At 65.0% G+C, this 115,343-nt stretch carries 84 protein-coding genes and 1 pseudogene (2 of these 85 only partly in view); 53 read left to right on the top strand and 32 right to left on the bottom strand.

From position 1 onward, the window contains the following. On the top strand, positions 1-137 hold the 3' portion of the coding sequence (locus tag AC1RKI_RS22210) for a LysR family transcriptional regulator (RefSeq protein WP_084003833.1). 781 nt of this gene lie to the left of the window's left edge; only the last 137 of its 918 coding nucleotides appear in the window; its start codon lies off the left edge, out of view; the stop codon is at positions 135-137. Between the two features lie 76 nt (positions 138-213). On the opposite strand, the gene AC1RKI_RS22205 is transcribed toward AC1RKI_RS22210, so the two are convergent. The 5 genes from AC1RKI_RS22205 to AC1RKI_RS22185 form a co-directional block, all read right to left on the bottom strand. Then, positions 214-1,605, bottom strand: coding sequence for a nucleobase:cation symporter-2 family protein (locus AC1RKI_RS22205; RefSeq protein ID WP_150979740.1), 1,392 nt, complete (start codon positions 1,603-1,605; stop codon positions 214-216). A 219-nt stretch (positions 1,606-1,824) separates the two neighbouring features. Then, positions 1,825-3,249 (bottom strand): UbiD family decarboxylase, encoded by a 1,425-nt coding sequence (locus AC1RKI_RS22200; RefSeq protein WP_492797149.1) that lies wholly within the window; start codon positions 3,247-3,249, stop codon positions 1,825-1,827. A 167-nt stretch (positions 3,250-3,416) separates the two neighbouring features. Beyond that, a complete protein-coding gene (locus AC1RKI_RS22195) occupies positions 3,417-4,331 on the bottom strand; it encodes an amidohydrolase family protein (RefSeq protein ID WP_061953894.1) in 915 nt (304 codons plus the stop codon). Positions 4,332-4,371: 40 nt separating this feature from the next. Then, entirely contained in the window at positions 4,372-5,274 is a 903-nt protein-coding gene (locus AC1RKI_RS22190; protein ID WP_061953892.1) for an amidohydrolase family protein, read from the bottom strand. A gap of 240 nt (positions 5,275-5,514) precedes the next feature. Next, a complete protein-coding gene (locus tag AC1RKI_RS22185; RefSeq protein ID WP_341248340.1) occupies positions 5,515-5,769 on the bottom strand; it encodes a hypothetical protein in 255 nt (84 codons plus the stop codon). Between AC1RKI_RS22185 and AC1RKI_RS22180 the strand changes: the two genes are divergently transcribed. The 6 genes from AC1RKI_RS22180 (at position 5,768) to AC1RKI_RS22155 (ending at position 18,772) form a co-directional block, all read left to right on the top strand. Beyond that, on the top strand, positions 5,768-7,555 hold the full coding sequence (locus AC1RKI_RS22180) for an arylsulfatase (protein ID WP_492797146.1): 1,788 nt from the start codon (positions 5,768-5,770) through the stop codon (positions 7,553-7,555). The two genes, AC1RKI_RS22185 and AC1RKI_RS22180, sit on opposite strands and share 2 nt — an antisense overlap. 62 nt (positions 7,556-7,617) lie before the next feature. Next, the gene (locus AC1RKI_RS22175; RefSeq protein ID WP_223506315.1) at positions 7,618-8,580 is read left to right on the top strand and encodes a formylglycine-generating enzyme family protein; all 963 of its coding nucleotides are present in this window, start codon (positions 7,618-7,620) and stop codon (positions 8,578-8,580) included. 160 nt (positions 8,581-8,740) lie between these two features. Beyond that, positions 8,741-9,469: a MetQ/NlpA family ABC transporter substrate-binding protein gene (locus AC1RKI_RS22170; protein ID WP_492797144.1), complete on the top strand. Its 729-nt coding sequence runs from the start codon at positions 8,741-8,743 to the stop codon at positions 9,467-9,469. A 235-nt stretch (positions 9,470-9,704) separates the two neighbouring features. Further along, positions 9,705-11,165, top strand: coding sequence for a flagellar filament capping protein FliD (fliD, locus tag AC1RKI_RS22165; protein ID WP_061953888.1), 1,461 nt, complete (start codon positions 9,705-9,707; stop codon positions 11,163-11,165). A 278-nt stretch (positions 11,166-11,443) separates the two neighbouring features. Beyond that, positions 11,444-14,098, top strand: a complete 2,655-nt coding sequence (locus tag AC1RKI_RS22160; RefSeq protein WP_492797142.1) for a type VI secretion system Vgr family protein — start codon at positions 11,444-11,446, stop codon at positions 14,096-14,098. A 75-nt stretch (positions 14,099-14,173) separates the two neighbouring features. After that, entirely contained in the window at positions 14,174-18,772 is a 4,599-nt protein-coding gene (locus AC1RKI_RS22155) for an RHS repeat-associated core domain-containing protein (RefSeq protein ID WP_492797140.1), read from the top strand. Positions 18,773-18,887: 115 nt separating this feature from the next. Here AC1RKI_RS22155 and AC1RKI_RS22150 read toward each other — a convergent pair whose 3' ends face one another. Further along, positions 18,888-20,447 carry a methyl-accepting chemotaxis protein gene (locus tag AC1RKI_RS22150; RefSeq protein ID WP_492797138.1) on the bottom strand — a complete coding sequence of 520 codons (1,560 nt, stop codon included), beginning with the start codon at positions 20,445-20,447 and terminating at the stop codon, positions 18,888-18,890. A 399-nt stretch (positions 20,448-20,846) separates the two neighbouring features. On the opposite strand from AC1RKI_RS22150, the gene AC1RKI_RS22145 reads away from it, so the two are divergent. The 6 genes from AC1RKI_RS22145 (at position 20,847) to AC1RKI_RS22120 (ending at position 28,181) form a co-directional block, all read left to right on the top strand. After that, entirely contained in the window at positions 20,847-21,500 is a 654-nt protein-coding gene (locus tag AC1RKI_RS22145) for a PepSY-associated TM helix domain-containing protein (protein ID WP_492797136.1), read from the top strand. Between the two features lie 40 nt (positions 21,501-21,540). Then, positions 21,541-22,062 carry a DUF2271 domain-containing protein gene (locus AC1RKI_RS22140; RefSeq protein ID WP_061953878.1) on the top strand — a complete coding sequence of 174 codons (522 nt, stop codon included), beginning with the start codon at positions 21,541-21,543 and terminating at the stop codon, positions 22,060-22,062. 39 nt (positions 22,063-22,101) lie between these two features. Further along, entirely contained in the window at positions 22,102-22,926 is an 825-nt protein-coding gene (locus tag AC1RKI_RS22135; RefSeq protein WP_150979747.1) for a DUF4198 domain-containing protein, read from the top strand. An 18-nt stretch (positions 22,927-22,944) separates the two neighbouring features. Continuing rightward, positions 22,945-23,946, top strand: a complete 1,002-nt coding sequence (locus AC1RKI_RS22130) for an FAD:protein FMN transferase (protein ID WP_492797134.1) — start codon at positions 22,945-22,947, stop codon at positions 23,944-23,946. After that, positions 23,943-25,529 (top strand): sulfite reductase subunit alpha, encoded by a 1,587-nt coding sequence (locus AC1RKI_RS22125; RefSeq protein ID WP_492797132.1) that lies wholly within the window; start codon positions 23,943-23,945, stop codon positions 25,527-25,529. The genes AC1RKI_RS22130 and AC1RKI_RS22125 overlap by 4 nt, the downstream gene beginning before the upstream one ends. A gap of 177 nt (positions 25,530-25,706) precedes the next feature. Then, a complete protein-coding gene (locus AC1RKI_RS22120) occupies positions 25,707-28,181 on the top strand; it encodes a penicillin acylase family protein (RefSeq protein WP_492797130.1) in 2,475 nt (824 codons plus the stop codon). A gap of 56 nt (positions 28,182-28,237) precedes the next feature. Here the strand turns inward: AC1RKI_RS22120 and AC1RKI_RS22115 are convergent, their stop codons facing one another. Together AC1RKI_RS22115 and AC1RKI_RS22110 are read right to left on the bottom strand one after the other, a co-directional pair. Further along, entirely contained in the window at positions 28,238-28,879 is a 642-nt protein-coding gene (locus tag AC1RKI_RS22115; protein ID WP_492797128.1) for a DUF1109 domain-containing protein, read from the bottom strand. Continuing rightward, on the bottom strand, positions 28,876-29,448 hold the full coding sequence (locus AC1RKI_RS22110) for a sigma-70 family RNA polymerase sigma factor (protein ID WP_061953867.1): 573 nt from the start codon (positions 29,446-29,448) through the stop codon (positions 28,876-28,878). The genes AC1RKI_RS22115 and AC1RKI_RS22110 overlap by 4 nt, the downstream gene beginning before the upstream one ends. Positions 29,449-29,707: 259 nt before the next feature. Between AC1RKI_RS22110 and AC1RKI_RS22105 the strand changes: the two genes are divergently transcribed. The 3 genes from AC1RKI_RS22105 (at position 29,708) to AC1RKI_RS22095 (ending at position 31,524) form a co-directional block, all read left to right on the top strand. Next, on the top strand, positions 29,708-30,025 hold the full coding sequence (locus AC1RKI_RS22105) for a pentapeptide MXKDX repeat protein (RefSeq protein ID WP_492797126.1): 318 nt from the start codon (positions 29,708-29,710) through the stop codon (positions 30,023-30,025). Positions 30,026-30,101: 76 nt separating this feature from the next. Further along, positions 30,102-30,728, top strand: coding sequence for a cytochrome b/b6 domain-containing protein (locus AC1RKI_RS22100; RefSeq protein WP_061953862.1), 627 nt, complete (start codon positions 30,102-30,104; stop codon positions 30,726-30,728). Between the two features lie 19 nt (positions 30,729-30,747). Beyond that, positions 30,748-31,524 carry a molybdopterin-dependent oxidoreductase gene (locus AC1RKI_RS22095; protein WP_492797124.1) on the top strand — a complete coding sequence of 259 codons (777 nt, stop codon included), beginning with the start codon at positions 30,748-30,750 and terminating at the stop codon, positions 31,522-31,524. Positions 31,525-31,575: 51 nt separating this feature from the next. Here AC1RKI_RS22095 and AC1RKI_RS22090 read toward each other — a convergent pair whose 3' ends face one another. The 3 genes from AC1RKI_RS22090 to AC1RKI_RS22080 are packed head-to-tail and all read right to left on the bottom strand — an operon-like array spanning position 31,576 to position 35,145. Further along, positions 31,576-32,184 carry a PqiC family protein gene (locus tag AC1RKI_RS22090; RefSeq protein WP_492797122.1) on the bottom strand — a complete coding sequence of 203 codons (609 nt, stop codon included), beginning with the start codon at positions 32,182-32,184 and terminating at the stop codon, positions 31,576-31,578. Beyond that, the gene (locus AC1RKI_RS22085; RefSeq protein ID WP_492797120.1) at positions 32,181-33,812 is read right to left on the bottom strand and encodes a PqiB family protein; all 1,632 of its coding nucleotides are present in this window, start codon (positions 33,810-33,812) and stop codon (positions 32,181-32,183) included. Before AC1RKI_RS22085 ends, AC1RKI_RS22090 begins: the two co-directional genes overlap by 4 nt. Beyond that, the gene (locus tag AC1RKI_RS22080; protein ID WP_492797118.1) at positions 33,796-35,145 is read right to left on the bottom strand and encodes a PqiA/YebS family transporter subunit; all 1,350 of its coding nucleotides are present in this window, start codon (positions 35,143-35,145) and stop codon (positions 33,796-33,798) included. The genes AC1RKI_RS22085 and AC1RKI_RS22080 overlap by 17 nt, the downstream gene beginning before the upstream one ends. Positions 35,146-35,305: 160 nt before the next feature. On the opposite strand from AC1RKI_RS22080, the gene AC1RKI_RS22075 reads away from it, so the two are divergent. Beyond that, positions 35,306-36,013, top strand: a complete 708-nt coding sequence (locus AC1RKI_RS22075) for a TetR/AcrR family transcriptional regulator (protein ID WP_492797116.1) — start codon at positions 35,306-35,308, stop codon at positions 36,011-36,013. Between the two features lie 16 nt (positions 36,014-36,029). Here AC1RKI_RS22075 and AC1RKI_RS22070 read toward each other — a convergent pair whose 3' ends face one another. Next, a complete protein-coding gene (locus AC1RKI_RS22070) occupies positions 36,030-36,743 on the bottom strand; it encodes a TetR/AcrR family transcriptional regulator (RefSeq protein ID WP_061953853.1) in 714 nt (237 codons plus the stop codon). A 307-nt stretch (positions 36,744-37,050) separates the two neighbouring features. Between AC1RKI_RS22070 and AC1RKI_RS22065 the strand changes: the two genes are divergently transcribed. The 5 genes from AC1RKI_RS22065 to AC1RKI_RS22045 all read left to right on the top strand — a co-directional run bounded on the left by AC1RKI_RS22065 (position 37,051) and on the right by AC1RKI_RS22045 (position 44,549). After that, positions 37,051-38,154: an efflux RND transporter periplasmic adaptor subunit gene (locus tag AC1RKI_RS22065; RefSeq protein ID WP_492797114.1), complete on the top strand. Its 1,104-nt coding sequence runs from the start codon at positions 37,051-37,053 to the stop codon at positions 38,152-38,154. Then, a complete protein-coding gene (locus tag AC1RKI_RS22060) occupies positions 38,151-41,204 on the top strand; it encodes an efflux RND transporter permease subunit (RefSeq protein ID WP_492797112.1) in 3,054 nt (1,017 codons plus the stop codon). Before AC1RKI_RS22065 ends, AC1RKI_RS22060 begins: the two co-directional genes overlap by 4 nt. Positions 41,205-41,233: 29 nt before the next feature. Further along, on the top strand, positions 41,234-42,589 hold the full coding sequence (locus AC1RKI_RS22055) for a TolC family outer membrane protein (RefSeq protein ID WP_492797110.1): 1,356 nt from the start codon (positions 41,234-41,236) through the stop codon (positions 42,587-42,589). A gap of 231 nt (positions 42,590-42,820) precedes the next feature. After that, complete coding sequence (locus AC1RKI_RS22050) at positions 42,821-43,579, top strand: DUF1120 domain-containing protein (protein ID WP_492797108.1); 759 nt, start codon at positions 42,821-42,823, stop codon at positions 43,577-43,579. Positions 43,580-43,874: 295 nt separating this feature from the next. After that, complete coding sequence (locus AC1RKI_RS22045) at positions 43,875-44,549, top strand: DUF1120 domain-containing protein (protein ID WP_244788387.1); 675 nt, start codon at positions 43,875-43,877, stop codon at positions 44,547-44,549. 64 nt (positions 44,550-44,613) lie between these two features. Here AC1RKI_RS22045 and AC1RKI_RS22040 read toward each other — a convergent pair whose 3' ends face one another. Further along, positions 44,614-47,634, bottom strand: a complete 3,021-nt coding sequence (locus AC1RKI_RS22040) for an FAD-binding and (Fe-S)-binding domain-containing protein (RefSeq protein WP_492797106.1) — start codon at positions 47,632-47,634, stop codon at positions 44,614-44,616. An 85-nt stretch (positions 47,635-47,719) separates the two neighbouring features. Beyond that, positions 47,720-48,412 carry a GntR family transcriptional regulator gene (locus AC1RKI_RS22035; protein WP_061953841.1) on the bottom strand — a complete coding sequence of 231 codons (693 nt, stop codon included), beginning with the start codon at positions 48,410-48,412 and terminating at the stop codon, positions 47,720-47,722. 250 nt (positions 48,413-48,662) lie between these two features. Here AC1RKI_RS22035 and AC1RKI_RS22030 point away from each other — a divergent pair, with 250 nt between their 5' ends. The 6 genes from AC1RKI_RS22030 (at position 48,663) to AC1RKI_RS22005 (ending at position 55,401) form a co-directional block, all read left to right on the top strand. Continuing rightward, positions 48,663-49,871, top strand: coding sequence for a pyridoxal-phosphate-dependent aminotransferase family protein (locus AC1RKI_RS22030; protein ID WP_490713519.1), 1,209 nt, complete (start codon positions 48,663-48,665; stop codon positions 49,869-49,871). Positions 49,872-50,085: 214 nt separating this feature from the next. Continuing rightward, complete coding sequence (locus AC1RKI_RS22025; RefSeq protein ID WP_061953837.1) at positions 50,086-51,090, top strand: Bug family tripartite tricarboxylate transporter substrate binding protein; 1,005 nt, start codon at positions 50,086-50,088, stop codon at positions 51,088-51,090. 184 nt (positions 51,091-51,274) lie between these two features. Further along, on the top strand, positions 51,275-51,781 hold the full coding sequence (locus AC1RKI_RS22020; protein WP_150979763.1) for a tripartite tricarboxylate transporter TctB family protein: 507 nt from the start codon (positions 51,275-51,277) through the stop codon (positions 51,779-51,781). Between the two features lie 10 nt (positions 51,782-51,791). Then, the gene (locus tag AC1RKI_RS22015; protein WP_251165014.1) at positions 51,792-53,318 is read left to right on the top strand and encodes a tripartite tricarboxylate transporter permease; all 1,527 of its coding nucleotides are present in this window, start codon (positions 51,792-51,794) and stop codon (positions 53,316-53,318) included. Continuing rightward, positions 53,315-54,112 (top strand): enoyl-CoA hydratase/isomerase family protein, encoded by a 798-nt coding sequence (locus AC1RKI_RS22010; protein WP_490713517.1) that lies wholly within the window; start codon positions 53,315-53,317, stop codon positions 54,110-54,112. The genes AC1RKI_RS22015 and AC1RKI_RS22010 overlap by 4 nt, the downstream gene beginning before the upstream one ends. Positions 54,113-54,135: 23 nt before the next feature. Then, a complete protein-coding gene (locus AC1RKI_RS22005) occupies positions 54,136-55,401 on the top strand; it encodes a CaiB/BaiF CoA transferase family protein (protein ID WP_061953988.1) in 1,266 nt (421 codons plus the stop codon). A 56-nt stretch (positions 55,402-55,457) separates the two neighbouring features. On the opposite strand, the gene trhA is transcribed toward AC1RKI_RS22005, so the two are convergent. After that, positions 55,458-56,075 carry a PAQR family membrane homeostasis protein TrhA gene (trhA, locus tag AC1RKI_RS22000; RefSeq protein ID WP_150979765.1) on the bottom strand — a complete coding sequence of 206 codons (618 nt, stop codon included), beginning with the start codon at positions 56,073-56,075 and terminating at the stop codon, positions 55,458-55,460. A 330-nt stretch (positions 56,076-56,405) separates the two neighbouring features. Here trhA and AC1RKI_RS21995 point away from each other — a divergent pair, with 330 nt between their 5' ends. From AC1RKI_RS21995 to AC1RKI_RS21975, 5 genes are all read left to right on the top strand, one after another. After that, a complete protein-coding gene (locus AC1RKI_RS21995; protein WP_061953828.1) occupies positions 56,406-57,227 on the top strand; it encodes an alpha/beta fold hydrolase in 822 nt (273 codons plus the stop codon). A 316-nt stretch (positions 57,228-57,543) separates the two neighbouring features. Continuing rightward, the gene (locus AC1RKI_RS21990; RefSeq protein WP_061953826.1) at positions 57,544-57,744 is read left to right on the top strand and encodes a hypothetical protein; all 201 of its coding nucleotides are present in this window, start codon (positions 57,544-57,546) and stop codon (positions 57,742-57,744) included. An 82-nt stretch (positions 57,745-57,826) separates the two neighbouring features. Next, positions 57,827-60,022 carry a phosphocholine-specific phospholipase C gene (locus tag AC1RKI_RS21985; protein ID WP_492797100.1) on the top strand — a complete coding sequence of 732 codons (2,196 nt, stop codon included), beginning with the start codon at positions 57,827-57,829 and terminating at the stop codon, positions 60,020-60,022. Positions 60,023-60,146: 124 nt separating this feature from the next. Next, positions 60,147-60,542 carry an FKBP-type peptidyl-prolyl cis-trans isomerase gene (locus AC1RKI_RS21980; protein ID WP_150979767.1) on the top strand — a complete coding sequence of 132 codons (396 nt, stop codon included), beginning with the start codon at positions 60,147-60,149 and terminating at the stop codon, positions 60,540-60,542. Positions 60,543-60,679: 137 nt separating this feature from the next. After that, positions 60,680-61,429, top strand: a complete 750-nt coding sequence (locus AC1RKI_RS21975; RefSeq protein ID WP_341248365.1) for a sulfite exporter TauE/SafE family protein — start codon at positions 60,680-60,682, stop codon at positions 61,427-61,429. Here the strand turns inward: AC1RKI_RS21975 and AC1RKI_RS21970 are convergent. Further along, on the bottom strand, positions 61,426-63,717 hold the full coding sequence (locus AC1RKI_RS21970) for a hypothetical protein (protein WP_492797098.1): 2,292 nt from the start codon (positions 63,715-63,717) through the stop codon (positions 61,426-61,428). The two genes, AC1RKI_RS21975 and AC1RKI_RS21970, sit on opposite strands and share 4 nt — an antisense overlap. A gap of 244 nt (positions 63,718-63,961) precedes the next feature. Between AC1RKI_RS21970 and AC1RKI_RS21965 the strand changes: the two genes are divergently transcribed. Beyond that, positions 63,962-64,099, top strand: a complete 138-nt coding sequence (locus AC1RKI_RS21965) for a hypothetical protein (RefSeq protein ID WP_099047524.1) — start codon at positions 63,962-63,964, stop codon at positions 64,097-64,099. A gap of 224 nt (positions 64,100-64,323) precedes the next feature. After that, a complete protein-coding gene (locus AC1RKI_RS21960) occupies positions 64,324-64,638 on the top strand; it encodes a hypothetical protein (protein ID WP_061953818.1) in 315 nt (104 codons plus the stop codon). Positions 64,639-64,749: 111 nt separating this feature from the next. Here the strand turns inward: AC1RKI_RS21960 and AC1RKI_RS21955 are convergent, their stop codons facing one another. The 4 genes from AC1RKI_RS21955 to AC1RKI_RS21940 form a co-directional block, all read right to left on the bottom strand. Beyond that, the gene (locus AC1RKI_RS21955; protein WP_492797095.1) at positions 64,750-66,432 is read right to left on the bottom strand and encodes an amidohydrolase; all 1,683 of its coding nucleotides are present in this window, start codon (positions 66,430-66,432) and stop codon (positions 64,750-64,752) included. A 97-nt stretch (positions 66,433-66,529) separates the two neighbouring features. Then, on the bottom strand, positions 66,530-68,059 hold the full coding sequence (locus tag AC1RKI_RS21950; RefSeq protein ID WP_251165009.1) for an amino acid permease: 1,530 nt from the start codon (positions 68,057-68,059) through the stop codon (positions 66,530-66,532). Between the two features lie 159 nt (positions 68,060-68,218). Next, positions 68,219-69,268, bottom strand: a complete 1,050-nt coding sequence (locus AC1RKI_RS21945; protein WP_492797093.1) for a phytoene/squalene synthase family protein — start codon at positions 69,266-69,268, stop codon at positions 68,219-68,221. A gap of 109 nt (positions 69,269-69,377) precedes the next feature. Beyond that, entirely contained in the window at positions 69,378-70,085 is a 708-nt protein-coding gene (locus tag AC1RKI_RS21940; RefSeq protein WP_492797091.1) for a DUF899 family protein, read from the bottom strand. A 207-nt stretch (positions 70,086-70,292) separates the two neighbouring features. On the opposite strand from AC1RKI_RS21940, the gene AC1RKI_RS21935 reads away from it, so the two are divergent. The 3 genes from AC1RKI_RS21935 to AC1RKI_RS21925 all read left to right on the top strand — a co-directional run bounded on the left by AC1RKI_RS21935 (position 70,293) and on the right by AC1RKI_RS21925 (position 73,767). Beyond that, on the top strand, positions 70,293-70,526 hold the full coding sequence (locus AC1RKI_RS21935; RefSeq protein WP_061953809.1) for a hypothetical protein: 234 nt from the start codon (positions 70,293-70,295) through the stop codon (positions 70,524-70,526). Between the two features lie 199 nt (positions 70,527-70,725). Beyond that, entirely contained in the window at positions 70,726-71,997 is a 1,272-nt protein-coding gene (locus AC1RKI_RS21930) for an MFS transporter (protein WP_061953807.1), read from the top strand. 228 nt (positions 71,998-72,225) lie between these two features. Then, the gene (locus tag AC1RKI_RS21925) at positions 72,226-73,767 is read left to right on the top strand and encodes a methyl-accepting chemotaxis protein (RefSeq protein ID WP_061953805.1); all 1,542 of its coding nucleotides are present in this window, start codon (positions 72,226-72,228) and stop codon (positions 73,765-73,767) included. Positions 73,768-73,842: 75 nt separating this feature from the next. On the opposite strand, the gene cyoD is transcribed toward AC1RKI_RS21925, so the two are convergent. From cyoD to cyoA, 4 genes are all read right to left on the bottom strand, one after another. Beyond that, positions 73,843-74,280: a cytochrome o ubiquinol oxidase subunit IV gene (gene cyoD, locus AC1RKI_RS21920; RefSeq protein ID WP_061953803.1), complete on the bottom strand. Its 438-nt coding sequence runs from the start codon at positions 74,278-74,280 to the stop codon at positions 73,843-73,845. Further along, positions 74,277-74,933: a cytochrome o ubiquinol oxidase subunit III gene (gene cyoC / locus AC1RKI_RS21915; protein ID WP_061953801.1), complete on the bottom strand. Its 657-nt coding sequence runs from the start codon at positions 74,931-74,933 to the stop codon at positions 74,277-74,279. Before cyoC ends, cyoD begins: the two co-directional genes overlap by 4 nt. Next, on the bottom strand, positions 74,926-76,929 hold the full coding sequence (gene cyoB, locus AC1RKI_RS21910; RefSeq protein ID WP_061953798.1) for a cytochrome o ubiquinol oxidase subunit I: 2,004 nt from the start codon (positions 76,927-76,929) through the stop codon (positions 74,926-74,928). The genes cyoC and cyoB overlap by 8 nt, the downstream gene beginning before the upstream one ends. An 83-nt stretch (positions 76,930-77,012) precedes the next feature. Beyond that, entirely contained in the window at positions 77,013-78,071 is a 1,059-nt protein-coding gene (gene cyoA / locus AC1RKI_RS21905; RefSeq protein ID WP_061953796.1) for a ubiquinol oxidase subunit II, read from the bottom strand. A 146-nt stretch (positions 78,072-78,217) separates the two neighbouring features. Between cyoA and AC1RKI_RS21900 the strand changes: the two genes are divergently transcribed. Next, a complete protein-coding gene (locus tag AC1RKI_RS21900) occupies positions 78,218-79,537 on the top strand; it encodes an MFS transporter (RefSeq protein WP_061953794.1) in 1,320 nt (439 codons plus the stop codon). On the opposite strand, the gene cynR is transcribed toward AC1RKI_RS21900, so the two are convergent. Then, the gene (gene cynR / locus AC1RKI_RS21895; RefSeq protein WP_061953792.1) at positions 79,506-80,408 is read right to left on the bottom strand and encodes a transcriptional regulator CynR; all 903 of its coding nucleotides are present in this window, start codon (positions 80,406-80,408) and stop codon (positions 79,506-79,508) included. The two genes, AC1RKI_RS21900 and cynR, sit on opposite strands and share 32 nt — an antisense overlap. A 106-nt stretch (positions 80,409-80,514) precedes the next feature. On the opposite strand from cynR, the gene AC1RKI_RS21890 reads away from it, so the two are divergent. The 3 genes from AC1RKI_RS21890 to AC1RKI_RS21880 all read left to right on the top strand — a co-directional run bounded on the left by AC1RKI_RS21890 (position 80,515) and on the right by AC1RKI_RS21880 (position 82,598). Continuing rightward, positions 80,515-81,162 carry a carbonic anhydrase gene (locus AC1RKI_RS21890; RefSeq protein WP_061953986.1) on the top strand — a complete coding sequence of 216 codons (648 nt, stop codon included), beginning with the start codon at positions 80,515-80,517 and terminating at the stop codon, positions 81,160-81,162. Continuing rightward, the gene (locus AC1RKI_RS21885) at positions 81,159-81,509 is read left to right on the top strand and encodes a VOC family protein (protein WP_061953790.1); all 351 of its coding nucleotides are present in this window, start codon (positions 81,159-81,161) and stop codon (positions 81,507-81,509) included. The genes AC1RKI_RS21890 and AC1RKI_RS21885 overlap by 4 nt, the downstream gene beginning before the upstream one ends. A gap of 117 nt (positions 81,510-81,626) precedes the next feature. Then, positions 81,627-82,598, top strand: a complete 972-nt coding sequence (locus tag AC1RKI_RS21880; RefSeq protein ID WP_061953788.1) for a GGDEF domain-containing protein — start codon at positions 81,627-81,629, stop codon at positions 82,596-82,598. A gap of 145 nt (positions 82,599-82,743) precedes the next feature. Here the strand turns inward: AC1RKI_RS21880 and AC1RKI_RS21875 are convergent, their stop codons facing one another. Together AC1RKI_RS21875 and AC1RKI_RS21870 are read right to left on the bottom strand one after the other, a co-directional pair. Then, positions 82,744-84,192, bottom strand: a complete 1,449-nt coding sequence (locus AC1RKI_RS21875) for an HDOD domain-containing protein (RefSeq protein ID WP_223506260.1) — start codon at positions 84,190-84,192, stop codon at positions 82,744-82,746. Then, positions 84,189-85,961: a putative bifunctional diguanylate cyclase/phosphodiesterase gene (locus tag AC1RKI_RS21870; RefSeq protein WP_061953786.1), complete on the bottom strand. Its 1,773-nt coding sequence runs from the start codon at positions 85,959-85,961 to the stop codon at positions 84,189-84,191. The genes AC1RKI_RS21875 and AC1RKI_RS21870 overlap by 4 nt, the downstream gene beginning before the upstream one ends. A gap of 581 nt (positions 85,962-86,542) precedes the next feature. Between AC1RKI_RS21870 and ilvA the strand changes: the two are divergent. Further along, a pseudogene (ilvA, locus tag AC1RKI_RS21865) lies at positions 86,543-87,535 on the top strand (threonine ammonia-lyase, biosynthetic); the annotation flags it as partial. 51 nt (positions 87,536-87,586) lie between these two features. Here the strand turns inward: ilvA and AC1RKI_RS21860 are convergent. Further along, positions 87,587-89,056, bottom strand: coding sequence for an MFS transporter (locus AC1RKI_RS21860; RefSeq protein ID WP_492797086.1), 1,470 nt, complete (start codon positions 89,054-89,056; stop codon positions 87,587-87,589). Between the two features lie 251 nt (positions 89,057-89,307). Between AC1RKI_RS21860 and AC1RKI_RS21855 the strand changes: the two genes are divergently transcribed. Beyond that, positions 89,308-90,066 (top strand): SDR family oxidoreductase, encoded by a 759-nt coding sequence (locus AC1RKI_RS21855; protein WP_244788377.1) that lies wholly within the window; start codon positions 89,308-89,310, stop codon positions 90,064-90,066. A 22-nt stretch (positions 90,067-90,088) separates the two neighbouring features. On the opposite strand, the gene AC1RKI_RS21850 is transcribed toward AC1RKI_RS21855, so the two are convergent. Continuing rightward, positions 90,089-90,574, bottom strand: a complete 486-nt coding sequence (locus AC1RKI_RS21850) for an ankyrin repeat domain-containing protein (RefSeq protein WP_084003837.1) — start codon at positions 90,572-90,574, stop codon at positions 90,089-90,091. A gap of 123 nt (positions 90,575-90,697) precedes the next feature. Then, positions 90,698-92,146 (bottom strand): catalase, encoded by a 1,449-nt coding sequence (locus tag AC1RKI_RS21845; protein WP_061953778.1) that lies wholly within the window; start codon positions 92,144-92,146, stop codon positions 90,698-90,700. 723 nt (positions 92,147-92,869) lie between these two features. Here AC1RKI_RS21845 and AC1RKI_RS21840 point away from each other — a divergent pair. The 8 genes from AC1RKI_RS21840 (at position 92,870) to AC1RKI_RS21805 (ending at position 109,444) form a co-directional block, all read left to right on the top strand. Beyond that, a complete protein-coding gene (locus AC1RKI_RS21840) occupies positions 92,870-95,710 on the top strand; it encodes an autotransporter family protein (protein WP_150979780.1) in 2,841 nt (946 codons plus the stop codon). Between the two features lie 508 nt (positions 95,711-96,218). Next, on the top strand, positions 96,219-102,110 hold the full coding sequence (locus AC1RKI_RS21835; RefSeq protein WP_492797083.1) for an autotransporter outer membrane beta-barrel domain-containing protein: 5,892 nt from the start codon (positions 96,219-96,221) through the stop codon (positions 102,108-102,110). Positions 102,111-102,288: 178 nt separating this feature from the next. Continuing rightward, positions 102,289-105,450: a response regulator gene (locus tag AC1RKI_RS21830; RefSeq protein WP_492797081.1), complete on the top strand. Its 3,162-nt coding sequence runs from the start codon at positions 102,289-102,291 to the stop codon at positions 105,448-105,450. Positions 105,451-105,530: 80 nt separating this feature from the next. Continuing rightward, positions 105,531-106,322, top strand: a complete 792-nt coding sequence (locus tag AC1RKI_RS21825) for a CheR family methyltransferase (protein WP_061953982.1) — start codon at positions 105,531-105,533, stop codon at positions 106,320-106,322. Beyond that, a complete protein-coding gene (locus tag AC1RKI_RS21820) occupies positions 106,319-106,924 on the top strand; it encodes a chemotaxis protein CheB (protein ID WP_227460654.1) in 606 nt (201 codons plus the stop codon). Before AC1RKI_RS21825 ends, AC1RKI_RS21820 begins: the two co-directional genes overlap by 4 nt. Positions 106,925-106,932: 8 nt before the next feature. Beyond that, a complete protein-coding gene (locus AC1RKI_RS21815; RefSeq protein ID WP_061953978.1) occupies positions 106,933-108,075 on the top strand; it encodes a hybrid sensor histidine kinase/response regulator in 1,143 nt (380 codons plus the stop codon). A 262-nt stretch (positions 108,076-108,337) separates the two neighbouring features. Beyond that, positions 108,338-108,649, top strand: coding sequence for a hypothetical protein (locus tag AC1RKI_RS21810; protein ID WP_061953770.1), 312 nt, complete (start codon positions 108,338-108,340; stop codon positions 108,647-108,649). A 129-nt stretch (positions 108,650-108,778) separates the two neighbouring features. Then, positions 108,779-109,444: an alpha/beta hydrolase gene (locus tag AC1RKI_RS21805; RefSeq protein ID WP_061953768.1), complete on the top strand. Its 666-nt coding sequence runs from the start codon at positions 108,779-108,781 to the stop codon at positions 109,442-109,444. 101 nt (positions 109,445-109,545) lie between these two features. Here the strand turns inward: AC1RKI_RS21805 and AC1RKI_RS21800 are convergent, their stop codons facing one another. Beyond that, positions 109,546-110,346, bottom strand: coding sequence for a MipA/OmpV family protein (locus AC1RKI_RS21800; RefSeq protein ID WP_244789158.1), 801 nt, complete (start codon positions 110,344-110,346; stop codon positions 109,546-109,548). Positions 110,347-110,663: 317 nt separating this feature from the next. Further along, on the bottom strand, positions 110,664-111,125 hold the full coding sequence (locus AC1RKI_RS21795) for an ion channel (RefSeq protein WP_061953766.1): 462 nt from the start codon (positions 111,123-111,125) through the stop codon (positions 110,664-110,666). A 248-nt stretch (positions 111,126-111,373) separates the two neighbouring features. Between AC1RKI_RS21795 and AC1RKI_RS21790 the strand changes: the two genes are divergently transcribed. Beyond that, positions 111,374-115,343, top strand: the 5' portion of a protein-coding gene (locus AC1RKI_RS21790) for a response regulator (protein WP_492797079.1). 464 nt of this gene lie beyond the right edge of the window; 3,970 of the gene's 4,434 nt are visible here — the first part of the coding sequence; it begins with the start codon at positions 111,374-111,376; its stop codon lies off the right edge, out of view.

Raw genomic sequence — 115,343 nt, 5'->3', positions numbered from 1 at the left:
TGATCACGGTGATGCCGCAGGATCCGGTGATTCACCGCGAGATTTCATTGCTCACACATGCGGACCGGTCGCTATCGCCGCCTGCGCAATCGTTCCGCGACCTGCTGATGCGCCATCGCAGCGATCTGGCGAAGTAGGCGCCGCGCGACGCTGCATGCCCGGGGCATGGCGTCCCCGGCATGCAGGCGTCACGCAGCGGCGACGCCGGCGCGTCTACGCGGCTTTCTTGGCCAGCATGCGCGGCGCCTCCTGCGTGCCGCGCACGTTGAACAGCAGGTTCAGCAGCACCGCGCACAGCGTGCCGAGCAGGATGCCGTTCTGGCAGAACTTGGCCGCCAGCTCCGGCAACTGCGCGAAAAACCTGTCGGCGACCAGCGGAATCATCCCAAGCGCCACGCTGACGGCGACGATGTAGGCGTTCTTCTTGTTCTCGACGAAATCGACGTGGCCCAGGATGCGCACGCCGGTGGCCGCCACCATGCCGAACATCACCAGCGCGGCGCCGCCGAGCACGTATTGCGGGATCGACGCCGCAAAGAACGCCAGCTTCGGCAGGCAGCCCAACACGACCAGGATGCCGCCCGCCGTCGCGCACACCCAGCGGCTGCGCACACCGGTCACCTGCACCAGCCCAACATTCTGCGCATACGAGGTGTAGGTAAAGGTATTGAACACCGCCCCGACCAGCGCGCCGACTCCATCGGCACGCAGGCCACGCGCCAGGTCGTCCGGCGTGACCGGCCTGTCGACGATTTCCCCGAGCGCGAGAAACTGGCCCACGCCCTCGATCATGATCACGACCATCACCACGCATAGCGTGATCGACGTCATCAGGTCGAAGGTAGGCAGGCCAAAGTGGAACGGCGTGATGAACGCCACCCAGTCGGCCGCATGCACGCCCGCGAAGGTAACCTTGCCCAGCGCCACCGCCACCACGAAGCCGGTCGCGATGCCGATCAGCACGGCGATATTGCACAGAAAGCCCTTGAAGAACGCGATCATGCACAGCACCGTCGCCAGCACCAGCGTGGCGATGCCCAGGTTCACGGGCAGGCCGTAGGCCGGATTGGGCGCCGGGCCGGTCGGCGTGGCGATGGTGGGATTGCCGCCCGCCGCCCAGTTCACGCCGACCCGCATCAGCGAGATGCCGATCACCAGCACCACGGTTCCGGTCACCACAGGCGGAAACAAGCGGATCAGGCGGCTGACATAGGGCGCCGCCACCAACGTGAAGACGCCGGCCACCATCACTGCGCCGAATACGGCCGGCAATCCCAGCGATGGATTCGATCCGGTGGCGATGATCGGGGCGATGGCGGTGAACGTCACGCCCATCATCACCGGCAGGCGGATGCCGATTTTCCAGATGCCGATGCTCTGGATCATCGTCACCAGCCCGCAGCAGAACAGGTCCGCGGCGATCAGGAAGGCGATCTGGTCCTTGGGCAGGTGCAGCGCGCCGCCGATGATCAGCGGCACGGCGATCGCGCCCGCGTACATCACGAGCACGTGTTGCAGGCCGAGCGCGGCCAGGCGAAGCGGGGGCAAGACTTCATCGACCGGATGCACCGGGTCGATCCCATGCGAAGTGGGGGTGGGGATCATGCTGTCTCCTTCGTCTTCCAGGCCGGAACTGCCCGCACGGTTGGCCGAAAGGAGGCTGCAGTTGCCGCCCCCCGTGGTCTGTCGCCACGTTTTCCGCCACCTGCGTTTCGTTGTCAGGGCAGCATGCCAGCCACCGGACATTGGGTAAATGGGGCGCTTGGATTAATCGATCGGGTCATCCGATCAATCGCATCCGGCGCGGATTCCGTTACATCGGCTTCAGTGTTTTCCCGTATCGATGCGCGCCAGCAGCGCTGCCGCGCGCGCCATGGCCTCGTCGTCGATGCGTGCGCGGATACCGTCGAAGTTCGGCCCGCGTGTGGCATCCAGGCCCATCCGCGACGTGGTGCCCACGCCCGAGGCGGACGGATCGAGCGCGCTGCCGGGCAGCCCGTCGACCACCACCACATCGAGATGGGGCTGCAGATGCGTGGCGATGGCCCACAGCACCTGCTCGTCGCGCGTGATGTCGACGTCGTGATCGACGGCCACCACGGTTTTCAGGTACGGGTCCCAGCCCAGCAGCCCGAGCATCACCTGGCGCGCCTCGCCCGGGCGCGATTGGCGCAGCGCCACGTAGGCGTGGAAATGCGTGCCGGAACTGGGATAGTGCACGGCGGTGACCGATGGAAAGCGCTCCATCAGTTTTTCCACCATCTCCGATTCGCGCGGAATGCGGCCCAGGTTCAGATGCTCGGCCGAATTGCCGCCGACCACGTCGACCAGCCAGGCGTCGCTGCGCCGCATCACGGTTTCCACGCGCAACAGGTTGTTGGTCGAGCGGTCGGACGAATAGCCGGTGAATTCGCCAAACGGCCCTTCGTCCACGCGGGCGGTGGGATCGAGCACGCCTTCCAGCACGATCTCCGCATGTGCGGGCACCTCGATGCCGTAGCGCGGCGTGCGCACGACTTCGAGCGGCGCGCCGAACAGCCCGCTGGCGACGTGGCGCTCGTCCACGCCATACGGCAGGCGCGCCGCGCCAGCGAGCATGAACAGCGGATGCGCGCCGATCACCATCGCCACGGGCAGCGGCCTGCCTTGCTCCACGGCGTGCTGGAACATGCGCCACAGATGCCCGCGCGAATGCAGGCTGGTGGCGATCTCGTTGGGCGAATGCAGCATCGAGCGGTGATAGCTGGCATTGCCGAAGCCGAGTTCGCGATCTTCCGCGATCAGGATTGCGTTGGTGATATACGGGCCGCGATCGGTGGCGAAGTGCCGGATCGTGGGCAGCGTGCCGAGATCGACGTGCTCCTGCACGATGCCGGTCACCGCGCCCGATTGCAGCACGCGCGGCGCCATCAGCCGGCGGCTGCGGGCCTGGTATTCGGCATGGATGCGGGCCGGCGACACGCCGCCGAGCATACGGCCCACGCGCTCGCGCGAGGCAAACAGGTTGGTGACCAGCGGCGCGCCCAGTCCGGCCACATCGTCGAACACCACCACCGGGTGGCGATTGCGCTCGGCCAGCGTCCAGACCAGTGCGGTGGGGTCCTGGTTGGCGGTGACGGTGTCGCGCACGGTCAGCACGTCTTCGGGAAAGGCCGCGCGGTACGCGGCGAGAAAGGTATGAAAGTCCTGCGATGTATCGTCAAAGATCGGCGGGTCTAACGCCGGCAGGCTTGCAGATGGGGCAGTCATGGCATGGCTCCGCTTGGATAACGCCAACGGGATACCGTTGCCGCGCGCGGGCGCCGACAGAGAAGCCGGCGCCCGCGCGTGACCAGACGGCGAAGCATGTTGGGCGCGCACGCGGGTGCGCGCCGCAGGGCTACGGCACGTGCGAAAGGACGTGTGCCGGGCGCGCGTCAGCGCGTGCTGGCGTACGTGTCCTTCAGGCGGGCCTGCGCTTCCTCCTGGGTTTTGGGCGGCGCCGTGGGCTCGATGCCGACCAGCCGGGCGATGTTGTTGCCCATGTAGTCCTCCAGGCCGTCCTCATCCAGGTCCATGCCCTGCGGGGCCGGCCCGCACAGCATCTCCAGTTCGCGCAGCCACATGCCGGGCTCGTTCGGCGGCGTATCGGTGCCGAACACGATCTTGTCGCGCGGCAGCTGACGTGCGAACTCGACGATGCGCGACTGGAAGCACCAGCCCGATTCGCAATACACGTTCGGCGTATCCATCGCCATCCAGAACGCCTCGAACGAATAGTTGCCGCCGGTCTGGATGCCGAAATGCCCGATGATGAAATTGACCATCGGGAATTCGCGGATGATCGGATAGAACATCGTCGGAATCGTGTACGGGCCGTCGCCGGTGTGGATCAGCACCACGATGTTGTACTTGGCGCAGACCTTCATCGCGGGGCGCAGCCAGTCGAGCGCTCGGTCGGGGCGATAGCCATGCATGTTGGCATGCAGCTTGAGCATCTTGAAGCCGTATTCCTTCACATGGAATTCCAGCTCCAGCGCGCCTTCCTCCGGGCCCCAGCGCGGATTGAACGTGAAGTTGCCGATAAAGCGATCCGGGTACTTCTGGCACAGGCTGGCCACGTAGGCCATGTAGTCGCGAATGCCCTCGCGGCCGCGGCGGTTGCCGTCGCGATAGCCGGTGTTGCCGGGCGGCGGCTGGATGAAGCCCATGTCGATGCGGCGCGGCTTGCCGTTGATCATGTAGGGGCCGTCCATCATCTTGAGCATGCGCTCGCCGTTGAACGGCTCGCCGGTATGTCGCCAGGCTTCGTCGACGAGGTTGGTGGGGTGCAGATGGGTGTCGATGATCATGTTTGTGTGCTCCGTCGGAATCTCGTTGAACTGCCCGCGTTCAGGCTGCCAGGCGCGCACGCGCTTCTTCGAGCGTGCGCGGCACCGGCGTCGGCTCCAGGCCGATCATGCGGGCGACGTTGTTGCCGAGGTAATCCTCGAGCGTGTCTTCATCGAGATTGAGGCCTTGCGGCGGTTCGAAGCACAGCACCTCCAGCAGCCGCAGCCACATGCCGGGCTCGTTGGGCGGGGTATCGGAGCCGAACAGGATCTTGTGCTTGGGCAGCACCTTGGCGAACTCGACGATGCGCGACTGCAGGCACCAGCCCGATTCGCAATACACATTGGGCATGTCCATCGCCAGCTGGAATGGCTCGAAGCAATACACGCCCCCGGTCTGCACGCCAAAGTGCGCCATGATGAAATTCACGGTGGGGAATTCCTTCATCATCGGCACCCATTCGGTGGGAATGCTGTAGGGGCCATCGCCGGTATGGAGCTTGACCAGCACGCCAAGTTCGGCGCATTTCTGCAGCGCCGGACGCAGCCAGTCGAGCGCGCGGTCGGGACGATATGCGTGCATGTTGGCCTGGAACTGCACCATCTTGAAACCCAGGCGCTTCACATAGTGTTCGATGGCGTTGACGCCGTTTTCCACGCCGCAGCGCGGGTTGTAGACGAAGCAGCCGATAAAGCGGTCCGGATACTTCTGCACCATCTCGCGCGTGTAGGCCATGTACGCGTCGATGGCTTCGGAGCCCGATTGCACACCGTCGGTGTAGGTGTAGATCGTGTTGCCTTGCGGCGGCTGGATGAAGGCGCGGTCGATACGGCGCGGTTTGCCATTGATGGTGAACGGGCCATCCATCATCTGGATCAGGCGTTCGCCGGTAAATGGGTCGCCGTCGTGCCGCCAGGCCAGATCGACCAGGTTGGTCGGGTAACAACTGGTGTCGATGATCATTGAGATCCCCTAACGATGACTCTGGTGAAAGAGATGGAGTCGTGTCAGGGAGGTGGGACCGGTCTGGTCGTGACGCCACTGACAGGAACTCCGTCAGTGAGCAATCTCCAGATGAACCTCGCGGCATTGCGCCGCTGCTGTTCAATCGACCGCTTCTACCCACGCGTTCGTTATATAGCGCCGTGTTTGCGCGCGTCAAGCGCGACTTGTGGTGCGGTGCACGAATATCGTTAGGCGAAATCATTCGTTCGGCGCGCGCCCGCCCGTTCCTAGCATGATCGTCTTCCCAATCTCCGGTACAGGAATGAGGCGTATGACAACAACAACAGCAGCGTCCCGCCATACCCCCGCGCGTCGTGCGCTGGCAGGCTTGTGCGCAACAGCCGTGGCGATGACGGCGGCGTGCGGCAGCGACGGCGGTAGCACGACAAACGCGTCCGACAATCCCGCGCCAACAACCGTGGCGGCCAGAAAGCCCAACATCGTCTTCATCATGGCCGATGACCTCGGCTATTCCGATCTGGGCGCATTCGGCAGCGAGATCCGTACGCCTAACCTCGACGCTCTGGTGCGGCAGGGACGCATCCTGGCCAATCATCACGCCGCAGCGGTGTGCGCGGTTACGCGATCGATGATCATCTCGGGCACTGACCACCATCTGGTTGGCGAGGGCACGATGGCAACCACCGATGTGAACTACGTCGACGAGAACGGCGCGCCAAAACCGGGCTACGAGGGCTATCTCAACGATCGTGCACTATCGATCGCGCAGTTGCTCAAGGACGGCGGCTATCACACGTACATGGCCGGCAAGTGGCATCTGGGCAGCGGCCTGCCGAATGCGTCGAACCAGGGCGCAAACGTGGGTACGGCGTCGCCGGGCCAGACGCCGGTGTCGTGGGGATTCGAAAAAAGCTACGCGCTGCTGGGCGGCGGCGGCGACCACTTCGGTCGCAACGGCAGCACCGCTTACGTGGAAGACGATCACTACGTGACGCCCAACACCACCAACTTCTTCTCCTCCGATTTCTATACGTCGACGATCATCAAGTACATCGATTCCAGCACCGGCAGGAATGCCGATGGCAAGCCATTCTTCGCGTACCTGACGTATCAGGCGCCGCATTCGCCGCTGCAGGCGCCCGCCGCGTATATCGATCGCTACAAGGGCGTGTATGACGCGGGCTACGAGCCGATCCGCGCGGCGCGGCTGGCGCGGCAGAAGGCGCTGGGACTGATCCCCGCCGATTTCACGCCGAATCCCGGCCGTGACGAGACGCTGACGGTCACGCCGAAATCGGCAAACTGGGGCACCGCATCGGCCAACTACGTCACGTCGACCCACAGCGTGGCGCAGGGCGGCGTCGATACGCGCGTGATGAACGCGAACAAGAAATGGGACAGCCTCAGCGCGGACGAAAAGCGCGCACAAGCGCGCTACATGGAGATCTACGCGGCGATGGTGGAGAACCTCGACGCCAACGTCGGCCGTCTGGTGCAGCATCTGAAGGACATTGGCGAATACGACAACACGCTGATCGTGTTCCAGTCCGATAACGGACCGGAAGCCAGCTATTACGAATTCAGCGGCAACTACGATCAGAACTACGACGCCAAGAACGCCGCGGCCGCGGTGTATCCCACGCTCGGCACCACGGCCTATACGGGATCGGGCAATCTCGATTACGGCCAGCGCTGGGCCGAAGTGAGCGCCACGCCGTTCCGCTTGTGGAAATCGTTCCCGGCCGAGGGCGGCCATTCCGTGCCGACCATCGTCAAGCTACCGGGCGCCGCGCCGGACAAGGCTGGTGCGCAGCTAAACGCCTTCACCCATGTGGTGGACCTGGCGCCGACGTTTCTCGATATCGCGGGCATTGCCGCGCCCAGCACGCCGGCCGCGCCGCTCTACGATAGCAAGGGCGTGAACCGCAATGCGGGCAAGGTGGTGTACGACGGCCGCAATGTCTATCCGATCACCGGGCTGTCGTTGTTGCCGACGCTGCAGGGCAAGGCCGCGGGGCCGGCGCGCACCACTTTTTCGGAAGAGCTGTATGGCCGCACCTATGTCTATGCGGACAACTGGAAAGCGGCCTGGATCGAGCCGCCGTTCGGCCCGGCCAATGGCGAATGGACGCTATATGACATTCGTGCCGATCGCGGCGAAACCAACGACCTGGCGACGCAGCGCCCCGACGTGCTGGCCGATTTGAAAGCGCGGTGGAACGACTATGCGAAGGCGGTCGGCGTGGTATTGCCGAAGGTGCCCGGCATGATCTACTGAGGCAGGCCGTGGCGCGGAATCGATTCACGCTGGGCTGGCGCATCGGCGCCATCGCGTTCGCCGTGGCGCTGTTGCTGACGTGGGCGGTGCGCGCGGTGCCGCTGCACGCGGCCGCGCCGCTCGGCACGCCGCAGCAATGCGCGGCGTATCGCGGCGCACCCGAGCACTGGCGACAGCAGCGCACTGCGGGCATGGCGCGCATCGCCGGCGGCGAATTCGTGCCGGGCACGACGATGGGATATCCCGACGAGCGGCCAGCCGGCAAGGTGCGCGTGGGCAGTTTCTGGATCGATCGCACCGAAGTGACCAACGCGCAGTTCGAAGCCTTCGTGCAGGCCACCGGCTATGTCACTGACGCCGAGCGCGCGGGCGAAGCGGTGGTGTTCCACAAGCCGACCGGAGAAGAGCTGCAGCAGCGCCCGTATGCATGGTGGTCGATGGTGCGCGGCGCAGACTGGCGTCATCCGACAGGACCGGCATCGAACCTGGACGGCAAGCGCAACCAGCCGGTCACGCTGGTGACCCAGGCCGACGCGCGCGCCTATGCGCAATGGCTCGGCCACGATCTGCCGACCGAGGACGAATGGGAGTACGCGGCCAAGGCCGGACGAGGCGACGCGGCGCTGGAAACGGCACCCGTCGGCGGCGATGGCATGCCGTCGGCCAACTATTGGCAGGGCGTGTTTCCCGTGTTGAACAGCGCGAAAGACGGATTCGACGGCCTGGCGCCGGTCGGTTGCTTTGCCGCCAACGCGTTCGGCCTTTACGACATGATCGCCAACGCCTGGGAATGGACCGCCGATCCGTACAGCGGGCCGCGCCAGTCGCATGCCAATGGCGATACCGCATTCGTCGCCGCGCAGTCGCGACGCGCGCGCGAAAGCCGCATGGCCGTGATCAAGGGCGGATCGTTCCTGTGCGCGCCCGACTTCTGCGTGCGCTATCGCGCGTCCGCGCGCGAGCCCGCCGAGCGCGACTTGCCGACATCGCACATCGGCTTTCGTACGGTGCTGCGTGATGGCTGAGCGCAACAGTTGGACTGGCGATATGCGATGCGGATGGCGGCTTGCAGTGGCGCAGCCATGGCGATACGGGTTACGGCGCGGCGGGTGGTCGGATTGGTGGTCGGAAGGGTGGTCGATCGCATGTGTCTGTGCGTGGCTGTTGCTGGCGCAGGCGCTCGGCATGTCGATGGCGCGCGCCGACGCGCCCCGTGTGGTGCGCATCGCCGTGGTGGCGCACAGCGATCGTGACCTTGTCGACGCGGCAGCGGTGCAGAACACCTCATCGTCCGTGCGGCTGCAGGCGGTGGCATTTCCGAACGCGGCTGCGGCACGCCGGGCGCTGGCGGCACAGCGCGTCGACGCATCGATCGCCGAGGACACGCAGGCGCTGGCCGGCGACACGTCGCTGTGCGCGGCTGCCTACACGGTCACCTATCCGATGGGCCTGTATGCGCGTCGCATCGGGGCCTTGCGACAGGTGCCGCTTGAGGCCACGGTCGCTGTGCCGGCGGATCGCGCCGGACAAGGCCGCGCGCTGTTGCTGTTGCAGAACTTCGGGCTGATCCGCATCGACGCCAATGCCGGTTTACAACCGCGCGTGCGCGACATCGTCGACAATCCGCGCAAACTGCGCGTGGAGCCGGTTCCGGCCAGCCGGCTGGCTGCGGCGCTGCCGCACCACGCGCTGGTGGCGATGCCTTTTGCTGTGGCCGATGCCGCCGGCCTGGCGCCCGCGCGCGATGCGCTGGGCATCGAGGACGCGCGCGTGCCGTGGGCAAACGCGCTGGCCGTGCGCGCCAACGAATGCCATGCCGATTGGGTGCGCGCCGCCGTCGCGGCGCTGCATTCGCCCGCGATGAAGGCGTTCATCCTGGCGCGCTTCCAGGATTCCGTGCGCCGCCCGTGGTAGGCGGTCCGCCGTTCGCGGCAACCCGGCATCCCGGGATTTCCCCGCATTTCGCAGTCTAAATTGTGATCGATAACTCACATCGAGAGGCTTTAGCCTATTTTTGTATCGTCTTTGTATCGGTCAGGTATCAAAAAGGCTAAAGATCCACTTTGGGGCGACGTAAACCAGGGATGTCAGGGGCATTCAGCCATATGCGCGCGGATGCCACCCATTGAAAAAGAAGGGAACAATAAACATGGCATCCGTCTCGTCTCTGGGCATTGGCTCGAACCTGCAACTGTCCGACCTGCTCGACAAGCTGGCCGCATCCGAACGCGCCCCGCTGACCGCGATGCAGGCGCAGCACTCGGCCTATCAGACCAAGCTGACCGCCTACGGCACCGTCAAGAGTCTGCTGTCGAGCTTCCAGGCGGCGGCCAAGACGCTGATGACGCCGGCCACCTTTGGCGCCGTCAAGTCCAGCGTTGGCAACGCCGACATCCTGGGCGTCACCACTGCCGCCAGCGCCGTGCCGGGCGATCTGAATGTCAACGTTACCAAGCTGGCGCAAGCCCAGGCGCTGGCCGGCATCGGCTACGCCAAGCAGGACGCGCAGATCGGTTCGGGCACGCTGACCTTCGAGTTCGGCACGACCACCGGTTTCGACGAGACCTCGGGCGCCTACGTGAATCCGAAGTTCACGGCCAACACCGCCACCGACAAGGCGCCGAACCCGCAGACCGTCAAGATCGAGGCGGGCAAGGGATCGCTGCAGGACATCCGCGACGCCATCAACAAGGCCAACATCGGCGTCAAGGCCAGCATCATCAACGACGGCAGCGCCAAGCCCTATCGCCTGATCCTGACCTCCGACAAAACCGGCGAGGCGATGAGCATGCGCGTGTCCGGGTCGTCGCCCGAACTGCAGGCGCTGGCCGGCTACAACCCGGAGACCCCGGGCGCCAACGGCATGACCGAGACGCTGCGCGCGACCAACGCCGCGCTGACGGTCAACGGCATCGCCATCGTCAGCGCATCCAATACCGTTGTCGACGCGGCGCAGGGCGTGACCATGACGCTCAAGAAGACCGGATCGACATCGGTGTCACTGACGCAGGACACCGACGCCATGAAGGCGTCGATCCAGGCGCTGGTCACCGCGTACAACAACATCCAGTCGTCGGCCAAGACGCTCACGCAGTTCGACACCAAGGCCGGCACCAAGGGCGCGCTCAATGGCGACGGCGTGCTGCGCGGCATCCAGACCTCGCTGCGATCGGTGCTCAATACGCCCGAGGGGGGCATGCCCGCGAACGCGCCCAAGATGCTGGCGGCGATCGGCGTGTCCATGCAGAAGGACGGCACGATGGCGATCGACACGAAGAAGCTCGACGCGGCACTGAAGGACAACCTGCGCGACGTGACGCAGCTGTTTGCAGGCGACGGCAAGACCGGCGGGTTTGCCCGCCGCCTGTCCGACGTGGTGGACCGCGTGACCGCCGACAAGGGGCCGCTCGGCGCGGCGAGCGCCGGTCTCGAAAAGACCATGAAGGATCTGGAAAAGCGCTTCGACGCGGCCAACGATCGCGTGGAGGCGACCATCGAGCGTTATCGCAAGCAGTTCACGCAGCTCGATCTGATCGTCAGCCAAATGAATCAGACAAGCAGTTATCTGACTCAGCAATTCAACGCATTGAACAATGTGTCGAAGAAGTAAGTCACTCGCACGATAACGTAGTCTTTCAACCGGGCCGATGGCCCGGTTTGTCTTTTGGGGCGGAGCGCGCTCCGCTTCCCGCACTTCCTCTGCCATGCGCTGCGCGCAACTTATGATTTGTCTATGCGACGAATCTGATTCTGGCACCCGTACTTTCGTATTGCTCTGATATACCCATCCGCGTTTTGGGACGGTAATGGATACCTATCGCCTCAATCGCAACGCAGGCCTCGTATCCGGTGATCCTGCGGCCGCCAAAATCCCAAAAGGAAACGCCGATGGCACATCAAGATTCTGCATCCGTCACCCGGTCGGTCACCGTGACCGGTACCGGGCTGCCCGACATCATGGGCGAGCCCGCGCTGGAATTCGCCAAACTGAGCGGCCACGAGAAGATGTGCGAGCTGTTCGAATACGAACTGGAACTGCGCACGCCCGACGAGCGCAACGATGCCTTCGGGCCGGCCGCCAATCTCGACACCCACGCGCTGCGCGGGCGCGAGCTGACCGTCACGATCACGCTGCCCGAGGCCATGGGGGCCGGCACACGCGAAATCAGCGGCATCGTCACGCGCGTGAGCGGCCCCGTGCCGGCCGAGCGGAACCTCGCTTACCGCATCACGGTGCGGCCGTGGCTGTGGCTGGCCACGCTGAACCGTGACTTCCGCATCTTCCAGAATCAGACCGTGGTCCAGACGCTGGACGAGCTGCTGGCGGATTTTAATTTTCCGGTGGAAAAACGCCTTGATGTCGCGCGGTATCCGATGCGCGAGCTCCAGGTCATGTACGGCGAAAGCACGTTCGATTTCTTCCAGCGCCTGACGCAGGAATGGGGCATCGCCTGGCACATCGAACACAGCGGTGGCAAGCACCGGCTGGTGCTGACCGATGGCAACGGCGCGTTTGCGCCGTTCCAGGGCAGCCCCGGCTACGCCACCCTCTACTGGCAGCGCGCGCCCGAGGATATCGGCGAGGAAGGCCTGGAAACGGTGGAAATCCACGACCAGTTGGTCGCGGGCGCTTGGACCAGCAACGATTTCGATTTCACGCGGCCGCGCGCCGACCTGACCGTGGCGGCGTCCGACCCGCTCGACACCGCCCACGCCGGCGCCGAAGTGCGCGAATGGCCCGGCGACCACAGCACGCCGGGCACCGAAGGCGATCCGTGGAAGGAGGGCGAGCTGGTCGCCCGCATGCGCATGGAGGCGATCCGCCAGCATGGCACGCGGCTGAGCGGCAAGGGCAATCTGCGCGCGGTGGTGCCCGGCTGCACGTTCGTGCTCGAAGACTTCATGCAGCGCAAGGCCAATCGCGAATATCTGGTCCTGGGCGCCAAGCTGACCCTCGACGAAGAAGCCAGCGACCCGGAATCGAGCTGCGAAGTCGAGTTCATCGCGCAGCCATCCAACGAACTGTTCCGCCCAGAGCGCACGCAGCCGAAGCCGCGCACTGGCGGACCGCAGACGGCCACGGTGGTGGGCCCCGAGGATCAGGAAACCTGGACCGACCAATATGGCCGCGTGCGGCTGCAGTTCCACTGGGATCGGCTTGGCCGCCACGACGCCGGTAGTTCCTGCTGGGTGCGCGTGGCGTCGGCCTGGCAGGGCGATCGATTCGGCGCGCAGCATGTGCCGCGCATCGGCCAGGAAGTGGTGGTGGATTTCCTGAACGGCGATCCCGATTGCCCGATCGTCACGAGCCGTGTGCCAAACGAGCACAACATGCCGCAGTGGCCAATGCCGGCGCATCACGTGCTGTCCGGGTTCGTCAGCAAGGAAGATCACGGCGAACGCGCCAACACGTTCGTGCAGGACGACACCGAAGGGCAAATCCAGACCCAGCTGCAGAGCGACCACCAGGCATCCGGGCTGAGCCTGGGCTTCATCGCGCGCATCATGCGCGGCGTGGGGCGCAAGGACAAGCGCGGCGAGGGGTTCGAGCTGCGCACCGATGCGCATGGCGTGGTACGGGCCGGCAACGGCATGCTGCTGACAACCGAGCGACGTCCTAACGCGCAGGCGCACCACAAGGACATGGCCGAAACGGTGCAGCGGCTGGCCGGGGCACAGGCGCAGCAGGAAACGCTGGCCGAAATGGCGCAGGAAGTGGAAGCGCAGGACGCCGGCGATCAGGCGGAAGTGGCCAAGGCGCTGAAGGCGCAGAACGACGATATCCAGGGCAGCGGCAGCGCCAATCCCGAGGCCGGCACCTTTCCGGAACTGGCCGCGCCGCATCTGGTGCTGGCCAGCCCGGCCGGTATCGAGGCCACCGCCGCGCAGTCGTTGCATATCGCCTCGGGGCAGCACGTGGCTGTTTCAAGCACCGGGCATATCAGCCTGTCTTCGGGCAAACGGCTGATCGCCAGCATTTCCCGCGGCGTGCGCATTTTCGTGCAGAACATGGGGTGGCGCCTCGTGGCGGCCGGCGGCGACATCGACCTGCGCGCATTGCGCGACAGCATCAACCTGCTGGCCAAGCTGGATGTCACCGCCACCGCAAACCGCATCACGCTGTCGGCCAAGGAAGAGCTGGTCATCGTGGGCGGCGGCAGCGGCACCACGTGGAACGGCAGCGGCATTACGCACAAAACGGGGTCGGCCTACGCGATCCACGCGGCCAAGGTCGATATCGCTTCGGGGCAGAAGGCGTCCGCGCAATTCCCGGAGCCGCCCGAATTCGGCAAGAGCGATGTCGATGTGGCCGGTCTCTACGCCAGCCATGCCACGTTGAAGAGCTGCGACGTCGCGGTCGAGGACTCGCATGGCAAGGTGACGCAGGGCAAGGTCGACGGGCAGGGCGCGGCCCCAGTCGACAGCATGGCCCCGGGCCCCGCGCGCGTGACGTTCGGCAAGGACCGCGCCGATCCGCTCGCCGCATCGAGCCAGTTCACGCCGCCGCCGTGGCCCGCACCGGATGCCGACGCAACCCAGTGATCCGTCACGAGACAGGCTGCCAACGGCTTCTTGCAGCCCATCTCGTCATACCCACGCCCCCAGACATGCTTCATCATGCTTGATTCCTCTTTCGCCCCCACCGCTCGCCCGGATCACGTCGCCGTTGCGCCGTTGCACTGTATTCACGTCGCCGATGTGTGCGCCACTGCGGTCGAATTCGACACCTGGCTGCAGCGCGCGACGCGCGGACATGTCAGTCTCGCCCGTATCAAGGATGTGGCCGGCGCCATGCCGGTCATGGGCAATATCATCGCGCTCGGTGACGCACTGGGCGACATCGCCGCGCTGATGGAGCGGCGCACACATCCGGGCGTTCTCGACTGGGCTGGAATCGGCATCAATCTGCTGGGCGTAATGCCCGATGCGGAAACCGCTGCGGTCCGCATGAGCCTGCGGCCGATGCTGGCGCTGGCGCGACAGGAGGTCGTGCAACAAACGCGCAGCACGGGCGCGGTGCAGTTTGGGGCGTCTGTGCTGGCTACGTTGCAGCCGAGCTTGAACGCTAGCATCGCCGGCGATATCGAGAACTATCTTGCACAGATGCAGGAACTGCTGCCGCGCATGCTTGCTGAATGCGGAAATTTCGGCGCCCAGCAAATGCTGCTATTGGCGCGCGCCATGGAGCAGATCATCGCCGGCCCATCCCATTGGGCTGGGCAAGCCGATGCCGATCGGCCGTTTTTGCGCACGGCGGGCCGGACGATTGTGCGCGATCCTCGCCAACCCATTGGCAATTTCCTGCAGGCCGCGTTCGATGCCTGCAGGTTGCAGGGGCCGGGCGCGAATGGCGTCGAGCGGCCCGCCGTGTCGCCGGGCACGCGCGACGAAGCCATGCTGGCGCCGGCTGCGCTGCGCGCCTTTGCTCCGCGCCTGCGCGGGGGCCTGGCGCTGCAGTCGGATCCGGCCGTGCGATTCTCCATCGCATGGCTTGTGGGGCTGATGCGCGAGGCGCTGGCCGGCTGGCGCAGAAGCGGCGCGGACAGTATCGTCGCCGTCAACGTGCGCGCCGGGCTCCGTCGGAAGGTGCAGCGCGTATTGCCGCAGCAACAGCTGGAAAGCATCAGCCGAAACGTGCCGGCGCGCGGCAGCCCCAACCCCGCCCGCAACGGCCCGGCGCCGGCGGCCACGCACGCCGGCATCAGTTTTGCCACTGGCGATCAATCGTTTTCGCATACCGACTTCCCATTGCCGGGTTTCTCGGCCATGGCATGGACGCGCACCTACCGCTCCAGCCTCGCCGCCTATGATGACGGCGCGCACGGCGCGCGATGGACCACCGACTACACCACCCGCTTCGATGTGCTGCGCGAACAGGGTGTGGAAGTGCTGCGGCATCATGCCGCGGATGGCCGAACCCATGCGTATCCGTTGCCGGCCATCGGGGGACACCACCACGACCCCATCGAGCAAGTGACACTGGAGCGCACCGCGCGCGATTGCCTGATACTGGTGCGCCGCCACGGCAGACGCGACCGATACCAGCGCCATGGCAACCGCTTCAGGTTGACCAGCATCGATCTGCGCGGCGGCGCGCGCGTGGCGCTGGTCTACGGCCACCGCGAGGGCGATGGCGGCCTGCATGCGCAAGCGCCTTCGGCGGTGATGGCCTATCAGGGCGATGTGTTGCAGGCCCACATCGTCACGCGCATCGATCAGGCCGGGCGGATCGAGAGTGTGTGGGAAATCGCCGAAGGAAAGCCTGACCGCCAACTGGCGCGGTACGACTACGACCAGGCGGGCAATCTGGTGCGCGCCGAGGACGAGCACGGCGCGTCCCGCACCTACCGCTATCGCAATCATTTGGTCACGCGCTACACGGACCGCACCGCACGCGGCGTGTGCCTGCTGTGGGACGGCGATGGTCCCGAAGCGAAGGCCGTCCATGCGTGGTCCGATGACGGCAGTTTCGATACGCGCCTGACATGGGACGATCACATCCGGCTGACCTGCGTCACCGATGCGCTGGGCAACCAGACCTGGCACTACTACGACATCCTGGGCTATACGTACCGCATCCGACATGCCGACGGTCTTTCGGAGTGGTTCTTCCGCGACGCCGCCCGGAACATGGTGCAGCACGTGCGGCCGTGCGGGGCGATTGAACGCTACACCTACGATGCGCGCGGCAATCTGCTGGAACATGTTCGCGCCGATCACAGCGCCGTGCACTACGCATGGGACGACAAGGACCAGCTCGTCAAGATGTGTGACGCCGAGGGCGGGCTGTGGACCTACGACTATGACCTCAAAGGCAACGTCACCGAGGCGATCGATCCCCTCGGCCACGCCACCGAGTACACCTACAACAAGGCCAATCTGCCCGTGCGCATCACCGATGCCAACGGCGTCGAATCCACGCTGGCCTACAACGCCGCCGGGCAGCTCACGCGGCGCACCGATAGCGCGGGAAAAACCAGCGCCTGGCAATACGACGATCGCGGGCAACTGACGGCGTTCACGGACGCGGCAGGCAACGTCACGCGCTACGCATACAGCGCCGGCCGGTTGCAGCGCATCGATCATCCGGACCAGCAGCCCGAGCATTTCGAACAGGATGCCGAAGGCCGGCTGCTTTCCCACACCGATGCGCTCAATCGCCGCACGACGTGGCGCTACAACGAAGCGGGGTTGCTCGACAAACGCACCGACGCCGCCAACCAGACGATCAGCTATCGATGGGACCGGCTCGGCCGGCTGGTCACGCTGACCAACGAGAACAACGCAAGCCACGTGTTCGGCTACGACGCGGTTGGGCGGCTCGTGAGCGAGACCGGCTTCGACGGTCGCACGCGGCGCTATTTCCATGCGGGGGATACGGGTGTGCTTGCGGAGGTCGCCGAAGGCGACTGGATGATGGAACTGGAATTCGATGCGATGGGACGGCTCATCGCACGACACGCCCGGCGCGGGGACGATACCGCCATCGCTGCCTCGGAAGCCTATGCCTACGACGGCAACGGCCGGCTGATCCTGGCTGAAAACGCGACCAGTCGCGTGCAGTGGTTTCACGATGCGTGCGGAAACATCGTGCGCGAGCACCATCACTATCGCCACCTGACGCAGGCGCGCGTGGCGGTCTGGCGCCATGAGTACGATGCGCTGAACCAGCGCGTGGCGACGGTCCGCCCCGATGGCCATCGCATCGGCATGTCGACCGACGAGGCAGGGCACATCGTGGCCATGCACCTTGATGATCAGGAACTGGCGCGATTCGAACGCGACGACCTGTACCGCGAAGTGCACCGCATACAGGGCAACGGGCTGACCCAGCGCCTGCAATACGATGCGGTAGGACGCCTGCGCACGCAGACGGTTGCGCAGCGAGAACATCCCGAAGCATTCCTGATCCGGCGAACGTACCGCTTCGACGCCGTCGGGCAGGTGACCGCGATTCGCGATACGCGACGTGGCGACTTGTCCTATCAGTACGATCCCGTGGCGCGGCTGCTGGCTGCTAACAGTGCGCTTGGCCGGCAGACCTTCGTTTTCGATCCCGCCGGCAATCTGCTCGACGATCCGACGCTGCGCACGTTTGGCTTTGACGCGGCGACCGGGCAACCCGGGTTCGGCAGCCGCTTGCAAGGGCGGCCGGCGCTCACGGACAACCTCGTTGCCAGCTACGACGGCGCGCTATACCAATGGGATGCGCGGGGCAATCTCGTCCAGCGCACGATCAACGGCCAACACGAATATTTCGCGTGGGACGGCTTCAATCGCCTGGTGAGCTACGCCAATGCCAAGGTGGTGGTGCGCTTTGGCTACGATGCGCTGGGCCGCCGCACCTGGAAGCACAGCCAGTCCCATTACTTCGACGATCCGCGCGCGGGCGAGGGCTGGCGGCGTGCGGAGCGTGCCAGGCTGGATCGCGAGCATGGCTGCGCCATGACGCTGTACGGCTGGGATGGCGACGCTCTGGCGTGGGAAAGTCGAGAAAGCGCGCGCGATGTCGACAGCGCCTATCGCTTTGTCTGCGGCGAAGCGCGCACCACGCACTATCTGTACGAGCCAGCGACATTCGTGCCGTTGGCCCAGGCCGTGGTGGCCTCGGCTATCCGCCTGCATGCGGAACCGGAATATGGGTCCGACTATGATTTCGCGAGCGATCCGCTCTGGCACACCGAGATCGAGCCGCAGCCGTTCGACGCCATCGCGTGGTATCACTGCGACCATCTAGGCACGCCGCAGGAGATCTCCGGTCCAGATGGACTGACCGCCTGGAGCGCGCATTATCTAGCGTGGGGCGCGGCGCAGCAAACTACCACATCGGCCGCGCACAAGGCTGGCATTCAGAACCCGTTACGTTTCCAGGGTCAGTATTTCGACCACGAAACCGGCCTGCACTACAACCGCTACCGCTACTACGAGCCGACGTCGGGGCGATTTATCAGCCGGTGTCCGATGGGTTTGACGGGTGGGCTGAATTTGCATCTGTATGCGCCAAATCCGGTGGATCGCATCCACCCGCTGGGGCTCGGGTCGTCGATGCGAGTATCCGGTGGCGGCTGCATGCCCCCCGCGCCCGCGGCGGGACCTGCTTGCGCGCCGGTTGGCCACATCGACCACATCGACCACATCGACCATTTCGACCATTTCGACCACTTGGGCCACCTCGGCACCGATCGCGTGACGCAAAGGCCCAGAACGCGGATGTAGCGCGCCTGTCGGCGAGTGCCGCGTGCATGCAGCACCCGCACCCGCCAACCGCCTGCGTCGGCGCCGCCGACGGATCGTCCACAGCGTCTGGAGCGGCTATAGCGTTTTACGGCTTCTATAGCGCGCCGGCCAGCCTGAATTGCCCCACGGTGCGATGCAGCGTATTGGCCTGGTCTTCCAGCGACGCCGCGGCGGCCGTGGCTTCTTCCACCAGTGCGGCGTTCTGCTGTGCCATCTGATCCATCTGCGAGACCGCCTGGTTGACCTGCTCGATGCCGCCGGTCTGCTCTTCGGTGGCCGCGCGCATCTCGCCCATCAGGTCGGTCACGCGCTTCACGGCCTCGACGATTTCCTCCATCGCCTTGCCCGCGCCTTCCACCAGCTTTGCGCCGTCTTCCACGCGTTGCGCCGAGTTATCGATCAATCCCTTGATCTCCTTGGCTGCCGTAGCGCTGCGTTGCGCAAGGCTGCGAACCTCGCCGGCCACCACGGCAAAGCCGCGCCCCTGTTCGCCAGCACGCGCGGCCTCCACCGCCGCATTCAGCGCCAGGATGTTGGTCTGGAACGCAATGCCTTCGATCACGCCGATGATGTCGACGACTTTGCCCGACGCCGCCTTGATCTCGCCCATCGTGCCCACAACCTTGCTGACGATTTCGCCGCCGCGCACCGCGATGTCCGAAGCGCCTTCCGCAAGCCGCGCAGCCTGACGTGCATTGTCGGCGCTTTGCCGCACGGTGCTCGTAAGCTCCTCCATGCTGGCGGCGGTCTGTTCCAGCGACGCGGCCTGTTCTTCGCTGCGGCGCGACAGATCGACGTTACCTGCCGCAATCTGACGTGCGGCGCCGGCGATCGAATCGGCCGAACTGCGGATCTGGCCGATGGCCCCCACCAGCCGCGTCTGCATTTGCTGCATGTTGTACAGCACGCTTTCGCTATCGTCGGGCGCGGTGTCTACCTGCATGGCCAGATCGCCGTCGGCAATCCGCGCGGCAATCTCCGATGTCAGCGCCGGTTCGCCGCCAAGCTGCTTGTGCAGGCTGGCCGATACGCGGATCATCACCACGCTCATCAGCGCGCCGACCGCCAGCAGCCAACCCAGCGATTTCCACAGCGCGGCGCGAAACTCGGCCTGGATGTCGTCCATGTACAGCCCGGCGATGAAGTTCCAGTCCCACGGGCGGAAGTTCAGCACGTAGCTCAGCTTCGGTTGCGGCGCCTCGGCGCCCGGCTTCGGCCAGAGGTATTCCACAAAGCCCTTGCCGGTCGTCTTGCCGATCTGCGCGATGTCGCGGAACAGATAGACGCCGTTGGGGTCCTTGGTCTCGCTCATGTTCTTGCCGTTCATTTCCGACTTGATCGGATGCATCAGCACCACGGTGTCCGAGCGCATTACCGTGAAATAACCGTCGGCGCCAAAGCGCATCGCGCGAATGCGATCGAGCGCCTGCTTTTGCGCCTCCTCGCTGCTGAGCTTGCCCGCGCGCGCCATCGCCTCGTATTCGGCAACCACTGAGTTGGCCGTGTCGGTCACCTGCTCCAGGGTCAACTCGCGATCCTGCAGACGCATGTCGCGCATCTGCCATGCGTTCCACAACGTGATTGCCAGCAGGCAGACCCAGCTCAGCACCAATGGCAGCATTAGCTTCTTTCGCAGACTCAGGTTTTGCAACATCCAACTCCTCCGTTTCGGTGATTGACTCGTGGGACGCTTTAACAGTCGTCCTCTGTGAGCGGCCCTAACGGCGGCCGCAATACGAAACTTGATGGAGCGCGGCTTCCAAATTATCGATAGTGGCGCATGCGGCGCTCAGGCTACGGCGTAAGCGCAACAGGCGTCACACGAAGGGGTTGCGTAACGATCCGTAATGGAAACATCGGACCAAACGCACTGCGACCATTACGCCGAGGTTGATATGGCAAATGAGAACGATTATCATCGCTTGGGTTTGGCGGGATTGTGATGCGGTCGCCATGTGCGAGGCCGCGCGAGGCCAGACCAGATCGCCCCAAACACTTTCCTTTTTTCGCGCAGCAGTGTCCATCGGCACGGCCCGCACGTTGACCCACCCGAATGACCGACACCGCGCCAGCTTCCGGCCAGCAGCGCCGCGCCTTCTGGCTCAAGCATCTGCACCAGTGGCACTGGATCAGTTCCGCAATCTGCCTGATCGGCATGCTGCTGTTTGCCGTCACTGGATTCACGCTCAATCACGCGGGGCAGATCGAGGCCAGGCCGAAGGTGGTTGCGCGTCACGACACCGCGCCACGCGCTGTGATCGACGCGCTGAAACGCGCCGCGCCGGCCGACGCGGCCACGCGCAACCAGAAGGGACCGGTGCCCACCGCGCTGAGCGACTGGCTGGCGCAAACGCTCGGCGTGGAAGCGGCGGGGCGCGAGGCCGAATGGTCGGCCGACGAAATCTACGTCGGCCTGCCGCGGCCCGGCGGCGATGCGTGGGTCAGCGTGGCACTCGATACGGGCGAGGTCCAGTACGAGTCCACCTCGCGCGGCTGGATTTCCTATCTCAACGACCTGCACAAGGGCCGCAATACGGGCCGCGCGTGGAGCCTGTTCATCGACGTCTTTGCCGCCGCCTGCCTGATTTTCTGCATCACGGGCCTGTTCCTGTTGAAGCTGCACGCCGCCGGCCGCGTGGCAACGTGGCCGCTGGTCGGCGCGGGACTGGTGGCGCCGCTGCTGCTGGCCATCCTGTTCATCCATTGAACGCATTTCCCTTACATCCATCGAGAAAGGTAGCTCCAAGATGCGCCGACTTCTGACCGTCACCATGACCGGCCTTGCCGCCGCGCCGCTGGCCCCTGCCATGGCCGCCGACCTGAACGTCAAGGTGGAGATTCCCCGCCTGAACGTGGCCGAATATCACCGTCCCTATGTGTCGATGTGGATCGAGCGCGCCGATCAGAGTCCGGTCTCCACGCTGGCCGTCTGGTACGACGCCAAGAACAAGGAAGGCGAAGGCACGAAGTGGCTCAAGGACATGCGCCAGTGGTGGCGCAAGGCCGGGCGCGACATGCAGATGCCTGCGGACGGCGTCTCCGGCGCCACGCGCGCGCCGGGCGAACATGCGCTGACCTTTGCCGACAGCAAGGCGCCGCTGGGCAAGCTGCCCGCCGGCGACTACCAGTTGGTGGTGGAAGCCGCGCGCGAAGTGGGCGGACGCGAACTGGTGCGCGTTCCGTTTGCGTGGCCGCCGAAATCGGCGCAGACCGCGCGCGCCAAGGGCGAACACGAACTGGGCGCCGTCACTGTCGACCTCAAGCCCTGACACTTTCCCGACCGCACTTTGATCACTGGAGTCCCGACGATGACCAAGCCCGTCCGCATTTCCGCACGTCTCGCCATCCTGGCCCTGGCCGCGCTGGCCCCGCTTGCGGCCCATGCGCATCGCCAATGGCTGCTGCCGTCCGCCACCGTGCTGTCCGAAAAAGACGCGTGGGTGACCGTCGACGCCGCGGTGTCCAATGACCTGTTCTACTTCGAGCACGTGCCGATGCGGCTCGATAACCTCGTGGTCACCGGCCCGGACGGCAAGACCACCGTGCGCCCCGAGAACGCGTCCACCGGCAAATACCGCAGCACCTTCGATCTTCACCTTACGCAGCCGGGCACCTATCGCGTAGCCGTGGTCAACAGCGGCGTGTTTGCCAGCTGGAAGGACAACGGCCAGACCAAGCGCTGGCGCGGCGCGGCCAGCGACTTCGCGCAGAACGTGCCGGCCAGCGCGCAGGACCTGCAGGTGACCGAGATCGCCGGCCGTATCGAGTCTTACGTGACCAACGGCCGCCCCACCCGGCAGGTGCTGGAAAGCACCGGCCGCGGCCTGGAACTGGCGCCGATCACCCATCCGAACGATCTGATCGCCGGGGAGGCGTCGAACTTCCGCCTGCTGCTCGACGGCAAGCCGCTGGCCAACCAGGCCGTCTCGGTGGTGCCGGGCGGCATCCGTTATCGCGATCGGCTGGGCGAGATGAGCGCCACCACCGACGCCGACGGCAAGTTCAGCGTCAAATGGCCGAATCCGGGCATGTACTGGATGGAAGCGGAGCTCAAGGACGAGAAGACGTCGATCCCGCAGGCCCGCACGCGCCGGGCCACCTATGCGGTGACTGTCGAAGTGTTGCCGCAGTAAGCGCAGGCAGGCGATTCGATGCAGCGCGTGCTGATTCCCGTTGCGCTTAGTGCGCCGCCGCCGTCCCCCGTCGCGCACGGCGCGCTATGCCAGTGGGCCGGCGACACGATGGGGACGACGTGGTCGGTCAGCGCGGTGCTTGCCGCGGGCCAGCGCGCGCAGGACATCGACGCAGGCATTCGCGCGGTGCTCGCGGACGTGATCGCGCAGATGAGCAACTGGTCCGAGACTTCCGATATCACGCGCTTCAATCGCGCCGAAGCCGGTAGCTGGATCGCGCTGCCCGACGACTGTTTCGCGGTCGTGCAGGCCGCGCTGCAGGTGGCGCGCGACAGCGGCGGCGCCTACGATCCGTCCGCCGGACCGTTGGTCGATCTCTGGGGCTTCGGGCCGGCCGGCCGTGGCGCCACGACGCCGTCCCCCGACGACGTGGCGCGCGTGCGGCAACATTGCGGCTGGCAGCGCCTGGAAATCGATCCGGTGCAGCGCCGGGCGCGCCAGCCCGGCGGCCTGTCGCTCGATCTCTGCGCGATTGCCAAAGGCTTCGCGGTCGACGCCGTATCGCGCTTTCTTGAAGCGCAGGGCGTCGCGCATCATCTGGTGGAAATCGGCGGCGAACTGCGCGGTCAGGGGCTCAAGCCGGACGGCATGCCGTGGTGGGTTGAACTCGAAGCGCCAGCGCCCGATGGCGCCGTCACGCGCACGCTGGTTGCGCTGCTGGGCCTGTCGGTGGCGACGTCGGGCGACTATCGCCGCTATGTCGAACACGATGGCCAGCGCTATGCCCATACGATCGATCCGCGTACCGGCTATCCGGCCGCGCATGCGCTGGCGTCGGTCACGGTCATTCATCGCGATTGCATGATGGCCGATGCCTTGTCCACCGCGTTGACCGTGCTCGGCCCGCAGGCGGGCATCGCATTTGCGCGGCGACACGCCTTGGCGGCACGATTCCTGGTGCGCACGCCGCACGGCTTTGAAGAACTGACCACACCGGCATGGGCCGCGATGCTGTCATGACGCGCTGGCTGTGGTGGATCGTTGCGATGGCCGGCGCGGCGCTGGCGATAATCGCGCCGGACCGGCACGCGATGGCCGCATGCGTGGCACTCGCGTATCTCGGCTTTTGCCTGGCCATCGTCGGCGCACACCGCCGCCGTCGCGCCGCGCGCACCGTGCTGGCGTCGCCGGACGATGCCACGCGACCGACGCTGGTGGCCTACGCCAGCCAGACCGGATTTGCCGAGCAACTGGCGCTGCAGACCGCGCGGGCCTTGCAGGGTGCGGGAATGCCGGTGCAATTGCTGTCGTTCGCGGAACTCGACGGCGCGCGGCTGGCCGGCTGCGACCAGGCCTTGTTCGTGGTCAGCACCACCGGCGAAGGCGACGCGCCCGACATGGCGTCCGGCTACGCGCGCCGCCTGCTGGCGGGCGCGCCGCCGCAGGCGTTGCAACGGCTACGCTACGGTGTCCTGGCGCTTGGCGACAGCAGCTATGCGGGCTTCTGCGCGTTCGGCCACGCGTTGTTGGGCTGGTTGCAGCGTCATCATGCGCAGCCGTTGTTCGACATGGTCGAAGTCGACAATGGCGATCCCGGCGCGCTGCGTCACTGGCAGAATCATCTGGCGGCATTGAGCGGCGGCGCCGAGATCGCCGATTGGGAGCGTCCGCGCTATGGCCGCTGGCAATTGGCCGAGCGACGCCTGCTCAATCCCGGCAGCCAGGGCGATCCGGCCTTTCATCTGGCGCTGACGCCCGCCGATGTGGCGGATTTGTCGTGGCAGGCGGGCGATATTGCCGAGGTCGGCCCCTGCCTGCCGCCCGATGTGGTGGCGCGCCTGCTCGATGCGCTGGGACTCGACGGCGCGGTGACGGTCCGTTGCGACAGCCGCGTCATGCCGCTGGCGCAGGCGCTGGCCACGCGGCTGCCGCTGCCCGATGCGCACCTCCAGACGATGGCGGGGCTGACGCCTCAGCAACTGATCGATGCATTGCCCGCGCTGCCGCATCGCGAATATTCGATTGCGTCGTTGCCCGCCGACGGTCGGCTGGAATTGCTGGTACGCCAGACACGCCGCGACGACGGCTCGTTGGGGCTGGCATCGGGCTGGCTCACGGCGCACGCGCCGGAAGGTGCGGATATTGCGCTGCGCGTGCGCACCAATCGCAGCTTCCACGCGCCGCCCGACGATCGTCCGCTGATTCTGATCGGCAACGGCACCGGCCTGGCGGGTTTGCGCGCGTTGCTAAAAGCGCGCGCCGCGGCCGGTCAGCATCGCAATTGGCTGCTGTTTGGCGAGCGATCGGCCGCCCATGACGATTTCCACGTTGCGGAATTTCAGGCGTGGCGCGCGCAAGGCGTGCTGCAGCGCATGGACCGCGCGTGGTCGCGCGATGGCGGCGCGCCGCACTATGTGCAGGACGCGGTCGAGGCCCATGGCGCGGTCATTGCCGACTGGGTGGCGCAGGGCGCGGCGATCTATGTCTGCGGCAGCCTGCAAGGGATGGCCGGCGGCGTGCACGCGGCACTGTCGCGCGTGCTGGGCGAAACGCGGCTGCAGGCGATGATCGAATCGGGACACTACCGCCGCGACGTCTACTGACGCGCCCCGGCGCGTGGGCCGCATGAGCAGCGGCATGCGACGCCGTATCGAGCTATCGCGCGCGTTCCCGGCGAGCGGCCACCAGCGCTGCCAACGCCCGTTTATGCGGCGGCGCAGGATCGCCTCGTGCGTAACATTCCGTTATCCTCGCAAGTCAGATTCAGACGAGGAGATCCGATGTTCCGCACCGCCCAGGCTGTTCGCGCGCCCCGTTCCCATTCCTCGCGTTGGCCGCGCGCCGCGCTTGTCGCGGGCTGCCTGGCCGCGGCGCTCGCCACGTCCGCGCAGGCGGCCGGCGCCGAGAAGTACGCAGTGCCCGGGCTGGAAAAGCCGGCCACTGTGCTGGTGGACCGCTGGGGCGTGCCGCACATCTACGCCAATACGCTTTATGACGCGTTCTACGTGCAGGGTTTCATGGCCGCGCGCGACCGTCTGTGGCAGATCGACCTGTGGCGCAAGCGCGGACTCGGCGAGATGGCGAAGGACTTCGGGCCGGCCTATGTCGAAGGCGACCGCATGGCCCGCGCCGTGCTGTTCCGCGGCGACATGTATCGCGAATGGCTGGCCTACGGATCGGACGCCAAGCGCGTGGCGGAGGCCTTCGTCGCGGGTGTGAATGCCTACGTGGCACAGGTGGAGGCACGCCCGGAGCTGCTGCCGCCCGAGTTCAGGATGCTGAACTACAAGCCGTCGCGCTGGCGCGCCGAGGATATCGTGCGGATCCGCCATCACGGCCTGACACTGAATATGACCGGCGAAATCGATCGCGCGCAGATCTTCTGCTACGTCAAGCCCAATGCCGTGCGCGCCGACTGGGTGCGCCGCGAACTCGACCCGCCGGTCGAGCCGAAATTGTCCGAGGGCCTCGATCCCTGCGCCGTGCCCGCCGCCGAACTGCGCAAGGCCTACGATCTGGCTACCGCGGCACCGCGCTTTCCGAAGGAATGGTGGTCGCCCGGCAACACCGGCAAGGCGGAGAACATTCCCGTCGACCGTTTGTATGCCACCGTCGATGCGGCCAGCGATACGGCGCGCAGCCTGGGATCGAACAACTGGGTCATCGCCGGCAGCCGCACCGCCACGGGACGTCCCATCCTGGCCAACGATCCGCACCGTGCTCACGGCGCGCCGAGCCTGCGCTATATCAGCCATCTGAACGCGCCGGGTTTGTCGGTGATCGGCGCGGGCGAGCCGTTTCTGCCGGGCATCTCGATTGGCCACAACGGCACGATCGCATTCGGCCTGACGCGCTTCTATATGGATCAGGAAGATCTGTATATCTACGAGACCAATCCCGCGCAGCCGCACGAATATAAATACAAGGGCCGCTGGGAGCCGATGGAGACCATTACCGAGCAGATTGCCGTGCGCGGCGAATCGACGCCGCGCAAGGTCACCATCGATTTCACGCGTCACGGGCCGGTGTTGTATGCCGACGCCAAGACCAATCGCAGCTATGCGCTGCGCGCGGCGTGGCTCGATTACGGCATGGCGCCGTATTTCGGATCGATGGACTATATGCGCGCGCAAAACTGGGATCAGTTCCGTGCCGCGATGAATCGCTGGGGCGCACCGGGCGAAAACCAGGTCTATGCGGACCGCTTTGGCAATATTGGCTGGATTCCAGGCGGCTTGACGGTCAATCGCCCGAACTGGGACGGCCTGACCCCGGTGCCCGGCGATGGCCGATATGAATGGGCCGGTTATCGCAATATGGACGAACTGCCGTGGGCCTTCAATCCGGCGCCGGGCTATGTGGCCACCGCCAACGAAAACAATATCCCGCCCAATCACCCGGCCGCGAAAATCGGCGTGGGCTATGAATGGAGCGACAGTTCGCGCGCGCGACGCCTCAAGGCGCTGGTGGCGGCCAACGCGCGCAGCACGCTCGAAGATTCGATGGCGTGGCAGAACGACACGGTGTCGCTGCCGGCACAGCGCGTGGTGGCGCTGCTCAAGCCGCTGAACAGCAGCGATGCGCAGGTGCAGCGCGGGCTGGACCTGTTGCGTAACTGGGATGGCAACGAACGCGCCGACAGCGCGCCGGCGGCGCTGTTCGAGGTGTGGTTCAGCAAATATCTGCGCACGGCCGTCGTGCGCGCCGCGTTGTCGCCGGAAGGCGCGCGCCTGGTTGGCGCGGGCGACGCCAGCCGCGTGATCGCCGTGCTGGAGCGGCCCGATTCATGGATGACGGTCGACAAGCGCAACGACATCATGATGGGCACGCTGAAGTCCGCCATGGTGGAACTGGAAAAGAAACTCGGCAACGATCCGAAAGGCTGGCAATGGGGCAAGCTGCATACGGCGGTGTTCGAGCATCCGCTGCATGCGATTCTGGACGCTAATGCGCGCCAGCAATATGACGTCAACGCGGGGCCGATTGGCGGATCGTCATTTACGCCGATGAATACCAGCTATCGCAATAGCGATTTCCAGCTGACGGCCGGGGCGTCGTTCCGCATGGTGCTGGATGTGGGTAACTGGGATGGGTCGCGCGTGGTCAACACGCCGGGACAGTCCGGCAACCCCGCCAGTGCGCATTATCGCGACCTGGCGCCGTTGTGGGCGCGCGGTGAGTATTTTCCGCTGGTGTATTCGCGCAAGGCCGTGGAAAAGGAAAGCCGCGAGAAAGTGGAGCTGATACCGCAGTAATTGCCTCAGGGACCGGTTGGCACGCCAGGCTTAAGCGTGCACAACCGGCCTGCCGATTACCACCGAAGCAGACGTGGTCCCCACAGCGCCCCAATGGCGGTGGGCACCAGCATGCCGAGGACGTACCACACCCCCCAGAACGCCACGCCCATCTCCGGGCAGTGCAGGCAGTAGACCAACGTGGCGACGGCGCCGGACAGCAGGCCGCCCACGGCGCCGGTCAGCCGCAGCCGGGTCGGCGCGAGCCCGCGCAATGCCCAGAAGACCGCGATGAATACGGGGGCCGACAGCATGGCAATCGCGAACGGGCAGACGCGCCAGGTTTGTCCCAGCACCGCTGCAACGCGCTCGCCGGCCGGTGTTTCCGCCAGCACATAGGCCGCGCCAATCCACACGGCAACGAACGGTGCCGATATCCCCGGCCAGCCTGGTCCGGTGCGCATGCCGGGCCGCGCCAGCCGCGTCACCATCGACAAGGCGCCCAGCAGCAACGACAGCGGCAGGGCCACCTTGGCCCAGAACAGCGGAGTGGTGGCGACTTCGGCCAGGTCGGCGCGTAAATGCAGTGTGGCCGCCAGCAGCAGGATCGCCGCTGCCGCACCGATCGCGATGGCCATACCAAAGCGGCGGCCGACCACGTGCCGGTCGACTGGCGCGACGCCAGTGGCAAGCATGGAAATCAGGTCGTCGGTCTTCATCGTGTTCCTCGAATTTTTGCAGCGAGCGCTTTCAGCCCGCGATGCACCCCCACCTTTACCGCCGACTCCGACATGCCGGTCATCTGCGCGGCCTCGCTGACCGATAGTCCTTCCAGCTTCACGTACACGATCGGCAGGCGCTGTCGATCGGGCAACTGGTTCAGCAGCAGGTTCAGGTCACGCTTGGCCTGCGCCGGCTCCAGGTCGGGCGCCGCTGCCACATCCATTGCGGCGTCGAGCGGATCGTTCAGCGCATCGTGCCGCCCGTGCGCGCGGAAATGATCGGCAAGCTTGTACCGGGCAATCGCGTGCACCCAGGCCGTCAGGGGCTGGCCCGGCAGGTAGGTGTGGCGCGCATTGTGGACGGCCAGCAGCACTTCCTGGGTCAGGTCCTCGACATCGCCGGCCTGCTGCGGGAGCCGGTGACGGAAATAGCCGCGCAGCATCGCGGACAACTCGGTCAGGAATTGCCCATAGGCCTCCTGGTTCCCCGCCAAGCCGCCTGTAAACAGGCCGAGCAGGCGGTACTCCCGCTGTTTCAGCACGTCCTGTTCTACAGTTCGTTCCATCGGTCGCGTTGGTTACACCGGCTACGTTGATTTGCGCGAATTCTACGCCGCGATGGCCATCGTGTGTGTTGCAAGGCGCTTCGCAGCCGGCGCGTGACGGAAAAAATATTCCGGCGCTGTAACCGGATGCGCATCCACGTCGAATTTCCTCTCAGACGCACACATTCCGTGTGAATCTGGTGCCGGCCCTTAAGCGGCGCGGCGCAATGTTTCGTCGACCGGGACGGTCCCGGTTCAACAAGGTAACGAGGAGTCGAAAATGATCAAGACTGTAATTGCCGCGGTGTCCGTAATGTTCCTGATGGGTGGCACGGCAGCATTCGCCCAGACCGGCGGCTCGATGGCGAAGGATTCGATGGCGAAGGACAGCATGTCGAAGGACTCGATGTCCAAGGACGGTATGTCGAAGGATGCGATGTCGAAGGACGGCATGGCAAAGGACGGCATGGCGAAGGACAACATGTCGAAGGACAACATGTCCAAGGACAGCATGTCCAAGGACAAGATGGCCAAGCCGAAGTCCCACGACAAGATGGGCAAGGAAGGCGATGCCATGTCGGGCGGAATGAGCAAGTAACGCTGGGCAATCTCGGCCAGGCATCGTTGCGGTAAAACGCCGCGGTGCCCGGCCCTCGGAAATTGAGGAGGGCGAAATGGCACTCTCGCATGACGCAATCAACGCTGGCGTCGCCCCACGCAAGATCCAGCCGGGCTGGGTGCGCATCTCGCACTGGCTCAATGCGCTGGCGGCCCTGGTGATGATGCTCTCCGGCTGGCGCATCTACAACGCTTCGCCCGTGTTTCCACCATTTCGCTTTCCCGGCGATATCACGCTTGGCGGATGGCTGGGCGGGGCGCTGCAGTGGCACTTCGCGGCCATGTGGCTGCTGTTCTTCAACGGGATCTTTTATCTGGCGATGAATCTGGCCACGGGCCGCTTTGTGCGCAAGTTCTTTCCCCTGCGACCGCGCGCCGTGTTCGATGACCTGCTTGCAGCATTGCGCGGCCGCTTGTCTCACGCCGATCTCAGTCATTACAACGCGGTGCAGAAGCTGGCCTATCTAGGGGTGATAGTGGTGCTGCTGGTGCTTGTGTTGTCCGGTATCGCGATCTGGAAGCCCGTGCAGTTTCCGCTGCTGCGCGAGATGATGGGTGGCTACGACTTCGCGCGCGTGGTTCATTTCTGCGCGATGACGCTGCTCGCCGTCTTTGTCGTGGTGCATGTGGTCATGGTGGCGTTGGTGCCGCGCAGCCTGCTGACGATGATCCGCGGACGTTGACCCAACTGGAGCATGAGTCGTGAATCCCAAATCTTCCCGATCCATCGTCGTTGACCGTCAGTCGCTGGCCATCGACGTGCGGCGCGAACTCGACGCGCCCTCGCGGCGCCTGTTTGGCAAGCGCATCCTGACCCTTGGCGGCCTGGCCATGCTGACCGGTTGCAGCCTCACCGACGAAGCGTCGGTGGAAACGATTTTATCGCGCGTGTCGCGCATGAACGATCGCGTGCAGGCTTGGCTATTCGACCCGAACCGGCTGGCCCCGACCTACACCGAGGCGGACATCACGCGGCCATTCCCGTTCAATGCGTTCTACGGTATCGACGAGGTCACCGTGGTGAACGGCGACGACTTCCGGCTCAAGGTCGGCGGGCTGGTGCAGGAAAAGAAAAGCTGGACGCTGGACGAGCTGTACGCGTTGCCCCATGCCGAGCAGATCACGCGCCATATCTGCGTGGAAGGCTGGAGCGCGATCGGGCGCTGGGGCGGCACGCCGTTTGCCGGGTTCCTGAAACGCATTGGCGCCGATACCACGGCCCGGTATGTGGGATTTCGATGTGCCGACGACTACTACGAAAGCATCGACATGGCGACGGCACTTCATCCGCAGACCTTGTTGACCTTCACTTACGATGGCGAGCGTCTTCCGCCGAAGTACGGCTTCCCGATGAAGCTGCGGATGCCGACCAAGCTTGGCTACAAGAATCCCAAGCACATCATGGAAATGTTCGTGACCAATACCTTTCCGGGCGGCTATTGGGTAGATCAGGGTTACAACTGGTTCGGAGGGTCCTGAGGCTCTGTGGTCAGACCCGCCCTGGACATCAACGAGCCCCGCGCTTCTTGTCTAACGCTCAAGGGCCAGCATGCTGGATGCTATGTCGGCCGCTGTTACGGCAAGGATTTGTCGATATGCATCCACCACGCCATCCACTTGGCCCGGCGCCGACACCTCGGCTTCGGTGCGGCCACTCAGGATCTTGCCGTCCGGTAGCCGCCTGACGGTCCAGGCGATGGTGGCCGCGGCTTGCTTTCCCACGTCGGCGTCAAGCATTACCACCTCGGCTGTCACCCGTACGGCCGGCGTGGTGGCCGGCAGGCCGTGCTGGTAGATATCGACCGCATCAAGACTCGATTGCAAATGCTGCGACAGTGCATCGCGAAGCTCGTCCGGCAATGGAGACGTCCAGCGAGACGTCTCGAGCAACTTGACGCCGCCGCCAGAGCCGTCGCGCACCATCAACTGAGCGCGATTCATGCGCTCGGGTACACGCACTGGCATGACCTCGATCCATCGTGGCGCGAGAGTCCGGCTAATTCCCGCTGGTACGGTGGTTGCCGTGTCGGATGAACCGGCCGCCAATGTGTAATAGCGCGGCTCCGGTGACGCGCAGCCGTTGATCATGACTGTCGCCGCGAGGATCAGCGGAACGAGCATGCTCTGACGCATCATCATTTATCTTCCTTTTTCCCTTGCAGGAGCGCTTCGGGATGCCGCTCCAGATAGTCGGTGAGCGTGCGCAGCGACGCGGCAGTTCGGGTGAGTTCCTGCATCATCCGTCGCGTGTCCTGCTGCAGTGATGCATCGGGCGCCAGCGCACCATTCGCGGTGGCGAGCGTACGGCGCGCATCCTGCAGCGCCGCCAGCGCCGCTGGCGCCACGTCGCCATTGACCTGCGCCACGAGCTTGTCAGCGTTGGCCAGCATCTTGTTCATCGACACCATCGCCGTTCGCGCGTCCTGTCCGATCTGTTCGAACGGAACTCTGCCGATCCGGGTCACGATGTCACCCAGCTTGGCTTGCAGTTCGTCGAAGGTGCCAGGCGTGGTGGGCAGTTGCGGCGGCGATGCGTTCAGGTCGAGCTCATCGGGCAGCGGCGCTTTCGGAAAGAAATCGAGTGCCACGTATAACTGGCCGGTCAGCAGGTTTCCGGTGCGCAATTGCGCGCGCATGCCGCGCTGTACCAGGCTGTGCACGATGGCGAGCTTGCGCGTATCGTCGGCCACGTCTTTTTCGCGCAGGCCCATGCGGGACGGATAGAGTTCGACCACCACGGGCATGCGGAAAGCCTTCTTGTCACGCTGGTATTCGATACCGATCGAGCGCACCTGCCCGACGGTCACACCGCGGAAATCGACGGGCGCGCCTGGAGACAGGCCACGCACCGACTGATCGAAATTGAGGACTGCCAAGGCAGGCGCAAGCTCATCCGGTTCCTTCATGGCTTCGGACTGGTCCGCCGCCAGCAGGAATTCGGTGTTTTCTGCGGCCGCGGTGTGCGCAGTCGAGTGCTCCGGCGCCTGGAACGCCACGCCGCCGAGCATCACCGTGACCAGCGACTGCGTGGAGAGCTTCAGCCCATTGGCATCGAGCTTGAGGTCGACGCCGCTGGCGTGCCAGAAGCGCGTATCGCCGCAGACGAGCTCGTCATAGGGCTTGTTGATGAAGACCCGCAACGTGATGTCGCGGCCGTTCGGGTCGAGCTGATAGGCCACGACATGGCCGACGGGGACGCGACGATAGTAGACCGGTGAGCCGATGTCGAGCGAGCCGAGATCTTGTGCGCGCAACACAAACTGCCTGCCCGAGGCATCGGTGGTGATCACGGGCGGAACTTCCAGCCCGGTGAAACTATGCGTGACCACGGTGGATTTGCCCGCGTCCACGCCGATATATGCGCCGGATAGCAGCGTCTCCAGCCCCGAGACGCCGCTGATGGCAAAGCGTGGCCGTACCACCCAGAAACGTGTATCGGACACGGCGAAGGATTTTGCATCCTTTGTAAGCGCAATCGTCGCAATCACATGAGAACGGTCCGCCGCAAGCCGCGCTGTCTTGACTACGCCGATCTCGACATCCTTGTAGCGCACTGGTGTTTTGCCGGGCGTCAGCCCTTCAGCGGTGCGGAATGTGACCGTGATCTCGGGCCCGCGCGACGCAAGCGTGCTGATGAACAGCGAAAGTCCGACCACTGCGGCCACGATGGGAATCAACCAGACCAGCGAAGGCAGCCAGCGTGCCGGCGGCCTGCGGACCGGCTCAGGTATCGATTGCGGCGCGTCGGGGTTAATGTGTTCGGGCATGTTCGGCTTGCGAGAGATCGATTGGCTGAGGCGACGCATTCAGGTTGTCCCATAGCAGTCGGGGATCGAAGCTGAGCGATGCGAGCATGGTGAGCACGACGACCGCGGCAAAGGCCAGCGCTCCGGCCCCTGGTGTGATGGTGGCCAGCGACCCGGCGCGTACCAAAGAGGCGAGCAGTGCGACAACGAAGACATCGAGCATGGACCATCGACCGATGAGTTCGACCACCGCGTAGAGCCGGGTCTGCTCACGTAGGCGCCAGGTCGAGCGGAGGCGCACCGTGAGCAACAGCAGCGTCAGGATCATCATCTTGAGCAGAGGCACGATCACGCTGGCAATCAGCACAATTAAGGACAGCATGTGTGAGCCCGACAGCCACAGGTAGATCACGCCCGACAGGATGGTGTCGTGCTGGGTGCCGAAGATCGACTGCGTCACCATGATCGGCAGCAGATTGGCCGGGATATAGAGCAGATAGGCAGAGAGCAGGAAGGCCCCGGCGCGCGCCATGCTGGCCGGCTTGCGATGGTGCAGGGTTGCGCCGCAGCGTGGGCAGGGCGTCCCTTCCAGCACCATCGGGCTGGGCAGCTCGCAAGCATGGCAAGCCAGCAGTCCCTGCGCGGTCGCGGTCGGGTAGTGCGACCGCGGTGCGCTCATGACGCGGTTGCGGGGAGCCGCCGGCACGTCATGCGTGATGTCGGCATCGAGGTGGCGCCAGAGGTCGCGCGGTGGAAACGACAGGATCGCGGCAAGCACTGCCACCAGCGCACCGAATGACCAGAGCGCGACGCCCGGCAGCACCTGCGCGACGGTCGATAGTTTTACCAGTGTGACGAGCACGCCGATCATGAACACCTCGATCATGCCCCACGGCCGGATAAGCAGAATGGCGCGTGCGATGTGGTGGAACGTGCGCGGCATGCGGCGCTGGGCCATCGGCACAAGCAGGAAGCCCATCATCAACAGCTCGCCCAGGGGCAGCAGCAAAGTTGTGGCGAATACGAGCAGGGCCACCGCTGTCATGTCATCGGCGTAGAGCACCTGTATCGCACCCCATAGGGTGGTCTCCATGCGCGTGCCCTTAAGGTCCATGGCGACGATCGGGAACATGTTGGAGATCAGCATCAGGATCACCGCCGTCACGACGAGCGGCAGCAGACGGCGGTAGGCCCGCGTACTGTCGCGATACAGCTGTGCCCCGCAGCGCAGACAAATGGCCCGTTCACCGGCCTGCAGTGTCGCGCGGACATGAAGTGCGTCGCAATGCTCGCACGCGATCAGCAGATCCGGATGCTGGCCAGGAGGCAGCGAAAGCAAATGGGGGTGATGCACGGCCGGGAGTCCACCGAGGAGCAGATGAAGTCCGGCATTCTGCTACATAATGACTAAATTGTCATCATGACGGTATGTATTCTTCAAGATTGGTGGCGCACACAATGCACGGCCCGCGCTGTGCCATAATCGCCCGTCGCATAAGCTTCTCTTACTGAAGATGCCCTCCGATCCTGAAATCCAAGACCATCGTCCACGTGTTGCGGCTGAACGGCGCGCGCGCATGCGCAGGCGTCTTATCGAAAGCGCGATGATCGTTTTCGCGCAGCGGGGCATTGGGTCCAGTGCGATCCCGGAAGTTATCGCGGCGGCCGGTGTCTCGCAGGGCTCGTTCTACAACTACTTCCGCACCAACGATGATCTGTTGGCGGCCGTCAGCGACGCACTCAGCCACGACATGGTGGAAATGATCGAGGGCGTCGTGGCGGATGTCGACGATCCGGCGTTGCGTGTCGCTACAGCCGGCCGGCTATATCTGCACCTGGTGCGTGCCTATCCCGTCGTCGCGCGCTTTCTCGCCGCCACGGGTTTCAGTCTCGTCGGAAAGAAAAGCGCGATATACGAACAGCTGCCAGCCGATATCAAGGATGGCGTGAAGCGTGGCGCGTTCGACGCGGACGCCGCTGACATAGGGCTGGACCTGGCGACGGGCGCGGCGCTCATCGCCGTGCAGCGCATGGCGAAAGGTAGAACGGCCAAGGATTACCCCGAACGCATCGTTCGCGCAGTGTTGAAATCGCTCGGTGTACCGGCAGCGAGCGCTGCAAAGTTGATCGCGGCGCCTCTGCCGAAGCTTGTCGCGCCACCGGAATCCCTCCTCAAGACGGCGCAGCAGAAGCTCGCCGCCCTGGCCGAAGCCGCCAGCTAGCGATCCCGCGCCGCGTCTAAGGCGCGTCGTTGATCGCGGCGCCGAGCATGTCCCCAAATAGTTCGAGGTTGGCATTGAGCGGCGAGCTGGATATGGCGTCGGCCGTAGCGCTCTCCACGCCCAGTGCGCGCAATGCCACGGCCGCGGCCAGTTCGGAAAAATCATCGCTGCACTCGCTCTCCAGCATGCGGTGCATCGCGCTCATTGCGGCGCCGGTAACGATATTGAACGCCAGCGCGATTGGCATGCGCGTGAAGCGATTGCGGCGCACCCCATCCTCGAGATCCCGGCGCACGAATTCCAGCATGCTCGGCGCCTGCCAACCCGACCATCCGAAGCGCCCCAGGATGCCGGCCACACCCGGCTGGTGTACTGCCAGCATCGAGGCCAGGCGTATGCCGCGGGCGATGTGCTCGGCAGGATCGTCATGGCTGCGCACAATGGGGTCTATCGCTCGAATCCACTGCTCGGCCATCCTGCCTATCAGTTCACGCATGATCGCTTCGGACGACGGAAAGTACTTGTAGAACGTTCCGCGCGACACCTGCGCCAGGCAGATGATGTCGTCGATCGACGGTGACGGGTTGCGATGCTCCATCAGCAACCGCAACGTACTGCCCAGTAACAGCGAGCGCATGCGCTGCCGCCGCTTGGCTGCCACGCGCTGACGATGGTCGGCCACCTCCCACAGCTCGCCTGCAGCGGCAAATCCCTTCTCTATCGCGGTCATTGATCGGTTCTCTCCTCATGGGCGGGCGGATCGGCACGGCCGCGCGCCTTCTTCGCCTCACACGCGCGACTGTCGATGTCGCCTCAGTCACACCATCTAAATATATAACATGTCATCCTGACTATTGCGTCATTATGATGTATATTTCGGGCGCTTGGGAAAGCTCGAATGCCCCAAGCAGGCCTGCTGTCACTCACGCCCGGAACGAGTCCGTTGCATTGGCTCGATGGCGCGAACCGCTGATGACGCGCAGGCGAGTGACGGACCTACTGGAGCGTAGAAATTGAACAGGAATCAGCGAGCGGCAATGCTCACCATCATCGCGGCGGCGAGCCTGCTGGCGGCGTGTACAGAGAAACCTGCGTCCGAACCGTCGGACGTAAGGCCGGTGCGGACCGTGGTCGTAGGGCGTAGCAACGGCACGATCGGCGCCAACTATTCGGGAGAGATTCGCGCGCGTTACGAAAGCCAGTTGGGCTTCCGGACGGCAGGCAAGATCGTTGCCCGGATGGTGGAAGTGGGCAGCCATGTCAAGCGCGGGCAGCCGTTGTTGCAGCTCGATCCGACCCAGGAAGCGTTGCAGGTGGCGGCCGCTGGCGCGGACGCGGATGCTGCGCGAAGCCGGGTGGCCCAGGCTCGGGTCGATGTGAAACGGACCGAACAATTGCTGGCGCAGAACTTTGCTTCGCAGGCCGAACTGGACCAGCAGCGCCTGGTGCTGAGCCAGGCCGAAGCCCAGCTTCGCTCGGCGCAGGCGCGCCAGCAACTGAACGCCAACATGCGCGGGTTCACGACGCTGGTGGCCGACCGCGACGGCGTGGTCAGCGCCATCAACGCGGAAGCCGGTCAGGTCGTGGCGGCCGGGCAGTCGATCGTCACCGTCGCGGCCGACGGCGAGCGCGAGGTGTCGATCAGCGTTCCCGAGTCGCGCGTCGACGAACTGCGCAAGGCCCAGAGGCTCACGATCACGGTGTGGGCACATCCCGAAAAATCGTGGAACGGCAAGCTGCGCGAATTGGCGCCGGACGCTGACAGCGTCACGCGTACGTACTCCGCGCGCATTTCGATCCTGGACGCGGATGCAGATGCGGATCCCAGTCTCCTTCGTCTTGGCATGACCGCTTCCGTCATGGTTCCCGACGCGGACGGCAGTGCCGCGCTTCGCGTGCCGCTGACTGCCGTCGTCGATCACGAGCGTAGCCGGCAGGTGTGGGTGGTGGACCCCAAGACATCACGGGTAAGCGCGCGCGAAGTGAAGCTTGGCGCAGCGCAGAACGACAGCGTCATGGTGGTGTCGGGTCTGGCGGCCGGCGAGACGGTGGTGAGCGCCGGCGTGCATATGCTGCAGCCCGGCCAGCAGGTGAAGGTAGCGGAGGCAGTGACCGTCGCTCAGGCGGGAGGTTCGAAGTGAAAGGCGTCAATCTGTCCGAATGGGCGCTCAAACACCCCCAGATGATCGCGTTCCTGCTGTTGCTGTTGTCCGTGGCGGGTCTGCTGGCATACGGCAGGCTGGGCCAGAAGGAAGACCCGGAATTCACGATCAAGACCATGGTGGTGCAGGCCTACTGGCCGGGAAGCTCCGCGCAGCAGATGGCCGATCAGGTTGCCGACAAGCTCGAGCGCAAGCTGCAGGAAGTGGCGGAGATCGACTATACGTCCGCCTACGTGAAGCCGGGCGAAGCGCAGATCAAGGTCAACCTGCGCGAGGAAGTGCCGCGATCGGCCGTGCCGGATGTCTGGTATCAGGTCCGCAAGAAGATCGGCGACATTCGCCATACGCTGCCACAGGGCACGCAGGGACCGTTCTTCAATGACGAGTTCGGGGACACGTTCGGCAACCTGTACGCCATTACCGGTGATGGATTCAACTATGACGACCTGAGACGGATCGCCGATGCCGCGCGTAACGAGTTCCTTCGCGTCGACGATGTCAATAAGGTCGATCTGGTCGGCAAGCAGGAACAGAAGATCTATGTGGAAGTCTCCACCGCCAAGCTTGCTTCGTTGGGCATCGATCCGGCGCTGATCGCGCAGACCCTTGCGCAAACCAATGCGGTGACTGCGGCCGGAACGGTGCAAACCAGTGCCGAGCGAGTACGGCTGGACGTGAGCGGCGAGTTCGACTCCGTCGAAGGTATTCGCGCCATCGGCATCCGTGCCGGCCAGCGTACCTTCCGGCTGGGCGATATCGCCGATGTCCGTCGCGGCTTTGTAGAGCCGGCCACCTCGCGGATGCGCTTCAACGGCAATGAGGCCATCGGCCTGGCGGTGAGCATGCGCAAGGGCGGTGACGTGATCCGGCTTGGCACGAGGCTCGATGAAGCGGTCAAGCGCATCGAATCGACCCTGCCGGTCGGCGTTCAGATTCACGCCGTCAGCGACCAGCCACGCATCGTCGAGCATTCCGTTTTCGAATTCAAGAAGAGCCTCGCCGAGGCCGTGGTCATCGTGCTGGTGGTGAGTTTTCTGTCGCTGGGGCTGCGCACTGGACTGGTCGTCGCATTGAGCATCCCGCTGGTCCTGGCCATGACGTTCCTGGCGATGTACGTGATGGGGATCGACCTGCAGCGCATCTCGCTCGGTGCACTGATCATCGCCCTTGGGCTGCTGGTGGACGACGCCATCATCGCCGTCGAAATGATGGCGCTGAAGCTCGAGCAGGGCTGGGACAAGTTCCGCGCCGCCACCTACGCCTACACGGCCACGGCATTCCCGATGCTCACCGGCACGCTGATCACGGCGGCGGGCTTTCTTCCGGTTGGCTTTGCGAAGTCCGGCACCGGCGAGTATGTGTACTCGCTGTTCCAGGTGGTGGGCATCTCGCTGCTGCTGTCGTGGGTCGTGGCCGTGCTGTTCACGCCGTACATCGGCTTCAAGCTGTTGAAGGAGCATGCACATGCCTCGCATGACGAGGAGGCGGTCTACCAGCGCGGCTTCTATGCCAAGTTCCGCCGTTTCATCGATTTCTGCCTGAGGCAACGGGTATGGGTGCTCGGCATTACGCTCGCCGCGTTCGTGGGCGCGCTGGTGCTGTTCAAGGCAGTGCCCCAGCAGTTCTTTCCGGCGTCCGACCGTGCGGAACTGATCGTGGACCTGTGGATGCCGGAGGCTTCGACGTTCGATGCCAGCCAGCGCGAGGCGCTGAAGCTCGAGGCGATGCTCAAGGGGGATCCGGACATCGTTGCGGTGACGAGCTTCGTGGGCAACGGCGCGCCGCGCTTCTATCTGCCGCTCGATGCACAGACCCCGAACCTGAACCTTGGCGAAATGATGGTGATGACCAAGGGCGGCGAGGCGCGTGAGCGTGCGAAGGAAAAACTCGAGAAGCTGTTCGCCGAGCATTTCCCTAACGTAAGGGGCCGGGTCAACCGCCTGGAGAACGGTCCGCCAGTTGGCTATCCGGTGCAATTCCGGGTCTATGGGCAGGACAACGACAAGGTCCGCGCTATCGGCGACAAGGTGGCAGCCATCATGCGCGAAGAGCCGCATGTGCGCCAGGTAAACGAGGACTGGAGCGAGCGCATCAAGCGCGTCCAGGTCGAAGTCGATCAAGACAAGGCGCGCGCGTTGGGCATTAGCTCAGGCCAGATCAAGCAGGCGCTCGAGGCGTCCATCTCAGGCACGCCGATCACGCAGTTCCGCGAGCAAGACCAGGATATCGACGTGGTGTCCCGCCTCGTCGCGGCGGAGCGCACGGATCTGAACAATCTGAAGGACGCCAAGATCTATGTACGCGATGGAAAGTTCGTGCCGGTTTCGCAGGTAGCCCGTCTAACCCTTGCCAGCGAGGAAGGGGAATTGTGGCGACGCAATCGCGTGCCGACGATGACGGTCCGTGCCGACATCGCTGGGGCGCAGGCGCCCGACGTCACCCGTGCGCTGCTGCCGCGGATCGAGGCCCTGGAAAAGGATCTGCCGCTCGGTTATGGCATCGAGATCGGCGGGGCCGCGGAATCGAGCGCGAAGGCGCAGCGCTCTGTGTTTGCGGTGATGCCGTGGACCATCATCGCGGTCCTCGTGCTGCTGATGATCCAACTGCAGGACATGAAAAAGATGGCGATTGTCCTGATGACCGCGCCGCTCGGCCTGATCGGGGTGAGCGTGATTCTCGCCGCCTTCCGGATTCCGTTCGGCTTCGTTGCAATGCTGGGTGTCATCGCGCTGGCCGGCATGATCATCCGCAACTCGGTGATCCTGGTCGTCCAGATCGACGGCGACGTACGCGCCGGCGTGCCGCTGTGGACGGCCATTGTCGAAGCGGCAGTGCGGCGGTTGCGTCCGATCGTGCTGACGGCACTGGCGGCCATCCTGGCGATGGTGCCACTCACCCATTCGGTGTTCTGGGGCCCCATGGCGTGGGCAATCATGGGCGGCCTCGCCGTGGCCACGGTGCTGACGCTCGTGTTCCTGCCGGCCCTGTATGCGACGTGGTACCGGGCCAAGCGCCCCGCGACCGTCTGATCGCAAATCTGACGTTGAGAATGATTGTGATGAAGAGTTTGAAAATGGCCCCGCGCGCCGCGCAAGTGGCGCTGGCCTGCATGCTTTGCCTGAGCGCCGCGGAGTCGAGCGCAATGGATCTGGTGGGCGCCTACGAGCAGGCATTGGCGCATGATCCGACGACGCTTGCCGCCAACGATGCGCTGGCGGCCGGGCAGGAAAAGGCCGTGCAGGGCAGGGCCCTGCTGCTTCCCAGCCTCAGGCTGCAAGGCGGCGTGGGACGCGCCGTGGTGCATTCTTCGGCGACCGACGACGGCGCGTCCCTGATCCCGCCCAATACCTCGGGCACCGTGCGCCAGGCCGGCGTAGTGCTGGTGCAGCCGATCTACGACCGGGGCGCGGTGGCCGCGAAGAAGCAATTGCGCGAGCAAACCAGCCTGGCTCAAACGCAGTTTGGCCAGTCCCGTCAGGACCTGGCCTTGCGTGTGGCAGAAGCGTACTTCGGCGTGGTGCTGGGCGAGGAGACGCTGCGCGTGGTACAGGCGGAGAAGGCGGCCTTGCGGCAGCAGCGCGACCGCGCGAAGGCGCGCTTCGATATCGGGCAAGGAAAGATCACCGATCTTCAAGAGGCCCAGGCGAGACTGGACGGCGTGGAGAGCCGCGAAGTGACGGCGCAATCCGTACTGGAGCAGCGTCGCTCGCGCTTCCAGGAGATCGTTGGCACATCGCCCGATCAGCTGAGCGGCCTCGCTGCGCGGTTTGCGCCGCGGCCGCCGGAGCCAGACAATCTTGCGGCGTGGCAGGCCAAGGGGGAGGAGCAGAGCTTCCTCGTCAAGACGCGGCAGTCGGAACTGGACATTGCCGGCGCCGAGATCGACAAGTACCGGCTCGCCAGCCGCCCGACCGTCTCGCTCGTGGCGGGTTACAGCTCGCAAGGGCAAACCGGCAATCTGGCACCTTGGGTGGCGGCCAACACGCGTTCTGCGACGGTGGGCTTGCAGGTCAACATTCCGCTGTACGCCGGGGGCGGACTCGACTCCCGCGAGCGGGAGTCCGTTGCGAAGAAGAGCCAGGCCGAGCAGGAGCTTGCCGCGGCCAGACGCGATGTGCGCCTGAACGTGCAGGATGGGTTTCTGTCGGTAAAGACCGGCGTGTCGCGTATCTCTGCGCTTGAGCAGTCGTTGACGTCGGCGCGCAGCGCTCTGGCCGCGACGATCCTCGGCCGGGACGTTGGCACCCGGACCGAGCCCGACGTGCTCGACGCACAGCAGCGTGTGTTCGCCGCGGAACTGGACGTGGTGCAGGCACGGCTGGACTACCTGCTGGGCCGCCTGCGACTTGCCGCCGCCGCGGGCGAATTGAGCGAGGACACCCTGCGGTCGCTCAACGATTGGCTCGCGTCCTGAGAGGAGCCTCCGATGCTCGGCGATCTCTATCACCATTTGAGCGGTAGTTTCCTGGCGCCAACACGCTAGTCGCGGAGATGGCGGATACCGGGGGCGTGTCGCGCTTCAGCATGGTGCCGGTGCGCTGGTGATCCGGTGTATCGGCCTGCATCCGCGCGGTTTTCTGACGTCGACGCCGTGTGCTGCTGTGGCCAAACCGCCGCGGCCCCCAAATTGAAGCTTCGGCCATTTATGACCCAGGCCGGATTGACCACACTGCGGTCGCGCCGCAAGACACAGCGCTGTCCGGATCCCCAACGTACTAGGCATAACATCATGAAGCTCTCTATCCAGCATTTGTTGCTCGCTCCCCTCCTGGTGATCGCGGCAACTTCGGCAAATGCGGCCGAATCGACGGACATGGCAGTGAAGGGCACAATCCGCCCTGCGGCCTGTGATCTGTCGCTGTCCAATGGCGGTGTGATCGACTTCAAGACCATCCCGGCCTCGTCGCTGCAGCAGTCGGCGCCCACCGCGCTTGCGCAGAAGGAAGTCACGGTGGCCATCAATTGCGAGGCCGAGACCTATGTGGCCATGAAGATGTTCGACAACCGCGCCGACACCATCGCCAATAACGTGCTGACGCCCGCCACGGGAATCTACGCCGGCAATGCATTCGGACTTGGCAAGGTCGCTGGAAAGGCCGTGGGCTCCTACGCGTTCCAAATGTTTGGCGATGATTCCTTCGTGAGCAATCTCGGCAAGAGTGCAAGACTGACCCGTTCGGACAATGGCGGCGCCACATGGTTGGGGCTGCAAGACGGCAATTACATATACGGCGGCACGCTTTACTCCTGGGCCGAAACATCGGGCGGTGCGCCTATTCGTGTCAAAACGGTGACGCAGTCGATTGCCGTTTTCACGGCACTGGCTTCCAAGGATGCGCTGCCAGACTTGACGGACACCGTCTCGCTCGACGGCTCGACTACGATCTCGCTGGTCTACCTGTAAGTACCACGCGGGGCGTCCCAGATTTGGCGCGCCCCGCGTTTTTTTGACGCCCCGGCGCCGCGTCAGAGCGCCATCTCCGATTCCTCGTGCTGCTCGGTTTCATTGCCGAGACTGCAGGGCATGAGCGTAGGCCCGAAGCGTCCGGCGTGCTCGTTATGTGCCGCTATGGCTACACAGCCGCGGTCCCCGAAATTGAAGCTTCTACCATTTATGACCCGGGTTTGATTGACCAAACTTCGGTCAGACCGCGAGACACAGCGCAGTCCGAAACCCGCAAACTACCAGGCATAACATCATGAAGCTCTCTATCCAACATCTGTTGTTCGCCCCCCTCTTGGTCGTCATGGCAACCTCCGCAAATGCGGCCGAATCGACGGACATGGCAGTGAAGGGCACGATCCGTCCTGCGGCCTGCAACCTGTCGCTGTCCAATGACGGTCTGATCGACTTTCAGACCATCTCGGGAACGTCGCTGGCGCAGTCGGCGCCCACTGAGCTTGCGCAGAAGGAAGTCACAATGACCGTCGACTGCGACGCAGAGACCTATGTGGCCGTGACGCTGGTCGACAACCGTGCCGGCACAGTTCCCAGCAACGTGCTGAAACCTGCCATCGGCATCGACGACCGCCTCGGCTTCGGGCTTGGCAAGGTCGACGGGAAGGCCGTGGGCGCCTACGCGTTCCGAACGTTTGGCAGTGATTCCTTCGTGAGCAATCTTGGCGAGAGCGTGTCGCTGTCCCGTTCGGACAATGGCGGTGCCAGTTGGGTACAGGTGGCAAACGACAATTACCTGGTCGGCAACGTCCTTTACACCTGGGCCGAAACACCGGGCGCTTCGCCCATTCGTGTCAAAACCGTGACACAGCGGATGGACGTCTTCACTGCACTGGCGTCGAAGGATGCGCTGCCAGACCTGACCGACAGCGTTTCGCTCGACGGCTCGACCACGATCTCGCTGGTCTACCTGTAAGTACCGCGCGGGGCGCGCGTCAGAATTGGCGTGCCCCGCGTTTTTTTGACGCCTTGGCGCCGCGTCAGAGCGCCATCTCCAACACCCGCGCCACGTGCACCGCATCCCTGCCGGCGCCATCGTGAATCTGATGGCGGCAACTGGTGCCATCGGCCACTACCAGCGTCTGCGCATCGGCGCGGCGCACCGCGGGCAGCAGCGACAACTCCGCCATCTTCATCGATACCTCGTGATGCTCGGCCTCATAGCCGAAACTGCCGGCCATGCCGCAGCATGACGATTCGATCAGCGCTGTCTTCAGGCCGGGAATCCAGCTCAATACCTGTTCCACGGGCCGCACCGCGTCGAACGCCTTCTGGTGGCAATGACCATGTAGCAGCGCCTCGGTGTGGCCCACGGGCTTGAGCGTGGGCGCGAAGCGTCCCGCGGCGTGCTCGCGCACCAGGAATTCCTCGAACAGGAAGGCGTTGTCCGCCAACTGACGCGCCGCATCGCCCAGGCCGTATTGCAGGAATTCGTCGCGCATCGTCAGCAGGCAAGACGGCTCGAGCCCCACCACGGCAACGCCGCGCGCCACGAAGGGCAGCAGCGTGTCGATCGCGCGTCGGGCTTCGGCGCGGGCCTCGTCGACCAGGCCTGCGGCCAGGAACGTGCGGCCACAGCACAGCGGGCGGTCGCCCGGCACTGCGGATAGATGCACCGTGTAGCCCGCGCTTTGCAGCACGCGCTGCGCGGCGCGCGCGTTATCGGGTTCCATATGATTGTTGAAGGTGTCGACGAACAGCACCACTTCCTTGCCGCCCGCCGGTGGCGCCACGTAATCTTCGCGCACGAACGCGGCTCGCCAGCGCGGCAGCGAGCGCCGGGCCGACAATCCCAGCAGGCGCTCGCCCAGCTGCGGCAGCCCTGGAACGCGATCGCGCAGGTTGAACAGCCACGGCAGCCTGCTGGCGATGCCCGCGTAGCGCGGCAGGAACGCCACCAGCCGGTCGCGCGCCCGCAAGCGGCCAGCGCGCGCATTGGCGGCGCGCACTTCGATCTTCATCTTCGCCATGTCGATGCCCGTTGGGCAATCGCGCTTGCAACCCTTGCACGACACGCACAGGTCCATGGTTTCCGTGACGGCCGGATCGAGCAGTCCCTCGTTGCCGATCTGGCCAGACAACGCCAGCCGCAGCGTATTGGCGCGGCCGCGCGTCAGGTGTTGCTCGTCGCGCGTGACGCGATAGCTCGGACACATCGTTCCCGCATCGAATTTGCGGCAGTGGCCGTTGTTGTTGCACATCTCGACCGCGGCGGCCAGCCCGCGCGCGGGATCGAAGCCGGTGCCGGGTGCGCTTTGCGCCTCGGTCACCGGGTCGCGCGTGACATTCCATGCCGACCAGTCCAGCGCCGGCTGCATTGGCTTGACGGTGTACTGCGGCGCAAAGCGGAACAGCGCCGCGTCGTCCATCTTCGGCGTGCGCACGATCTTGCCGGGATTGCAGCGATTGTCCGGATCGAACAGCGCCTTGACCTCTTCGAACGCGCGCGCCAGCGATGGCCCGAACTGCCACGCCACCCATTCGCCGCGACAGAGCCCATCGCCGTGCTCGCCCGAGTACGCGCCTTTGTATTCGCGCACCATCGCCGCGGCTTCTTCGGCGATGGCGCGCATCTTGGCCGCGCCGTCGCGACGCATGTCGAGAATCGGCCGGACGTGCAGCGTGCCAACGCTGGCGTGCGCGTACCAGGTGCCGCGCGTGCCATGCTTGTGGAACACTTCGGTCAGCCGCGACGTGTACTCGGCCAGGTGTTCCAGCGGCACCGCGCAGTCCTCGATGAACGACACCGGCTTGCCGTCGCCCTTCATGCTCATCATGATGTTCAGGCCGGCCTTGCGCACTTCCCACAGCGCCTTCTGCGGTCCCGCGTCGGGCATCTCCACGACCGATCCGGGCAGCCCGAGGTCGCTCATCAGTTCGACCAGTTGCTGCAGCCCGCGCAGCGTGGCGTCGCGGTCCTCGCCGGCAAATTCCACCAGCAGGATTGCCTCGGGCTCGCCCACCAGTGCCTTGTCGATGACGGGCCGGAATGCGGGATTGTTGCGCGCCAGGTCGATCATGGTGCGGTCGACCAGTTCCACCGCCGCGGGTTTGAGCGCGACGATATGGCGCGTCATGTCCATCGATTGGTAGAACGTCGGAAAATTCACCACGCCCAGCGTCTTGTGCGTGGGCAGCGGCGCCAACTGCAGCGTGATCTGGCGGAAATACGCGAGCGTGCCTTCGGAACCGACCAACAGGTGGGCAAGATTGACACTGCCGTCGCTGGTGTAGGGTCGTTCGCTGCGCGGCGCGAAGATGTCTAGGTTGTAGCCGCCGACACGGCGCAGCACGCGGGGATACATCTGCGCGATGGCGTCGCGTTCGCGCTCGGCGATGCGGCGCACGCCGTCGGCGATGGCGCGGTGCGGTGCGGCGTCGGCCGGCCACGTGGCGTCGAAGCGGACATCGTCGCCGTTGGCGAGGATCGCCTGCACGCCAAGCACGTTGTGCACCATGTTGCCGTACTGGATCGAGCGCGACCCGCACGAATTGTTGCCGGTCATGCCGCCGATCGTGCATTGCGCCGCCGTGGAGACATCCACCGGAAACCACAGTCCATGCGGCTTGAGCCAGGCGTTCAGATGATCGAGCACGATGCCGGGCTGCACGGTGACCGTGCGCGCCTGCGCGTCGAAATCGACGATCTGGTTCAGATACTTGCTGTTGTCGATGACCAGCGCTTCGCCGACGGTCTGGCCGCACTGGCTGGTGCCCCCGCCGCGTGGCAAGAGCGGCGCCTTGAAATCGCGCGCGATATCGAGCGCCAGGCGCGCATCGGCCTCGTCGCGCGGTACCACCACGCCGATCGGCATGATCTGGTAGATCGATGCGTCGGTGGCGTAGCGGCCGCGGCTGGCGTTATCGAACAGCACCTCGCCGCGCAGTTCGGCGTGCAGGCGCCGATATAGCGGCGATTGCAGCGCGGGCGCGGAGGCGGCGCCGGGCATGAAGCGCAGCGGTTGCACGCCGGGCGGCGTGGGGGTGACAGGCAGGGCCATAAGCGGGTGTCTCCGTTTGCGCGTACTTGCACCCCCGCCCACGCCTGCGCGATGCACGCGCCAGCGGCGCGGCCCGCGTGGACCGTCAGGCGGCGGCGTTCTGTACGCGTTCTAGTTCGGCAATCAGTGCGTCGTGCTTGTGCTGCAAATGCGCGCGCAGGATCTCGCGCAGCGCCGCGCCGTCGCGCCTCGCCAGTGCGTCGAGCATCTCGCCGTGTTCGCGTACGGCCAGATCCCACTTGTCGTGGTCGAAGTTCGAGCGAAAGCGCAGCGCCTGGATGCGCAGGTTGATTCGGCGATAGGTCTCCTCCAGGATCGGATTGCGCGCGGCGGCGTTGATTGCATCGTGGATGCGCCGGTTCAGCGCGTAGTAGTTGGGCAGGTCGCGCCGCGCATGGCACGCCAGCATCTCGTAATGCAGCGCGCGGATCTCGTTGAGTTCGGCTTCGGTGATGCGCTGGCATGCCAGGTCGCCGGACATCGCCTCGAGCGCGCCCATCATCTCGAACAGGTGGTTGATCGATTCCTGCGACAGCACCACCACTTCGGCGCCGCGATTGGGCAGCAGCGTCACCAGCCCGTCGCCGGCCAGCACCTTGAACGCCTCGCGCAGCGGGGTGCGCGACACCTGCAGCAGATCGCACAGCACGCGTTCATTGAGCCGCGTGCCCGGCGCCAGATCACCTTCCATGATCATCGTGCGCAGGCGCTGGGCAACCGCCACATGCAGGATCTGGCGGTCGACGGCTTGCGGGGAGGAGGTCGGATTTGTGCTCATCAGGGATCTTGTGGCTTGACAGTATTGTATTCAAAAACTAATGTTGGGCAAGCACGAACCGCAATCCGGTGCCATCGGCCACCGCAAGAAACACGAAAAAGCCGAAAAAATAAACGTGCGATCGTTGATTTATAAGGGTTTATCGCGCAGCGACGGGCGTTTGTGCCGGCCAACATTATCCTGCATCCCGGCCCCGCAGTGCAGCCCTGTTTTTTGAATACAAAATTCAAATTTGAGGACACGAGGCGACATGATCCGACTGAATTCCCATCCCAGCGGCCGGCATTTCCTGCAGATTCCCGGGCCCACCAACGTCCCCGACCGTGTGCTGCGCGCGATGGACTATCCGACCATCGACCATCGCGGCCCCGAGTTCCAGCAACTGGGCAAGAAGGTGCTTGCCGATATCCGCAAGGTGTTCCAGACCGCCCAGCCCGTGGTGATCTACCCGGCGTCGGGCACGGGCGCGTGGGAGGCCGCGCTGGTCAACACGCTGTCGCCCGGCGACAAGGTGCTGATGTTCGAAACCGGCCATTTCGCGTCGCTGTGGAAAAAGATGGCGGACAAGCTTGGGCTCGATCCCGAATTCATCGTCGGCGACTGGCGTCATGGCGTGGACGCCGCTGCGATCGGCGCGCGCCTGGCCGAGGACCGCGCTCACCAGATCAAGGCGGTCTGCGTGGTCCACAACGAAACGTCGACCGGCGTGACGTCCGATATCGCGGCCGTGCGCCGCGCCATCGATGCGGCCGGTCATCCGGCGCTGCTGCTCGTGGACACCATTTCCTCGCTGGGATCGGTCGACTATCGGCATGACGAATGGGGCGTCGACGTGACCGTTTCGGGGTCGCAGAAGGGCCTGATGCTGCCGCCGGGCATCTCCTTCAACGCGGTAAGCCAGAAGGCCATCGCGGCGTCAGCCACGGCGAAGCTGCCGAAGGCCTTCTGGGGCTGGGAGGAAATCCTGGAATCCAACAAGAACGGCTTCTGGCCGTACACGCCGGCCACCAACCTGCTCTACGGCCTGTCCGAAGCTTGCGACATGCTGTTCGAGGAAGGCTTGCCGAACGTCTTCGCGCGGCATCGGCGCCATGCCGAAGCCACGCGCGCCTGCGTGAACGCATGGGGTCTGGAGATCCTGTGCCAGAACCCCGCGGAATACAGCCCCGCGCTTACGGCCGTGGTGATGCCCGACGGCCATAGCGCCGACGCGCTGCGCAAGGTGGTGCTCGAAAACTTCAACATGTCGCTGGGACAGGGCTTGTCGAAGCTGTCCGGCAAGGTGTTCCGGATCGGCCATCTCGGCGATTTCAACGACCTGACGCTGATGGGCACGCTGTCGGGCGTGGAGATGGGACTGGCGCTGGCCGGCGTGCCGCATCGCAGCGGCGGCGTGCTGGCCGCGATGGAAAGCCTGCGCAACGCCGCGGCGTCGCAGCCGGCGCTGCGCGTGGCGTAACACCGCAAGGCGCCGCCCGATGGCATGCGATCGCAACCGATCGCATGCCGTCGGCGCCGCGTACGCCGTGTTTTACCTGGCTGGAAAGCGCGGCGCGAAAGAACAGATAACAGAAAGCAGAAAACAGAAAGCAGAAGCAGAACCCGAAGCAGAACCCGAAGCCGTAGTCGAGGGCGCCCGCAAGAGGCGCTCCGCCACCCAAAGGAGACAGACCATGACGTACCGTTATGCCGTGCGCGCGCTTGCGTGCGCCTCGCTGTTTGGTGTCGCGCTGGCCGCCGCGCCGGCGTTTGCATGGGAACCGACCAAGCCGGTCGAGGTGATCGTGCCGTTCAGCGCGGGCGGCGCGTCGGACCAGATGGCGCGCTCGATACAGGGCATCATCGCCAAGCACAAGCTGATGAACCAGCCGATGATCGTGGTGAACAAGGCCGGCGCCAGCGGTGCGGAAGGGCTGATGGACACCAAGGCGTCGAAGGGCGACGCGCACAAGCTGCTGGTTACGTCGTCGGCGTTGTACACGGTGCCGATGATCAGCCAGTTGCCGTTCAACTGGCGCGACCTGACGCCGGTGGCGATGGTCGCGATGGATGAATTCGTGCTGTGGACCAACGCCAGCGCGCCATACAAGACGCCGGCCGACTATATCGCCGAGGCAAAGAAGAGTCCGGGCAAGCTCAAGATGGGCGGCACCAGTTCCAAGCGCGAAGACCAGATCATCGTTGCGCAGGTCGAGCGCAAGGCGGGCGTGCGCTTCATCTACATTCCGTACAAGGGCGGCGGCGAGGCGGCCACGCAGTTGTCGGGCAACCACATCGATTCCAACGTCAATAACCCGTCGGAATCGATCGGCCAGTGGCGCGCCGGCGAACATCGCGCGCTGTGCGTGTTCGCGCCGGAACGCATGCAATACAAGACCAAGATCACCGCCACGCAAAGCTGGGGTGACATCCCCACCTGCAAGGAACAGGGCCTGGACGTGCAGTACCAGATGCTGCGCGTGTTCATGCTGCCGGGTGGCGTCACGCCGGATCAGCAGAAGTTCTATGTGGACCTGATGCAGAAGGTGGTCGCCACGCCCGAGTGGAAGGAATACCTCGAGAAGAACGCGCTCAAGAACGATTTCCTGACCGGCCAGAAGCTGACGGAATTCCTGACGACCGACGAGACGCGCCACAAGGACATCATCAAGGAAGCCGGTTTCCTGGCCGCCAAGTGATGGGGATCGCTGTCGCCGCACGGCCGCATGGCCGCGCGCGGCAGCGTCGAATGCGCGAATGCGCAGGGCAGGACACGGGCAGGCGCGTGCGGCCGCGCAAGGTGGCGTGCGACGCGCCCGAGTCCTTTCCCGGCAGTCCAATCTTCCGATGCCATGGCGACGCAGAACGCCAAGGGGACAATCCATGAGCGAACAAACACATGACGCCGCCGCGCCGGCGGCGCTGACGGTGCGCACGGCGGAAATCGCCGTGGCCGTGCTGATTGCGATCGGCGCGGTGGTGGTGATGGTGACCAACTATCAGATCGGCGCCGGCTGGGCGCCGGACGGCCCGCAGGCCGGCTATTTTCCGCTGCGCATCGGCGCGCTGATCTTCATTTCCTGCCTGGCGGTACTGTGGCAGGCGCTGCGCTCGCGCAACGATACGGTGTTCGTCACATGGCCGCAGTTGCGGCAGGTGGCGGTGATTCTCGTGCCGCTGACCGTCTACGTGGCGCTGATCGCGTTCATCGGCATCTATGTGGCGTCCACCGTGTTCATTGCCGGATTCATGCGCGTCGTCGGCAAGTTCGCGTGGTGGCGCGCCGTGCTGACTGGCGTGGCGATCAACGTGGTGCTGTTCTGGATCTTCGAGATGCAGTTCCGCGTGCCGCTGCCCAAGGGGCCGCTCGAAGCGGCCTTTGGATTCTGAGGGGACGGGCATGGAAGAACTCAATGCACTGATGGGCGGCTTTGCCGTGGCGATGTCGTGGCACAACGTCGGCCTGATGCTGGTGGGCATTCTGCTCGGCATCGTGGTGGGCGTGCTGCCGGGCCTGGGCGGGCCGAATGGCGTGGCGATCCTGCTGCCACTGACGTTTTCGATGGAGCCCACATCGGCCATCATCATGTTGTCCTGCATCTACTGGGGCGCGCTGTTCGGCGGCGCCATCACGTCGATCCTGTTCAACATTCCTGGCGAGGCGTGGTCGGTGGCCACCACCTTCGACGGCTATCCCATGGCGCAGCAGGGCGAGGCGGGACGCGCGCTGACGTCGGCCTTTACCGGATCGTTCCTGGGCGCACTGGCCGGCGTGTTGTTGATCACGTTCCTGGCGCCGATGGTGGCGAAGTTTGCGCTGCGTTTCGGGCCGCCGGAATTCTTCGCGGTGTATTTCCTGACCTTCTGCAGCTTTATCGGCATGGGCAAGGAAGCCAAGGCCAAGATCGTGATCGCCATGTGCATCGGCTTTGCGCTCGCGGCGGTGGGCATGGATACGGTATCGGGCACGCTGCGCATGACCTTCGGATCCACCGAGCTGTTGCGCGGTTTCGATTTCCTCGTCGTTGTGATCGGCCTGTTCGGCATCAGCGAGATCCTGATGACGATGGAGGAAGGCGTGGCGTTTCGCGGCAAGCGCGCCAACATCGACCTCAAGGTGGTGCTCAAGACCTGGGCCGAGCTGCCGCGCTACTGGATGACGCTGATCCGCTCGTCGCTGATCGGTTGCTGGCTGGGCGTGACGCCGGGCGGCGCCACAGCGGCGTCGTTCATGGGCTATGGCGTGGCCAAGCGGTTCTCGCGCAAGCGCGAGACGTTCGGCAAGGGCAATGTGGAAGGCGTGATCGCGCCTGAATGCGCGGCGCATGCGGCCGGCACGAGCGCGTTGCTGCCGATGCTGGCGCTTGGCATCCCCGGGTCGGCCACGGCGGCGGTGCTGCTCGGCGGCCTGATGATCTGGGGCCTGCAGCCGGGCCCGCTGCTGTTTGCCGAGCAAAAGACCTTTGTGTGGGGCCTGATCGCCAGCATGTACCTGGGCAACCTTGCCGGGCTGATCGTGGTGCTGTCGACGGTGCCGCTGTTTGCCGCGATCCTGCGCATCCCCTTCGCGATCATCGCGCCGCTGATCCTGGTGGTCTGCGCCATCGGCGCGTTCACCGTGCACAACGCGATGTTCGATGTCTGGCTGATGCTGATCTTCGGCGTGATCGGCTACGTGCTCAAGAAGCTCGACTATCCGCTCGCGCCGCTGGTGCTGGCGCTGGTGCTCGGCGACCGCGCCGAAGACGCGTTCCGCCAGACCATGCTGATGTCGCAAGGCGAGATGAATGTGTTCTGGTCCAATCCGCTGGTGGGCTCGATCATGGCGCTGGCCGTGGTGATCCTGGTGTGGCCGGTGCTTGGCGCACTGTTCGAGAAAACCCGCCGCCGCAAGATGGTTTCCGCCCACGAAGGAGCTGCCGAATGAGCGAAGAGAATCCGCAGGCGCCGACGCTGCTGGTAACGCGAGACGATGCAATCGCCACCATCGTCCTCAATCGTCCCGCCAAACTCAATGCCTTCACGCTCGACATGTGGCGCCAGCTGGGCGACGCGTTTCGCGCGCTGTCCGCCGACGACACGGTACGTTGCGTGATCGTGCGCGGCGCCGGCGAGAAGGCGTTTTCGCCCGGCAACGACATCGGCGAATTTGCCACCGCGCGCTCGAACAAGGCGCAGGCCGTGGCCTATGGTGCGGTGATGCATGCCACGGCGCAGGCCATGCTCGATTGCCCGCATCCCGTGGTGGCGCAGATCCATGGCATCTGCGTCGGCGGCGGCCTGGAAGTGGCGGCGATGGCCGACCTGCGCATCTGTGGACAAGGCAGCCGTTTCGGCGCGCCGATCAAGAACCTTGGGCTCGTGATGGCGCATGCCGAGATGGCGCCGCTGATCGGCCTGATCGGCACCTCGCGCACGCTTGAGCTGCTGTTCGAGGGACGCATCGTCGATGCCGAAGAAGCGCTGGCGATGGGACTGGTGTCGCGCGTCGTGCCGGACGACCGCGTGGCTGACGAGGCGCGCGCCACCGCCATGCGCATTGCGGCGGGCGCACCGCTGGTGGCGCGCTGGCACAAGAAATTTGCGCGGCAACTGGCGGCTGGCCAGCCATTGTCGCCGGCCGATATCGACGAGGCGTTCGACTGTTTCGACACCGAGGATTTTCGCACCGGATATCGCGCGTTCCTGGCCAAGGAAACGCCCCGGTTCAACGGCCGCTGATGCGCGCCCTGAAAGGAGTACCGATGTCTGCAGCCACTTCCGCTACTTCCGCCACTTCCGTGCAGCACGGCGCATTGTCGGGTTTGCGCGTGCTGGAGCTCGCCCAGATCATGGCCGGGCCGACCTGCGGCATGATGCTGGCCGATCTGGGCGCCGATGTGATCAAGATCGAGAAGATCGACGGCGGCGACGATGCGCGCGGCTATCGCGAGCCCACCATCCAGGGCGTCTCGGCGCCGTTCCTGATGCTGAACCGCAACAAGCGCGGCATTGCCTTGGACCTGAAGCAGCCGGAGGGCCGCGAGGTGTTCCTGCGCATGGTGCGCAACGCCGACGTAGTGATCGAAAACTTCCGCAAGGGCACGCTGGAAAAGCTCGGGCTCGGCTACGACACGCTGTCGCAGGAGAATCCCGGCCTGATCTACTGCGCGATTTCCGGCTACGGCCGCACCGGCCCCTTTGCCGACAAGGGCGGCTTCGATCTGATTGCGCAGGGCTTTACCGGGCTGATGAGCATCACGGGCGAAGAGGGTGGCCCGCCCTTGCGTACCGGTAATTCGATTGCCGATATCAACGCGGGGCTGCTGGCGGCGTTCGGCATTCTGGCTGCCTACCAGCATCGGCAAAAGACCGGTCGCGGACAGGTGGTGGAAACGTCGCTGATAGAGGCCGGGCTGCAGCAGCTGTACTGGCATGCGGCGATTCATTTCGCCACCGGCGAATCGCCGGGGCCAAGCGGATCGGCGCATGTGCTGGCAACCCCGTACCAGGCATTTCCGACCCAGGACGGGCACATCATTGTGGGCGGCGCCAACGAGAAAAACTGGGCGCGCATCGCGCAGGTGCTGGGCCATCCCGAATGGATCGACGATCCACGCTATCGCCTGAATGCCGATCGCATGCGTCATCGCGATACGCTCCTGCCGGCGATGGCCGCGATCCTGCAAACGCAGTCGTCGGCGCACTGGCTCGCGGCGTTCGATGCCGCGGGCGTGCCGGCAGGTCCGGTGCACTCGATTGGCGAGGCGCTGAATCATCCGCAGACGCTGGCGCGCGGCATGGTGGTACGCCAGCAGCATCCGGAGGCGGGGCCGATCCGCACGCTTGGCCTGCCGATCCAGCTATCGGAAACGCCGGCGCAATATCATCGCCCGTCGCCGCGGCTCGGCGAACATACGCGCGCGTTGCTGGCGGAATGCGGCTATGCGGAAGCGGAGATCGATGCGATGCTGCGCGCCGGCGTGGTGGCCGAAGCAGCCGCCGCGGCGTCGGCCGTGGCCGAGGCGTAGCACACGCGGTGTGACGGCGCGCGGCGCGGGGCCGCGCGCTTCAATCGACGTAGACTTCAGTCGACGTAGAACAGGATGCTGATGAACTGGCAGATGCTGCCGGCCAGCACGAACAGGTGCCAGATGCCGTGGAAGTGCCGCACCTTTTCGTCGAACAGGAAGAAGCCGATGCCGGCGGTGTAGATCGCGCCGCCGGCTACCAGCCAGTACAGCCCCGCCGCCGGCAGCGCGGCTGTCAACGGGCCGAACGCGAACAGCACCAGCCAGCCCATGATCACGTAGATCGACAACGACAGCACCCGCGTGCGATGACCCACCCACAGCTCCTGGACGATGCCGATGGCCGCCAGCCCCCAGTTGATGCCGAATAGCGTCCATCCCCACGGTCCGCGCAATGTGACCAGTGCGAATGGCGTATAGCTGCCGGCAATCAGCAGGTAGATCGCGCAATAGTCGAGCCGCCGGAAGATGTCCTTGGCCGGCCCGCGCACGCTGTGATAGATGGTGGAAATCGTGTAGAGCAGCACCAGCGTGGTGCCGTAGACCACGGAGCTGACCACCTTCCAGGCGTCGTGATAGAGCGCCGACGAGGTGACCAGCACCGCCATGCCGGCAGCGGCAAGCACCGCTCCGGCCAGATGACTGTATCCATTGAACCGTTCGCCGCGATACATCCCGAAAGCTCCGTGTGCGTGTTTGGCCAGCGGGCATTCTGGCATGAATCGCGCAGATAACGCGTCATTGCCTGCAGTTGCAGGGTTATTTCATTGACTGGACATGCTTGAGGGTCCGTGCGTTAGCGGTTTCGGCTGCCGCATCAACGTAGTGCGCGCCATGATTTCGCGCAAAAGCGGGCTGAGATCCGTCGCAAACACACGCCACAGTGCGAACGTGAAATCTTGTGAAGCGCGCCGAAGGCGTCTTGCTTTTGGGCAGGTCATCATCTTTCATGAAACTTCCGCCCGAAGTTTCCCCATCAACCGTCAAGTCAAGGAGTACCCATCATGCCCTTTGTGACAGCCAAGGATGGCACCGAGATTTTCTACAAGGATTGGGGCAAGGGCCGCCCGATCGTGTTCTCCCATGGCTGGCCGCTCTCCAGCGACGCGTGGGATGCGCAGTTGCAGTTCTTCCTGCTGCAGGGCTTCCGTGTGATCGCGCATGATCGCCGCGGCCACGGCCGCTCGGGCCAGCCGTCCGACGGCAACAACATGGACACCTATGCCGATGACCTGGCCGCCGTGCTGGACAAGCTCGACGTGCGCGATGCCGCGCTGGTCGGCCATTCCACGGGCGGCGGCGAAGTGGCGCACTACATCGGCCGCCATGGCACCAAGCGCGTGTCGCAGGCCGTGCTGATCGGCGCGGTGCCGCCGCAAATGTTGAAGACCGCCACCAATCCTGGCGGCCTGCCGATCGACGTGTTCGACGGCATCCGCAAGGGCGTGGCGGAAAACCGCTCGCAGTTCTATCGCGATCTGGCCATGCCGTTCCACGGCTACAACCGGCCGGGCGCAAAGCCGGTGCAAGGCACCATCGATGCCTTCTGGTTGCAGGGCATGAGCGGCGGCCTCAAGGGCCAGTACGAGTGCATCAAGGAATTTTCCGAGGTCGATTACACCGAGGACCTGAAGAAGATCGACGTTCCCACGCTGATTCTGCACGGCGAGGATGACCAGATCGTGCCAATCGACAATGCCGGCCGCCTGTCGGCCAAGATCGTCAAGAACGCGGTGCTGAAGACCTATCCCGGTTTTTCGCATGGGATGTGCGCGGTCAATGCCGATGTCATCAACGCCGATCTGCTGGCGTTCTTCAAGAAATAGTTTCCGGATGTAACCGCCGCGCGCGCCCTGTAGCGGGCCGCGCACGGCTTTCCCGCCTCGTCTCGCCTCCCATCCCTATAACCACCACGCGCGAATATCATCTGCGTGTTGCGTTTTCCATCGTTCCTCTCGACTTCAAACGGGCATTTGGCGTCACATAGTTGACACATCAACGCTGAAGACTGCGCGTCTTGCCGGATCCACCCCCCGGCGCCACAGGTGTCCATCCAGGCAGCATTGGAGAACCCAGAACGCGGCCGAGCGCGCAGGGCATCTTGTAGTCGTCGCACTCGGCCGCCGTCCCGGACCAGGAACCATGAAAACCAACACACCCGATTTCTTGCGGATCGGCAGACCTGCGCTACGCGCCGGCCTGCTGTGTCTGGCCCTGCTGCTGAGCGCTTGCGGCGGCGATGACAACAACGCCCCGCCGCCAGCCGACGGCAACGGCAATGGCGGCAATGGCGACGGCAAGCCCGCGGCCTGCGCCACGGCGCGCTGCGCGCCGGCGCCCTGATGCGCGCCGCGCTATCCATCCATCGCCGCGCAATCCAACGATTGCCGCACCGCACGACTCCCATCCAATCCGCAGATCAGGCATGACATTCAATCCATCCAAGCGCAAGTTCCTGCGCAACTCGCTCGGCACGGCAGCGGCCGCCGCCACGCTTGCTTCGTTCCCGCCCAGCATTCGCCGCGCGCTGGCCATCGAAGCCAATAACGCCACCGGCACCATCCAGGACGTCAAGCACGTGGTGCTGCTGATGCTGGAAAACCGCGCGTTCGACAGCTACTTCGGCACATTCCGAGGCGTGCGCGGCTACGGCGACCGCTTTGGCATCCCACTGGCCAACGGCAAGAACGTCTTCTACCAGACCGATGCCAGCGGCAACACCATCACGCCCTATCGGCTCGATGCGATGCTCGGCAACGCGCAGCGCGCGGGCGGTACGCCGCACACCTGGCCCGATGCACAGAACGCGTGGGATCACGGCCGCATGAATCGCTGGCCGGTGGCCAAGAACCGGCTGTCGATGGGCTATTACGACACCGCGGAAGTGCCGTTCCAGCGCGCGCTGGCCGACGCCTTCACGTTGTGCGACGCGTATCACTGCTCGATGCACACCGGCACGATCCCGAACCGCCTGTTCTACTGGACCGGCACCAACGGGCCCAGCGGCGCCAACGTGGCGGCTCTCATCAACGAGTTCAACGACGGCAACGATGTCGGACCCTCGACCGACGGCTGGACGTGGCAGACCTATGCCGATCGGCTGGTCGAAGCGGGCGTGAGCTGGAAGGTCTACCAGAGCCTGGCCGACAACTACGGCTGCAACGAGATGATGAGTTTCCGTCATTGGCGCGCCGCGATGGAAGCGATGCCCGTGGCGCGCCGTCCGGTGGCGCTGCCCGGCATTTCGCCAGTCTACGATCCGGCCATCGACGACCCGCTGAGCCCGCTGGCGCGCGGCTTTGCCAACACGATGCCCGACGGCTTCCTGCAATCGTTCCGCGACGACGCGCAGAACGGCACGCTGCCCGCCGTGTCGTGGATCATCGCGCCGTCGACGTACAGCGAACACCCGGGGCCATCCAGTCCCGCGCAGGGCGGCTGGTACGTGCAGCAGGTGCTCGATGCGCTGACCGCCAATCCGGAAGTCTTCAGCAAGACGGTCCTGCTGATCAACTATGACGAGAACGACGGCTTCTTCGACCACTTGCCGCCGCCTTCCGCGCCGTCGCGCAATGCCGACGGATCGCTGGCCGGTGCCAGTACGCTGTCCGATGCCGACATGGCCTTCGAATATTTCAACTACACGCCGGCCAGCGCAAAGCAGCCGGCGATGGACGGCAAGCCGTTCGGACCCGGTCCGCGCGTGCCGTTGTGGGTGATCTCGCCATGGAGCCGCGGCGGCTGGGTCAATTCGCAGACCTTCGATCACACCTCGACGCTGCTTTTCCTGGAAAAGCGCTTTGGCGTGAAGGAGCCGCAGATCGGCGCGTACCGGCGCGCGGTGTGCGGCGACCTGACGTCGGCGTTCAACTTCGTCAATCCCAACAACGAACAGTTGCCGACGCTGGCCGGACGATCGACCAAGGTGGCGGTCGACACGCTGGCCGTCACGCAGAAGGCGCTGGCGGCCATTCCGGTGCCCGCCACGCCGGCCGCGCCGTCACAGCAGACCGGCGCGCGGCCCTCGCGCGCGCTGCCGTACGAACTGCATACCACGTCGCGCGCCGACGCCGGCGGCAACACGGTCACACTGATGTTTGCCAACAGCGGCACGGCGGGCGCCGTGTTCCACGTCTACGACAAGCTGCATCTCGACGCCATTCCCCGCCGCTATGTGGTGGAGGCTGGCAAGAGCCTGGACGGTGTGTGGAATGTGGCGGCGGACGGCGGCAAGTACGATCTGTGGGTGCTCGGCCCGAACGGCTATCACCGTGAATTCATCGGCGATCTGAACGAGCAGTCGGCCGCGGGTGGCGCGGAGATCCAGGTCTGCTATGCGCCGTGCGATCCGCCGCAACTGCAGGTCAAGCTGTATAACCGCAGCGACAAGCCCTGCCGGTTCGCGGTGACCGCGCAGGCGTACCGCAGCGACGGACCGTGGACGCTTAGCGTCGCGCCGGGCCAGATCGGCGAGCTCAGCTGGACCCTGGGCGACAGCGGCAACTGGTACGACTTCGCGGTGGCCTGCGATCTCGCGCCGTCATGGCGCCGCCGCATCGCGGGGCGCATCGAAACCGGCAAGGACACGGTCAGCGATCCGGCGATGGGGCTGGTGGGATGATCGGGCGGCGCGCGGCGTGACGCATCGCCGGCCGGCATATGGCGTGTACACTTGCCGGCTGGCGCGCACAGCCGCTTTATGCGTGCGGCGCGCCGCTCCCGAGAACCCGACACGACGGAATTCCATGAAGAAAATTTCCTTGCTCCTCGCGGCTGTTGCACTGATGGCTTCGGGTATCGCTGCTGCCGAAACGCTGCCTTCGGGCGTGGTGATCGACACCGTGACCAAAGGTACCGGCGCGTCGCCGAAAGCGTCCGACACCGTGAAGGTGCACTATCGCGGCACGCTGACCGACGGCACCGAGTTCGACAGCTCGTACAAGCGCGGCCAGCCCATTTCGTTCCCGTTGAATCGCGTGATTCCGTGCTGGACCGAAGGCGTGCAGAAAATGCAGGTCGGCGGCAAGGCCAAACTGACCTGCCCGGCCGCCACGGCCTATGGCGCGCGCGGCGTGCCGGGCACGATTCCTCCCAACGCGACGCTCAACTTCGAAGTAGAGCTGCTGGGTATCGGCGGCTGACCGACCGAGACCACGGCATGGCGTGACCGGCTGGCTGCGGTCGCGCCCTGCCGTGCTATGCCGCGCAATGTCGTGGCAGGGCACGGCGCAAACAACACCAGCAAATCACAACAATAACGACAACGGGACACGCGAAGATGGATCCGGTTTTTTTCATCGTCGCGCTCGGCGCCATGGTCGCCGGGTTTGTGCAGGGGCTTTCCGGCTTTGCATTCGGCATGGTGGCGATGTCGTTCTGGGCCTGGGGTGTCGAGCCCCACATGGCGGCCGCGATGTCGGTCTTCGGATCGCTGACGGGCCAGTTGCTCGCGGCGTTCACGGTCCGGCGCAAATTCCATCTGGCCACGGTGCTGCCGTTTCTGATCGGCGGCGTGGTCGGCATTCCCATCGGCGTAAGCCTGCTGCCAAAGCTGGACGTCACGCTGTTCAAGCTTTGCCTGGGCTGCATTCTCGTGATCTTTTGCCCGGTGATGCTGTTCTCAACGCGCATTCCGCCGATCCGGCACGGCGGCCGCGTGGCCGACACCGTAGTCGGCGCCATCGGCGGCATCCTTGGCGGTATCGGCGGCTTCACCGGCATCGCGCCGACGCTGTGGTGCACGCTGCGCGGATTCGACAAGGACAAGCAGCGCGTGGTGATCCAGAACTTCAACCTCGGCGCGCTGCTGGTGACGATGGGCGTCTATATCGGCACCGGCATGATCACTCGCGACATGCTGCCCATGTTCGCCATCGTCGCGCCCGCCATGCTGATTCCCACCCTGATCGGCACGCGCGTCTACATCGGCATCAGCGACCAAACCTTCCGGCGCATCGTGCTGACGCTGCTGACAGGCTCGGGCCTGGCGATGCTGGCGGCGTCAGTGCCGAAATTGCTGGGCGGCTAGCCCAGCCCGGCAATGTAGTCGCGCCACGCGGACCACGAGCTGACTTCCTTGGCCTGTCCGATCAGGTCTTCCAGATCAACGCCATGCCGCGCGGCGGTCAGCACCTGGCTTTGTAGCAGCTGGCTGTTCAGATATCCGAGGCGATTCTTCAACACCGCGGACAGATATGCAAACCGATTGCTGCCATTGGTGCTGCGCATGGCGGCGGTCCTGAGCAAGGCGCGCATCGCGAGATCCGGGTCGGACTCGGCCCGCACGGCGTTTTCGTCCATCGCCATGACGATCTGGGCATGACCGTGGTTTTTTGCCAATCTGCGGAGCGTCTGTTCGCCATGCGGCGCCAACGAAAATCCTGCGTGCAGCGCATTCCATTGCTGGAATATGCGCTGGTCGGCCGAGGCGGGTGACAGCAGGTCGCGGATTGCGGCGGCCTCCACGATCAATGCAATCTGCAGCGTAATCAGAGCCGAAGTATCGAGCGTCGCCCGAGCTTGCGTGATCGCCGCCAAGGCCGCGGTGAGCGCGTCGTCCAACACGACGGGAATCGGCGCTTCAGTGTCGGCGTCCGCTTCGGGGCTGCGCACGTGCAACTGCGTACCTGCAAGATCCAACAATCGCTGACTTACTTCTCGATGCTCTGCTTCGACGCGAAGGCTTCGGGCCGGATGGTCCGATGGCATGGCATCGATGGCCTGCTTGCTTTGCGTGAGCAGTTCGCGGTCATCGAGTTGTACCCCGATCCGTGCGCGAATGAAGAGAAAGGCCTCCGTCTCATGCAAATCTGGAGGACAAGCCGTGACGATGGCTCGCGCATCGGCATGCCGGCCAACGTTTTGATACGCGAAAGCCAGCGGCATGGCGTAGCCGTCCAGCGTGGCGTCATGGTGCAGGCGCTCGAGCCAGTCGCATACATGGCTGCCGAGACCGTGGCCGAAGATTGCGGGCAGTTCGGATTCCAGGATTTCGTCATAGAGCAATTGCGTGCACTTGTTCTGATGTGTATCCGGAAGCTTCTTCATGGCGCTATCGAGCGCACGTACGAACTTCGAAAGGTCGCTGCGCCGGGAGGGAATCTTCACGGTGAAATAACAGGGCCAGGGCATGTCTTCGACCGCGCACTGTCGTGCCTGCGACACCAGATGGCCAGCCAGCGCAGTTGGGGCAATCGGGCCGCCGCACTGTTGCAGCAGCGCGGCGGTTTCGAATGCGGGCCAGTCCTTGTAAGCCATTTTCGCGCGCGACAGCGAAACGGGCGGATCGCCTGCGCAGTAGAGCGAAGCTTGTGCGATGAACTTTCCCCGCAGTTCGCCCGGCACCATTGCCGCGAGCAAGCTTTCCAGGCGGGACGAAAGATCGATCTCGCTCGACCATGTGTCGGTTTCGCATTCGGTCATGTCCAGGGTGTGCGCTTCGCGTATGGTTGGCAGGAAGCCAAACATTGCGTCGCCATCGAGCTCGGCGATCAAGGCGCGGATCTGGTCGTGGTTCTCAGCGTCCGCCGCCTGAGCCAGTGCGATCAGGCGGCTTTCGCGAGAGGGCAGCAGGGCTGGGGAATCGCATAGCGCCAATAAAGACCAATCGCCAAGCTCCAGCGCGCAGATGGCAATCGTGGCCCAAAGATCCGGATGTTGCGCACTTCGCGCGGCCAATGCCCGAACGGCTCCCGTGGCCAGTGCTTTGTCATCGACCTTCAGCGCAGCGCGGTACAGCGTCGCCAGGATCGGAAAGTGCTCAAGGTCTGCCTGGTCGAGATATGGCCGCAGGGTATCCGACGCATTGCTATGGATCGCGCTTGCCATTGCCATCTGCAATGCCATCTGCGACTGCGGCGCGTGCTGGCAGACAAAGGCATGGAGCGCGGAATGCATCTCGGACGCGCGCGGATGATCGCTGAACGGAAACCGGAGCCATTGTGGCGCGATCGCGAACGCGCACTCGCAAAACGATGCGTCCTGTTTGGCAAGCCAAAGAGTCAAGGTGCCCAGATCGTCCACATGCCGGCCGTGTCCGAGCGCAAGCGCCTGCATCAGGAGTCCGACGGGGGTGGTTTCTGTCTCATACGCACCTAGCACCGCCAGCGAATAGCCCTCCTCCGGCGAATACAGGCACAACGCCAGCTTTTCCCGCACGCGGCGCGTCGGCGCGGCAATCTGCCGGTAGAAATCGGCGGCTTCGCTGTAGCGGCATTGCTGGAGCAATGCGTCGGCTCGGCGTTCCGGATCGGAACAATCTGACAAATCGGACAGCTCGACGGAATCCCCGCGCAAAAGCGATTCGATACTGTGCATGGCAGCGAATGGTAGTGACAAACGGCGCACTTTATGGGAGGCGCGAGCTGCCAAGCCATCCGCGAAGCCGGTACTTGCCATCGATCAACTGCGATTGGCACGGTTGTGCGCACCTGTGTCGCGTGACGCACCGTTCGCCTCGGAAAAATCCGTCCGATTCAGCTGAATGTCAGGGTTTATACTGACGCTGCCGCCGCCGGCATTTCCAGCCGTCCATGCCCCCTGGAACCCTTCAATCCCCACCATGAACACGCGTTTCTACTGCTTCTGCGCCGCCACGTGGGCGGCCGCAGCCATTTTGATTCTCGGCAACGGCGCGATGTCCACGGACGTGTTGAGCGCCGTCGTGGCGCTGGCCGGTTTCGATCTGCTGCGCCCTTAAGTGACGCGTACGTTGCGTGTGACCTGGACGCAACGAATTTAGCGCCCGGTGCCGCCGATGTTTTCTCGCTGATGCACCGCTTTGCAGCTTTGCACGATTTCACGCGCCGGCGCGCGATCAGATATGGCGGTTTCCGAAACTGAGGGCTACGCTTACTGTTGACTCGCGCACTTTTCGATCTGCGGTACGTGTGCGGGATTTTCAATCTTCCTCAGGAGGCTTCGATGAAGTCGATCACCTTGGCATTGGCCGTTGCGGTTTTACTTCCTGGACTGGCATACGCAGCAGGGCCTGCCAATCCTGCCGACCGCTACGACTACAACATGCGCGCCACCAACAAGGACGGCTATGTCCCCGATCCGGCGCGCGTCAGCAACAAGGACGGCTATGTACCGGACGCCGCGCGTTCCGGCGACAAGTTCGACCCTTATACGCAGGGTGCAAACCAGAGCACCTCGTCCGCGCTGACCGATTCGAAGAGCACGCACAAGAAGGCCAGCAAGTCGCACAAGAAAGCACCGACCGCCGCCACGCAATGACGCGCTGATGGCTGGCAGGTGTCGCCAAAAAAATGGCCCCGGCAAAAAACCGGGGCCTTTCATTTTGTGCGTGCGAACGGGCGTCGCCCGCGGCGCGTGCGAACTAACCGATCAACGCTGCGCCGTCTGGTCGGCCTTGGTGAAGACACGCTCGCCGGCCACCCAGGTTTGCAGCACCTGGGTTTTCCAGATGTCGGCGGCCGGGATCTTGAACAGGTCGCGATCGACCAGGATGAAGTCGGCCCACTTGCCCGGCTCCAGCGACCCCAGTGTCTTTTCCTGATGCTCGGCGTAGGCGGCGTCCAGCGTGAAGGCGCGGAACGCCTGCGGTAGCGTCATCGCTTCCTCGGGGTGCCAGCCGTGGATCGGGCGGCCCTCATGGTCGGTGCGCGTGACGGCAGCGTGCAGACCATAGAACGGATTGGCCGATTCGACCGGGAAATCGGACCCGCCCGCAATCACCGTGCCCTGCTTGAGGAAGGTCTGCCAGGCGTACGCGCCCTTGATGCGCTCGTGACCGATGCGGTCCTCGGCCATGTTCATGTCGCTGGTGGCGTGCGTCGGCTGCATCGATGCGATCAGGTCGAGCTTCTTGAAGCGCGGAATATCCGGCAGCGACACCACCTGCGCGTGCTCGACGCGATTGCGCAGCTCGCGGCCGCCCACTTCCTTGTAGGCCGCTTCCATGGCGTCCAGCACCTGATGATTGGTCTTGTCGCCGATCGCATGGATGTTGACCTGATAGCCGGCCTTGATCGCGGTCTTGACGCTCGCCTGCATCGCCGCGTCGCTCATGAACAGCAGGCCGCTGTGCACGTGGTCGTCGGAATACGGCGCCATCAGCGCGGCGCCGCGGCTGCCAAGTGCGCCGTCGCCGTACAGTTTCACGGCGCGCACGTAGTAGCGGTCGTTGCCGTAGCCAATCACGGGACCCTTGGCGGACAACGCCTTGAAGTCGTCGCCGGTGTCGCGGATCATCGCGTAGATGCGCGTGGTCAGCTTGCCCTGGTCAGCGAACTCGCGATAGATGCGATCGTCGGCGACCGTGATGCCGGCGTCGCCGACGGCCGTCAGGCCTAGTGCATTCATGTGCGCGACGGCAGCCGAGAGCGCGGCGCGGCGGTCGTCGTCGGAGTAGGGCGGAATCACGTCGTTGACCAGCGCCATCGCCTTGTCGACCAGCACGCCGGTGGGATTGCCTTCGGCGTCGCGCTCGATGCGTCCGCCGGCCGGATCCTTGGTGTCGCGCGTGATGCCGGCCGCCTGCAACGCCTTGGTGTTCAGCCATGCGGCGTGGCCGTCCACGCGCACCAGCCGTGCGGGTCGGTCCGACACTGCTGCATCGAGTTCGGCGGCAGTCGGAAAGCGGCCCAGCTTCCAGTTCACCTGATTCCAGCCATAGCCGAGCAGCCACTGACGCTGCGGATTGCGCTCGCCATACGCGCGGATCATGCCCTGCGCTTCCTGCAGCGTGCGGGTGCCTGACAGCGAGATCTCGGTGGTCTTGAAGCCCAGGCGGAACACGTGGCCGTGGGCGTCGATCAGCCCCGGCAGCAGCGTCTTGCCCTGGCCGTCGATGCGTTGCGCATCGGGATACCGGGCGCGCAGCGCGGCGGCGTCGCCGGTGGCCACGACCTTGCCCTGATCGAATACCAGACCGCTGAAGCCGACCATCTTGTCGTTTTGCAGCGTATAGCCTTGCACCGATTCGACCAGCGTGGGCGCGGCGTGCGCGTGGATCATCGTCAGGCTGGCGGCCATGGCCAGCAGGCTCGTACGGATGACTGTCTTCAAGGTGACTCCTTGTTGTGCTGTGTGGATATTGTTGTTGTGTTGTCGACGGCGCGCGGGGAACGCGCCGTTATTCCAGTGCAGGCGGCGGGGGGCGAAACTACTCGCCGGCACTCGGCACCATGCCGCGCGATGGTGTGTCCTCGTCGGCGATGGGCAGCGGGGGAAACTTCATGTCGGCGTAGCGCACGAAATGCGTCTTGCGCACGATGCGATATCCGAGCCAGATCATCAGGAAAATCGGAATGCCGATGTACGTGGCGGCCACCGCCACCCAATCGATCTTGCCGTCGGTGAACGCCTGGTAGTTCTGTCCCAGCGTGACGATCATGCACAGCGCAAACGCGAAGATCGGGCCGTATGGGAAGAACGGCGAGCGATAGGGCAGACGGTCTGGATCCAGGCCCTGCGCGACGAAACCGCGGCGGAAGCGATAGTGGCTGATGGCGATGCCCAGCCAGGCGATGAAACCGGTCATGCCCGACAGATTGAGCAGCCACAGATAAACCGACTTACTTTCGAACAGCGACGTCAGGAAACACAGCGCGCCGACCGCCGTGGTGGCCAGCAGCGCCACCAGCGGCACGCCGTTGCGCGTGAGCCGCGCGAAGATGCGCGGTGCGCGGCCTTCGGTGGCCAGGTTGTAGAGCATCCGCGTGGACGCATACATGCCGGAATTTCCCGCCGACAGCACCGCCGTCAGGATCACCGCGTTCATTACGCCCGCGGCGAATGCGAGACCTGCATGACGGAACACCAGCGTGAACGGACTCACGCCGACGGTTTCCACATCGCTCTTGAGCAGGCTCGGATCGTTGTAGGGAATCAGGATGCCGATGATCAGGATCGCCAGCACGTAGAACAACAGGATGCGCCAGAACACCTGGCGCACCGCGCGTGGAATGGTCCTGGCCGGATCGGCCGATTCGCCGGCGGCCACGCCGATCAGTTCGGTGCCCTGGAACGAAAAGCCGGCGATCATCGCCACGCCGATCATCGCCGGAAGCCCGCCAACGAATGGCGCGTCGCCCATGGTGAGGTTGGCCAGCCCGTTTGCATGCGAAAAATCGCCGCGCATGATGCCGAAGATCATCAGCGTGCCGATGATGATGAACGCCACGACCGTGATCACCTTGATCAGCGCACACCAGTATTCGGCTTCGCCGAAGCCGCGCACCGAGATCGCGTTGAGCGCAAACATGATGGCAAGGAATGCGGCGCTCCACAGCACGCCTGGCGTGTCCGGGAACCAGTACTGCATGACGAGCTGCGCGGCGGCCAGTTCCACCGCGATGGTCACGGCCCAGTTGTACCAGTAGTTCCAGCCCAGCGCGAAGCCAAAGCCTTCGTCGACGTACAGCGCGCCGTAGGTGGCAAACGATCCTGACACCGGCATGTAGGCGGCCAGTTCGCCGAGGCTGGTCATCAGGAAGTAGACCATCGCGCCGATCAGGACGTACGCCGCGAGCGCGCCGCCTGGCCCTGCTTGTGCGATCGTCGCGCCGGAGGCCACGAACAGGCCGGTGCCGATCGATCCGCCGATGGCGATCATGGTGAGATGGCGTGCGCGCAGGGTGCGACGCAGCCCGGGCGCTTGCGCGCCTTCTTTTGTATTCGATTGACTAGACATAGGGAGACATTCGTCCGTGGCGCGGATCGGATCGTTGAACGCGCCATCGCACGGTGTTCGCCGGCCCATGGCTTGTCGCTTTTCCGGCCGGTATGGTGGGCGGCATCATAAGAGAAAACCCAGCCTCGGGAAAGGCGGGAAATGCCGGAGAAGACGGGGTCAGCGCAAACTTGTCCCGATGCGCGTGGTCAACTGACCAGCCCATTTCTGCAACTGCGTGTCGCTCATCGCCAGCGCGGTGCTACGCCACAGGATGCGATAGACGCGGCGGCGGTCCACCTTGCTCACGCGCGCGGGATCGAGCCAGGCGTCGTTTTCCACCAGTAGCGCGAGCGTTTCCAGACCGATCAGAATCGGCCACAGGCAGGCCAGCCGCAACCGCAGCGCGGTGCGCGGCAATGCCAGCGTGTAGGCCAGCGCGTCGTCGAATTGATCGAGCGCGACGCGCACGAGTTCGCACAACATGGGCCGCGCGCGCAGCGAATTCGCCGGATCGCGCAGCAACTGCGGCGTCAGTGCATGACGGTCCAGCACTTCGAGCGGCAGATAGCAGCGGCCGATGCGCAGGTCCTTGCCGCAATCGCGCAACACGTTGACCAGCTGCAGCGCCTTGCCGAAACGCACGCCACGACGCAGCATCGTGTCGAGCGGCGCCTTGAATGCGCCCGGCACATGCGCGTCGGTCATGGTGGTCCAGAATTCGCCGACGCAACCGGCCACCAGGTAGGTGTAGCGATCGAGATCGGCCATCGTCGCCAGCGCCGCCATGTCGCCTGACTGTTCGTCGGGGAAGGTCTGCAGATCGAACTCCATGCCTTCGGTCAGCGTCCTGACCACGCCCACCACAGCCGTGCGATCGGCGGCCGATAGCTGCGTCAGCAGTTGCAGCGCGGGCTCGATCGATTCCAGCAGCACCCTTTCATCGGAAACCGTTTGCTGGCTGGCCACCTGCGAGGCCAGGCGCTGCGCGAGCGCGTGACCATCGTCCTCGCCATGGATCGAGCGACGCAGCGCCAGCAGCAGGTCCAGCCGTTGCGCGGGCGGAATCAGCGCGGTGTCGGCGATGGTGTCCGCCGCGCGCGCCAGCAGATAGGCCAGCCCCACCGGATCGCGCATGCCCACGGGCAGCACGCGCAGCGTCAGGTAGAACGAACGGGAAACTCCCTTGAGCAAGGGGCCGAGCAGGAAAGCCCGGTTTGCAGTCGGCATGGCACGGTGAAGGCGTCGATGAACGGCGCATTGTAGCCGCACGCGCACATGGGGCGATCTCCACCGGCTGAGCGCGGCGCCCTGCCGTGCGGGCGCCCGCAGCCGCGATTCAGCCGTTGCCGTAGTCCAGCTTCGGATACCACTGGCCGCCGCGACCTTCCGGCGTGGTGTCGAGCAACGTCCACAGCGGATCGGGATCCGGTGCGCCCCGCGGGTCCTGGCCGGGGTCTGCCATGCTGCCGCTCATTTCCATGCTGTAGAAATGATGGATCTTGCTGTCGCGGCGCGTGAACACCGTGTAGCCGGGCATATCGGCATCTTCCGCGCTGACGTAGTCGCGCGTGAAATCGCCGTCCGTATCGGCATATACCTTCAACTGCTTCCATCCGCGCGCGGCCTTGGCGCGGCTGAGGCGGTCGATCGGCGAACGCGCCACCATGGCCAGCGCCACGCGCTGTTCGATGTCCGGCACCTTGCCTTCCCACGTGGCCATCAGCGATGTGCACATCGGGCAGGGCTTTTCGCGGTGCGGGCCGAACATGTAGTTGTAGACAATCAGCGTATGCTTGTCGCCAAACATCTCCGCCAGCGTGACGGGGCCGTTTTCGCCGGTGAAACGATAGGTTTTCTTCACTTCGCCGCCGGGCGGCAACTGGCGGCGCAATTCGGCCACGCGCTCGATATGGCGCCGCAGCTCGATTTCTTCGGCCAGCAGCGCATTGCGGGCGTGGCGATACGCGTCGCTTTCGTTGGGAAAATGGGCGCGATTGCGCTCGGCAAGTGCTTTTGCCGGTGTGAGCGTGGACGACTGGGGCATCGTCTTGGCCTCCCGAATCAGGGTTTCGTGGCGTGCGCGCCACGTTGGGGATTTCCCGCACCCGCCCGCAAAGCCCGGCGTGGCGCGGCCGTCTGACCAGCATAGGAAAAGAAGTGTCCACATACGCAATGCCAAGCCCGCAGGTCATTCCCATGTCATGTCCGCTTATGCATAATTTCGGACATCTGGGCTTCAAGGAATGACCTGATGCGCGTGACGATTCGAACCACGACGATTCCCGGATCCCCTGACCGGGCCCCACTGCATCGTGCGGCGGTCTACCTCAATACCGAGGAAGATGCTTCGCCGCTGATGGTCAGTGCATGGAGTCAGCGTGAACCCGAGGCCTTCCTCATCGCCCAACGCTGGGCGCGCAACCACGACTACATGGTTTCCAATCCCCGCGACGGCACGTACTACGGCGGACGCACCGCGCGCTAAGCCGGGCAAAGCCGCGCTCAGCCGCAGTCACGACCATGCGCGTCATGATTCCTGACGCGCCGGTACGCGCCACAATTTGCGCCTGTCCGAGGCTGACGGAGACGCCTGCGCGGTGATCGACCGCTTTTATTGCTGCGATGTGAATGACGCGCGCCCGGCCGCGTAGAATGGCCGCGAGCCCCCTCCACGTCGCATATTGATGAATACCCCGGCAGCAGAACCGGCAGCAGACCGGCGTTCCCAGATTTCCAGCATTTCCAATCAGAACAACGCCTCGCGCGGCATCGCGCTGCTGACGTTCGCATTCGTCTTGAGCCAGTTCTATCGCAGTTGCCTGGCTGTCATCGCCCCAGAACTTCAGCACGATTTCAACTTGTCGCCGGCCGGGTTTGGCGCGCTGTCGTCGTGCTTCTTCCTGTCATTCGCCATCGCGCAGATTCCGGTCGGCATTGCCTTCGACCGCCATGGCGTGGGACGTCCCACCGCATGGCTGCTCGGCGTGGGCGCCGTCTCGGCGATCGGCTTCGTATTGGCGCCCAGCGGCGCGGTGGCGATGCTCGCGCAGATGGGTCTCGGCCTGGCGTGCGCGCCGGTGTTCATGGGCTTGCTGCACTACGCGTCGGAACAGCTTTCCGAGAAGCAATACATGCGCGTGGTGAGCCGCTCCAATGCCGTCGGCATGGTGGGCGCGCTGTGCGCCACGGCGCCGCTAGGCTGGCTGTCGCAGCATTTTGGCTGGCGGCCCGCGCTTGCGGTTTCCGCGTTATGCATGGTCGCCGCGTGCTACGGCGTGTGGCGCCATGTCCGTGACAGCGGCCATGCGCAGGCGCGGCAGGCGCCGATGGGCGCCATGCTGGCCGAAAGCGTGAATCTTCTGGCGATGTGGCCACTGTGGACGCTGATTCCGCTTTGCGTGGCGATGGCGGCTGGCACCTCGTTCCGCAATGCGTGGAGCGGCCCCTATCTGGCCGACGTATTCGGATTGCAGGCCGGCACGCGCGGCGTGGCGCTGGCGCTGCTGAGCCTGGCCGGTTTTCTGACGGCCTTCCTGCTGCCCGTGCTGGTTCGTCGCGGCACGCTCAAATCCGCAATCGGTGGATGGACTGGCCTGTCGATGGTGGGCGGCATCGTGCTGACGATCTGGCCCGACAGCAGCGTGCCCGAGGGTGTGGGCATGATGGCGCTGCTGTCGACCATCGGCATGCTGCATCCCCTGGTGATGGCGCAGGGCCGCGCGCTGATCACGCCGGCCAAGCGCGGGCGCGGGCTCGGCCTGCTCAACACCTTCGTGTTTCTCGGCTCGGCGCTGACGTCGTGGGGTTTCGGCCTGATCGCCAATCTCGGCCATCTGCGCGACTGGCCGGTGGCCCGCATCTATTCGGCGATTTTCCTGACGGCCGTGACGGTGGTGGCGCTTTCGCTGGTGCCTTACTGGTTCAGCCCGACTTCGGCGCCGGTGCAAAAACCGTAGCGGCTGGGCGCCGCGCCGGAGCGTTTCTTTACAGAAACCTTTCAGTGCCGCCTACGTCCGCAATTCGCGTTTTCCCTGATCTTTTTCTCAAGTTTCTTCTTTGTGCGGCCGTTAGGACTTCCAATGTCTGTCCGTGCGCACATGGGGCGCATGGCTGACGCCGGAGGAGCGGCCGGACGCCCCGTGCGATCGCGGTCTGCCACGAACCAATCGATCAGGTAAGAAGAAATGAAGAATCTTGGTATTGGTGTGCGCCTAGGCATCGGCTTTGGCGTGGTGTTGCTGTTGTCGACGCTGATGACCGTGCTGGGCGTGGCGCGTTTGCAGGAAGTTGCGGGCCGCACGCACGCGATGATGCAGGAGCCGCTGGCCAAGGAACGGTTGGTCAGCGACTGGTATCGGCTGATGTATGCCAGCGTGCGCCGCACCACTGCCGTGGCGCGCAGCAGCGATCCGTCGCTTGGGGCGTTCTTCGCGGCGGAAACCGCGTATTCGGTCAAGGCGATCGCCGAATTGCGCGACAAGATCGAGCCGCGCCTGAGCACCGACGAAGAAAAGGCGGCGTTCAAGAAGATCCAGACCGTGCGCAATCCGTATAACGATTCGCGCGACAAGATCACCAAGCTCAAGGCCGAAGGCATGACCGACGAGGCCAACAAGGTGCTGGAAACCGAATTCGTGCCCGCCGGCGACGCGTACCTGGCGGAAATCCAGAAGCTGCTCGATATCCAGCGCTCGTCGATCGATGCCACTGCCGAGCAGATCAACGGCATCTATGTCAGCGCGCGCAACGGGCTGATCACGCTGGGCGTGATCGCGCTGGGCATCGGCGTGGCGTTTGCGTGGTGGCTCACCATCGGCATCACGCGCCCGCTGCATCGCGCGGTGGGATTCGCGCGCACCGTGGCCGCCGGCGACCTGACCAGCCGCATCGAGGTGGACAGCCGCGACGAGACCGGCCAGTTGCTCGACGCATTGCGCGAGATGAACGAGAACATCCTCGGCATCGTCCAGGAAGTGCGCACCGGCACCGACGCGATCGCCACGGGCACCAGCCAGATTGCGGCGGGTAACACCGACTTGTCGCAGCGCACCGAGGAACAGGCGTCTTCGCTGCAGGAAACGGCGTCGAGCATGGAGGAACTGACGAGCATCGTGCGCCAGAATGCCGACAGCGCAAAGCAGGCCAGCTCGCTGGCGGAGAATGCGTCCGAAGTGGCCATCCAGGGCGGCGAGGTGGTGGGCCAGGTGGTGCATACGATGGACGAGATCAACACGTCGTCGCGCAAGGTGGTCGACATCATCTCGGTGATCGAGGGCATCGCCTTCCAGACCAATATCCTGGCGCTGAACGCCGCGGTGGAAGCCGCGCGCGCAGGCGAACAGGGGCGCGGCTTTGCGGTGGTGGCGGGCGAAGTGCGCAGCCTGGCGCAACGCAGCGCCACGGCGGCCAAGGAAATCAAGGCACTAATCGGCGATTCGGCAGATCGCGTCGAACGCGGCTCGCAACTGGTGGCGCAGGCCGGTCAGACCATGGAACAGATCGTCAGCGCGGTGAAGCGCGTGACCGACATCATGGGCGAGATCAGCGCGGCGTCGGCCGAACAGAGCGCCGGCATCGAGCAGGTGAACCAGGCCGTCACCCAGATGGACACCGTGACGCAGCAGAATGCCGCGCTGGTGGAACAGGCCGCGGCCGCGGCGGGATCGCTCGAGGAACAGGCCCAGCGCCTGAAGGAAGCCGTCGCCACCTTCCGCCTGGCGGCCTGAGCCAGGGGCAGCGGCAGGGCCGTCGGAAGCCACAGTCCGAACGGCCCGCTGCGGGCGACTGGCTGCTGCCTGTTGCTACTTCGTGCGCGGCGGCACGATCGTGCCGCCCGACTGCGCAGCTTCTTGCGTGTGCTGCATCTGCGGCATCATGTTGCTGTTCAGGTGGAACATCACCCAGAGCGATCCCGTCAGCGTGATCACCACCAGTGTCAGCGTGAACATCAGCGAAAGCATGTTCCAGCCGCCTTCCGATTTGGCGTTCATGTGCAGGAAGTAGATCATGTGCACGACGATCTGCACCGCGCCGATCAGCAGGATCACGATCGCGGTGGTCGACGACTTGTCGATCACCTTGCCCAGCACCAGCCAGAACGGCACCGCCGTCAGGAACACCGACAGCACGAAGCCCGTCAGGTAGCCGCCCAGCGTGGCGTGCGGCCCGATATCTTCCTCGTGGTGGTCGTGTCCGTGGTCATGGCCGTGGCCATCGACTGCATGGTCCTGTGCGCTCATGGCAACGTTCCCATCAGATAGACAAAGGTAAAGACGCCGATCCAGACAACGTCCAGAAAGTGCCAGAACATCGACAGGCACATCAGGCGGCGCTTGTTGGCGGTGATCAGCCCGTGGCGTCCCACCTGCAGCATCAGCACGATCAGCCAGACCAGCCCGAACGTCACGTGCAGGCCGTGCGTGCCGACCAGCGCGAAGAACGACGTCAGGAATGCGCTGCGCGTGGGCCCCGCGCCCTCGTGGATCAGGTGCGCGAATTCGTACAGCTCCACGGCCAGGAACGCCGCGCCGAACACGGCCGTGATGGCCAGCCAGATCTGCGTGCCGGCCACCCGGTTCTGCTGCAGTTGCAGCATCGCAAAGCCGTACGTGATCGACGACAGCAGCAGGAACGACGTGTTGAGCGCCACCAGCGGCAGCTCGAACAGCTCGGCGCCAGTGGGCCCGCCCGCGTACTCGCGCCCGAGCACGCCATAGGCCGCGAACAGGCACGCAAATATCAGGCAGTCGCTCATCAGGTAGAGCCAGAACCCCAGCAGCGTGCCGTTCTGCGGATGGTGCTCCTCGGTCAGATAGAACTGGAAGCCGCCCGGCGGAACCTCGTCCGCGCCGACCGTGCCGCTTGCCTGCATGGGTAGGGACGTATCAACCATGGCCTGCCATCATTTGAGTGCGCGCCGTTTCGGTCCGGACCACGACGTCGGCCGGAATGTAGTAGTCGCGCTTGTAGTTGAAGGTGTGGATGATTGCCGCGAGGAGGGTGGCCACGAACGCCGCGGCGACCAGCCACCAGATATGCCAGATCAGCCCAAAGCCCATCACCGTGCACAGCCCGGCCAGCACGATTCCCGCGGCCGTGTTCTTCGGCATGTGGATCGGGATGAATCCCTGCTGCGGACGATGGTAGCCGTTCTGCTTCATATGCCACCACGCATCGGTGTCGTGCACCACGGGCGTGAAGGCGAAGTTGTATTGCGGCGGCGGCGATGAAGTCGACCATTCCAGCGTGCGCGCGTCCCACGGGTCGCCGGTCAGGTCGCGCAGTTCCTCGCGGCGCATGAAGCTGACCACCAGCTGGATGATGAAGCACGCAATGCCCAGCGCGATCAGGAACGCGCCGAAGGCGGCGATCTGGAACCAGATCTGCAGCGATGGATCGTCGAAATGGTTCATGCGGCGCGTGACGCCCAGCAGGCCCAGCCAATAAAGCGGCATAAAGGCGAAGTAGAAGCCGGTGAGCCAGAACCAGAACGACGCCTTGCCCCACGACGACACCAGGCGATAGCCGAAGGCCTTCGGGAACCAGTACGAGATGCCGGCCATCAGGCCGAACAGCACGCCGCCGATGATCACGTTGTGGAAGTGGGCGATCAGGAACAGGCTGTTATGCAGCGAGAAGTCCGCCGGCGGCACCGCCAGCAGCACGCCGGTCATGCCGCCGATCACGAACGTCACCATGAAGCCCACCGTCCACAGCATCGGCGCCTCGAACTTGATCTTGCCGTGGTACATCGTGAACAGCCAGTTGAAGATTTTCGCCCCGGTGGGTATCGAGATGATCATCGTGGTGATGCCGAAGAACGAATTCACGCTCGCGCCGGATCCCATCGTGAAGAAGTGGTGCAGCCACACCAGGTACGACAGCACCGTGATCACCACCGTGGCGTACACCATCGACGCATAGCCGAACAGGCGCTTGCGGCTGAACGTGGCGGTCACCTCGGAAAACACGCCGAACACCGGCAGCACCAGAATGTAGACCTCGGGGTGTCCCCAGATCCAGATCAGGTTCACGTACAGCATCGCGCTGCCGCCCTGGTCCGCGGTGAAGAAGTTGGTGCCGACGTAGCGATCGAGCGACAGCAGCGCCAGCGCCGCGGTCAGCACCGGGAACGCGGCGATGATCAGCACATTGGTGCACAGCGACGTCCACGTGAAGATCGGCATGCGCATCAGCGTCATGCCCGGCGCGCGCATCTTGACGATCGTGACCAGCAGGTTGATACCCGATAAAAGTGTCCCGACACCGGCCACCTGTAATGCCCATATGTAGTAATCGACGCCGACGTCCGGACTATGCAGGATGCCCGACAGTGGTGGATACGCGAGCCAGCCCGTGCGCGCGAATTCGCCGACGAACAGCGACATCATCACCAGGATCGCACCGCCGGTGGTCATCCAGAAGCTGAAGTTGTTGAGGAACGGAAACGCGACGTCGCGCGCGCCGATCTGCAGCGGCACCACGAAGTTCATGAGCCCCGTCACCAGCGGCATCGCCACGAAGAAAATCATGATCACGCCGTGCGCGGTGAAGATCTGGTCGTAGTGATGCGGCGGCAGGTAGCCGAGGTTGTCGCCGAACGCCACGGCCTGCTGGATGCGCATCATGATGGCGTCGGCAAAGCCGCGCAGCAGCATCACGATGCCGAGCACCACATACATGATGCCGATCTTCTTGTGGTCGATGCTGGTGAACCACTCGCGCCACAGATAGCCCCACACGCGGTAGTACGTCAGCAGCGCCACCAGCGCGATGCCGCCGATCGCCACCGCGGCGAAGGTGGCCAGCAGGATAGGCTCGTGCAGCGGCACGGCTTCCCACGACAGCCGGCCAAAGATCAAGTTGGCGAGTTCGGAACGCTCGGGCATGGTTGTCACCTGGGCCTGTATTGACCAATTCTGGCCGATGAAGATTGGCGAAAACGTGAAAGCAAACGGGGCACGGCGATGCGCTAGCGCAACACTCGCCCGCCGTTGCCTGCGACGGCATCTGGCGCGAACACCGGTGCGACATCCGATGTATTGCTCGCGGTACAGATTTCCGCCGATGGATCGAACCTGGCGCGGATGCGATTCTGGTTCTGCGCCATGGTGTCCGCCACGCAGGCACCGCCGTCCACGCAACGGTTCAGGATCAGGTTGTAGAGACCCGGCGCCACGCTGGCGTAGCGCTGCACCGGCTCGCTCTCGCTGGGCTGGGCCAGTTTCAGATACGCGTCTTTGGATAACGGCGCGCCGGCCGATTTTGCCTGCTGCACCCAGCTGTCGAAATCGCCGCCGGACATGCCGTGAAACTTGAATCGCATGTGCGAGAAGCCCGCGCCGCTGTAGTTGGACGACATGCCGTCGTAGACGCCGGGCTTGTTGATCACCGCGTGCAGCTTGGTCTCCATGCCGGGCATCGCGTAGACCATGCCAGCCAGCGAGGGCACGAAGAACGCGTTCATGACCGAAGTGGACGTGATCCGGAAAGCGATCGGGCGATCTACCGGCGCGGCCAGTTCATTGACCGTGGCGATGCCCTGCTCGGGATAGAGAAACAGCCATTTCCAGTCCATCGCCACCACTTCCACCACCAGCGGCTTGGTGTCCGCGGCCACGGGCCGGCGGTCGTCGAGGCGCGTCAGGGGACGGTAGGGATCGAGCTGATGGGTACTGACCCAGGTCACCGCGCCCAACGCGATGATGATCAGCAGCGGCGCAGCCCAGATCGCCAGTTCCAGCACCGTGGAGTGGTCCCACTCGGGGTTGTAGTGGGCGTTGTTGGCGCTTTCGCGGTATCGCCACGCGAAGAGCAGTGTCAGGCATATCACCGGCACGATGATGAGCAGCATCAGGCATGTGGCGATGATGATCAAATCGCGCTGCCGAGCCGCCATGTCGCCTGCAGGCGACAACAGCACGGCGTTGCTACATCCCGCAAGGCCCACCAACATGGCGATTGCGGCACTTCGCAAAAGCAATTTTCCCGTCACACAAAACGTCGGCACAGCAGCTTCGAAGCGTCGCATGGTCTTGGAAGTGGCGTTTGATTAACGTCTGGGACTGTCTGACGTAGCAATCTTTCGATTTCCAATGGCAGTTTAGGCGCTATTCTTGTTACTGCGGGACTTTAAGTGATGTACGACATCCCTCCCGTCTTCGAGGAGACTCCACGATGGCCAGTCTGACCCACCAGCATCGCGCGTCGCCGACGGCACCTCCGGCGCCCGGACATCATGATGTGGCGCCTGCCGAAATTGCCACGGGCGTGGTGATAGGGCGAGCGTCGGAGTACTTCGACTTCTTCGTCTACGGCATTGCGTCGGTGCTGGTCTTCCCGACCGTGTATTTCCCGTTCGCCAGCGACCTGGCCGGGCTGCTGTACAGCTTCACGATCTTCTCGTTCGCCTTCATTGGCCGGCCATTCGGCACGGCGCTGTTCATGCGGATCCAGCGCCGATGGGGGCGCGGCGTCAAGCTCACCGCATCGCTGTTCCTGCTCGGCACGGCCACAGTTGGCATCGCGTTCCTCCCTGCGTATGCGTCGATCGGCAGCACCGCGATCTATCTGCTGTCGTTTTTCCGCTTCCTGCAGGGCATTGCGTTCGGCGGATCGTGGGATGGCCTGCCGTCTCTGCTGGCGCTGAACGCGCCGGAAGACAAGCGCGGCTGGTATGCGATGGTCGGCCAGCTTGGCGCGCCGACCGGCTTTATCGTCGCGGGCGCGCTGTTCCTGTTCCTGCACGCCAGCCTGACGCCGGCCGAATTTATCGATTGGGGCTGGCGCTATCCGTTCTACGTGGCCTTTGCCATCAACGTGGTGGCGTTGTTCGCGCGGCTGCGCCTGGTGGTCACGCACGAATACACGCGATTGCTGGAAGAGGACGAGCTGGAGCCGATCAGCACCTTGCAGATGGTCAACGCGCAGGGCTTCAATATCTTCCTCGGCGCCTTCGCGGCGTTGGCCAGCTACGCGCTGTTCCACCTGGTGACGGTGTTTCCGCTGTCCTGGGTGATCCTGCACAAGACGCAGGACATCAGCGATGTGCTGGCGATCCAGATCGTCGGCGCGTTCATCGCGTTCATCGGCACGCTGCTGTCGGGATGGATCGCCGACCGGATCGGCCGCCGCACCACGCTGGCGACGATGGCGGTGCTGATCGGCCTGTTCAGCCTTGCCACACCTTGGCTGCTCGGCGGCAATGCGCAGTTGCAGGACGTCTTCATCCTGGTGGGCTTCGGTCTGCTGGGTTTGTCCTACGGGCAGGCGGCCGGAGTGGTCACGTCCAACTTCGAGCGCAAGTTCCGCTATACCGGCGCGGCGCTGACCACGGACTTCGGCTGGCTGTTTGGCGCGGCGTTTGCCCCGCTGGTCGCGTTGGGGCTGTCGTCGCTGTTCGGGCTGGCCGCGGTCAGCCTGTATCTGCTGTCCGGCGTGGTGGGCACGCTGGTCGCGTTGCGGATCAACCGCGCGTTGGGGACGCCCGACGTTTGACTTCGCGTAGCGCGAATTCGACAAAAGCGCGCGCCGCCGCCGTGCGGTACGCGCCCTTGCGCTGCAGTAACGCCGCGTGCCGCGGCGGCAGCGGCAATTCCAGCTTGAGAATGCGCAGGTCTGCGTGACCGGCGGCGATGGCCGCCGGCAGCACCGTGGCGTGGCGCCCGCTGCGCACCGCATCGAGCACGGCACTGACCGAATTGGCTTCGAACGTGATGCGCGGCTCGATCCCGAGCGCGCCGAAGTAGCGTCCGATATAGGCGCGCGTGGCGAATTCCCGCGTCAGCATCGCCATCGATTCCCCGGCCAGCGCGGTCGCGCCCAATGCCGTGCGGCGGCGCGCCAGCGCATGCGTGGCGCCCACCATATATGCCAGCGGCTCTTCCATCAGCGGCGTGGCGTCGAGATCGGGCAACAGGATGTCGTCGAACGCGATGCCGATGTCGATCTGGTCGTCCGCAAGCATCGGCTCCACGCGCTCCTGCGGCATTTCGCGCAGGCTCAGCGTGATGTTTGGATACTCCGCGTTGAATGCGACGATCAGCGGCGCCACCAGATAGGGCGTGAAGGTGGGCGTGATCGCCAGGCGCAGGTTGCCGCGCGTGAGCTCGCCCACGTCGTGGATTGCGCGCTGGCCCGCTTCAAGGTCCTGCAGTGCGCGGCGGGCGTGGACGTAGTACGCCTGGCCAGCGTCCGTCAGCCGTACCATGCGACCGCTGCGGTCGAACAACGGCGCACCCAGCGATTCTTCCAGCTGCCGGATCTGCTGCGACAGCGTGGGTTGAGAGACGTGCAGGGTTTCCGCGGCCCGCGTGAAATTGCCGGCGTCGGCAACGGCCAGGAAGTAGCGAACGTGGCGCAGCAGCATGAGGTCCAACTATTGGTAAATCCAATGGACAGCATAATAAACCCGATATTGACCCAATAGAAAATTGTCGCCATGCTTTCGGGCGTCCACGATGGGGGAAATATTCGTGAAAGATCTGATTCAAGGCATTCTCAAGTTCCAGCGGGAGGAATTTCCGAAGCTGGCCACGCTGTTCCAGGAACTCGCCACGCAGCAGAGTCCCAGCACGCTGTTCATCGCTTGCTCGGACAGCCGCGTGGAGCCGGCGCTCTTGACGCAGAGCGAGCCGGGCAAGCTGTTCGTGATCCGCAATGCGGGCAATATCGTGCCGGCCTATGCGGTGCAGCCGGGCGGGGTTTCCGCCAGCGTCGAATACGCCGTGTCGGGCCTCAAGGTGCGCGACATCGTGATCTGCGGCCATTCGAACTGCGGCGCGATGACGGCGGTGGCGACCTGCCAGTGCCTGGACCACATGCCGTCGGTGGCGCAATGGCTGGAACACGCCAGCGGCGCGCGCAAGATCAGCCTGGCGCGCCCGCACGCCTCGGACCGGGAGCGCGTCGACGACATGGTGCGGGAAAACGTGATCGAGCAGCTTGCGCATTTGCGCACCCATCCGTGTGTCGCGCAGGCGCTGGCGGAGCGCCGCATCAACCTGCACGGCTGGGTCTATGACATTGGCTCGGGCGCCATCGATGCGCTCGACGGCAAGTCGGGCAAGTTCGTGCCGCTGGTGCAGTTTCCGGAGGTCAACGCCACCGACATCGCCTCATGATCGTCCGTCGCATCGTCGCCAATATCGCCACGCCGTCGCCCGCCGACGCGCAGCGCTTCTACCGCGATATCTTCGGGCTGGACCTGCTGATGGATCACGGCTGGATCGTCACCTATGGATCGAACGCGCGTATGTCGGTGCAGGTCAGCTTCGCCGCGGAAGGCGGGTCCGGTACGCCGGTGCCTGATCTTTCCATCGAGGTCGACGATCTCGATGAAGCGCTGGCGCGCGTGGCGGAGGCCGGCGTGCCGCTGGAATACGGGCCCGTTGACGAGCCGTGGGGCGTGCGCCGGTTCTTCGTGCGCGACCCGTTCGGCAAACTCGTCAACGTGCTGCACCATGCATGAATGGCGGACGTTCAATCTCGGGAAAAGTGGGGCAAACAGTGGGATGTACACGCTTGCACCCAAATGGCGTTAGTGTTGTGATGCACATTGGTCGCCATTCCGGCTGACATCTTTCCCATGCTGCTGCCCCCAATTCCCATCAATGAGTCCGCGCGCCTTGCCACGCTGGCATCGCTGAACATTCTCGATACGCCGCCGGAGGAACGCTTTGACCGCCTGACGCGGCTGGCCAAACGCCTGTTTGGCGTGCCAATCGCGCTGGTCAGCCTGATCGACGCAAATCGGCAGTGGTTTAAATCGTGCGATGGTCTCGATGTGCCGGAAAGCCCGCGCGACACCTCGTTTTGTGGCCACGCGATTTGCGAGGACGACATTCTGTTGATCCCCGATGCCACGCTGGATCCGCGCTTTCACGACAACCCGTTGGTGACCGGCGATCCGCACATCCGCTTCTATGCGGGGCGGCCGCTGTCCGCCCCCGATGGCATGAAGCTCGGCACGCTGTGCCTGATCGATCGCAAGCCGCGCGATTTCAGCGCCGAGGATCGCGCGCTGCTGCACGACCTTGCGCAGATGGCCGAGCAGGAACTGGCCGCAGTGCACATGGCGACGATGGACGAGCTGACGGCGCTGTCGAACCGCCGCGGCTTCACCATGCTGGGCCAGCATGCGATCGAGATGTGCCGGCGGCTGTCGCGGCCGGCCACGCTGGTGTTTTTCGACATGGACGGCTTCAAGCCCATCAACGACCGCTTTGGTCATGCCGAAGGCGATCGCGCCCTGCGCGCGTTTGGCGGAGAACTGCGTTCGGTGTTCCGCGAATCGGATGTGGTGGGGCGGCTTGGCGGCGACGAATTTGCGGTGCTGCTGACCAACACCGACAGCGCTGGATGCCAGGATGCACTGGCGCGCCTGCAGCGACAGGTGCAGGCGTGGAACCAACGCAATCCGCTCGGCTATGCGCTGCGCTACAGCGCAGGCGTGATCGGTTTCAATCCGCACTTCCACCGCAGCGTGGACGACCTGTTGGCCGAAGCTGACGCTGCCATGTATGTGAACAAGACCGAGCGCAAGCAGGGGCGGCAATGAGCGCTGGCGGGTGCGCGGTCAGGCGCACGTTGTAGCTGACTCGCGGCGCCTGCCTGTCGTTTCCGGAAACCTGAGCGCGCTTGCGGACGCTTCACGCGCGTTGCGCGTTTTCTTCCGGGAATTTCCGCGTGCGGTCAGCGCGGCCTCAGCGCCCTGCAGGCGCGGGGCGCTCGGGCGCCGCGCGCATGACGCTGGCGGCAATTTCGCGCGCCAGCGCATCGATGGCTTCGAGTTCTTCCTCGCCGATCACCGCCGGCATGCGCACCGCACCCCAGTCGCCGTAGATCAGCGCGATGCAGCGGTTGCGCATTTTCACGGGCGCCAGCACCACCGAGCGCGCGTCGGGAATCGCATCGCGATACCAGCGCGGCATGCGGTGCGCCACTTCGGGATCGAAGGTGTCCTCGATCAGCAGCGGCCGACCGGACAGGCCCGCAAAGTGGAAAACATCGGGCACGAAGCCTTCCTCGAAGGACAGCGCGGGCAGCACCTCGCGCATGCCGTCGCCAAAGCCCAGCCGCGCATGGAAATGCCGCGTCTTCGGATTCAGCATCATCAGGAAGCAGCGCGAGAAATCGAGCGCGCGCATGCTGGATTCGAGCACCATCGGCGCCAGTTGCGATACCGACAGGCCGGCGCCTTCGCGGCGCACCTCGGCAAGCCCCTGGCGCAGGCGATCGAGCACGTTCACGGGCTGCGGTCCGGGCGACGCGCCGTCGGCCGGCGCCGCGGCTTCGGAGGCAACGATCGACGTGTTGAGCACTTCCGCCTGACTGACGGCCACGCTGACATCGGCGTGGTTCAGTCCCAACATCTTCGCGTGCGACGTCAGCAAGGCCGAGACCGATTCCGGCGAGCCTTCGCGCACCATCGTCACCGCCGCTTCGGACGATACATGGGCAATCGCGGCCAGCCAGTCGGCGTGGGTTTCGAGCACGGTGTCCGTAGTCAGCGTGCGCGGCTTCATCGCGTTGGCGATCAGCCCCGGCAACCGCCATTTCTGTGCGGCCGCCTCGGCGATGTCTTCGAGCGAGATGCCGAGCACTTCCTGCGCGGCCTCGTTTTCGGTCATCGGATGCGCGGCGCACATGGCCTCCACGCGCTCCCATTCCTCGGGAAAGTAGAACACCAGCAGTAGCCGGCTCATGTGGTGCATCAGCGTGCAGACGACGGCTTCTTCGCCTTCGTTGATGCCGTGCGCCTGGCTCAGCGCGCGCGTAATCTCGCCCGCCACCAGCGCGCGCTGCAGCGCCTTGGCCGCCTGCGGGCGCTTGGGCGCCACGCCGTGGAAATAATCGAGCAGTTGGATGCCGAGCGTCAGATGGCTGATGGCCTCCACGCCAAGCACCAGAATCGCCCGCGACACGGTGGTGACCTCGCCGCCAAACGATCGGTACATGGCCGAATTGGCCAGCCGGATCACCTTCTGCGACAGACTGAAATCGGACAGCACGCTGGTGGCCATCTCGCCGACCGTCAGGTCCGCGTTCAGGGTCTTGAAGATGTTGTCGACGCAGTACTGCAGCGTGGGGAAGTCACCTTGCTGCGCCATGCGGGCCCACAAGGTCTCCAGGAATTCGGCCTTGGATTTCACGGCGCCACCCGCTGCGTGAAGACTTCGTCCAGGCCCATCACCAGCTTGCCGTCGAGCACGGCGTTCTCGAAATCGGCCGGGCTCAGCGCGCGCGCGTAGCGCCAACCCTGCACCAGATCGCAGCCTTGCGCGGCCAGCAACTGGCCTTGCGCATCGGTTTCCACGCCTTCGGCGATGGCAACCAGGCCCAGTTCGCGCGCCAGCGACAGCACGGCGGATACGATGGTGCGGGCGTGCGGGGAATCGATCATGTCAGCCACGAAGCTGCGGTCTACCTTGAGCGCGGACAGCGGGAAGCGGCGCAGATACGACAGGCTCGAATAGCCGGTGCCGAAATCGTCGACGGCAAAGCGGATGCCCAGCGCGCGCAGCGACAGCAGCAGTTGCTCGGCGGCCTCGGGGTCCGTCATCAGCGCGCTTTCGGTGATCTCCAGCACCAGGCGGTCGGCGCCGATGCCGGCGTCCTGGATGGCGTTGCGCACGCTATCGAAGAAATTGGGATGCAGGAACTGCACGGCCGAAACATTGACCGACATGTGGCCCACATGAATGCCCAGCGCATCCCACGCGGCCAGTTGCGCGCAGGCGCACCGCAGCGCCCAGGCGCCCAGATGCTTGATCAGTCCGTTCTTTTCCGCCACCGGGATGAAGACGTCGGGGCGGATGTCCTCGCCGCCGTGATCCCAGCGCATCAGCGCTTCCACCGCGCAGATCTGGCCCGATCCGGGCCACACGATCGGCTGGTAATGCAGCAGGAATTCGCCGCTCTGCACGGCCTCGAACATGCTCTGTTCGATGCGGAACTGCTCATCGAGCCGCCGTTCCAGTTCCGGCGAATAGACGCAATAGCGGTTCTTGCCCAGCGCCTTGGCCTCGTACATGGCCAGGTCGGCGCGCCGCAGCCATTGCGATTCGCTCTGCGACGTGCTGTGGGAAAACGTCAGCCCGATGCTGGTGGTGATGCGCACATGGCAGCCCGCCAGCAGGAACGGCTGGCGACAGACGTGGATCACGCGCTCGAGGATCCGCACGGCCTCGGCCTCGGATTCCAGGCCATCGAGCATCAGCACGAATTCGTCGCCGCCCAGCCGCGCCACGCTGCGCCGGGTGCGCACGGTGTCTTGCAGGCGCGCGCCCACTTCCTTGAGCAGCGCATCGCCAAGCTCGTGGCCGAGCGAGTCGTTGATGTTCTTGAATCCGTCCAGATCCATCAGCGCCAGCGCGAACGACTGGCCTGACGCCTGGCCGGACGTGCATTCCTCGATCCGCTTGCGGATATAGGCGCGGTTGCCTACGCCCGTCAGCGGGTCCAGGAAGGCACGCTCGGTCAGCTGGCGCTCGGATTCCACCCAGTCCGTCACGTCGTAGCCGAACAGCAGCAGGCTGGCCGGGCCGTCGCTGCCGTGATGATGCGCCACGCGCAGGTCGATCCAGCCCGGGCCGCCGATGCCGCCGGCCATGCGCACACGCTCGCGGCGCGCCTGATGGTCCTGCGCACAACCCTGCAGCATCTGCATCACGCGCTCGCGCGATTCCAGCGCGAACAGGTCCAGCACGGAGATATGGAGCAGGTAGTCGAGCGGATAGACCAGCAGATCGGCGGTGGTTTCGGTCGCCTCAAGGATGCGTCCCTGGACGTCGACCCGCATCGCCAGCGCGCCGGAAGCCTCGAGCAACGCCCAGGCGTCGCCCCCGGAAGAGGCGGCGCCCGGCGCCCGCCGGTCGGCGGAGTCGGGTGCCAGGGCAACATCGTATGCAAGCGCGGTCATGTATTTGTTCTGGCCGAAATCCCGTTAGCGCAGGACTGATATCGGATGAAATGCTCTGAAACTGAAATGCCGGTGCGCTCCGGACCGTGCCGCGGGCAAAACCCCGTTTTGGCAAAATCCGCTGTTTTCGCAAAACCAGTCCGAGGCGAATCCGGGCCCGGAACATGACCTCTGGCTTTGACGCCACAAAATGAGCGACAGCGGCGATTCTAATACGACCTTGCATCCGGCTGAACGCCGCTTGGGTCAACGGATTGAGGGATCGGCGCGGCTACAACAGGCGGCGTTGGCGGCGCTCGCCCAAAATGCGTCAGGATTGACACGTCAAGGGAAAATCCGTGACACTCGAAGCCATGACCCGTTTCGGCCTGCAAATTTTCGCGATTATTCGCACCATTCCTCGAATGGTGGGTTAGCGCGCGTCCGAAACAGACACATCAACCCGCCCAACGAGGCGGGTTTTTTGTTGCCGGCCTCCTTGGGAAAATCCCTTTCAGACAGGAGCGCCAATGCCGTCCACCCATGCCTTTCATGCCCGAACCACCTCGCCTGCGGCCGTTTTGCATGCCGATGGCGCACTGATCGATGCCGATGACTACCTGCGGCGGATCCTGACCGCGCGCGTCTATGACGTGGCGCGCGAGACCGCGCTGGAACTGGCCGGCGCGCTGTCTGCGCGGCTCGGGCATCAGGTATGGCTCAAGCGCGAGGACCATCAGCCGGTGTTCTCGTTCAAGGTGCGCGGCGCCTATAACAAAATGGCCAACCTGCCGGCCGATGCGCTGGCGCGCGGCGTGATCACCGCATCGGCCGGCAACCACGCGCAGGGTGTGGCGCTGTCGGCCGCGCGGCTTGGCGTGCGCGCAGTCATCGTGGTGCCGCAAACCGCGCCGCAGGTGAAGGTGGATGCCGTGCGCGCCCACGGCGGCCGGATGGTGGAAGTGGTCCTGGCCGGGGAGTCATATTCCGACGCATACGACCACGCAGTGGCGTTGCAGCAAGAGCAGGCGCTTACCTTCATCCCGGCGTTCGACGATCCCGACGTGATCGCGGGGCAGGGCACGGTGGGTATGGAAATCCTGCGGCAGCACCGCGGCCCGCTCGATGCCGTGTTCGTGCCGATCGGCGGCGGCAGCCTGGCCGCCGGCGTGGCGTCCTATATCAAGGCGGTGCGTCCGGAGGTTCGGGTGATCGGCGTACAGACCGACGATTCCTGCGCGATGGCGCAGTCGATCGCGGCCGGCGAGCGCGTGACGCTGGCGTCGGTGGGGCTGTTCTCCGATGGCACGGCGGTCAAGCGGGTGGGCGAAGAAACCTTCCGGCTATGCCGCCATCTGCTCGACGACGTGCTGACGGTCAGCACCGATGCGCTGTGCGCGGCCATCAAGGACATCTTCCAGGACACGCGCAGCCTGGTGGAACCGGCCGGCGCGCTGGCCGTGGCCGGGCTGAAGCAATATGCGCAACGCCTGCCGCAAGGTGCGCCACGGGCGCTGGCGGCCATCACATCGGGCGCCAATATGAATTTCGATCGCTTGCGGATCGTCGCGGAACGCGCCGAAGTGGTGGAGGCCGCCGCCCGCTGACAACGACGACGGGGGCCCACCTGCCGTGGCCCGGCAACGTCAGGACTGGAAGTCCTCGGCGTCCACGTCGTAGTTGGCCGGTTCCCAGCGGATCGCCAGCAGGGCGATCAAGCCGGCCAGCGGCGCCAGCGCGATCACCCAGAACACCTTGGTGCTCAGCGCGGCGGCCAGTACCGGGAACAGGAACAGCGACGCGGTGGAGCTGGCGCGCATCAGCGTCTGGTTGAAGCCCACGCCAACGCCGCGCAGCGATGTCGGGTAGCTCAGCGAGGCGTACGTCATGGTATGCGCGCCCGGACCAAAGCCCTGGCCCAGCAGGAACAGCGCCAGGAACGCAAGGGCGATCGCCACCTGCACGCCGCCGGCCGGCTTGCCCACCAGCGCCAAGCCGACCAGTGCGGCCAGCTGGAACGCGTAGCCGGTCACGGTCAGCTTCCAGGCGCCGGTCTTCGGCACCAGGTGCACGCCAATCAGGCCGCCCACAAAGGCGAACAGCAGGTTCAGCGCCAGCGACATCAGGATCGTGGTCAGCATGGTCTGGGCCAGGAAGCTCGCGATGATCACCGGCAGCCCGAACGCCACGGCGTTATAGGCGAACGACGAGGCGATCGACATGATCGTGGCCAGCGTGGTGCGGCGCGCGTAGACGCCCTTGAGCAGCAGGCCGTAGTTGCGCCACGAAGCCGGGCGCTTGGGCGGCTCGACCACGGCGTCGGCCGCTACCACGGCGTCGATGCCATAGGACGTGCGCAGGATCTTGGCGGCGCCGTCGAGATCGCCCTGGTTGGCGGCCCACACCGGCGATTCGCTCATGTAGCGGCTGCGCACGGCGATGATGATCAGCGCCGGCACCGCGCCGAAGCCGAGGATGATGCGCCACAGCAGATTGCTGTGCGATGCCGGCAGGATCGCGTAGCAGCCCAGCACCAGCAGATACGACACGCAGATGGCCGCATACCAGGTGGGGCACCACATCGCCACCCGCGCGGCCTTGTTGCCATGCCCCTTGAGCTTGGAGAATTCCGCCAGGAAGGCCATCGCCACCGGCAGGTCGATGCCGACCCCGAGCCCCATCACGAAGCGCGCGCCGGCCAGCACGTATTCGTTCGGCGCCAGCGCGCAGGCGATGGCGGCGATCACGAAGCACAGCATGTCCGCCATGAACACGCGATAGCGGCCGATCCGGTCGGTGAAATAGCCACCCAGGAAAGCGCCGACGATCGCGCCGAACGTGATGGCCGAGGCGACCATGCCGGTGCCGGCCGGCGTCAGGTTGAATTCGCGGCTGACGTCCGTCAGGCCGAAGGCCAGCGCACCCAGGTCATAGGCATCGAGAAAGATGCCGCCCAGCGCGATGGCCACTACGATGCGGGCATTGCTGACCGAAGCGCCGCCCTCGTTGACGAGTTTGGCGACGTCGGCGGCGCTGCGGATAACGGCTTTCGGTGGTGCGGCCGTCTGGCTGGCCGCCTCTGCGGCGCCGGGCGACAGGGCGAGATCGACTGACATTGGTATGGTTTCTTGTTGGCGGAACTGGGATGGCGAGCAGAAGGCGAGCACCTCCCTGGCCTCGCCCGATCAGGGCGGGATCGTACGACAACGGCCGCGTCAGCCCAAATGCATTGTTGTTATATCTTTAGATCAGCGCACGGGGCGGCCAAGAAAATCAAGGCTGTCCCGCTCATGCAAGGTGGCCGTGTTGTACGATCTCTGCCAGATTCCGACATTTGCCCATTCGATCGAAAACGGAGACATCGAGCATGGAAAAGCAGGCAAGAGTGGCGCTGGTCACGGGCGCGGCGCGCGGCATCGGCAAGGCGGTGGCGCAGGCGTTGCTGGCCGACGGCTATCGGGTGGTGCTGGCCGGACGCACCGCCGAGACGCTCGTGGCGTTGGCGGACGCGGCCAATGCGGCGGGCCAGTCCGCGCTGGCGGTACAGTGCGATGTCAGCCAGCCCGATTCGGTCGACGCCATGTATGCCACGGTGCGCGAGCGCTTCGGACGGCTCGACGTGCTGTTCAATAACGCGGGCGTCAATGCGCCGGCGCTGTGTATCGACGAACTGTCTTTCGAACAATGGAAGGCCGTGCTGGACACCAACCTGACCGGCGCGTTTCTGTGCGCGCGCGGCGCCTTCGCGCTGATGAAATCGCAGGATCCGCGTGGCGGCCGCATCATCAACAACGGATCGATCTCGGCCCACGCGCCGCGCCCCAACACGGTGCCCTACACGGCCACCAAGCACGCGATCACGGGTTTGACCAAAAGCCTGTCGCTCGACGGCCGGCCCTATGACATTGCCTGCGGCCAGATCGACATCGGCAACGCGGGGACCGACATGGCGAACCGCATGGCGCGGGGCGTGCCGCAGGCCAACGGCGAGATTCGCCCGGAACCGCTGATCGATGTGGCGCACATTGCAAGCTCTGTGTTGCACATGGCCAATCTGCCGCTCGACGCCAACGTCCAGTTCATGACCGTGATGGCCACCAAGATGCCGTTCGTCGGGCGCGGCTGAGGCCCGTTCTCCCGGCCGAGACTCAGTGCGCGCCGCCGCGTCCGGCCATGAACGCTGCCGCATCGGCGGCCGTCATGCCGCGGCTGTCGCGCGCATCGGGATTGGCGCCGTGCGCCTTCAACAGCTCGACGATCTCGGTGCGCTGGAACATCGCCGCCGTCATCAGCGCGGTGCGGCCATCGGGCGAAGCGCCTTCCACGTCGGCGCCGTGCGCCAGCAGGATTTCGACGATGTCCTTGAAGCCCTTGTAGGCGGCGCCGGCAATCGGCGTCTGTCCCATGGCGTTGCGGATATCGGGCGACGCGCCGGCTTGCAGCAGCGTGCGCAGCGCGTCGGCGTGGCCGTGATAGGCGGCCAGCATCGCCAGCGTGTCGCCTTTTTCGTTGCGCAGGTTGGGCGGCATGCCGCGCGCGATCAGCGCAGCGAGCGCCGCGGCATCGCCATTGCGGGCCAGATCGAACACCTGCCCAAGCGCGGCGATCATGCGGGCTTCCTCATCCGCAGTCATGGTGGGAGATTGCGTGTTGTCCATCTGCCGTGATTCCTGTGAGTTCGATGACCGGCGCCGCCGGCGCCGGCACGCGTCGGCCGCCCTGTGCCGCTTGCGGCAGGACAGGGCGGGCCGCGCGGATTACTTCGCGGCTTCGATCAGCTCGATCGCCGCGGCCACGCCTGCGCCGTAGGCCGGATCGGCCGCCGTGCAGTGCTTGATGTGGGTTTGCTGGATATGTTTGGACACACCCTTGATGGCGCGCGCCGTGTTATCGAACAACACCTGCTGCTGCGCCGGCGACATCAGGCGGAACAGCGCGCCCACCTGCGAGAAATAGTCGTCGTCCGCGCGGTGGTTCCAGTGATCGGCCGTGCCTTCCAGCGTCAGCGGCGGCTCGCGGAAATCGGGCTGCTCGGCCCATTCGCCCTTGGTGTTCGGTTCGTAGGCGATGGTGCCGGCGTGGTTGCCGTCGGTGCGCCCGCGGCCGTCGCGGTGGTAGCTGTTGACGTACTTTGCCGCCTTCGGCGAGTTCACCGGGATCAGGTGATGATTCACGCCCAGGCGATAGCGCTCGGCGTCGCCGTACGAGAACAGGCGGCCTTGCAGCATCTTGTCCGGCGAGAACCCGATGCCGGGCACGATCGTCGACGGCGCGAATGCCGATTGCTCGACTTCGGCGAAATGATTCTCGGGGTTACGGTTCAGTTCCAGCATGCCCACTTCGATCAGCGGATAGTCCTTGTGCGGCCACACCTTGGTCAGATCGAACGGGTTGTACGGCACCTTGCTGGCATCGGATTCCGGCATGATCTGCACGCAGAACTTCCAGCGCGGGAATTCGCCGCGTTCGATCGATTCGTACAGGTCGCGCTGATGCACCTCGCGGTCCTGACCGGTGACCTCGGCCGCTTCGGCGTCGGTCAGGTTCTGGATGCCCTGCTGGGTGACGAAATGGAACTTCACCCAGAAACGCTCCATGTTGGCGTTGATGAAGCTGTAGGTATGGCTGCCAAAGCCGTGCATGTGACGCCACGTACGGGGAATGCCCCGATCGCTCATCACAATCGTGACCTGGTGCAGCGCCTCGGGGAGGCCCGTCCAGAAATCCCAGTTGTTCTCGGCGCTGCGCAAACCGGTGCGCGGATCGCGTTTGACTGCGTGGTTCAGGTCAGGGAACTTGAGCGGGTCACGCAGGAAAAACACCGGCGTGTTGTTGCCGACCATGTCCCAGTTGCCTTCCTCGGTATAGAACTTGATGGCAAAGCCGCGGATATCGCGCTCGGCATCGGCAGCGCCGCGCTCGCCGGCCACCGACGAAAAGCGCATGAAAATCTCGGTCTGCTTGCCGACCTGCGAAAACAGGTTGGCGCGCGTGTACTTGGTGATGTCATGCGTCACCGTGAACGTGCCGTATGCGCCCGACCCCTTGGCGTGCATGCGGCGCTCGGGAATCACTTCGCGGTCGAAGTGGGCAAGCTTCTCCAGAAACCAGACATCCTGCAGAAGTGCGGGGCCGCGCGGGCCGGCGGTCTGGATGTTGTTATTGTCGACGACGGGCGCGCCGAAAGCGGTCGTGAGCTTTTTCATGACAGTTCCTTGAAGCTGAAAGCGTGACACGCGGTGTCACGCATGGACGTTTGTGGGGCTGGGGCAGGCTGCCGCTTGCTGTACGGCCGGCATCCGGGTGCTTGTGGCGCCCGAGGCATCGATCGCACGCAGGAGGCCGGCGAACTGACTCACCGGCAGGAGTCGCTCTGAACTATCGCAGATGCCTTGCGACAAGTCACATCGTATTGATCAATGGGGGTGATAGGCCATAAGACCTTCGGATAGCGGATCTAAATTTCCTTTCAGTCTGCCCTGCCCGCCGTATATGACTGGGCCGCCGTGCCGCCGTGCCGACGGCGGTGCGACGATTTCCCTCTATTTCTGGCACTGTTTCCCCGGCTGGTCCCCTCCGCCGCGGGCCAGGCGTATGCCGATTTCCTGAGCCGGCCACTTACCCCCATTATCTTGCTGCGCCGATGCTGATTTTCAGGTTGTGGCCATTTCGATATCGGTTTGGACAATCGACAATGCTGTCCTAAAAATGTCGAGGCGCATGAGCCAGCCATTATGGTTTGCGCATTCGCTGAAATATTTGTTTCTGAATTGGCATTATTCCAATCGAAATCGCTAAGCGTACTGTCGTCACGCCATCTTGAGACGGTGGCCTCCGCATTTCCATAAAAATCCGCCTGGTGATAATAGGCCGCATACGGACTCACGATGACGCATATAAAACCCGCACTTCGGCACTCGGAAACGACCATGGCGCTCCGCCCGCTCTGTGCTGCCATCCTCGTCCTGTTCGCCGCTCCGGCGCAGTCGCTTACTACGATTGGCCCCAGCACGACCACAGTGACAGTTGACTCGGATAACTCGTATATCGTCCCACAGGGGACCACGATCAGCGTGACAAAAGACGCGGCCGTGGTGGTCGACGGCAAGGTGATCGGTGGCGTCGGACCGGTGCAAGTCTTCAACGATGGAGTGATTGCCACGCAGACGATTCAGGGTACGCACGCCATTATCTTCAATGTCCCGGGCGCTTTTACAAATGAAGCCACCGGGAAAGTCCTCGGCGTGACAGACGGCGTACACATGGAAGCGCGCGGGTTCAGCAGCGTCGAGAATCGGGGCGACATCAGCGCATCCGTCAGTCACGCCATTTACTTCGGCGAAAACGCCCGCGGGTCGATCGAAAACTACGGCACCCTTAATGGCGGAGCAGCCGGTGCCATTGGGTCGTCATCCGAAGGTATTCGCTTGTATAACAGGGAAGACGTCAGCGTCTTCAACCGGCAGGGGGCCGCGATTTATGCCGGCGCGGGCGATCCTAATCTTTGGGGCGCGGGCATTCGTAGTCGCGCATCGGGCACCGTGACGATCCAGAATGACGGGCTGATTTCGGCCTATGTCGGCGGCATCCTGAACGAAGGCAGTGGCTCCATGCAAATCCAAAATCGCGGCACCGGGATCATCCGGGCGGTAACCGGTCCGGGCGTGCAACTGAATCAGAGCGATTCGCTCGTCAATCGTGGCGAGATCACCAGCACCGAGAACGCAGCCATCGTGCTCAATGGCAATGACAACCGCGTGTATCTTGGCTCGGGATCGGTGCTGAGTGGCAAGGACGGGGTGGTGCTCCGAAGCGCAGGCACCGGCAATACGCTGACGCTGTTGGAAACTAACAGCGAGGCGGGCAGTATCACCGCGGACCAGGGCAAGGAACTGGCGGGGCTGATTGCCGACACGGGCAGCAACTGGGTTCTTGGCAGCAACGTCGCGCTGGCCGGCACGACGGCAGCCACGCTGGCGGTCAACGGTAACCTTACGCTGACTGGCATGGTGTCCCAATACGCCGGCGGCGGCACAACCATCAGCCCGACTGGGAGCTTGACGTTAGGCGTGGGTGGCACCTCCGGCATGGTCGACGGCGATATCGTCAATGACGGTGCGCTCGTTTTCAACCGCAGCGACGACCTGACCTTCGACAAGACCATCTCCGGCACGGGCAGCGTGACGCAGCAGGGAAGCGGGCAGCTTGTCTTTACCCGCGACCAAACTTACAGCGGCGACACCACGGTGAGCGCGGGAGCATTGATCCTGAATAATGGTGCGCAGCTGACGAACACACGGCAGGTGACTGTGGCGCAAGGCGCGACGTTCGGTGGCTATGGCGGCGCGGGCGGATCGGTCGTCAATAACGGCGTGTTGGCGGTGGCCGACGCCGCGCCCGGTTTCGAGGGCGGCCCGGCCGGAAGCTTCGTGGTGGGCGGCTCGTTGGTGAACAACGGCGAAATTCGCATGGGTAGCGTGGTGCCTGCCAGCAAGCTGATCGTGAACGGCGACTACACCGGCAACAACGGCAAGCTGACGTTATTCACAACGCTGCGCGGCGACGCTTCGCCGACAGACATGCTGGTCGTGCACGGCAACACGGCGGGCCAGACAACGATCAAGGTGAACAACGCACGCGGCACCGGCGCGCCAACGGTCAACGGCATCCGCATCGTGCAGGTGGACGGGCAATCGAATGGCGTATTTGCGCTTGATGGCCGGCTGGTGGCCGGCGCGTACGACTACCAGCTGTTCAAGGGGGGCGTGCAGACGCCCGACGATGGCGACTGGTATTTGCGCGCCCAGGGCAGCCCGGCGCCACGCCCAGAAACCGGCACCTATCTGGCCAATTGGGCGGCGGCGCAAGCGATGTTTGTGCATACCTACCGTGACCGGACCGGCTTTATCGATCCGCGCGGCGGCGACGGCAAGAACGTGGCGCCGACCAATGTCTGGGCGCGGGTGTCGGGGGGACATGCCGATGGCAATGCGGCCGGCGGCACCGTGAGCCAGTGGGCCGACTCCGCCATCGTGCAGGCCGGCATCGACGTGCTGGATCGCGTGTCGGGCAACCACCGCTGGCAGGCCGGCGTGATGGCCGGCTACGGCACGTCGACCACGCACGCCACGGCACAAAGCTATCCTGGCACCTCGCGCGGGACGGTCAATGGCGGTAGCGTGGGCATTTACGGAACCTGGCGCGGCAACGCCGTGGGCGTCGATGGTCCCTATGTCGATACATGGGCCCAGTACGGCTATTTCGACAACACCGTGCGCGGCATCGCTCTTGCGCAGGAAAGCTATTCCAGCCACGTCTGGAGTGGATCGGTCGAAGCAGGCTGGGCGTTGCCGATCGGGCGGACTTCCGACGGCGTAGTAAATATCGAGCCGCAATTGCAGCTGATCTACAGCGACTATCAAACAGGCGATCACACCGAAAGAAACGGCACGACGGTGCAAAGCCGCAACGGCGGCGGGCTGGTTACGCGCCTGGGCACGCGCCTCTTCCACGCACCGAACCCGGACGCCTCGCCGCAGTGGCTGCCGTATCTCGAACTGAACTGGTGGCACAACACCAGCCTCAATGCCATGACGTTCAATGACACGGTCGTGTCGCAGGATGGGCCGCGAAATCGTGTTGAAGTGAAGGCCGGCGCGCAAGCGCAGATCAACCAACGTTGGCGCATGTGGGGCAACATTGCTTATCAATATGGCGACGGCGGTTACGAAAGCATTACCGGATTGATGGGGGTGCGATACATCTGGTGACGTCGTCACAAGATATGACGAGCAGGGCGGCGGCACCCGCGCCTTTCGGTTGCGCCATCCGCGCGGCGGTTTTGCATTCGAACATGCGTGCGCTTGTCGCCCCAACCACCTCTACATTGGAATGATCCTGCGCCAATTTCCGTACAAATTACCCCATTCTGGCGGAAATTAAGAATTCGGCTAATGAATTGCATTGCGCTTGTTTTTATGATCGACGCGGTGCCGGCTTTAATCGTCCGGTCGATCAATAAAATACTGCGCAGGGCGTTATGGCAATCATTGATACAGACGCGGATGTATGTGTCGAAGTAGTTTTCGCAACATTTTCCAGAAAATGCGCCCTGGCGCGCTTCCGGGAGCTTTCCTATAACGGCCCGTTCCCAGGCAAGAATAATAACCGGGGTGCGCGATGAGACACAGCAAACGCCCGCTGCCGACTCCGCCATCGCCCCTGCGAGCCATCTCCTCCGCGCCACCCAGGCTGCGGCCGTTGTATGGTGCGGTACTGATGCTGTTCGCCACGTCGGCGCAGTCGCTGACCATTATCGAACCCAGTTCGACCAACGTGACGGTGTCGGGGGATACCAGTTATCGGATCAATGCCGGAACTGTCATCACAGCGCCCGGCAACTCCGTGACCGTCAATGGTACGGACGCCGTGACGCTAAGCAACGGTGGAACCCTCATCAGCACCGTTGGCGGCGCAGCGCTGCAATTCAACGTGCCCGCGACGTTTACCAACGAACTAGGTGCCAGCGTCATCGGCGTGACGTACGGCGTCAACATGAGCGGCAGCGACGCGGGTGCCAGCAACGTCGTCAATCGCGGCGATATCAGTTCATCGGTCAGTCACGCGATCTACTATGGCGGCGCGGCGAGCGGCGCGATCGATAACTACGGCACGCTGAACGGCGGCGCCGCGGGCCACGTTGGCAACACGGCCGACGGCATCCAGCTGGCAACCAGCGGCAATGTTGTCGTCACCAATCGGGCCGGCGCGTCGATCGTTTCTGGCAAGGGCGACCCGACATACGGTACCGCGGTCCTGGTCAGCCAGAGCGGCGATGCGCTGATCCAGAACGCCGGAACGATTGACGGCTACCTCGCCGGTATCCGGCACGATGGCAGCGGCACCGTTCATATCGACAACGCCGCCACGGGAACGATTCGGGCCGCGGTTGGGGCGGGCGTGCGGCTCAACGATGGCGACGCGCTGGTCAATCGCGGCGAAATCAGCAGCGCCGGCGGTGCGGCCATCCAGCTGGACGGCAACAATAACGACGTGGTGCTCGGCGCAGGGTCGGTGCTCAACGATAACGGCACGGCGGCCATCGTCAGCCACGGCGTCGGCAACACGCTGCGACTGATCGAATCGGGCAGCGAGGACGGCAATATCACCGCCTCGGCAGGCCACGGTCTGGCCGAATTGACCGCCGATGCCGGCAGTGACTGGACGCTGGGCGGCAATATCACCCTGGGCGGGGATTCCGGCGCGACGCTCGGCGTGAATGGCCGGCTCACGCTCGGCGGCACGGTGTCGCAAGACGGCGGCGGCGGCACCACCATCGGCGGCACTGGCCAGCTGACAGTGGGCCGCGGCGGCACGAGTGGCATGATCGATGGCAACATCGCCAACGCCGGTGCGCTGGTGTTCGATCGCCGCGACAGCGCCCGCTTCGACGGCGTGCTCAGCGGGTCCGGGTCACTGACGCAGGTTGGCGCGGGCACCATGACGCTGACCGCTGCCGGATCGTCGCAGGGTGCGGTGAAGGTCGAAGCGGGCACCCTCGCATTCGCGCAGGCCGGCGACTTCCGCGCCGACACGTATACCACCGGCACCAACGCGACCACCTCGATCGCGGCCGATGCGACGCTCGACGTGGCAGGCAATTTCACGCAGGCTGCTGGCTCCACGCTCTCGGTGACGCTCGGCGCCGCGGAACCCGTGATCACGGCAAATCGCGCCGCGCTTGGCGGCAGCCTGTCGGTCAGCGGTCTTTCCGCCAAGGCCCCCGAGTCCGCCAGCGCGCTGGCTGCCGAAAAGTTCCGCGTGCTGCAGACCAGCGCCGGCATATCCGGCGATTTCGACCACGTCAGCTTCAGCGAAACCAGCCCCGTCAACTACCTGACGATCGACGGCGCCAAGAGCAGCGACGACCTCGGCTACGATGTCGGCTTCGATTTGGCGTGGCGCGGCGACACGGCCAGCGGCAATGGCTTGTTTACGCTGGCCGATGCCTCCGACACGTTCGATCTCGACGTGCAACTGGCCGACCGCACTGGCAGCTTTTCCAGTGGCTGGGACGGTCGCACGTTGACCAAAAAGGGCGCAGGGACATTGGTGCTGTCGGAGGCGGCCGCCTACACGGGCGATACGATCCTCGGCGAAGGCACGATGCGCACCGACGTCGCCGACGCCGTGGCGTCCAGCGGACACGTCAGCGTGGCGAATGGCGCGACCCTCGACCTGAACGGTTTCGACCAACAGATCCAGCATCTGAACGGCGCGGGCAACATTGCGCTGGGCGGGGCGACGCTGGACCTCCGGAACACCGACGACTCCGTATTCAACGGCGCGATCAGCGGTGCGGGCACGCTGCACAAGCGCGACGCGGGATCGCTGACGCTTGGCGGCGTCAACGTTTATGACGGCGGCACCGTCATCCACGACGGCCGGCTCATCGGCACCAGCGGCGCCGCGTTCGGTTCCGGCGCGATCGACAACGGCGCCACGCTGCAGCTCGATTTTGCGTCCGATAGCACGCTCACCAATGTTCTGGGCGGCGGCGGCACGCTGGCCAAGACCGGTGCAGGCACGGCCACGCTGAACGCCGCAGGGTCGACGCAGGGCGCGGTGGCGATCAACGCGGGCGAGCTGCGGCTCGCGCAGGATGGCGCGTTCCGCACCACGGGCGACTTCACGGTGTACGCGGGCGGCACGGTGTCGCTGGCCGAGCCGTCCACGCTCGAAGTGGGCAACCGGCTGTCGGTGGACGGCACGCTGAACGTGGTGGCGCGCGCCGATGGCACCGCCATCACCGCGCAGACCGCGCACATTGGCGGCGGCGCGTCGTTCAATCTGACCGGCTATTCCGCAGCGGCGTCGGCCAGCGCATCGGAGCTGGCCGAGAAGGCGGTGACCGTGATCCACACCACCGATGCCAACGGGCTGACCGGCGGGTTCCAGACGGCCACCATCGCCGGATCGTCGAGCCCCGCCGATTTCCTGACGCTGGGCGGCACCTATACCGAGCAGGACTTCACGGTGGGACTCGGCCTGACGTGGTACGCATCGCACGGCACGTCGCCGCAGGCGGCGCACGGCGTCTTCACGCTGACCGAAGCCGATGGCGAGTTCGATATCGACGCCGTGCTGGCCGACCAGGACGCCAATCGCGCCACCGGCTGGGATGGCAAGAGCCTGACCAAGAACGGTGCGGGCACCCTGCAACTGTCCAAGCAAAACACCTATACAGGCGATACGAGGATCAACGAGGGCACGCTGCGCACCGGCGTTGTCGATGCGCTGGCGTCGAGCGCACATGTCAGCGTGGCCGATGGCGCGACGTTCGATCTCAACGGTTTCGACCAGCACGTCAACAACCTGAGCGGTGCGGGACGCATCAGCCTGGGCAGCGCCGCGCTGGATCTCGTCAATACTGGCGACACCGCATTCGACGGCACGATCGACGGCACAGGTGGTCTGCGCAAGAGCGGCGCGGGCACGCTGACGCTCGGCGGCGTCAATACCTATAGCGGTGGCACCGTGATCGACGACGGCCGCCTGATCGCGACCAGCAGCGCAGCGCTTGGCTCCGGCGCCATCGACAATGCGGGCACGCTGCAGCTCGACTTCGCCGGCAACGGTACGCTTGCCAGCGCGCTGATGGGCGCGGGCACGCTGACCAAGACCGGCGCGGGCACGGCGACGTTGAGCGGCACCGGCTCCAGCCAGGGGGCGGTGGCCGTCAATGGCGGCGAGCTGCGGCTCGCGCAGGCGGGGGCGTTTCGCACCACCGGCGACTTCACGGTCGCAGCGGGCGCAACCGCGTCGGTCGATGCGCAATCCACGCTCGATGTTGGCAACCGCCTGTCGGTCGACGGCACGCTGAACGTCGTGGCGCGCACCGATGCTCCCGCCATCACCGCGGGCTCCGCGCAACTCGGGGTCGGATCGAAATTCAATCTGGTGGGCTTTTCCGCGTCGGAGACGGCCAGCGCATCGGAACTGGCGTCGCAGGCGGTCACCGTGATCCACACCACTGGGCCCGGCGGCATCGCCGGCGCGTTCCAGACCGTGAACGTCGCCGGATCGTCCAGCCCGGCCGATTTCCTGATGATGGGCGGCACCTACACGGGACAGGACTTCGTTGCGGGCCTGGGCCTGACATGGTACGGCGCACACAGCACCGCGCCAGAACAGGCCCATGGCACCTTCACCCTGACGCAAGCCGATGGCGAGTTCGATATCGATGCGGTGCTGGCCGACCAGGATGCCAATCGCACCACCGGCTGGGATGGCCGGAGCCTGACCAAGGACGGTGCCGGCACGTTGCAGTTATCCAAGCAGAACACCTACACCGGCGCGACGTCGATTCGCGCGGGGACCCTGCGCGCCGGCGCGGACAACGTGATCGCGGCCAGCGAGCATCTCGATGTGGCCAGCGGCGCCACGTTTGACCTCAACGGCTTCGACCAGATAGCCAACAATCTGTCGGGCGCGGGCAATATCGCCCTCGGTACGGGCACGCTGACCGTCAGCAATAGCGCGGATACCGCTTTCGCCGGCCATATCGACGGCACGGGCGGATTGACCAAGACGGGCGGCGCCAGCCTGATGCTGTCGGCCGACCAGACCTATGGCGGCGAAACGATCGTCGACGCCGGCGCGCTGCTGCTGGGCCAGGGCGCGCGGCTGTCCAACACCTCGCTGGTGACGGTGGCGCAGGGCGCAACCTTCGGCGGCGATGGCGGGATCGGCGGCTCGGCGGTCAATCACGGCGTACTTGCGGTGGGAAATGCCGCGCCGGGAACGACGGCGATGGCGCCTGGCGATTTCCTGATCGGCGGCTCGCTGGTCAACGACGGCGAGATCCGCATGGCCAGCGCCACGCCGTCCAGCACGCTGACCGTGAACGGCGACTACACGGGCAACAACGGCATGCTGACACTGAACACGACGCTCGGCGGCGATGCGTCGCCCACCGATCGGCTCGTCGTGCACGGCAATACGGCAGGCCAGACCACGCTGCATGTGCGCAACGCCGGTGGCTTCGGCGGCCAGACCGTCGATGGGATCCGCGTCGTGCAGGTCGATGGTCAGTCGAACGGCGTGTTCGCGCTCGACGGCAGGCTGGTGGCGGGCGCCTATGACTACAAGCTGTACCAGGGCGGATTGCAGTCGCCAGGCGACGGCGACTGGTATCTGCGTTCGACCGAAAGCGCCGTGCCGCGCCCCGAAACCGGCGTATATCTGGCCAACCAGGGCGCGGCGCAGACGATGTTCCTGCAGACGATGCACGATCGTGCGGGCTTTGCCGATCCAGTGACTGCCGACAGCAAGGCCGCGCGGCGGCCGAACGTGTGGACGCGCGTGACGGGCGGGCGCACGCTTGGCACAGCATCGAACGGCAGCGTCGACCAGTCCGCCGATTCGGCCGTGATGCAGGCCGGCATCGATCTGCTGAACCGCACCTCTGATAACCGCCGCTTGCAGGCCGGTGTGATGGCCGGATACGGCATGGCGCGCACCCACGCCGAATCGCGCGGCTATACAGGCCCGGCCCGCGGCACCGTCAACGGCGGCAGCGCCGGGGTTTACGGTACATGGCGCGGCAACGCGGCCGGCGCCGACGGTCCCTACGTGGATGCATGGGCCCAATATGGCCACTTCGGCAATACGGTGCAAGGCACGGACGCGGGCGAGGAAAGCTACAGCAGCCGCACGCTGACGGCTTCGGTCGAGGGCGGCTGGGCGATTCCGGTCAGCTATACCGATGACGGCGACGTCCTCGTCGAGCCGCAATTGCAGCTGATCTACACGAACTACCGTGCGGACGACCACCGGGAGCGCAACGGCACGCTGGTGCAAGGCCGCAACGGCGGCGGGCTGACCACGCGGCTGGGCGTGCGGCTGTACCACGCGCCGGACCCGGATACTGCGCCGACATGGCTGCCGTATGCGGAAGTGAACTGGTGGCACAACGCCGACCAGAACGCCATCGCATTCGACAACGACCTGGTCACGCAGGGCGGTCCCGGCAACCGCGGCGAGGTCAAGGCTGGCGTGCAGGCGCAGCTAGGCAAGCGCTGGCGTGTGTGGGGAGACGTCGCGCTCCAGCGCGGCGGCGACGGCTACAAGAGCATCGCGGGCCTGCTCGGTGCGCGCTACATGTGGTGACGATGGCCCACCCGGAGCATCGCGGCATCTGACGATCGGCCCTGACACGTGCTGCCGCACCGCAGCACGTGTCGGCGCGACACTGACAGCCACGGCAGGACAGACCCGGTAGGATAGACCGCATTTGCCCGCCGTTCGGCGGCCGGTGCGCCCCCCCTCCGATCCCATCCTCGCCGGTATGCAACCGTCTACCCTGCAACGTTTTATCTTTGGCTCGATCCTGGCGCCGGTTGCGCTGCTGATCGTTTTTGGCGTCGACGCCCTGACGCCGCTCGGCGTCGCCGCGTGGCTTTTCTACCTTGTGCCGGTCTGCCTGACGCTATACAGCAACAACCCACGTCTACCGCTGATCGTCGCGATGGCGGCCACCGTGCTGATCGGCGTTGGCTACGCAGTGTCGCCGTCGGCCATGGTGCGCCCGATGCTGTCGATCATCAACCGCAGCGTCGGTGTGGCCGTGCTGTGGTTCCTGGCGGTGATTATCCATCGCTATATCGTCGCCCAGCTTTCGATGCAGCGCGTGGTGTGGCTGCAGCAGGCGCAGGTGCGCGTGCATCAGGCCATGCGCGCCCAACAATCGGCCGGCAATGTTGGTGACGCGCTGATGCGGGCGCTGGCGCAGGTGCTCGATGCGCACGTCGGCGTGGTCTATCAGGTGGAAGGCGACCATCTGCGTCGCGTGGCGGCGTGGGCGCTGGCCAACGCCGAATCCCTGCCGCACACGCTGGCGCCCGGGGACACGCTGGCGGGCCAGGCGATGGCGGACAATCGCGTGATCGCGGTGGGCGGCCTGCCCGCCAACTACCTCCAGGTGTCGTCGGCGCTGGGCCGCACAGCACCAAACGAAATCGTGGCCGCGCCGCTCACCGCCGAAGGCGAAGTGGTGGGCGTGATCGAATTGGGCTTCGTCACGACACGGCGCGACACCGCCGACGTGGTGGAACTGCTCGAACGCCTCGGCGAGTCGGTAGGGATGACGATGCGCGCCGTCGCCTTCCGCAGCCGGCTGGAAAACCTGCTGGCCGAAACCCAGCGGCAGAGCGAAGAGCTTCAGGTCCAGCAGGAAGAATTGCGCGTTTCGAACGAAGAGCTCGAAGAGCGCGGTCGTGCGCTGATGGACTCGCAGGCGCGGCTCGAATCGCAGCAGGCCGAACTGGAACAGACCAACGTCCAGCTCGAGGAACATGCGCAACGGCTGGAAACGCAGAAGCGCGAAATGCTGTCCTACCAGGCCGAGCTGGCGGCCAACGCGCGCGCGCTGGAACGCTCCAATCAGTTCAAGAGCGAATTCCTGGCGAACATGTCGCATGAGCTGCGTACGCCGCTGAACAGCGCGCTGATCCTGGCCAAGCTGCTGCAGGAGAACAAGGAACGCACGCTGACCGACGAGCAGGTGCGCTATGCCGCGACGATCCACGCCGCCAACACCGACCTGCTGAACCTGATCAACGACATCCTCGACCTGTCCAAGATCGAGGCCGGCCATCTCGTGGTGGAACCGGAGCCAGTCGAACTGGCGTCGTTCGCGCAGGTACTCGAAAGCCTGTTTGCGCCGATCGGCGAACAGAAGGGCGTGCCGTTGCGGGTCGAATTCATGCCCGGTCTGCCGGACACCATCGTCACCGACAGCCAGCGCCTGCAGCAGGTGCTCAAGAACCTGCTGTCCAACGCATTCAAGTTCACCGAGACCGGATCGGTCACGCTTGCACTGTGCGCGCAGGGCGATGACGCGGTGCGCTTTGAAGTGCGCGACACCGGCATCGGCATCCCGAAGGACAAGCAGCAGGTCATCTTCGAAGCGTTCCAGCAGGCCGACGGAACCACCAGCCGGCGCTATGGCGGCACGGGCCTCGGCTTGTCGATCTCGCGCGAATTGGCGCGTCTGCTCGGCGGCGGGATCTCGGTGGCGAGCGAGCCGGGACAGGGCAGCGTATTCTCGCTGACCGTGCCGCTCACGCTGGTGGCCGACGGCGCCACGCAGGCCGGGCTGGTGACGCCGGTCCATGCGCCAGCGCATCGGCCCGCGCCCATCGTGGCGCCGCCGCCGCGCGCCGTTCCGCCGGCTCCCGCGCCGGCGTCGGCCGATGCGGCGGAGCGCACGCAAGCCCTCCAGGCTGGCTGGCCCGCGCCGATTGTCGATGACCGCGACCGGCGCACGCGCGGCAACCGCCTGATCCTGGTGGTCGAGGACGACAACGATTTTGCCGGCATTCTCTATGACCTCGCGCACGAACTCGATTTCGACTGCATCCACGCCACCACGTCGGCGCAAGGTCTGGAAATGGCGCGCGAATACCAGCCATGCGGCATCCTGCTGGATGTGGCGTTGCCCGATCAGTCGGGCCTGACGCTGCTGGACTGGCTCAAGCGCGATCCCGCCACGCGCCACATTCCCACTCACCTGATTTCTGTCAGCGATCACGCCGAGGCGGCGCTGCACCTGGGCGCTATCGGCTACACCTTCAAGCCCAGCGAGCGCGACAGGCTGGCCGAAGTGATTCGCGGGTTGGAAGCGCGCATGAACGCCGGCCGCCGCCGCGTGTTGGTGATCGAGGACGATCCTTCGCTGCGAGAGAGCATCCGCGCGCTGCTCAAGTCGCTCGATGCGGAAATCGTCACCGCAGACGATGTAGCGGGCGCGCGCGCCGCGCTCGCGGCATCGCCGTTCGATTGCGTCGTGATGGACATGGTGCTGCCCGACGGCACCGGTCACGATCTGCTGGCGCATATGGCCGAGCGCGGCAGCGGCGTCATGCCGCCGGTGATCATCTACACCGGCCGGCAGTTATCCGCCGACGACGAACAGCGCCTGCGCCGCTATTCCAAGTCGATCATCATCAAGGGCGCGCGCTCGCCCGATCGCCTGCTCGACGAGGTCACGCTGTTCCTGCATAGCGTGGAATCGTCGTTGCCGCCGGAACACCAGCGCATGCTGCGTGCCGCGCGCAGCCGCGACGATGCCTTCGACGGCCGCAAGCTGCTGCTGGTGGAGGACGATGCGCGCAATATCTTCGCGCTGTCGAAGGTGATCGAACCGCTGGGCGCCACCGTGGAGATCGCGCGCAGCGGACGCGAAGCGCTGGACCTGCTGGAACGGGTCGACGACGTGGATCTGGTGCTGATGGACATCATGATGCCGGAGATGGACGGCATCACGGCGACGCGGCACATCCGGCAGATGCCGCAGTACGGCCGGCTGCCGATCATCGCGCTGACCGCCAAGGCCATGCCGTCCGACCGCGAGGCCTGCCTGCAGGCCGGGGCCAACGACTACATCGCCAAGCCGATCGATGTGGACAAGCTGCTTTCCCTGTGTCGCGTATGGCTTCACGCAAATTGAAACCGAAGGACGCAACATCGGATCTCGCGCTCGATGGCGACGAGCGCGCCCTGCTGCCCGATGCCGATTTCGAGATCGAAATGGAGCTGCTGCTCGAAGCCGTCTTTCGCAAGTACCAGCACGATTTCCGCCGCTATTCGCGCGCATCGGTACGGCGGCGCCTGCAGCAGGCGCTGCGCGACATGCAGCTTGGCACGCTGTCGCAGCTGCAGGACCGCATGCTGCGCGACCCCGCCGTGTTTGGCCGATTGCTGCAGTACCTGACCGTCCAGGTCAGCGAGATGTTTCGCGATCCGTCCTATTTCCGTGCGATTCGCGAGCATGTGGCGCCGGTACTGCAAACCTATCCGTCCATCAACGTGTGGGTGGCCGGTTGCAGCAGCGGCGAGGAACTGTGGTCGCTGGCGATCCTGTTCGAAGAAGAAGGGCTGGCGTCGCGCACTGTGTTCTATGCCACCGACATCAATCCGGAGGCGCTGGCCATCGCGCGTGCCGGTGTGTACGACGCGGGCCGGCTGCGCGGCTTCGGAGAAAACTACCTGGCCGCGGGCGGACGGCGCTCGCTGTCCGATTACTATCACGCGGCCTACGGCAAGGCGAAGTTTAACGGACAACTGATCCGGCAATCGGTGTTCGCCGATCACAGCCTGGCCACCGACAGCGTGTTCCAGGAAGCGCAGTTGATTTCGTGCCGCAACGTGCTGATCTACTTCGACCGGCCGCTGCAGGACCGCGCCATCGGCCTGTTTCATGACGCCTTGGCGCGCCGCGGCTTTCTGGGGCTGGGCAGCAAGGAGAGCCTGCATTTCAGCCAGCATGCGCAGGATTTCGAGGCGGTGGTGTCGCACGAGCGGCTCTACCGGAAGCTGTGACGGACGCGCCGGCATTGCATCCCGCCTGCTGCGCCGTGGTGATCGGCGCATCGGCTGGCGGCGTCGAGGCGCTCAACGCACTGCTGCCGATGTTGCCGCGGCGCTTCCGGCCTGCGGTGGTGATCGTCATGCATCTTCGGCCCACCTCGCCAAGCCTGTTGCCGGAGCTTTTTGCCGCGCGCTGCGTGTTGCCCGTACGCGAAGCCGAGGACAAGCTGCCCGTGCTGCCCGGCCACCTTTACGTGGCGCCGCCCGATTACCACCTGCTGGTGGAACGCGACCCGGACACGCCCGACGGCGTGCGGCTGGCGCTGTCGGTGGAGCCACCGGTGCGTTTTTCCAGGCCCTCGATCGACGTGCTGTTCGAATCGGCGGCGGTGGCATGGCGCGAGCGCGCGCTCGGGATTCTGCTCTCAGGCGCCAATGACGACGGTGCGCGCGGCCTGGCGGCGATCCGCGCGGCCGGTGGACAGGCCTGGGTGCAGACGCCCGCCAGCGCGGCCGTGCACACCATGCCCGAGGAAGCCATCGCACGCGGCGCGGCCGATCGCGTCATGACGCTGGACGACATCGGCCACCACCTGGCCCGCCTTATTGAATGACCTCTACCATGCAAGCACCCGCCTCCGTCAAGATCCTCGCGGTCGATGACATCGCCGCCAACCTGACCGCGCTGGACGCCGTACTGGCAAAGCCTGGGGTCGAGATCGTCCATGCCAGTTCCGGTGCGCAGGCGCTGGAATTGCTGCTGGAGCACGACTTCGGCCTGGCCATCCTGGACGTGCACATGCCCGGCATGGATGGCTTCGAGCTGGCCGAACTGATGCGCGGCAGCAAGCGCACGCGCCACATCCCCATCCTGTTCCTGACCGCCGCGGGCGAAGACAGCCAGCGCGCGTTTCGCGGCTACGCCACCGGGGCCGTCGATTTCCTCTTCAAGCCGATCGATGCGCGCGTGCTGGCCGCCAAGGTGGACGTGTTCGTGCAGTTGGCGCAACAGAAACAGCAACTGGCCGAACAACTGGAAATCGCGCAGCAACTGCTCAAGACCAACGAGATGCTGATGGCGGTGCTGGCCCATGACCTGCGCACGCCGCTGTCGGCCATCATTGCGTCCGCTTCGTTCCTGGAGCGCTTTGGCGGCGAGGAACGCTTGCGCCCCGCCACCGATCGCATCTCGCGCAGCGGCCAGCGCATGGCGCGCATGGTCGACCAGTTGCTGCACGTGGCGCGGCTGCATGGCGGCCGCGTGAGCCTGATGCCGCAACATTCGGACCTACGCGCGGTGTGCGCGGCCATCGTCGACGAATGCGAGGTGCTGCACGGCAGGTCGCGCGTGACGCTGCAGACGGTCGGCGACATGCATGCCACCATCGATCCGGTGCTGGTGGGCCAGGTGGTGCAGAACCTGGTCGGCAACGCGCTGCATCATGGCGATCCGGACGCGCCGATCGATGTCAGCGTGGACGGCACCGCGCGCGACCGCGTGGTGGTGTCGGTGACCAATGGCGGCGTGATCGATGCGGGACTGCTGCCGCATATCTTCGATGCGTTCCGCTCCGGCGCCCGCAATGCAGCGGCCGGCAGCGGCGCGTCCGAAGGGCTCGGGCTGGGACTCTACATCACCCGCGAACTGGTCACGCTGCACGACGGCACCGTCGAGGCGACATCGTCGCCGGAGCGCGGCATCACCACCTTCACCGTCACGCTGCCGCGCGAATGCTGCGCCGCGCAGCGCGCCATCCAGGCGTAAGCGCGGGCGTCGGCCATGCGGGCGTTGTCGGCGCGGCCGGGCACGCCATCAGCGCATGGCCGGGTTGGCCGATGCATGGCCGGATGCGTCGCGGGATGCGCTGCGGGGTGGGCCAGTCAGGTGTCCGGCCGCGCGGCGGCACACCCGCAAAGCGACGCAGGCGTGGCGCGGTGTGCCTGCGGGCGCAGGTTTACTGTGCGTTTTCGGGCGGCGATCCTATCCTGACAAGACAATCAACCATGCCAACGTGCAGGAGGCGACGATGCAAGCGAGGTTTGCGCGCGGCATTGCGCAGACGCCACTGACAGTGACGGCTCGGGAATATCCGCTGGCGGAGGAGGCCGCCATGCCCGAGGTCGGCGATCTGGTGAGCGTCTACAGCCAGGATCAGGAAACCGAATTCAGCGTCCGCCTGAACGCCGTGGCGGGGCCGGACCTCTGGTATGGCGTGATCTTTGCCATCAGCCGCGGGGCCGAGATGCTGGTGGTGGCGGAAGGCCTGGAGCTTGACGATGTGGTGAGCGTCCGACGTCAGGAGATCGCGTCGGTCATCAAGGCGGATCATCCTCACTAGGCCCGCACGGGCCGCATAGCGAGGCGCGCCGTCCGCGCTGCGGGCGGCGTCGGTCGTTGCCGCCACGGCCCGGCTGCGGGTATGCTGCGCCTGCACAGTCGCAGTCATCCCCAGCCGGTAGCCATTTTCATGTCTTCATCGTTCACGCCTTCGGCATCCACCCGTCAGTTCATCGCCGGCCCTGCCGGTCAGCTCGAAATCCTTGTCGATACGCCCGCCGATGCGCCGCGCGGCGTCGCGGTGGTTGCGCATCCACATCCGAGCCAGGGCGGCACCGCCGAACACAAGATTCCGCAGTTGCTGGCGCGCGCGCTGCAGGCGCACGGCTTTCTGACGCTGCGGCCCAACTATCGCGGCGTAGGAAACAGCGAGGGCAGCTATGACGACGGCAACGGCGAGACCGATGACGTGCTGGCCGTGATCGCACTGCTGCGGCGCGATCATCCCGACCTGCCGCTCGCGCTTGCCGGGTTTTCGTTCGGCGCGTTCATCCAGGCGCGTGCCGCCGCGCAACTGGGCGCGTCGGGCGTTTCGGTCGCGCATCTGATCCTGAGCGGCATGCCGGCCGGCACGCTCTCCGAGACGTTGTCCTATGACACGCCGACGGTGCCCGCGCACACCCTGGTCGTACACGGCGAAAACGACGAACGGGTCCCGCTGGCCAACGTGTTCAATTGGGCGCGGCCGCAGGAATTGCCGATCGTGGTCCTGCCCGGGGCTGGCCATTTCTTCACCGGCAAGCTGCCGGCGCTGCGGCAAGTGGTGGACGGCTATCTGTCGCGTCCCGCGCCGTAGGTCCGCGGATGGCGGGCCGTCGCGCCCGCGCATGGGAATCGCTCCGGGAGTCGCTCCAGGAACGGCCACGGGCGCCGGCTGTCGCGGCGCCCTGCCTGGCATCAGAACTGGTAGTTGATCGAGATATCGCCGGTCAGGCTTGTGGAGCGCGATGTGACCGGGCTGCTGCGGGCGTCGCCAACCAGCGCCGAGACGCCGATATCGGCCGTGGTGAACCAGTTCTTGCCGAAGAACCACATCGCCGAAACCCCGCCGCCGTATGACTTGATCCCGCCGCTGGCGCGATGCTGGGGCAGCCCGGAGCGCGCCGCCTGGTCGGCCGACACGCCGTACCAGCGACTCATGTAGGCCGAATCGGCAAATGTCATGGTGGGGCCGGCAAACCAGAAGAACTTCTCGTTACTGCCTGGCAACGGCATATAAGCGCCGATATCGCCGATCACGCCGTTGGCCCCGCCGAACTGGCGTCGCACATTGGCGCGGATCACCAGCGGAAATTCCTTGGAGACCACGTATTCGGCAAACACCTTCGATTCCAGTGCCATGCCGATATTGCCGAGTCCGCCCAGATGGTCGTGGTCGTGTTTCTCGCGGCGGCCGAAGTCATAGGTCAGCGCGATGCCCGCGCGCACATGATCGGTATGGATGACGTTCCAGCCCAGCCCTTCGCCGGTGGACAGGAATGCCACGTCGCGGTAGCGGATATCGACCACCGGGCCGGCCAGCACGTAGTACTTGCTGGTGCCTTCGTAGTACGGGCGCACACTGGCCGCCGCGCCCACGCGCACTTCCCACTTTTGCGGCTCGCCTTCGAACATCTTCTCGAGCGGTACGCCCACCGAGTACTGCCATTCGGCCAGCGGCGCGGGGGTTTGGGCGTGCGCGCGCGGCGCGCTCAGCATCGCCAGCACGGCCAACAGGATCGGCGCCAGCCAGCGCAGCAGGGCCAGGGGGCGATGGGAGGTGCGGAGTCGCTCCGGCCGATGGGCCGCGAGGACGTATTCCGGGAGGGTCGACACTTTTAATGCTCCGGTCTGTTTTCTTGTTTGCCCCAGCCGGGGCGGAATCGACATCTAACGGTACAGCAGGCTGTCTGGATGACGGCAACTTATCTTTTCATCGACGCCGCCACCCGCCAACCTCCACGGTTCCCACAACCGTGTAGGAAAGACGCCGATTTCGGTGTCGGCACAGCCTGCCTACCATCATGGAGGCGATTTCAGTCGCGTGCGTCCATTTCGTCGCCGCGCCAGTCGCGGCGCATGATCAGGAACGTGAACGATGTGGACCAGCCAATCAGGATCAGGCCCACCAGCGGCTGCACCGAAGCCAGCAGCCGCAAGGGGCCCTGCGGAACGATATCGCCGATACTTTGGGTGGTGAAGGTTTCCAGAGAGAAATAGAGATAGGCCAGCGCGCCGTGTTCGCGCATGCCCGTCAGGCGACCGATTGCCAGGATATCCGTGCCCAGCCAGTAGCCGACGCTGAACACCACGGCTTCCAGGCAGTGGGTCAGGATGATCAGCAGAATGACGCCCCCGATGTTGAATTTGCCGCTGAGCCGTTTGGGATGGAAGGCCGAGATCAGCCGTAGCGCTTCGTAGTGCAGGCCCACGCAACATACGGTCAGGGTGGCGGTGAGCCCGGTGGAAATCAGGTAATGAAGCGGCGTATCGAACATCGTCCGGATCGAATGGGCGGGAGTAGGCTGCGGTAAGCGGTAGTAATCTGCAATAAGCGGCGGTGGGCGGCAGCGACGACGAGCGGCGCAGGAGCCAGACTATACGGTCGATTATCGACTGTAAATGCGTGAAGTGTGAGGGATGGGATACAACTCATGACCGTCTGGATCTTGCCTGCCGCGGCCGATGCCATTGAAAATCCCCCTGCGCGGGCGATGCTCGCGCACCTCGATTCCGGGAGACATCAATGAGAAACGCGGACGGCGAGATGCCGTCGGGTCATACCGGCGAGAGCGTTCCGGGTTTCCTGGCCGGCGGCGGCGAGATGGCCGCGCGCATTCGTGAATTCGACTGGGCCACCACGCCGCTGGGCATGCCCGCGCAATGGCCGCAAAGTCTCAAGACGGCGCTGCGCATCATGCTCACGTCGCGCCAGCCCATCTGGATCGGCTGGGGCGACGACCTTCGCTTTTTCTACAACGATCCCTACAAGGCGATCATCGGCGGCCGGCATCCGGTGGCGCTGGGCCAGCCCACTGCGCAGGTGTGGCGCGAGATCTGGGGGGAGATCGGACCGTTGCTGGAAACCGCGATGGCCGGCGAGGAAGGCACCTTCGTCGAGCAGAAGCTCCTGATCATGGAGCGCAACGGCTATCCGGAAGAAACCTACTACACGTTTTCATACAGCCCGGTGCCGGACGACCACGGCGGCACCGGCGGCATCATCTGCGCGAATAGCGACGATACCGAGCGCGTATTGGCGGAGCGGCAACTGAACCTGCTGCGCGAACTGGCGTCCTCGGCCACCCATGCCCGCACCTGGCGCGATGCGTGCCGGCTGGCCATGGCGTCGCTGCTGGCCAATCCGCACGACCTGCCGTTTGCGCTGCTGTATCTGGACGAGCGCGGCGAGCAACGCGACCGCCAGCCGTCGGCGACGGCCCGGCAATTGACGCTGGCCGGCACCTGCGGCATCTCGCCCGACCATCCTGCGGTGCCCGCGACGCTCGATGCCGACGCCGACGCCGGCGCGTCCTGGCCAATCGCCGAGGCCATGGACGGTGGCGCGTTGACGATCGTCGACGATCTGGCGGCACGCTTTGCCGAACCGCTGCCGGGCGGCGCATGGCAATTCGCGCCGCGCCAGGCCGTCATCCTGCCGATCATGTCGTCATCGGACGTGGCGCATGCCGGTGTGCTGATCGTCGGCCTGAATCCGTGCCGGCTGTTCGATGACCAATACCGCTCGTTCCTGAACCTCGTGGCCGGACAGATCGGACAGGCGATCCATCACGCCGACGCCTACGAGGCCGAGCGCAGGCGCGCCGAGGCGCTGGCCGAAATCGACCGCGCCAAGACCACGTTCTTCTCGAATATCAGCCACGAATTTCGTACGCCGCTGACGTTGATGCTGGGGCCGCTCGAAGACATGCTGCGCCGTGGCGACCACATCGCGGAAGAGGACCGTGCGCTGATCGAAACCACGCACCGCAACGGCCTGCGGCTGCTGAAACTGGTCAATGCGCTGCTCGATTTTTCGCGTATCGAGGCGGGCCGGGTGCGCATGCACCGGCAGCCGACCGATCTTTCGGCCTTTTCGGCAGAACTGGCCTCGCTGTTCCGCTCGGCGATCGAAGCGGCCGGCATGCAACTGGTGGTCGACTGCCCGCCATTGCCGGGCGCGGTCGATGTGGACCGCGACATGTGGGAGACGGTGGTTCTGAACCTGCTGTCGAACGCATTCAAATACACCCATGCCGGCACGATCACGGTGCGCATGCGGAGCGACGACGCGGGCCGCGCCGTGCTGGAGGTGCAGGACACCGGCATCGGCATCGCCGCCGATGAAATTCCGCGCCTGTTCGAGCGCTTTCATCGCGTGGCCGGCGCGGTGGGCAGGTCGATCGAAGGCACCGGCATTGGCCTGGCGCTGGTGCAGGAACTGGTGCGCCTGCACGGCGGCGAAATCGTCGTGCAAAGCGAGCCCGGGCACGGCTCGCTGTTTCGCATCACGCTGCCCGCCAGCGCCACGCGCGCGGCCAGTGATCCGGCCTCGGTGCTGGCGGCAGCGCCGGCCAGCGGGCAGGCGCTCGCCTACGTCGAACAGGCCGTGCGGTGGAACCCGAACCACGCTGGCGATGCGCCCAATACTTCGGCCGATGCGGCGGACAGATCATCCGAGCCGTCCGCGGACGGTATCGATCCGGCAGCCAGCGTCGGGCACGGGCGCGTACTGGTGGTCGACGATAACGCCGACCTGCGCGACTACATGCGGCGCATCCTGCGGTCGGCCGGGCATCAGGTGCAGGTGGCCGCGGATGGCCAGGAGGCGCTGGAACTGGCGCGCCGACATGCGCCGGACCTGATCGTCTCGGACGTGATGATGCCGCGGCTGGACGGCTTCGGGCTGCTGCGCGAAGTGCGCGCCGACGCGGCCTTGCGCCAGACGCCGGTGCTGCTGCTGTCCGCGCGCGCGGGGCCCGAGGCGCGCGTCAGCGGGCTCGCCTCCGGCGCCGACGACTATCTCGTCAAGCCGTTCAACGCCAGCGAGCTGCTGGCGCGGGTGGGCAGCAACCTGCGACGGTCGCAACTGCGCAGCGTGGCGCAGCGCGAACTGCGTGAAATGAACGATTTGCTGGAACGCCGCGTGGCCGAGTCCGTTGCCGATCACGATCGGCTGTGGGACCTCAGCGAAGATCTGTTGATGGTGACCGGCAGCGACGGCACGATCGAGCGCGTGAGCCCGTCGTGGCAGCGGTCGCTCGGTTATGCGGCGACCGACATGCTCGGACGCACCTGCATGGCGTTCGTGCATCCCGAGGAACTGGTGCCGATGACCGAGCAGATGCTGGCGCTGCGGCGCGACGGCGGATCGGTGCGCCATGAATGCCGCATGCTGCGCCAGGACGGCCGCCCGCGCTGGGTGGCGTGGACCTTGTCGATCGATCCGGCATCGGGCCGCATTCACGGCGTGGGACGCGATGTCACCAGCGACAGGGAAGCCGCCGAAGCGCTGCGCAATGCCGATGAGGCGCTGCGTCTGGCGCAGAAGATGGAGGCCATCGGCAAGTTGACCGGCGGCGTGGCGCACGATTTCAACAACCTGCTGCAGGTGATCGGTGGCAATCTGCACTTGCTGGCGCGCGATGTGGCGGGCGATGAGCGCGCCGAGTCGCGCGTGCGTAACGCGCTGGCCGGCGTGGCGCGCGGCGCCAAGCTGTCGGCGCAGTTGCTGGCCTTCGGGCGGCGCCAGCCGCTGGCGCCCAAGGTGGTCAACCTGGGCCGCTTCGTGCGCGGACTCGACGACATGCTGCGCCGCGCGCTCGGCGACGGCGTGGAGATCGAAACCGTCGTGGCCGGCGGTCTCTGGAACACGCTGGTCGATCCGTTCCAGGTCGAAAATGCGCTGCTGAATCTGGCCATCAACGCGCGCGACGCGATGCACGGCCACGGCACGCTGACCATCGAGGCCGGCAACGCCACACTCGACGAGGTCTACGCGCGCCGCAATGCGGACGTGATTCCCGGCCAGTATGTGATGGTGGCCGTCACCGACACCGGCGCGGGCATCGCGCCCGACATCATCGATCACGTATTCGAGCCGTTTTTCACGACCAAGCCCGAAGGCCAGGGCACGGGGCTGGGGCTGAGCATGGTGTATGGCTTCGTGCGCCAGTCGGGCGGCCACGTGAAAATCTACAGCGAGGTGGGTTTCGGCACGACGGTGCGTCTGTACCTGCCGCGCGTGACCGAGTCGGAAGACCTGGAAACCGATACCGAGCCCGCGCTGGTCAGCGGCGGCACGGAGACGGTGCTGGTGGTGGAGGACGACGAGGACGTGCGCGCCACCGTGGTGGAAATGCTGTCGAGTCTTGGCTATCGCGTGTTGAAGGCGCGCGATGCCGCCGGCGCGCTGGCCATTGTCGAAAGCGGCGTGCCGGTCGATCTGCTGTTCAGCGATGTGGTCATGCCCGGCAAACTGCGCAGCACCGAGATGGCGCGCAAGGTGCGCGAACGGCTGCCCGGCATCGCCGTACTGTTCACCTCCGGCTATACCGATAACGCCATCGTCCATGCGGGACGGCTCGACGCCGGCATCGAACTGCTCAGCAAGCCCTACACGCAGGAAGCGCTGGCGCGCAAGATCCGGCAAATGCTGGCCAGCGGCGGTGCAACGCTGGAGCCCGCGCCGCTTGAAGAGGCGCCGAGCGACCGCT

It is taken from the genome of Cupriavidus sp. GW822-FHT06G04 (assembly GCF_058799075.1).
Note: the sequence above shows the minus strand (reverse complement) of the source record. Positions and strands in the feature narration are given on the sequence as shown.

Coding starts and splice junctions, on each gene's coding strand:
- AC1RKI_RS22205 (WP_150979740.1), bottom strand. CDS start 1,605: ATGATCCCCACCCCCACTTCGCATGGGATCGACCCGGTGCATCCGGTC.
- AC1RKI_RS22200 (WP_492797149.1), bottom strand. CDS start 3,249: ATGACTGCCCCATCTGCAAGCCTGCCGGCGTTAGACCCGCCGATCTTT.
- AC1RKI_RS22195 (WP_061953894.1), bottom strand. CDS start 4,331: ATGATCATCGACACCCATCTGCACCCCACCAACCTCGTCGACGAAGCC.
- AC1RKI_RS22190 (WP_061953892.1), bottom strand. CDS start 5,274: ATGATCATCGACACCAGTTGTTACCCGACCAACCTGGTCGATCTGGCC.
- AC1RKI_RS22180 (WP_492797146.1), top strand. CDS start 5,768: ATGGCCGATGACCTCGGCTATTCCGATCTGGGCGCATTCGGCAGCGAG.
- AC1RKI_RS22185 (WP_341248340.1), bottom strand. CDS start 5,769: ATGATGAAGACGATGTTGGGCTTTCTGGCCGCCACGGTTGTTGGCGCG.
- AC1RKI_RS22170 (WP_492797144.1), top strand. CDS start 8,741: ATGTCGATGGCGCGCGCCGACGCGCCCCGTGTGGTGCGCATCGCCGTG.
- fliD (WP_061953888.1), top strand. CDS start 9,705: ATGGCATCCGTCTCGTCTCTGGGCATTGGCTCGAACCTGCAACTGTCC.
- AC1RKI_RS22160 (WP_492797142.1), top strand. CDS start 11,444: ATGGCACATCAAGATTCTGCATCCGTCACCCGGTCGGTCACCGTGACC.
- AC1RKI_RS22155 (WP_492797140.1), top strand. CDS start 14,174: ATGCTTGATTCCTCTTTCGCCCCCACCGCTCGCCCGGATCACGTCGCC.
- AC1RKI_RS22150 (WP_492797138.1), bottom strand. CDS start 20,447: ATGTTGCAAAACCTGAGTCTGCGAAAGAAGCTAATGCTGCCATTGGTG.
- AC1RKI_RS22145 (WP_492797136.1), top strand. CDS start 20,847: ATGACCGACACCGCGCCAGCTTCCGGCCAGCAGCGCCGCGCCTTCTGG.
- AC1RKI_RS22140 (WP_061953878.1), top strand. CDS start 21,541: ATGCGCCGACTTCTGACCGTCACCATGACCGGCCTTGCCGCCGCGCCG.
- AC1RKI_RS22135 (WP_150979747.1), top strand. CDS start 22,102: ATGACCAAGCCCGTCCGCATTTCCGCACGTCTCGCCATCCTGGCCCTG.
- AC1RKI_RS22130 (WP_492797134.1), top strand. CDS start 22,945: ATGCAGCGCGTGCTGATTCCCGTTGCGCTTAGTGCGCCGCCGCCGTCC.
- AC1RKI_RS22125 (WP_492797132.1), top strand. CDS start 23,943: ATGACGCGCTGGCTGTGGTGGATCGTTGCGATGGCCGGCGCGGCGCTG.
- AC1RKI_RS22120 (WP_492797130.1), top strand. CDS start 25,707: ATGTTCCGCACCGCCCAGGCTGTTCGCGCGCCCCGTTCCCATTCCTCG.
- AC1RKI_RS22115 (WP_492797128.1), bottom strand. CDS start 28,879: ATGAAGACCGACGACCTGATTTCCATGCTTGCCACTGGCGTCGCGCCA.
- AC1RKI_RS22110 (WP_061953867.1), bottom strand. CDS start 29,448: ATGGAACGAACTGTAGAACAGGACGTGCTGAAACAGCGGGAGTACCGC.
- AC1RKI_RS22105 (WP_492797126.1), top strand. CDS start 29,708: ATGATCAAGACTGTAATTGCCGCGGTGTCCGTAATGTTCCTGATGGGT.
- AC1RKI_RS22100 (WP_061953862.1), top strand. CDS start 30,102: ATGGCACTCTCGCATGACGCAATCAACGCTGGCGTCGCCCCACGCAAG.
- AC1RKI_RS22090 (WP_492797122.1), bottom strand. CDS start 32,184: ATGATGATGCGTCAGAGCATGCTCGTTCCGCTGATCCTCGCGGCGACA.
- AC1RKI_RS22085 (WP_492797120.1), bottom strand. CDS start 33,812: ATGCCCGAACACATTAACCCCGACGCGCCGCAATCGATACCTGAGCCG.
- AC1RKI_RS22075 (WP_492797116.1), top strand. CDS start 35,306: ATGCCCTCCGATCCTGAAATCCAAGACCATCGTCCACGTGTTGCGGCT.
- AC1RKI_RS22070 (WP_061953853.1), bottom strand. CDS start 36,743: ATGACCGCGATAGAGAAGGGATTTGCCGCTGCAGGCGAGCTGTGGGAG.
- AC1RKI_RS22065 (WP_492797114.1), top strand. CDS start 37,051: ATGCTCACCATCATCGCGGCGGCGAGCCTGCTGGCGGCGTGTACAGAG.
- AC1RKI_RS22055 (WP_492797110.1), top strand. CDS start 41,234: ATGAAGAGTTTGAAAATGGCCCCGCGCGCCGCGCAAGTGGCGCTGGCC.
- AC1RKI_RS22050 (WP_492797108.1), top strand. CDS start 42,821: ATGACCCAGGCCGGATTGACCACACTGCGGTCGCGCCGCAAGACACAG.
- AC1RKI_RS22045 (WP_244788387.1), top strand. CDS start 43,875: ATGAAGCTCTCTATCCAACATCTGTTGTTCGCCCCCCTCTTGGTCGTC.
- AC1RKI_RS22040 (WP_492797106.1), bottom strand. CDS start 47,634: ATGGCCCTGCCTGTCACCCCCACGCCGCCCGGCGTGCAACCGCTGCGC.
- AC1RKI_RS22035 (WP_061953841.1), bottom strand. CDS start 48,412: ATGAGCACAAATCCGACCTCCTCCCCGCAAGCCGTCGACCGCCAGATC.
- AC1RKI_RS22030 (WP_490713519.1), top strand. CDS start 48,663: ATGATCCGACTGAATTCCCATCCCAGCGGCCGGCATTTCCTGCAGATT.
- AC1RKI_RS22025 (WP_061953837.1), top strand. CDS start 50,086: ATGACGTACCGTTATGCCGTGCGCGCGCTTGCGTGCGCCTCGCTGTTT.
- AC1RKI_RS22020 (WP_150979763.1), top strand. CDS start 51,275: ATGAGCGAACAAACACATGACGCCGCCGCGCCGGCGGCGCTGACGGTG.
- AC1RKI_RS22015 (WP_251165014.1), top strand. CDS start 51,792: ATGGAAGAACTCAATGCACTGATGGGCGGCTTTGCCGTGGCGATGTCG.
- AC1RKI_RS22010 (WP_490713517.1), top strand. CDS start 53,315: ATGAGCGAAGAGAATCCGCAGGCGCCGACGCTGCTGGTAACGCGAGAC.
- AC1RKI_RS22005 (WP_061953988.1), top strand. CDS start 54,136: ATGTCTGCAGCCACTTCCGCTACTTCCGCCACTTCCGTGCAGCACGGC.
- trhA (WP_150979765.1), bottom strand. CDS start 56,075: ATGTATCGCGGCGAACGGTTCAATGGATACAGTCATCTGGCCGGAGCG.
- AC1RKI_RS21995 (WP_061953828.1), top strand. CDS start 56,406: ATGCCCTTTGTGACAGCCAAGGATGGCACCGAGATTTTCTACAAGGAT.
- AC1RKI_RS21990 (WP_061953826.1), top strand. CDS start 57,544: ATGAAAACCAACACACCCGATTTCTTGCGGATCGGCAGACCTGCGCTA.
- AC1RKI_RS21985 (WP_492797100.1), top strand. CDS start 57,827: ATGACATTCAATCCATCCAAGCGCAAGTTCCTGCGCAACTCGCTCGGC.
- AC1RKI_RS21980 (WP_150979767.1), top strand. CDS start 60,147: ATGAAGAAAATTTCCTTGCTCCTCGCGGCTGTTGCACTGATGGCTTCG.
- AC1RKI_RS21975 (WP_341248365.1), top strand. CDS start 60,680: ATGGATCCGGTTTTTTTCATCGTCGCGCTCGGCGCCATGGTCGCCGGG.
- AC1RKI_RS21970 (WP_492797098.1), bottom strand. CDS start 63,717: ATGCACAGTATCGAATCGCTTTTGCGCGGGGATTCCGTCGAGCTGTCC.
- AC1RKI_RS21965 (WP_099047524.1), top strand. CDS start 63,962: ATGAACACGCGTTTCTACTGCTTCTGCGCCGCCACGTGGGCGGCCGCA.
- AC1RKI_RS21960 (WP_061953818.1), top strand. CDS start 64,324: ATGAAGTCGATCACCTTGGCATTGGCCGTTGCGGTTTTACTTCCTGGA.
- AC1RKI_RS21950 (WP_251165009.1), bottom strand. CDS start 68,059: ATGTCTAGTCAATCGAATACAAAAGAAGGCGCGCAAGCGCCCGGGCTG.
- AC1RKI_RS21945 (WP_492797093.1), bottom strand. CDS start 69,268: ATGCCGACTGCAAACCGGGCTTTCCTGCTCGGCCCCTTGCTCAAGGGA.
- AC1RKI_RS21940 (WP_492797091.1), bottom strand. CDS start 70,085: ATGCCCCAGTCGTCCACGCTCACACCGGCAAAAGCACTTGCCGAGCGC.
- AC1RKI_RS21935 (WP_061953809.1), top strand. CDS start 70,293: ATGCGCGTGACGATTCGAACCACGACGATTCCCGGATCCCCTGACCGG.
- AC1RKI_RS21930 (WP_061953807.1), top strand. CDS start 70,726: ATGAATACCCCGGCAGCAGAACCGGCAGCAGACCGGCGTTCCCAGATT.
- AC1RKI_RS21925 (WP_061953805.1), top strand. CDS start 72,226: ATGAAGAATCTTGGTATTGGTGTGCGCCTAGGCATCGGCTTTGGCGTG.
- cyoD (WP_061953803.1), bottom strand. CDS start 74,280: ATGAGCGCACAGGACCATGCAGTCGATGGCCACGGCCATGACCACGGA.
- cyoC (WP_061953801.1), bottom strand. CDS start 74,933: ATGGTTGATACGTCCCTACCCATGCAGGCAAGCGGCACGGTCGGCGCG.
- cyoB (WP_061953798.1), bottom strand. CDS start 76,929: ATGCCCGAGCGTTCCGAACTCGCCAACTTGATCTTTGGCCGGCTGTCG.
- cyoA (WP_061953796.1), bottom strand. CDS start 78,071: ATGCGACGCTTCGAAGCTGCTGTGCCGACGTTTTGTGTGACGGGAAAA.
- AC1RKI_RS21900 (WP_061953794.1), top strand. CDS start 78,218: ATGGCCAGTCTGACCCACCAGCATCGCGCGTCGCCGACGGCACCTCCG.
- cynR (WP_061953792.1), bottom strand. CDS start 80,408: ATGCTGCTGCGCCACGTTCGCTACTTCCTGGCCGTTGCCGACGCCGGC.
- AC1RKI_RS21885 (WP_061953790.1), top strand. CDS start 81,159: ATGATCGTCCGTCGCATCGTCGCCAATATCGCCACGCCGTCGCCCGCC.
- AC1RKI_RS21880 (WP_061953788.1), top strand. CDS start 81,627: ATGCTGCTGCCCCCAATTCCCATCAATGAGTCCGCGCGCCTTGCCACG.
- AC1RKI_RS21870 (WP_061953786.1), bottom strand. CDS start 85,961: ATGACCGCGCTTGCATACGATGTTGCCCTGGCACCCGACTCCGCCGAC.
- AC1RKI_RS21860 (WP_492797086.1), bottom strand. CDS start 89,056: ATGTCAGTCGATCTCGCCCTGTCGCCCGGCGCCGCAGAGGCGGCCAGC.
- AC1RKI_RS21855 (WP_244788377.1), top strand. CDS start 89,308: ATGGAAAAGCAGGCAAGAGTGGCGCTGGTCACGGGCGCGGCGCGCGGC.
- AC1RKI_RS21850 (WP_084003837.1), bottom strand. CDS start 90,574: ATGACTGCGGATGAGGAAGCCCGCATGATCGCCGCGCTTGGGCAGGTG.
- AC1RKI_RS21845 (WP_061953778.1), bottom strand. CDS start 92,146: ATGAAAAAGCTCACGACCGCTTTCGGCGCGCCCGTCGTCGACAATAAC.
- AC1RKI_RS21840 (WP_150979780.1), top strand. CDS start 92,870: ATGGCGCTCCGCCCGCTCTGTGCTGCCATCCTCGTCCTGTTCGCCGCT.
- AC1RKI_RS21835 (WP_492797083.1), top strand. CDS start 96,219: ATGCTGTTCGCCACGTCGGCGCAGTCGCTGACCATTATCGAACCCAGT.
- AC1RKI_RS21830 (WP_492797081.1), top strand. CDS start 102,289: ATGCAACCGTCTACCCTGCAACGTTTTATCTTTGGCTCGATCCTGGCG.
- AC1RKI_RS21825 (WP_061953982.1), top strand. CDS start 105,531: ATGGAGCTGCTGCTCGAAGCCGTCTTTCGCAAGTACCAGCACGATTTC.
- AC1RKI_RS21815 (WP_061953978.1), top strand. CDS start 106,933: ATGCAAGCACCCGCCTCCGTCAAGATCCTCGCGGTCGATGACATCGCC.
- AC1RKI_RS21810 (WP_061953770.1), top strand. CDS start 108,338: ATGCAAGCGAGGTTTGCGCGCGGCATTGCGCAGACGCCACTGACAGTG.
- AC1RKI_RS21805 (WP_061953768.1), top strand. CDS start 108,779: ATGTCTTCATCGTTCACGCCTTCGGCATCCACCCGTCAGTTCATCGCC.
- AC1RKI_RS21800 (WP_244789158.1), bottom strand. CDS start 110,346: ATGCTGAGCGCGCCGCGCGCGCACGCCCAAACCCCCGCGCCGCTGGCC.
- AC1RKI_RS21795 (WP_061953766.1), bottom strand. CDS start 111,125: ATGTTCGATACGCCGCTTCATTACCTGATTTCCACCGGGCTCACCGCC.